Source organism: Bradyrhizobium septentrionale, assembly GCF_011516645.4.
In the GTDB taxonomy this organism is placed as follows: Bacteria; Pseudomonadota; Alphaproteobacteria; order Rhizobiales; family Xanthobacteraceae; genus Bradyrhizobium; species Bradyrhizobium septentrionale.
In genome coordinates this window covers 7895825-8004843 of record NZ_CP088285.1, presented here as the reverse complement: position 1 = coordinate 8004843, position 109019 = coordinate 7895825, and the positions used below count along the sequence as shown (strand labels likewise).

The following is a 109019-nucleotide window of genomic DNA, read 5'->3' as shown; positions in this document are numbered from 1 at the left end:
CCGAGCAGCTCGGCTGGGACGTGCCCGACGTGATCTTCTATCCGACCGGTGGCGGCACCGGCCTGATCGGGATGTGGAAGGCGTTCGACGAGCTCGAGAAGATCGGCTTCATCGGATCAAAGCGCCCGCGCATGGTGGCGGTGCAGGCCTCCGGCTGCGCGCCGATGGTGCGGGCCTATGAGGCCGGTACCGAACACGCGGCGCGCTGGGAGGACGCCCACACCATCGCCTCGGGCATCCGTGTGCCGCAGGCGATCGGCGACTTTCTCATCCTGCGCGCGGTGCGCGACAGCAAGGGGTTCGCGATCGCCGTCGATGACGACAAGATCACCGCTGCGCTGAACGAGGTCGCGCGCGAGGAGGGGCTGTTGCTGTGCCCCGAGGGCGCCGCGACCTATGCCGCCTACAAGCAGAGCCTCGCCGACGGCCGCGTCTCGAAGGGCGATCGCGTGATGCTGTTCAATTGCGCCAGCGGCTTGAAATATCCGCTGCCGCCGGTCACGCGCACGCTGGACCGGCACAAGCCGATCGACTTCGCGCAGTTCTGACGCCTCATCCGAAGGGCCATCTTGTCGAAAGGTGGCCCTTCAAAAATGATACAACAAAGAAGATTGAGGGAGAGCGTGATGCGGAAGCTGGTTCTGGCCCTGTTGGCGATGTTGGCGTTCACGGGAGCCAGTTCCGCGGAAACCTATCCCGCGCATCCGATCACCATCGTGGTGCCGTTCGCCGCCGGCGGTCCGTCGGATGCGATGGCGCGCATCCTCGGCGAGCGCATGAAGCAGTCGCTCGGCGAGGTGCTGCTGATCGAGAACGTGACCGGAGCGGGCGGCTCGATCGGCGTCGGCCGCGCGGTGCGCGCGGCGCCCGACGGCTACACCGTCTCGTTCGGCCATCTCGGCACCCATGTCGCGAACGGCGCGATCTACAAGCTCGGCTACGACCTCGTCGCTGACCTCGAGCCCGTGGTGCTGCTGCCGAGCAATCCGATGATCATCGTCAGCAAGAACGCCGTGCCGGCGAAGTCGCTGAAGGAGCTTTTGGAGTGGCTGAAGTCGCGGCCGGCACCGCCGACCGCGGGCACCGCCGGCGCCGGCAGCGGCAGCCATATCGCCGGGCTCTATTTCGAGAGCGTCTCCGGCATCAAGCTGCAATACGTGCCGTATCGCGGCACCGGGCCGGCGCTGAACGACCTCGTCGCCGGCCAGATCGACATCATCGTCGACCAGACCTCGAACTCGATCAATCAGGTCCGTGCCGGCAACATCCGCGCCTATGCGGTCACCGATTCCAAGCGGGTCGCCAATGCGCCCGACGTCCCGACCGTCGATGAGGCTGGCCTGCCGGGCTTCCACATGACGCTGTGGTCCGGCCTCTGGGTGCCGAAGGGCACGCCGAAGGAGATCGTGGCCAAACTCAATGCCGCCGCGGTCGAGGCATTGGCCGACCCCGCCGTGCAGAAGCAGCTCGAGAACCTCGGCCTGCAGATGCCGCCGAAGGATCAGCTCACGCCGGAGGCGCTCGGCACCTGGCAGAAGGCCGAAATCGCAAAATGGTGGCCGATGATCAAGGCCGCCAATGTGAAGGTTGATTGAGGGCGATTCAGGAACGCAAACGATAAGGACCGCTCATGGAGAAATACGGCGCAGGGGCGATCGTTGTCTCCGCCTATGATCCCAACTGGCCGGCGCTGTTCGATGAGGAGCGCGCGAGGATTCAGGCTGCGCTTGGAAGTCTTGCGCTCGCGGTCGAGCATATCGGCAGCACGGCGGTGCCGGGGTTGCCTTCCAAACCCATCATCGATCTGCTGGTTGGCGTGCCGGATCTCGATGGGGCGCAACATCGCTATGTCGAGCCGATGGCCACGCTCGGCTATATCTATATGCCGCAGTACGAGTCATGGCTGCCGGGCGAGCTGTTCTTCCGCAAGGGACCGCCCGGGCCCTGGACCCACCATGTCCACGTGATGCCGCTGTCCCACCCCCGTTGGCAGCAACTGATTTTGTTTCGCGATTATCTCCGCGCCCATCCCGAGGCCGCGCGCGCCTACGCGGACGTCAAGCGCGAACTCGCCTGCACGTCCAGGGACGACATCGCCGCCTATCGCAACGGCAAGAGCGCGTTCGTTGAGGCGACCACCGCCCCGGGCGCTGGCCTGGGGCGCCGAGCGAGGCCGGTGATCCTTCGGTCTCACGTAGTCGCGCGACCACTGAAATGACGGCGACGCTTACTGTGCCGACGCTGCATTTGTCCCCTGGGTCACGACCCGCTCGCCACTGCTCGCGGGCGCGGACGGGCTGAACTGCGCCAGCGTGCTGACGAGCCACGCCACGCCCGCATCCATCATCGCAACTTTTGGCACGACCAAGGTGATGTCAAAGCGGGGCAGGGCGATCGGCGCATCGACGTAGGTCACGCCGAAGCGGGAGCCGTGCATGGCTGCGAACCGGCGTGGAATCGCGGTGACCAGGTCGGTCTCGGCGATGACGGCGAGGGCGAACATGAAGTTCGGAACGGTCAGCGAGATCCGGCGCGACAGGCCGCGCTCCGCCAGCGCAACGTCGACGAAGCCGTGCGGATCGCCGGAGTGCGAAACCACGAGATGCCGCGACGCGTAGTAGTTTGCCGGAGTGGGATTGGCTGCGAGCGGATGGCCGGCCCGCATCGCGATGACGAAGTCTTCCTCATAAAGCGTGCGCGTCGTGAAGCGTGCGGGGACGTCTCCGAGGGGGATGACCGCGATGTCGATGGCACGGCTGTCGAGGTCGGCGAGCGCGTCGCTCCAGGCGAAGCTCGGTACAGGCTGGCCTTGCCGCGGCAGCAATTGGCGAATGCAGATATCGACGCGCGGCGCCAGCGTGGGCAAGTCGTGGAGCAGCTGCCACAGGAAGACCGATGACGCGCCGTCAGGGGCACCAATCGTGAAGCGGCGTGACGAGCGCGCGGGGTCGAAAGGTTCGACACTACTGATCACAGCTTTCACGCGGGCGAGTATCTCCGAAATCGGCGCGGCGAGTTCGGTCGCCCGGTCGGTCGGAACGACGCCCGTCGGCGTCCTGAGAAACAAGGGATCGCCAAGCAGCGTCCGCAGACGCCCGAGCCCGTGGCTGACGGCCGACGGCGACAGGTTCAACCGCTCGGCCGATCGGCCGACATGGCGCTCCTCCATGACGATCTCGAAGAGGACCAGCAGATTGAGATCGGTACGCGAAAGATCAATTTCATTCAGCATATCGCTGAAATCATATCACTGGATTCAGGTCAGACGAAGTGAGAAGTCTTGTCACGCGCAGAATATCCAAAGCGCGCTGAAATCAATGAGGAATTCTTCGATGTTCCATCCGGTGGACGGCGGGGCGGACCGAAACCACGAATGCCCTCAAGGGAGCAGGTCGGATCGGATTTGCAGGCGGCTAGCAATGGCGGCGGCACTCGCGCTGCCGCTGGCGGTTCGCGCTGCGGCGGACGAGCGCACACCAAGCCGGGCGGCGGACGCCGCTGACCACGCCCTCGCTGAACTCATCCGGCGCACCGAGCAAGCGATGTCAGCGTTCATGCGTGGCGACATGACCACCTATCTTGGCCTGATCAAGCACGGTGACGACTTTACCTTGATGCAGCCATTCGGCGGTTTCCCCTCGGAAGGATTCGATCCCAGCCCCGAGCACATCGCGAGGCTTGCCGGATACTTCAAGGGAGGAGAAGCGAAACTGGAATTGGTGAAGTCCTACGCCTCGCACGATATCATTGTGCTTTCGATGATCGAGCGACAGCATGGCGAGGTCGGTGGCCTGCCCGACCAGGACTGGTCGCTGCGCGTGACGTTGGTTTACCGTCGGAGTGACGCCGACTGGCACCTTGTGCATCGACACGCCGATCCGCTTGTGCATCGCATCAGCTTGGCGCAAGCGGCTGCGCTGGCCCGCGGCTGAAGCCCGCCCCATTGCCAGCGAAGCGGCATGTCCGCTGAAGCTTGCCGCTTGTGGAGGCAGGGATTGCTTCGCCTTTAGCGCTCCTCGCAATGACGATTGTGCGAGGCCGTCCGTTAATCTCACTGCGGCGGCGTTGTAGCCGCCGGCTCCGCATTGGTCTCCTGCGTCACGACACGCGCTTCGTTCTTCGCCATCGCCGTGCCGGCTTCATCGAAGCGCACACGATAGACCGCGAAATTCTCCATCACGCGCTGCACGTAATTGCGCGTCTCCGAGATCGGAATCCGCTCGACCCAGTCGACCGGATCGACGTTGGGATCGCGCGGGTCGCCATAGGCCTTGACCCAGTCGCGGACGCGGCCGCGGCCGGCGTTGTAGCCGGCAAAGGTCATGATGTGGCAGTTGCGATATTCCGACAGCAACGCGCTCAATTCGGCCGCACCCATCTGGGTGTTGTAGACCGGATCGGAAACCATCCTGCTCCAGTCATAGCTGACGCCGAAACGCTTTGCGGTGTCGCGGCCGGCCTCCGGCGTCACCTGCATCAGGCCGACCGCATTGGCCGGCGACTTGTCGCGCTGGTCGAATGCGCTTTCGGTGCGCGCGATCGAGTAGGTCATGCTGCGCCCGATATCGGGGGCGATCGGGGTGTGCTTGGGAATGCCGATGACCGGGAAGGCGTAATGGTCGAACGCAAAGCCGCGGCCGAGTGCGATCTTGCCGATCTGCAGCATGGCGCGGGCATCGTTGCGGCGGCCGGTGAGCTCGCCGAGCGCCTCGAGCATGCCGACATCTGTGGTTTCCTCGGCGAGGTCGGCGGCGAAATAGAGCACGATGTCGGGCTCGCCGATCGCATAGAGCATGTCGGCGGCGCGGACCCGCTCGTCGGTGGCGGTGCTGCCGGCACTCGCTGCCGGCGAGGGCGCGCGCAACTCGACGCCGTCACGCCCGAGCTTGGCCAGTGCGAGCTGACCGTAATAGGCGGTATGCGGGCCCGCATTGCCGCGCTGTTGCCGAGTGCCTCGGCAGCGCGGCCGCGCCAATAGGCGGCGCGCGCCAGCACGGTCGGATTGGTCTGGGCCTCGTCGATCCGCGCGAAATGCGCCGCGGCGGTCTTGGCGTCGTTGAGATAACGCAGCGCGATCCAGCCGCGCATGAAGTGCATGTCGGAGCGGTAATAGGGATTGTCCGGCGCCGCCGCCGGGCGGATCACGTCATAGGCCGTCTGGTACTGGCCTTGGTCGAGCAGCTTGCGGGAGAGGATGCGGCGCTCGCGCCACCATTGGTCTGTGTCCTGCTGCGCCATCGTGTCGGGGGCGGCTGCGATCGTCACGCGCGCTGCATCGTCGACCCTGTTCTTCGCGAGCAGCCACTGGATCCGGCACAGCGTGTAGCCGAGGTCGCTGCGGGCATCGGCCGGCACGTCATTGAGTGCGTCCTCTGCCTTGCTGGATTGTCCGCGAACCGCGCCGCACGCCTTCACGATCGCCAGCTCATCGCTGCCGAGCCGCTGCGCCGCGCGCCTGGCGGCGGCGAGGTCCTTGGCACCGATCCGCTTGTCCATGCGCGCGCGATGATCGTCGCGCGTCAGCAGGTCCTTGAATGCGTCATAGGCGTCGCTCTCGGTGCGGTCGGACAGGTCCTCCGAGCGCCAGGCCTCGCGCACCAGCTTTGTGGCGCCGTCGCGGTCGCCTTCGGCGAGCAGCGTGCGGGCGAGCGCGAACTTGCCCTTGGCGCTAACAGGCTGATCGAGGGTGAAGCCGTGCACCGTGGCCGGATCGCTGCGCTCCTGCCAGATCCGTGCCTCGGCCCGCCGGCGCAGCAGCGTGACGCTTGGCCAGTCCGGGTTGGTGGTGACGAACGCCGCATAGCGGCTGTAAGGCGCGTTCGACTCGGAATGGCGCAGCAGATACCACTCGACGAGCTTCCGCCCGACCGGGTCGGTGATCTTCGCCTGGATATCGCTCGCCTCGTTGGTCTTGCCCCTACGCGCGGCGACGATCGCGTCCCTGATTGTGGCGAGATCGCCGGACAATTGCGGCCCGGCGGGTTTCTCGGGCTCTGACACCTTCGAGGTCTCAGTTTTGGTGCTCGATTTTGTTTTGGCCGATTTGCGTTTGTCGGCGCCGTGCCTGGCATGCCGGCGCTTGCCGGAGGTGCTCTCGCGTGCGGATTTGGCACCGTGCGCCTTCTTGTCGGCGTGGCCGCTCTTGGCCTGGTGCTGGTGATGCGGCTTGGCGGTCGTCTGGACCGGAAGCAGCGCAAGCGCGGCGGCGGTGGCGAAGCACGCCAGCGGACGTAGGCAACGGTTCATTCCCTGGCCCCCCTGAAACCATCAGGCACAAACGGAACGCGTCGTACGCGGCACATCCGCCGCAGATTACCACTACCCTCGATTCTCGAGTGTTAACGCTGCTGCAACTCAACAGGGAAAACACGGCGAAATATGGAACACGGCGTGTGGAACCCGGTGGGAACCGGGGTTCTCTCGGGCAGTGAGGCGCGGCCGCCACACGCTTTGACCTATCCCTCCTGGGTTGTATCCTCGCGACAGAACGCGCCGCGGGGGACCGATGTCACTGATAGAACAGCTATTGCCGGCCGGTCGGTCATGACGGCTCGCCTCACCACCATCCATGACGGCGGTCGCTATTTCGAGGGCCCGCGCTGGCATCGCGGACGGCTCTGGTTCGTCGACTGCATGGCGCGGACGCTGCTTAGCATCAGCCCGTCGGGCGAGCTGCAGCAGCACGCGGCCGTGACCGACGACACGCCGTGTGGTCTCGGCGTGCTGCCTGATGGCGACATCGTGGTGTTGACGATGTTCAAAAAGCGGCTGCTGCGGTTTAGCGATGGGGCACTGTCGCTCTATGCCGATCTCTTCGAGGTCGCGACCGGCACGATCGACGACATGATCATCGACGGGCAGGGGCGCGCCTATGTCGGTGATCTCGGCTTCAACCTGCCGCCGCCGGAGGGCCGCGGCGCCGTCGGCCGGATCATCCTTGTGACGCCTGATGGCCGCGCCCGCGTCGTCGCGGACGGCTTGCGCTTTCCCAACGGCATTGCGGTCTCCTCCGACCACCGCCGGCTCGTCGTCGCCGAAATGGATGGCGCCTGCCTCGCCGACTACGACATCGCGCCGGACGGCAGCCTGCATTTGCGCGGGCGGCTCGGCCGCATCAACGATCCCGACGGCATCTGCCTCGATCGCGACGGCGCGGTCTGGGTCGCATCGTTCACGGAAGATGCCTTTGTCCGGATCGATCGCGATGGTGTGGAGCGCGAGCGTATCGGCGTCGTCGGGCGCCGTGCGCTTGCCTGTGCGCTCGGCGGTGTCGACCGCCGGACGCTGTTCTGCCTGAGCGCGGAGACGTCCTACGAGGAGCTGCGCAAGGGCAAATCGGTGTCGCGCATCGATGTGGTCGAGGTCGACACGCCAGGGGACGGCTATCCCTGAGCTGCTCCCGTTCGGCAAGACGGTTCGCTTTGGTCTTGAATTTCGTTCTCGTTTCGTTCAGATTGGTGCGCTCCGGGAGGAGCCACCATGGACGCCGAGAGAGACCGCGACATCATCAGGCTATGGAACGAGCTCCGCCGGTTGCAGCGGGAGGGGCGTCCGACGGCGCTAATGATCCGCCGGATCGAGCAGGCGCTGGCGGCAAGGGAAACGGCAAGCGAGCAGGCGGCGGCCTGAGACACTTGTCTTGACGCGTTTGCCCCACGCGAGCCGGCATCCGCTTCGCTCGACGACGTTCTAGCGCCCGCCGTCCGGCCCCATCACCAGATTTGGCAGCCAGGTCGAGATCTCCGGGAAGAAGCAGAGCAGCAGCACTGCGAACATCATCAGCAGCACGAACGGCAGCGTGCCCCAGATCACCTCGCTCAAGGGGATGTCTGGCGCGACGTTGCGGATGACGAAGATGTTGAGGCCGACCGGCGGGTGGATCAGGCCCATCTCCATCACGATCGTCATGACGACGCCGAACCAGATGATGTCGAAATTGGCCGCACGAAGCGGCGGCAGGATGATCGGCGCGGTCATCAGGATGATCGAGACCGGCGGCAGGAAGAAGCCAAGCACGATCACCATCACGAGGATCGCAAACAGCAGCTCCCAGCGCGGCAGGTGCATCGCGACGATCGCCTCCGCCGCCGACTGCGAGATGTGCAGATAGCTCATCACATAGGAATAGAGCAGCGACATGCCGATGATCAGCATCAGCATGGTGGATTCGCGGATGGTCGATTTCAGGATCGGCGACAGGTCGCTCGGCTTCCACACGCTGTAGATCACGGCGATCAGCCCGAGTGCCAAGAGGCCGCCGAGACCGGCCGTTTCCGACGGCGTGGCGTAGCCGCCATAGAGCGCGATCATGACGCCGGTCAACAGCAGCACGAACGGGATCACGCGCGGCAGCGCGCTGAAGCGCTCGGCCATGGTGAATTCGTCGTGCTGCAGGATCGCGGCGTCCTTGCCGGTCGCGTCATAGACGGCGCGCGCCATCGCGTATTCCTTGCGGAAGCGGAACACGGCATAGGCGCCGAACAGCGTCACCAGCAGCAGTCCGGGGCCGATGCCGGCGAGGAACAGCCGGCCCAGCGATTTCTCGGCGGCGACGGCGAACAGGATCATCGTGATCGACGGCGGCAGCAGGATGCCGAGCGTGCCGCCGGCGGCGATGATTCCGGCGGCAAAGCCGCCGGAATAGCCGCGCTTGCGCATCTCCGGGATGCCGGCCGAGCCGATCGCCGAGCAGGTCGCAGGCGAGGAGCCGGCCATTGCCGCGAACAGCGCGCAGGCGAACACGTTGGCGACGCCGAGGCCGCCGGGCACGCGGTGCAGCCAGGCATGCAGCGCCGAATAGAGATCCTGGCCGGCTCGCGACTTGCCGATCGCCGCACCCTTCAGGATGAACAGCGGGATCGACAGCAGCGTGATCGAGGCCATCTCCTCGTAGACGTTCTGCGTCACCGTATCGAGCGAGGCCGCCGGCATGAAGATCGCCATGAACACGACCGCGACCGCGCCGAGCGCGAATGCGATCGGCATGCCGGAGAACATCGCAAACAAAGTGGCAAGTCCGTAGGAGATGCCAATACCAAACACGGTCATCGGCGCGCGCCACCGGTCAACGGAAGGATGATTTGCAAAAGGATCTGCACGCAGAGCAGCGTCATGCCCAGTGCCATCAGCACATAGGGGATGGCGAGCGGCGGCGACCACATCGAGTTGGACACCTGGCCGTCGACATAGGCCTCATGCGCCAGGGTCCAGGACTTCCAGGCGAAGAAGGCGCAGAACGCGAAGCTCGCGACGTCGACGAGCCACAGCCTGATGCTGTTGGCCCGCGGCGAGAGCAGGCCGACGAACGCCTCGATGCTGACATGACCGCGCTGGCTCTGCACATAGGCCGAGGTCATGAAGGTGGCGCCGACCAGCAGGAACACGGCAGCCTCGTCCTGCCAGTAGTTTGCCATGTGAAACACGGCGCGGCCGAGTACGCTGTAACTCAGGATCGCGCAGGCCGCGATCAGAGCGAGCGCGGCGAACACCACGATGATGTTGTTGCAGACCGACAGCGCGCGCTCAAGCACGGCTACGGGCGTGTTGCCCGCGGCCAGGCTTGTGCTTTCGTCCTGATCCGCGACCGGACCATGGATCATGCGGCGACGTCGCTTGCGAGCTTCAGCAGATTGGCTGACGTCGCCGTCTTGGCGCCATAGTCCTTCCACGCGGTATCGCGCGCGATGTCGCGCCACTTGCCGACAATGGCGGCATCGAGGACGCTGACCTTGGCGCCGGCTTTCTCGTAGACCTTGGTGACCTCGACGTCGTCGTCCTGCGCGCCCTTGCGGCCGAACGCCTCGAGCTCGGTGCCAACAGCGAGGATGATGTCCTGCTGGTTCTTCGGCAGCTTGTCGAAGATCGCCTTCGACATCATCAGCGGCTCCAGCATGAACCAGTAGGAGGCGCCGGCGCCGGAGGTCAGCGACTTCGCGACCTCCTCGAGGCGGAACGAGATCAGACTGGTGGAGGAGGTGATGCCGGCATCGCAGGCGCCGGTCTGCATCGCGGCGTAGAGCTCGTTGGACGGCACCGACAGCACGGCGGCACCGGCGGTCTGCAGCACCATGTCCATCTCGCGCGAGCCGCCGCGCACCTTCAGGCCCTTGGCGTCTTCGGGGGCAACGATCGCCTTGGAGCGGCTGGCGACGCCGCCGGCCTGCCAGACCCAGGAGATCAAAAGAATGCCCTTGTCGGCGAGGAAGTCGCTCAATGCCTTGCCGACCGGCTCCTTCTTCCAGCGCAGGCCCTGGTCGTAGGTCGTGACCAGGCCCGGCATCAGGCCGATATTGGTCTCCGGCAATTCGCCGCCGGCATACGGCATCGGATAGAGGCTGAGATCGAGCGCACCCTTGCGCATCGCCGAGAACTGCGCGTTGGTCTTGATCAGCGACGAGTTCGGATAGACCTCGGCGGCGAGCTCGCCGCCGGAACGCTTGGCAATCTCGGCTGCGAACATCCGGCACAGCCGGTCGCGGAAGTCGCCCTTGTCGATCGTGCCGCCGGGGAACTGATGCGAGATCTTCAGGGTGGTGGCGGCATGCGCGGTCCCGATGCCCATCCTCAGGATGGCGGGTGCGGCAAGGGCGGAAGCGATGACGTGGCGGCGTGTGAGCATGGTTTCTTCCCCTGAGAGCTTCTTGAGTGGCTGTTAGGCCGGCGCGGCGCTTCAGCTTAGCCGGTCTTCACCTGAATATTCTCTAGTCTGATAGTTCGAGGCGCCCTGATAGTGCGAGCCGACATGTGGCCGCAAGTCCTGGTCGCAAGTCCTGATTCGCAAGTCCTGGCATTGTTGCGGCGCACACTGCGCCAGCATCGCGTCGCCACTCCAACCCTCACGCGACGAACCGTCGGGCGTCCGCGCCGCGATGCTTCAAGAATTTGTTATTGGAGGTAACAACGGCCGGCGCAAGTGCGTCGAGTAGACAGCGGCAAGTCGTCGCGCTCACATTCGACCACACAAGGATCATCAACATGACCACCAAGACCCGCCTCGGCCTTTCCGCCGCGCTGCTCTCGTTCAGCCTGGCGCTGGCGCCGGCCGCCTTCGCTCAGGACAAGATGGGCAAGGACGACGCGATGAAGAAGGAAGACACGATGTCCAAGGATGCCATGAAGAAGGATGGTGGCATGATGAAGAAGGACGACGCCATGAAGAAGGACGGCGGCGCGATGATGAAGAAAGACGACGGCATGAAGAAGAACTGACCGCCGCCACTGCTCATCATTCGCAGGCCCGCCATAGTGGCGGGCCTCGTTACGCCTTAGCGCTTCTTCTTGCCGCGCTCCTTGCGCGCTGCGTAGCGGGCGTCGCGCTTGGCCTTCTGATCGGCCTCGAGCGCGGCCAGTTTTGCGGTTTCCTCTTCCCTTTCCCGTGCGATCCGCGCGGCCTCGGCTGCAGCGGCCTCTTCCTCGCGGCGCTTCTGCTCAGCCTTCTCGATTTCACGGGCTTCCTTGGCCTTGGCGCGGCGGTCGGCGATCGCCGCGCGCTCTTCGGCACGCGCCTTCACGGCCGGATCGTCAGCACCCGGCTGGGAGCGAAACTTGTTGAGGAGGTTTTGCCGCGCCTGCAGGGCCGCTTTCTGGCGGTCGAAAAAACCTGGTTCCTTGAAGCCACTCATAGAGGAAGCCTTGCTGCTTTCTGTTCGGGTGATGGATGGGGTTGGTTCGGCGTTTCAATAAGTGAACGGCGGCGAAAAGGCCAGTGGTGAACGGAGGGCTGTGGAGCAAAGGAGATATGAGCGGGCAGCAAATGACCAATCGCCGTGTTCGCACGCGCCCGGTGCCGGCGTGGTGAGTGGTTGGTCACCGAAGCTGCCGAAAAGCCTAGAGTTTCGGTTCTGATTGAATCAGAACCAAATTGAATCAGAACCAAAGCTCTAGTTTCTTGTTTTGACGCGTCTTCTTCACGCGAACCGGCATCCACTTCGCTCGAAAACGCTCTAGCCGCGCTGAAACGGCTCGCGCCGCCCGTTGCCCAGAACCCTGGCGACCGTCTCGGCGGTCATCGCGTTGCGGTCCGAGGCGCGCTGGGCTTCCAGCCTGTCGCGGGCCCTTTCCGTGATCAGGAGGGTGATCAGCCGTAGCCGGCTGGTCTCGTCGACAGCTTCCGAGAGCAGCTGCCTGTAACGCTGATAGTCGTAGGTCGCTTGTTGTTCGCTCACCGGCACGCTCCGCACACGCGCTCCACTTCAGCGAGCAGTTTTTCGCGAGTCGCGGAAGCCCGCAACGGAATTGCAGCGCCGCGAGCTGCGACCGCGCATTTCAATGTGCGACTGTTGCAGAATTGATCGCACGCCACCGTGCAAACGGTCATGATGTGGGACGAGTGCAATCTGGAACCCAAGTGAGCATGAGCGAATCCGAAGACGGTGGCAGCCGCCGTGGCGCGTTGATCGGACTGCTGGTCGCAGTGGTCATGCTCGGGGCCGGTCTGTGGCTCGCGCATGAGCTCACGGCGGCCAGCAAGCTGCAGGACTGCCTGATGTCGGGCCGGACCAACTGTAATGTGATCGAGCCCGCACGCTGACCCTGTCTTGCGGCAGTGCAATATCAACCCCACATCCAGCCTAAAGACTCAGCCTGAACTGTTTGGTCCTGATTGTGATTCCAGTCACAGGCGGACAGGTGGGCAGTCTCATCTATCCCCAGAGATCGGCGGGAACCAAGGCCATGATGTCGAAGCTGTGGTCCGGAAAGGGCGCGGCGCTGGCTGCCGCAGGCGCGGCGGGGGCCGTTTTGGTGGCGTATCTATTGCTGACGCTGGCGTCGCCCGAGCCGGTGTCCAGCGCGGGGCTCGGGCCGGAATGGCAGTGCACCCGGGTGGCCTTCGTACTGACCACGTGCACCCGTGCGACCGAGGCTGATGCTGAGGTGAAGGCGATCCCGGTGCGGGAGGCGATCCCGGTGCGTGTGAAGGACGATTGTCCGGAACCGTAATCGGCCGGACCATCCCGGCGGCGGCTGGTCAGTTACTTCTTGGTGGTGCTGCGCGGCTTGATCGACAGGCCGAGGCGCATCGCCATCTTCTTGATTCGCTCCGGCGAACGGCCGGTCGCCTTCACGACCTCTTCCAACGACTTCGAGGAGCGCGCCAGTTCCATCAGTCGCCGGTCCTCCTTGAACGACCAGCGCGGCTTTCGGGCCATCTTGCTGCTATCCTTGTGCATTGCTTGGCAACAAAGCCGCCAGGCGGGGTCGCCTGGCGGCCTTGCCGGTGTGGGCCCGGACCTTGGGGAAATGTCCGGTGGATAAGCAATACTGCTTCCGAATAAGGTCGCAATTGAAACCCGAATTTAACCTAACCCATCAAGGTTACTGGGGTTTAGGCGTGGCGGGAGGCCTTATGCGCAAGGTCGCCATTTTCAGTGCCGCAGCACTTTTACTGTCCGGTTGCTGGTCCGACCCCGAGGTCACGGGATCGACCAATAGCTGCGCGGCCAATCTTTATAGTCAGTACAATCCCAAGGTCATGGATCAGTGCGTTAACGTCTGCATCAAATGTGACCGCGGCAATGTAACGACCTGCACGACCTCCTGTACGCTGAAGGGCGCGCGGTAATTGATCCGCGTCTTCACTGATGCGAACGGGGGCTGACGGGCGTGCTTGCGCGCGCCGCGACGTCGATCGCGTCGGCGGCCCGGCCGATCACGGTCTGCGCCACTTGCAGGCGGGCGGCGCACCTTGCGCGGCGGGATGAACGCCGTTATCGGGTCCGGGCAGCGGCGTTGTCGCGCCGGAACCTGAAAGCGTGGAACAGAGCTCGATGAGCGGGCCTTGCTATGTCGCGGTCGATTGGGGCACCAGCAGCTTCCGCCTCTGGCTGATCAATGCGGCAGGCCAGGTGCTCGGCGAGCGCCGCAGCGACGAGGGCATGATCGCGGCCTTCAGGACCGGCTTTGCGTCCGTTCTGCAATCCCATCTCGATGCGCTCGGTATCGCGGCCGATTTGCCGGTTGTGATCTGCGGCATGGCGGGCGCGCGGCAGGGCTGGGTCGAGGCCGGCTATATCGACACGCCGGCGCATCTCTCCGAGGTTCTCACACATGCGGTCGTGGTCGGCGGTCAGGCGCGCGACATCCGCATATTGCCAGGGATCGCGCAGCGCGATGCAAAAATCCCCGACGTGATGCGCGGCGAAGAGACCCAGCTGCTCGGTGCGCTCGGTCTCGACGCGCCGGGCGAGGCCTTGGTTTGCATGCCGGGAACCCATTCCAAATGGGTGCGCCTGCGTGGCGGGACGGTCGAACACTTTGCGACCTTCATGACCGGCGAGTTGTTCAGTGCGATCGCACGCGACACCATCCTGTCACACGCCGTCGCCGGCGCCGTGGAGGGGGTTGATGGCGATGCGTTCCACTCGGCCGTCGCGGAGGCGTTCGCGGCGCCGGCGCACTCGGCCAATCTGCTGTTTCGCGTGCGATCCCGGCAGCTGCTGTTTGGTGGCAGCGCGCAGGCGGCGCGTGAGACGATCTCGGGCACGTTGATCGGGGTTGAGCTCGCGGCGGGGCTTGCGGAACGGGAAATAGCAACGTCGGTCACGCTGATTGCATCGGGCCGCCTGCAGCAGCTCTATCAAATCGCGCTCGAACGTCTTTCGATTCCGGTCGATATCGTGGACGCGGAGGAGGCGGTTCGCCGCGGGCTCACTGGGGCAGCGGCGGCGATCTGGAAGAAGTGAAGGGGATCAGCGCATGAGCATTCCGTTTCCGCCGATGAAGCGTCCGCTGGTTGCGATCCTGCGCGGCGTCAAGCCGGACGAGGTCCTGGGCATTGTGAGCGCGCTGCTCGAAGCTGGCATGACCGCGATCGAGATTCCGCTGAACTCGCCAGAGCCGTTCCGTTCGATCGAGATCGCGGTGAAGCGGGCGCCGGCCGATGTCCTGATCGGTGCCGGCACGGTGCTCACCACCGCGGACGTCGATCGCCTGCACGACGCCGGCGGCCGCCTCATGGTGTCGCCGAATGTCGATGTCGATGTGCTGCGGCGGGCCCGGGACCACGCGATGGTCACGATGGCCGGCGTGTTCTCGCCGACCGAGGCGCTGCTTGCGGCACGCGCGGGCGCGTCGAGCCTAAAATTCTTCCCGGCCAGCGTGCTCGGCGCCTCCGGCATTACCGCGATCCGCGCCGTGCTGCCGCCGGATCTGATGATCGCGGCGGTCGGCGGCGTCTCGGATCAGAATTTCGCTGAGTATGTGAAGGCGGGGGTCCGCGCCTTCGGCCTCGGCAGCAGCCTTTACAAGCCGGGCATGACGGCCGCGGATGTCGCCGTCAGGGCAAAGGTGACGATCGAGTCGTATGACGCGGCCGTGCACGCCGCGGGCTAGGCGTGTGCTAATCGTCGCGCTTGCCGCCGTCGATCACCCGGAACAGCGGCGCTGCCTCGCGGGGATTTTCGAGCAGTTCCTCGACCATCGCGATCGCTGCGGCGACGTATTTCTCGGTCGCCGCGTCCAGCGGCCGTTCGGCCTCGTCCGATAGTGCAAGCCTGGCGCCTTCGAGCAGTTTGCGGGTGCGGACGGCGGACTCGTCGCCGGCGGTGAGGGCGGCGCGGGCGATCGATCGCAGCACGAACAACTCGCCTTCGAGCCGCAGCAGGCGGTCGTTGAGCTTGCTCAGGACAGTGTTCAGGTTCCGCATGGCGTCCTCTCCGGGCGTTGGATCGCCTTCCTTACACGGTCATTCCTGACGAAATTCTTGTACCGGCCGCACACCATTTGGTTCGTTGAATGGCGTGCCCGGTCTCCTCATGTTCCCGGCGGCGCGCAGGTGCGACGATCTGGTCCTGAGGCCGCCTTTGTGGATCGCAGCGAGCGGCCCTAATAGACTGTCCGCGGTCCGGCGCCGCCGCCGGACGCGAGGGGCGCATCCGCTCTACGTGACACGGACGAAGGAACGCACATGAAGATTGCCGTCGAAACCATCGTTGCCGCACCGATTGCGGATGTCTGGCGCGCCTACACCACGCCCGATGACATCAAGCAGTGGAACGCGGCCTCCGACGATTGGCACACCACCGCCGCGACCGTCGACCTGCGCGCCGGCGGGGCCTTCTCGTCGCGGATGGAAGCCAAGGACGGCAGCATGGGGTTCGATTTCGCCGGCACCTACACCAGGGTCGAGGCACTCCGGCTGCTCGAATATTCGTTCGGCGATCGTACCGCCCAGGTCGAGTTCACGCCCGAGGCCGGCGGCGTCAAGGTGCAGGTCTCCTTCGACAGCGAGGACACCCATTCGGTCGAGCAGCAGCGCGGCGGCTGGCAGGCCATCCTCGACAATTTCAAGCGCTACGTCGAAGCCAAGCGACGGTCCTGATCCAGCGGTTGGAGAACGGCATGATCGACGCGCTAAAGGTCTGGCAGCTCGGATCTGCGAGTGAGATCGAGGGGCGGATCAGTGGATCCGACAGCTCGGTGATCGTCGTCGACATGCCGCCCGGACCGGGGCCGGCGTTGCATCGGCGCCCGTATGCTGAAACCTTCGTCGTGCCCGAGGGACGCGCGCGGTTCACGATCGAGGGCAGGGACGTCGAGGCCTCCGCCGGCTCGGTTGTGGTGGCGCCGCCGAATGCGGCCCACGCGTTCGAAAATCCCGGACCGGGCCGTCTCCTGCAGGTCGACATCCACGCCTCCGACCGTTTCATCACCGAATGGCTGGCGCCGGAGGCCGAACGCCCGCCAGGCGCGGTCGCCGCGCCGCGCGAGCGGAAGACGTGATCTTGAGGCGACCCCGCGCGACGATGCCGGCGAGCATCCGGCGCGAACTTGATGCCAGCGGCCTGATGCAGGCGTTCAACGAACGTCCGCCATATCAGCGCAACGACTATCTGCATTGGATCGCGCGCAGCGTGCGGGCCGCCACCAAGCGCAAGCGGATCGACCAGATGCTGGAAGAATTGAAAGCCGGCGGGGTTTATATGCGAATGGAGCACCGGCCGAGAAAACGGACGAGGTGATCGTACTCTCGGCGTGGTCGTGATGATCGTCAGGAGCAAATGCGATGCGCATTGTTTTGGCACTTGGCCTGTTGATCATCCTGTGTGAGTCTGCAAGCGCCGCGACGCCACGCCGCTCCCACCCACGCCAACCCGCAATCGCTCGTTCGCCGCGAACGTGACGCCGCCGGCGCGCTTCGCCGTTCCTGGTTGGAGTGATGAGTCGACGCGCCGATGGCTCGACAATGCGTCGTCCGGTGTCGGCCTGGGCGGTTAGTCGAACTGCCACCAGCGACAGGCTCAATCGCCGTCCTCTTCGTCGGTGCCCCGTGCGTTCGATGCCGAGCGGCCGCCATATTGCCGCCGAGCGGCTGCAGCCTTTCTCGGATTCACGGCTTCGCTTTCACGCAGTTCTTTTCGTGCGCGCCGCGCCAATCGCATCGCTCGCTTGATGTTCGAATCGGCCGAGTCCTCGTCAAAGAACAGCACGATCTCGCAGCTCGGGCACTGGCGCGTGTAACCGTTCTGCAGCCGCCTCGCGCGATCGCGAAAAAAGTTCTTGCAGCGTGTGCAACGGACCTGGACGGAATCTTCCATGACAATTCCAATATCGATGAACAGCGCGGGCGCTCGCAATCTCCCAGAGGAAGCAATTGCCGATTAAGAAATCGCGAAGCGCCGCGGGCGATCACAGTGAGAATTGGAACCGGCGGCTCGCCGGTAGCATGCCTCTCGAGCGCGATCGGAACTTTGTTCACGCACGGAGAACTACGGAAAAATTTCGTGCGCTGAATGATAGCGAGCCGAGTGCGGTTTCAGACGGGCCGTGACCATCAAAAAAGAAAGGCCCCAGCGCGTTGGCCACGCTGAGGCCAAGTTGACACTTTGGTCGTGAGGCACCGTCACCGGCACCCCGCAGTTAACCTACCTTCGTTTCTGTTTCTTCAAATAGCCCATTTGGGCCATGCTCATTGGCGGCCGACATGCAGACATGGAGCGTCAGGATGTTGCACCACCTTCCTGGGGCTAGGGGCAACGCCGTCCGCATATATTTCAAGCGGGCGGCGTTGTGCTTTTTGCGCGCGGAATTTCGCCGCGGCTCAAGCGCGATCTGCGTTCTCCAGGCTGCGGTACGACGCACTTCATTGCGTTACGCACGAGGTCCGCTCGTTCGCGGTGCCGATTTCGCCACAACTCGATCTCGTAGAAGGCCCATCCGAGACAAGAGCCCAGGCAGCTACAGAGCAGCGTGCGATACAATGCCTGTTCGGCATGGCCCATGACATCACGGAATGAGAATAGCCGGCATAGGCTTCGTCGGTAGTGGAACAAATGTGTTGGGCTGGCCTCGCACCATCGCCAGAACAGCGAGCGCAATGGCCGCAACCGTCAAAAGTCTCGCCATGAAATCGATCAGCAGAAAATGACTGCAAGAATCCTTGCAGTGTAGCACCCGGTCTGCGATGCCGTTGTGAAGCCTGTCACATGAGCGGACGGGTCGAAACCGTGGCGCCCCGCGCGAGGACCGCATACGGGCGCAATTGCCGCATTCCCGGGCAACGAGTTCCAATTCCGGCGTCCCGTGATAGCCAATTTGGGACATGCGCCTTTGGCACAAATTGTACATACTTGGCGCCGTCAGGATTTTGCATCACCTTCCTGGGGCTAGGGCCAGCGCCGTCCGCATATATTTCAAGCGGGCGGCGTTGTGCATTCTGGGGTCGCGCGCTCGGTGATCAGCGACCCATCGGCCGTATCTCCAGGCTCTCGATCTTCACCTGCTGGGCCGCCCCATTCTGCTCGTTCGACGGAGTCAGCGTCAGAAGGGAATTGGTGCCGCCGGCCAGCACGTTGACGCCGGCCCCGCTGGGGTGGGTGTAGCCACCGGCGAAATCGTCGCTGCCGAGCCACGGCACTGGTCCCGTCACTTTCCAGGTCAATGCGACGTCCTGATCGCCGATGAAAACGCCGAGATTCCGGATGGCCGCAACGAAGCGACTGTCCGGTGCGCTATCGACGTGCAATACGCAATCGAGATTGGTGATCGGGCCGACGATGAACCCGGTGTCGGGGCCACCCCGGCACACAAGCGTTCCGACCTGCACCTCTTGTGCAGCAGTGGTTCGGATCGGCGCAGTGAGGACGGCTGCGCCACAGGCGGCGAAGGCGATCAGATGACCCGTTCTACGCATGGTGCCGTACAACACGCACGGGTGCGCAATCGCGCCATCGCCCCGCGCGGGTCATGCGCTTGTGGTTAAGAGAGCCTTAGAACGCGTCGCTAGCGGTTCGGCTGCCAACTGACCTTTGTTGCGCATCCCGATCTGACGCGGCATGCGCACGACGGTGCTGACCACGATCTCCTTGTTCGTGCCGGTGGTGTGGCGTCAAGATGATCCGGATGAATGCGCGAGCGAGTCAGCACTCGGCAGCCGAAAGAGCAAAAAGCGAAGGCGAGGGATCGGCCGTGGCATGCGGCGACGCCGTTCGGATCACCGACAATGCGCGTGTCCCGAGAAAATACGCCGCCGGGCTCGAAATGCCTTGTCCCGGCGGCGCCCTGTTTCAATCTGGGCCCGCAATCCCATTGGGGTTATGTCTGCAAGGCCGGGGCCAAGGTTCGAGCGATCCGTAGTCATACGGGCTCTAGCGTCCGGCGATTGCCCGGTATTCGTGACTGACCTTCTCGCGCACTGGCGGAGATCCAAGGGTTGCCCACACGACCGCGGCAATCACCATCGCCGTCAGAATGGCGCCGGCCAGCGGCTGATCGTTGTCCATACCCCGCCCGTTCAGCCGTGCTGCTCGAGCTTCCGCATCTCCTGCAGGCGCGCCAGGCAAAAATCCCGATACAATTCGTTGATGAAATCCCACATGACCGAATCCCCTCTGGTCCAATGATGGGAGGCTAGGCCGCCTTTGTTTCCGGCCGGCTTCGCGGCTTCTGGAAAATGGTTTCATTCAGGGCGGGGAGGGGTGGCGATCCTGGCAGGAGTCGAACCTGGCAACCCGCGAACAGAAACATTTCTGATATTCAGCAAAATCAAATACCGGATCGCCCATGCACTATGGGGCGTCTCGTTCATGCGCCGACAGCCTGGCCTGCACCGGGACTGCATCATGCTCGTCTGCAATCTTCATGGTTCTAGCGCACTGACCATGGAAATGCCGATGGTTGCGGTTTGTTGGTTCGCGGCCGCGCCGGGGGTGGCGCCGGCTTGTGCGCCTGGGCAACATTGGTCGACCGCCGCGGACGCGGCAGCGGTACTTCGGAGATTGCCCTTGGCTGTTCGGGGCTCACCTTTGCCCCTTCGGTCATCACCCCTGGCTCTTCAGGCATCACCCTTGGTTCTTCAGGCACCACCCTTGGCTCTGAAGCGTTGGCGAGAACACGGGCCAGTTGCTCCTGGCTTGCGTTGAGCCGCTCGGTGACTGTCGCGCTTTCGCGCGCCACCTGAATCTGGGTCGCCTTTATCTGGTCGATGATATTGTTGTTGCGTGCCGTTTCTGCCTGGCTCGCCTTGAGTTGGCTCGCTACGTTTTCATTGTCGCGGACCAATTGTTCTTGCCTCACCTGAAGCTGTTCGACCACTTGCCTTAGGGCAGCAAGATCGCGCGCCATCGGTTGGAGTTGCTGCGCCAAGTCGGAAGAAGGTGCGACGGCAGTCGGCGCAACGTCTTTCGGCCCGGCTTGTGTCAGGGGTGTGGATTTTGAGGGGGGCATTATCGCCGGATCTGCGGAGGACATCCACCACCAAGCAGCGCCACCGATGGACGCTGCCAACACAGCGCCGACAAAAGCCAGGAGTCGCCAATCCGCCAATTGATGAATCGTTGCCAGCGGCGGGCGAAGCGGCTTCAAGCCGATCGGTGGGCCAGAAGGACTGACTCCCGCTTCGCGTGCGAGGTTCAAAAGCTGCTGCTCCAAGCTCGTGAGCCGCCCTTCCGCGACCTTGTCGTTCAGCGTGGAATCCATTTGGTGCTCCGTATCAAATGCAATGGCACCCGCCTTGAGAGCGGATCCGCCCTTCGGCGAGCTAACATTCAACGGGACGCAGGTGGGTATTGCAGCCTAAGCTTCCCAAGGATGAGCATGCAGCCTGCGCATCACATCATCTTTCCCTTATACGCTCGCCCCTCCTGAGCTGTCCCCGCGATTTTAAGCGCAGCCCCGAGGTGGAACTGTGTTCATGTCCGGAGGAAAATGTCTCGACCGCCGATGAGAGTGCTACGAGTACACGCCCGGCGGCGTTCTTACGGATCTGGGACGCTGAAATTTCCAGCACAGCCCAAATTGCAGGGTCGATGCCATGAGCGGATCGCATTGAAATGGCTGGCGATCCCGGCAGGATTCGAACCTGCAACCCGCGGAGTAGAAATCCGCTACTCTATCCAGTTGAGCTACGGGACCGTGGCCGCCTTGTAACACCCGCAATATGAAAAATCCGCTTTCCCGCCAAGTCCGTCCGAACCGATTTCTGGGGGCGGACGACAAAGCGGAGCAGGGGTCCCCGCCCTGCGTTGGCCTGTCCAGTCCGCCGAGCCGGCATCAGCTGCCGCCGGGGCTGGTCAAAGGATGTCGGCAATGCGACCTGCGACGTTTTCGTCCGTTCATATCGGCGCCTTCACTCCGTCACCTTTTCGCGCATTTTTGGCCCCAACGCGGCGTTCGACCGCGGGGCGTTCAGGAGCTCCATCATGATCGGATTGGTTCGTGCCGCCGCAGTCTGCGCCGCGCTGGTGCTTGGCCTGGTGAGCGCCCAAATGAGCGCCCAGGCCGCGGACAAGGCCTTCAAGCGCGACGATCTCGCCGATTCCGCGATCAAGCTGGAGGCCCAGATCAAGAGCGAGGCCGGCGCCGTCAACAAATCGGCCGCGACCCTGCGCACCGATGCGGACTCAGCCTTCAAGCGCAATGATTTCCGCGGTGGGCTGCAGATCCTCGGCCAGATCGCCGCCGCCACGCCGGAGGACGGCGCCAATTGGCTGCGGCTCGCCAGGACCGTGTTCCAGATCCGCTCCGCCAGCTCCAGCGAACAGACCTTCCTGATGGAGCGCGCCTCCACGGCCGCCTACATCGCCTATCAGCGGGCCGGCAATGCCGGCGAGGAGGCCGACGCGTTGGCCGTGCTCGGCAAGGCACTTGCCGAGCGCAAGCTGTGGCGCCCGGCGCTGGATGCGTTGCGGATGTCGCTCGACCTGCGCGAGGTGGCCGATGTCCGCGGCCAGTACGAGAAGATGCGCGACGAGCACGGCTTCCGGCTGCTCGATTATACCGTCGATTCCGACGCGGCCTCGCCGCGGGCCTGCTTCCAGTTCTCCGAGGAACTGGCCAAGCGCGTCGACTTCGCGCCTTACCTCGCACTGGCCGGCACCGACAAGCCGGCGCTGTCAGCGGAAGGCCAGCAGCTCTGCGTCGACGGGCTGAAGCACGGCGAGCGCTACAACATCAATCTGCGCGCCGGCCTGCCGTCGACGGTCAAGGAGACCCTGCCGAAATCGGCCGAGTTCAACATCTATGTCCGCGACCGCAAGCCGTTCGTGCGGTTCACGGGGCGGGCCTATGTGCTGCCGCGGACCGGGCAGCGCGGTATCCCGGTGGTCAGCGTCAACACGCCGGCGGTCACGGTCGACGTCTTCCGGATCGGCGACCGCAACCTGATCAACACGGTGATCGACAGCGACTTCCAGGGCACGCTGAGCCGCTACCAGCTCTCCGATCTCGGCGACCAGCGCGGCGTCAAGGTGTGGTCCGGCGAGCTTGCGACCGCCACCACGCTGAACCAGGACGTCGTCACGGCGTTTCCGGTCGACCAGGCGCTCGGCGACCTGCAGCCGGGCGTCTATGTCATGACAGCCGCGGCCAAGGGGCCGGGCACCGACGACGACGGCACGCTGGCGACGCAATGGTTCATCGTCTCCGACATGGGCCTGTCGGCGTTCTCCGGCAATGACGGTATCCACGTCTTCGTCAACTCGCTGGCCTCGACGGAGCCGGTCGCTGGCGCCGAGGTAAAGCTGGTCGCCCGCAACAACGAGATCCTGGCCAGCCGCAAGACCGATGCGGCCGGCCATGTGCTGTTCGAGCAGGGGCTGGCCCGCGGCGAGGGCGGGCTGTCGCCGGCGCTGCTCACGGTGACGGGCGAGAAGGCCGACTACGCCTTCCTGAGCCTGAAGACCAACGCCTTCGACCTCACCGACCGCGGCGTCGCGGGCCGGGCGATCCCGGCCGGCGCGGACGCCTTCGTCTATGCCGAGCGCGGCGTCTACCGCTCCAACGAGACCGTCTACCTGACCGCGCTGCTGCGCGACGGCCAGGGCAACGCCCTGACCGGGACGCCGCTGACCATGGTGATCGAGCGCCCCGACGGCGTCGAATTCCGCCGCACCGTGCTGCCCGACCAGGGCGCCGGCGGCCGCATGCTGGCCGTCGCCTTGAACTCGGCGGTGCCGACCGGCACCTGGCGAGCCCGCGTCTTCACCGATCCCAAGGGCTCCTCGGTCGGCGAGACCACCTTCATGGTCGAGGATTACATCCCCGAGCGGGTCGAATTCGATCTGACCAGCAAGGAGAAGATGATCAAAGCTGAAGTTCCAGTGGAACTTCAGGTCTCGGGCCATTTCCTCTATGGCGCACCGGCCTCGGGCCTGCAGCTCGAAGGCGACATGCTGGTGGCGCCGGCGGCGGCCGGCCGGCCCGGCTATGCCGGCTACCAGTTCGGCGTCGACGACGAGCAGACCGCGAGCAACGAGCGGACCCCGATCGAGGACCTGCCGGAGGCCGACGCCAATGGCGCGGCCACCTTCCCGGTCAAGCTCGAGAAGGTGCCGACCTCGACCCGGCCGCAGGAGGCCCAGATCTTCATTCGGATGGCGGAGACCGGCGGCCGCTCGGTCGAGCGCAAGATCGTGCTGCCGGTGGCCCCGGTGGCCTCGCTGATCGGCGTCAAGCCGCTGTTCGGCGACAAGAGCGTGGCCGAGGGCGACAAGGCCGAGTTCGACGTCGTGTTCGTCGCGCCCGACGGCAAGCAGCTGCCGCGCAACGGGCTGCGCCACGAGCTGCTGAAGCTGGAGTCGCGCTACCAGTGGTACCGGCAGAATTCGTCCTGGAACTATGAGCCGGTCAAGTCGACCCGCCGCGTTGCCGATGGCGACGTCAACCTTGCGGCCGACAAGCCGATGCGCCTGAGCTTCCAGCCGCAGCCCGGCCGTTACCGGCTCGACGTGAAATCGACCGACGCCGACGGTCCCGTGACCTCGGTGCAGTTCGATGTCGGCTGGTATTCCGACGGCAGCGCCGACACGCCCGACCTGCTCGAAACCTCGATCGACAAGCCGGAATATCAATCCGGCGACACCCTGACCGTGTCGGTCAATGCGCGCACCTCAGGCAAGCTCACCGTCTATGTGCTCGGCGACCGCCTGCTGACGACCCAGAGCGTCGACGTCAAGGAAGGCACCCAGCAGGTCAAGCTCCCGGTCGGCAAGGACTGGGGCACCGGCGCCTATGTGATGACGACGCTGCGCCGTCCGCTCGATGCCGCCGCCGGGCGCATGCCCGGTCGCGCGATCGGGCTGAAATGGTTCGGCATCGACAAGAAGACCCGCACGCTTGCCGTCGAGCTGTCGCCGCCCGCATTGGTGCGGCCCGGTTCGACGCTGAAGATTCCGGTCAAGCTCGGCGGGCTCAATCCCGGCGAGGATGCCAAGGTGGTGCTGGCCGCGGTCGACGTCGGTATTCTCAATTTGACCAATTACAAGCCGCCGGCGCCGGACGACTACTATCTCGGCCAGCGCCGTCTGACCGCCGAGATCCGCGACCTCTATGGCCAGCTGATCGACGGCATGCAGGGCACCCGCGGCCAGATCCGCAGCGGCGGCGACGCCGCCGGTGCCGAGCTGCAGGGTTCGCCGCCGACGCAGAAGCCGCTCGCGCTCTATTCCGGCATCGTCACGGTCGGCCCTGATGGCACTGCCGAAGTGAGCTTCGACATCCCCGAATTCGCCGGCACGGCGCGGGTGATGGCGGTGGCGTGGAGCGCCACCAAACTCGGCCGCGCCAATGTTGATGTGATCGTGCGCGATCCCGTGGTGCTGACCGCGACGCTGCCGCGCTTCCTGCTGACCGGTGACAAGGGCACCATCAGCATGGATATCGACAATGTCGAAGGCGCCGCCGGCGACTACGCGATCAGCGTCAAGGCGAGCGGACCGATCAAGGCCTCGGGCAATCCGACCACGAAGGTGAAGCTGGCCGCCAAGCAGCGCTCATCGCTGTCGCTCGGCCTCGAGGCCGGCGGCGCGGGACGCGCCGATTTCGACGTCGACATTTCGGGGCCGAACGGGCTGACGCTGGTGCGTCACTATGCGCTCGACGTCAAGCCCGCGACCCAGGTGCTGGCGCGTCGCTCGATCCGCACGCTGGCGAAGGGCGAGAGCCTGACGCTGACCTCGGACATGTTCTCCGATCTCGTCCCGGGCACCGGCAGCGTCTCGATCTCGGCGAGTCTCTCGACCGCGCTCGATGCTGCCAGCATCCTGAAGGCGCTCGACCGCTACCCCTATGGCTGCTCCGAGCAGATCACGAGCCGCGCGCTGCCGCTGCTCTATGTCAACGATCTCGCCGCCGGCGCCCATCTCGCGATGGATACCGCGGTCGACCAGCGCATCCGCGATGCGATCGAGCGTCTCCTGGCGCGACAGGGCTCCAACGGCTCGTTCGGCCTGTGGTCGGCGGGCGGCGACGACGCCTGGCTCGACGCCTACGTCACCGACTTCCTGACCCGCGCCCGCGAAAAGGGCTTTGCGGTGCCTGACGTGCTGTTCAAGAACGCGCTCGACCGCGTCAGGAACTCGGTGGTCAATGCCAACGAGCCGGAGAAGGACGGCGGCCGCGATCTGGCCTACGGCCTCTACGTGCTCGCGCGCAACGGCGCGGCGCCGATCGGTGATCTGCGCTATCTCGCGGACACCAAGCTGAACAATCTGGCGACGCCGATCTCCAAGGCGCAGCTGGCGGCGGCGCTGGCGCTGGTCGGCGACAAGGCGAGGGCCGAGCGGGTCTATGGCGCGGCGCTCGATGCGCTGAACCCCAAACCCGTGATCGAGTTCGGCCGGGTCGATTACGGCTCGGCGCTGCGCGATGCGGCTGCGCTGGTCTCGCTTGCGGGCGAGGGCAATGCGCCGCGCACCACGCTGACCCAGGCCGTGCTGCGGGTCGAAGCTGCGCGCGGGCTCTCGCCCTACACCTCGACGCAGGAGAATGCGTGGATGGTGCTGGCGGCGCGCGCGCTCGCCAAGGAAACGCTGGCGCTCGACATCAATGGCCAGCCGGTCAAGACGGCGGTCTATCGCAGCTACAAGGCCGAGGAGATGACGGGCCAGCCGCTCCGGATCACCAACACCGGAGACGCACCCGTGCAGGCGGTGGTCTCGGTGTCGGGCTCGCCGGTCACGCCGGAGCCGGCGGCTTCCAACGGCTTCAAGATCGAACGTGCCTACTACACGCTCGACGGCAAGCCGGCCGACGTCACCAAGGCAAAGCAGAACGACCGCTTCGCAGTTGTCCTGAAGGTGACGGAAGCCAAGCCGGAGTTCGGCCACATCATGGTGGCCGACTATCTCCCGGCCGGGCTCGAAATCGACAACCCGAACCTGGTGTCATCGGGCGATTCCGGCACGCTCGAGTGGATCGAGGACGGCGTCGAGCCGAAGAACACCGAGTTTCGCGATGACCGCTTCACCGCGGCGATCGACCGGGGCGCCAACGACAAGTCGGTGTTCACGGTCGCCTATGTGGTGCGCGCGGTGTCGCCGGGCAAATATGTGCTGCCACAGGCCTATGTCGAGGACATGTACAACCCCTCGCGCTACGGCCGTAGCGGCACCGGTGCGGTTGAGGTCAAGCCGGCGAAATGAGTGATCGCGGAATGAGCGAAGACGCGCGTCCAGCACTCTCCTCGTCATCCCCGGGCTTGACCCGGGGATCCACAGGCTCGCCAAGCGGGACGAAAGTCGTGGATGGCCGGGTCAAGCCCGGCCATGACGGCGGTGGCCGGAGACGGGCGCTTCGCGTCGTCGCCGCAATCGCGGTCGTGCTCATCGCGATCACCGGCGCCTTCGCCGCCTGGGTTGTTTCGCTCGGGCCGCTGCCGCTCACGCAGGCGCAGCAGGTCTCGACCACGGTTATCGACCGCAATGGAAAGCTGCTCCGTGCCTATGCGATGGCGGACGGGCGCTGGCGGCTGCCGGTCGACGCGAAGACGTCGGTCGATCCGACTTATCTGAAGCTGTTGTTCGCCTATGAGGACAAGCGCTTCTATGAGCATCACGGCGTCGATCCGCTGGCGCTGTCGCGCGCCGGATTCCAGCTTCTCACCCGCGGTCATATCGTCTCCGGCGGCTCGACCATCACCATGCAGCTGGCGCGGCTGATCGAGCCGCGGCACCAGCGCTCGGTCTACGCAAAACTGCGGCAGATGGTGCGCGCGGTTGAACTGGAGCGGCAGCTCTCGAAGGACCAGATCCTCGATCTCTATCTCGCGCTGGCGCCGTTCGGCGGCAATCTCGAGGGCGTGCGCGCCGCCTCGATCGCCTATTTCGGCAAGGAGCCGAAGCGGCTCTCGCTTGCCGAAGCCGCGCTGCTGGTGGCGCTGCCGCAATCGCCGGAGCGCCGTCGGCTCGACCGTTTCCCCGAAGCTGCGCACGCCGCGCGCGACCGCGTGCTCGGCCGCATGGTCGAGGATGGCGCGGTGTCGAAGGAGGACGCTGCGCAGGCCAGGGCGACGGCGGTACCGAAGATGCGCAAGCAGATCCCGATCCTGGCGCCGCATTCGTCTGATCAGGCGATCGCGACGATGAAGGATGCGCCCGTCATCAAGCTGACGCTGGACGCCACGCTGCAGCGGAACCTGGAGGCGCTGGCGCGCGACCGCGCCGTCGCGCAGGGGCCTGACGTCTCGGTCGCGATCATCGTGGTCGACAATGAAACGGGCGACGTGCTCGCGCGCGTCGGCTCGGCGGATTATTTCGATGAGCGGCGGGCCGGGCAGGTCGACATGACGCGCGCGGTGCGCTCGCCGGGCTCGACCTTGAAGCCCTTCATTTATGGCCTCGCCTTCGAGGATGGTTTTGTCCACCCCGACAGCCTGATCGAGGATCGGCCGATCCGCTTCGGCTCCTACGCGCCGGAGAATTTCGACATGACTTTCCAGGGCACGGTGCCGATCCGCAAGGCGCTGCAATTGTCGCTGAACGTGCCGGCGATCGCGCTGCTCGACCGGGTCGGCGCGAGCCGGCTGTCGTCACGGCTGAAGCAGGCCGGCACCAGTCTGGTGCTGCCGAAGGACGAGGCGCCGGGCCTGGCGATGGGACTCGGCGGCGTCGGCATCACGCTGCAGGATCTTGCCCAGCTGTACTCTGGCCTGGCGCGGCTCGGCGCGACGAAACCGCTGCGCGAGATCATGCAGGCGAGCGATAGCCGTGACACGATGCGGCTGATGGACCAGGCTGCGGCCTGGCAGGTCGGCAATGTCCTGCTCGGCACGCCGCCGCCGGAGAATGGCGTGCACAACCGGATCGCGTTCAAGACCGGCACCAGCTACGGCTATCGTGACGCCTGGTCGGTCGGCTTCGACGGCCGCATCACGATCGGTGTCTGGGTCGGCCGTCCGGACGGCGCGCCGGTGCCGGGCCTGGTCGGCCGCACCGCGGCCGCGCCGATCCTGTTCGATGCCTTTGCGCGCACCGGCAAGATCCCGGCCGCATTGCCCAAGCCGCCGCGTGGCGTGCTGGTCGCTTCCAACGCAAAATTACCGCCGCCGCTGCGCCGGTTCCGGCCGCTCGGCGAACTGATCCGCAGCGGCAATGACCAGGCGCCGCACATCCAGTTTCCGCTGAACGGCTCGCGCATCGACGTAGATCGTTCCGAAAGCGGCGGTAATGCGCCGATGCCGGTCAAGGTCGCCGGCGGTGTGTTGCCTCTGACCGTGCTCGTCAATGGTGTCTCAGCCGGGGACATCGACAGCCGCCGCCAGCGCCTGATTGACCCGCCCGGACCAGGCTTCGCGCGGCTGACCGTGATCGACGCCACGGGGGCAGCGGATACCGTTGTGATCCGCGTGCAATGATCGCGCAGGAAAGCGGAACTGCACGGTTGTTTGCGCTGCGGTTTCATCGTATGCGAAACCCATGGTGGATAGCCTCCAACCCCGGCGCTTCGGAGCAGGGCAACAGTCTGTAAAACCTGCGCATTCGAGCCGCAGGCTGTTCATGGCGTTCGAGTTCGCAACGGCCAGCCAATGGCGTTCGATCCTGTTCCTGACGCTGACCTGCCTGGTGTTGTTCCTGCCGGGCCTCTTCACCATCCCGCCGATCGACCGCGACGAGGTGCGCTTTGCCCAGGCGACCAAGCAGATGGTCGAGAGCGGCGATTTCGTCGATATCCGTTTCCAGGACGACGTCCGCTACAAGAAACCGGTCGGCATCTACTGGATGCAGGCGGCGGCGCTGAAGACGATCTCCGCGCTCGGGGTGCCGCGCGCCCAAGCCCGCATCTGGGTCTACCGCCTGCCGTCGCTGATCGGCGCGATCGGCGCGGTGTTGCTGACCTATTGGACGGCACTCGCCTTCGTGACGCGACAGGGGGCGGTGCTGGCCGCCTTGATGATGGCAAGTTGCGTGCTGCTCGGGGTCGAGGCGCGGCTCGCCAAGACCGACGCGATGCTGCTCTTGACGGTCACCGCCGCGATGGGCGCGATGGCGCGGGTCTATCTGTCCTGGCAGCGCGGCGAGGATCCGGCGCGTCCGTCATGGGGGCCGCCCGCGATCTTCTGGACGGCGCTGGCGGTCGGCATCCTGCTCAAGGGGCCGCTGATCCTGATGTTCGTCGGTCTCGCGATGGCCGCGCTCGCTATACTCGATCGATCGGCGGCATGGTTCTGGCGCATGCGCCCGGTCTGGGGCCTGATGTGGACCCTGGTGCTGGTGCTGCCGTGGTTCGTTTTGATCTTCCTGCGCGCCGGTGAGACCTTCTTTGCCGACTCGGTCGGCGGCGACATGCTGAGCAAGCTGGGCGCGCAGGAATCCCACGGCGCGCCGCCCGGGGTCTATCTGCTGCTGTTCTGGATCACGTTCTGGCCCGGTGCGCCGCTCGCCGGCATGGCGGCGCCGGCGATCTGGCGCGCGCGGCGCGAGCCCGGCGCGCAATTCCTGCTGGCTTGGCTGATCCCGTCCTGGATCGTGTTCGAGGCCGTGCTGACCAAACTGCCGCATTACGTGCTGCCGCTTTATCCGGCGATCGCGATCCTGACCGTGGGCGCGCTGGAGCGGCGCGTGCTGTCGCGCTCCTCCTGGCTGTTGCGTGGCGCCGCCTGGTGGTTCGCGATCCCCGCCTGTGCCTCGGTGCTGGTGATCGTCGGCGCCATCAAGGCTATCCATCAGCCAGTGTTTCCGGCCTGGCCTCTGTTCGCCGTCGCAATGGTGTTCGGTCTGATCGCCTGGTGGATGTTCGAGGACAGCCGTGCCGAGCGCTCGCTGCTCAATGCGGTGATCGCCGCGGCGCTGATGGCGGCCGGCACCTATGGTGTGGTGCTGCCGCGACTCACCACCGTGTTTCCGAGCCAGGAGGTCGCACGCGCCTTGCGCAACGTGACCTGCGTCGGCCCGAAAGCTGCGGCCGCAGGCTTCCACGAGCCGAGTCTGGTGTTCATGACCGATACCTCGACGCTGCTCACCGACGGATCGGGCGCCGCCGATTTCCTGGGGCAGGGCTCCTGCCGCTTCGCGCTGGTCGAGCAGCGCTCGGAGCGGTCCTTCGTGCAGCGCGCCGAGGCGATCGGCCTGCGCTACAACGCGCCGGTGCGCGTCGAGGGCTACAACATCTCGCAGGGCAAGGCGGTCTCGATCGCGATCTTCCGTTCCGAAGGAACGGAGTGACATGCCTCGGCCGCCAGCCACCCTGGAATCCGCCAACTATTTCGGACGATTGCTGACGCTGGTCTGGCTGTCGCTTGCTCAGCTCGTGCGTGCACCGTCGCATTCGCGCCGGGCCGACGCGGCGCGGCGCTCGGCACGCCACGTGCTCCTGCTCGTCGTCATCCTTGGCGCTGCCATCATCACACTGATGTACGCGTTGGACGTCGCGGAAATCAGCTTGATGCCGCCGCGCGGCACGCCGGGCCTCTGGTGGGCGCGAATCCTGACTGATTTTGGCAAGGACGAATATGTGCTGTGCGCGCTCGGCCTGTTGCTGGTCGCTGTCGCATTGGCAGCGCCGGCGCTGCGCGGCGTGCCGCGCGCGACCCTGCTCGGCCTCGGAACGAGGTTGCAATATTTGTTCCTGTCCGTCGTGCTGTCGGTGGCGCTCGGGGAAGTGATCAAGTGGATCGTCGGCCGCGGGCGGCCATTTGTCGGCGGCAAGGCCAATGCCTTCAACTTCCAGCACTTCGCCGGCACCGAGGCCTATGCGAGCTTTCCGTCGGGACATTCGATCACGGCATTCGCGCTGGCCTTTGCCGTGTCGGCGGTGTGGCCGGGCGCGAGGGTTGCGATGCTGGTCTATGCGCTGATCATCGCCGCGACCCGGCTGGTGTTGTTGGCCCATCATCCGAGCGACGTGGTGGCCGGCGCGCTGGTCGGCGTGATCGGCGCGATGGCCGTGCGCTACTGGTTCGCTGCCCGCCGCCTTGGTTTCGCCATTCATCACGATGGCACCGTCGTGGCCCTGTCCGGGCCCTCGGAAGGGCGCCTCAAAAGGGTTGCGAGGAGCGCCTTCGCCCCATAAAAGCGGTCGCCCGACGGCCGGATCGGGCTGGTTCCATCGCCGATAACACCAACCACGAGTGCCGATTTGCCTGCTCCCGACCAGATGCCGGTCGCCGTTTCCATCGTCGTGCCTGTGCGCAACGAGGCGGACAATATCGCGCCGCTGATCGCCGAGATCGCGGCCGCCCTCGACGGGCGCTGGGCCTACGAGATCGTCTACGTCAATGACGGCTCGACCGATGCCACCGGCGAACGGCTGAGCGCGATCATGGCGCAGCGGCCCAATCTGCGGCAGCTCCGCCACGCCGTCTCGTCGGGCCAGTCGGCCGCCGTGCGCAGCGGCGTTCGTGCCGCGCGCGGTGCGATCGTGGCGACGCTCGATGGCGACGGCCAGAACAATCCCGCTTTCCTGCCGGACCTGATCGCGGCGATCGCGAGCGGCAATGGCCGCGTCGGGCTTGCCGCAGGCCAGCGCGTCGGGCGCAAGGACACCGGCTTCAAGAAACTGCAATCGCGCATCGCCAATAACGTGCGCAGCGTCATCCTGCGTGACGGCACCCGCGACACCGGCTGCGGACTGAAGGCGTTTCCACGCGAGGTGTTCCTGGCGATGCCCTATTTCGACGGGCTGCATCGTTTCCTGCCGGCGCTGGTCCGCCGCGAGGGGCTCACGATTGCCTATGTCGACGTCGTCGACCGCCCGCGGCATTCCGGCGTGTCGAATTACGGATTCTTCGACCGGCTCTGGATCGGGATCATGGATCTCGCCGGCGTATGGTGGCTGATCCGCCGCAAGAAGCCGACGCCGGTCGTCACCGAAGTGCCTGATGTCACTGAAGTGCCTGATGTCGCAGAAGTGCCGGTCGTGACCAAGGTGAAGTGATGCTGATTCAGTACGGCCAGGCGCTGAGCGCCTATTTCTACGACGTGTTCGTCGCCAAGTTCGACTTCTGGCTGGCGTTCGGCCTCGTCGCGCAATTGCTGTTCACCGCGCGCTTCCTGGTGCAGTGGATTTCCAGCGAGCGCGCCGGCCAGAGCGTGGTGCCGATGGCGTTCTGGTTCTTCTCGATGGGCGGCGGTCTGATGACCCTGATCTACGGCCTTGCCAAGCGCGAGCCCGTCATCATCATCGGGCAGGGCCTCGCCACGCTGATCTACATCCGCAACATCATGCTGATCGTGAAAAGCCGGGGCTCCGCGTCGAGGACGCTTGAGCGCTGATCTCTGCGGTTGTCAGCGCGGCGAGCGGTATGCTGAGCCTCCTCCCGAGTCTCGACAGATGCAGCATCGGCCCGGCTCGGTATTAATTGGACCGCACCTCAACGAAGGTCAAACAATCGCCCCAAGGCGTATGGCATCTACGGCTTGCCGTGGGCGTGGCGGCATCTCGAGACCGTGCGCCAAGGGGATGAGGGGCGTTGATGACCGGCCGTGGCGAAGCGACCAAAGCGGGTCATCTATCGAGCGTCCGCAATGCCCCTTTGCTTGAGGAGCCGCCGCTGACCGGCGAGGGCGAGCCGCCGGACCGGCGCGCGGTCAGTCTCCGCTGGATGGCGGGGACGGTTCTGATTGGCGCCGCTGCTGTCGCGCTCCTTGTTGGCGCGCTTCGCGGAGCATTCGGCGATCACATGCGATTCGCAGTACCGCCGGTCGTGTCACTTCCGCGCTTCACAGGGCAGGTGGTTGACGAGGCGCGGCGCGGCGACCGTCTGGATCGGAGGCCCGACGCGCAAGGCAATCCCTCTGCGCTCAGGATCGAGCAGCTGAGCGATGCCGGTTCGGTCCGTCGATTTACCCGCGTGTCAGCGCGACTCGCGGAGATCGATCCCGAACCACAACAGGACCATCGTCGCGAAGCACCGGGAGACAGTAAGGACGATCAGCGAGTGAGCTCGCAACGCGCGCTGCTGCCAGAGTTGCCATCGATCATGCGAGCAGTTCCATCACGCGGTGGGCTGCCGGGCGGCACCAGCGCCTATGCAGACGATGAAGACGCGCCGCGTCCGCCTTCGCCGACAGGTGAGGTGATCAACGTAACCAGCCTTCCCAAATCTCCTTCGCCGTCTCGTCACCACCGACACGTCATTATCGCCAGAAGCGGTGATACGCTGTCGGCCATTCTGCGGGCGTTAACTGCGGCTGCTGCGGACGCGCCGGCGATCCTTGCCGCTTTCCCGTCGGCCGGCGGCCAGGAGACGCTGTCGGGTGGCGAGAAAATCACGATCGTCGAACAAGACGGAGAGGCCGGTTCGGCACTTGGCCATGTCGCGAAAGTGTCGATCGAACGGGCGGATGCCAGTGTGTCCGCCGTCGGTCGCGCCGATAGCGGCCAATACCAGGCGATCGTGCCGGAACAGCCGGATGTCACGTTGCGGAGCGAGAGCTTGCTGCGTGAGTCGATCGACACGCATTCCGTCCCCGGTGAAACGCTACGTGATGGTCTCAACGCGCTTGCACGCTCCAATCACGTCGATGAGGGCATCGTTGCCGAACTGATGCGCCTGTGTGGCCGCGATTTCGACCTCGATGAGCCACTCGGCGACGCCGATGTGGCTGAGATCATGTATGCCCCCAACGAAATTGGCCAACCGGAGCTGGTCTTCATTGACCTGACCGCGGGCGGGCAGACGCGCCGCTACTACCGATTCACGGCGCCGGACGACGGCAGCTCCGATTTCTACGATGAGGCTGGCCAGTCCATTACCAGATTCCTGTTGCGCAAGCCGGTTGTGAGCGGGCGCCTCGGTGACGGTTTTGGCTGGCGTACTCATCCGATCCTGGGCGACCGCCGATTCCATGAGGGCGTCGATTATGCCGCGTCCTATGGTTCGCCGATTGCGGCTGCGGGCGCCGGCGTCGTCGAGACCGAAGGGTACGAACGCGGGTACGGGAAATATATCCGTGTGCTTCACGATCGCGGCTATGAGACGACCTATGCCCACGTCGCGAGCTTCCCGCCCGGGCTGAAGATCGGCGACCGGGTTCGCCAGGGCGAGACGATTGCCTATGTCGGATCGACCGGGCTCTCGACCGGACCGCATCTCTATTACGAGGTGCGGATCAACGGCCGCAACGTCGATCCGCTCCGGATGAAATTGTCAGGCGGCCGGCTGCTGCAGGGCGATCTCCTTGGCGCGTTCGATCGCCAGCGCGACAGCATCGACCAGCTCGCCGCCGCCTCCGCGTTTCCACAGCGGCATCCCGGCTCCGAACACCGGCCGCCGACGTAGCGGAGATCGCAGGGCGCGGTGTTGCTTCGGCGCGCCTTCGCTTGATCAGAGCCGCCCGGGCGCCGGAAGTTCGGCCGCATCCACCGCGTTCTCGCGATCGGCGGCGGTCTCGCCGGCGGCGTCGAGCACGGGGTAGGCGACCGAGCAGATATGCGAATGGATGCGGCGAAGGTCGCGCAGCACGTCGAGATGCAGCGACGTGGTCTCGATGGTCTCGGGCCGGCCTTCGCGCAGGCGCACCAGATGCCGCTCGACGGCGGTCAGTTCGGCCGCGCGCAGCGCCGCCTTCTCGGTGAGCAGCTTGCGCGCCTCGTTGGCGTCGCCCGACATGAACACGCCGAACGCCATCCGCAGCGAGTCGATCGTGCGCTTGTGGAACGCCGACAATTCCTCGGCGCCCTCGGCGGAGAATTGCAGGCGGTGCTTGATCTTCTTGGTCGCGAGCTCGCTCAGATTCTTGTCGATGATGTCGCCGATATGCTCGAGATTGATCGCGAAGGACACGATCTCCATGGCGCGCTGGCCCTCGCGCTCGTCCAGGCTGCCGCGGGTGAGTTTCGTGACGTAAAGCTTGATCGCCTCATTCAGCCGGTCGACGGTGTTGTCCATCTTGGACACCTGGTCGACCAGGGCGCGATCGTTGGTCATCATCGCCGCCATCACCTTACGCAACATGGCCTCGGTATGGTCGCCCATATGCAGCACCTCGCGTGCGGCATCGGCCAGCGCGAGCGACGGCGTCTCCAGCGCGCTCTCGTCGAGATAGCGCGGCCGTGACGGATCGGTCTCCTGCGCCCGCTTCGGCAACAGACGTTCGAGCAGCCGCGCCATGTGGTCGAGCACGCCGATGAACAGCAGCGCGGTCGCAACATTGAAGGCAATGTGGAACAGCGCGGTCGCCTTGGCGAGATCGGGCTGCCAGGCATGAATATACTCGGTGATCGGGCGCAGGAACGGTGCCGCCAGCAGGATGCCGACAATGCGATTGACGAGGTTGCCGACCGGCAGGCGGTAGCTCGCCGGATTGTCGCGCCGGGCGCCCTCCATCAACGGATTGATGGCGCTGCCGAGATTGGCGCCGAGCACGAGCGCAAACGCCGCGTAGGGCGAGATGAACTGGGAATAGGCCAGCGACATCACCAGCAGCACGCTGGCGACGCTGGAATGGACCAGCCAGGTGACGACCGCGCCGATGAAGATACAGAGCACGGGATCGCCGGTGATCGCGCCCAGGAACACGCGCACGCTGGGCGCATTCTCGGCCGGCGCCATCGTGTCGAGCAGGATGTGCAGCGCCAGCAGCATCAGGCCGAGGCCGATCGAGACGCGGCCGAGATCCTTGATCCGGGAGCGTGGCCCGCTGCGGAACGCGACGAGGCCGGTGATGAACAGCACCGGCGCAACAGCGGCAACATTGAACGACAGCACCTGCACGATCAGCGTGGTGCCGATATTGGCGCCGAGCATGATCGCGAGCGCCGGCACCAGGCTGACGATTTCCTCGGCGGCGAAGGAACTGGTGATCAGGGCCGTGGCGGTCGAGCTCTGGAGCAGGGCGGTCAGGCCGAGGCCGGCGCCAAGGGCGCTGAACCGGTTGTTCAGCGCTCTCGCCAGCAACAGCCGCAAATCCGGCCCGAAAGCCCGCAGAATCCCGCTGTGGACCATGTGCAGGCCCCACAGCAGGAGCGCGACGCCCCCCATCAGATCGAGCAGAACTAGGCTTCCCATGCTTCCTGATATCCCGGCAAATTCGAGTCGAAGGGGCGCACGCTGTAGTCAAATGACCTGATATCAACCCCTTTTTGTTCCCGTTGGAACCTGATGACGGGGAGGGGCCGTCATGAAAGAGGCCGCCAACCGAGGCGGCCTCGATCGATCTATGGGTGCCGACGGGCTACTTCAGGCCCAGATTGGTGCAGTACCAGGCGAGGGCGTTGTTATCCCAACCGAGGCTGAGCAGCTTCGAATGGCAATCGTTGACGTTGGCGAAGTTGTAGTAGTTCCTGCACGGCACCGCCGTGCCGCCCCACCCGGTCGTGCCGTTGCATCCGATGCGGGTGTCCGCAGTGATCGTCATGTTGTTGGCGCGTTGCGGTGGCCCGGCATACGCCGGAGCCGCTGACAGGACGGCTGCGACGAGCAGTGACGAGGCTTTCATGTCTGTTTGCCTCCCAATTGTCGGGAACAGCAAATGCTATCCCAGGGTGCATCATAGCACGCCCCAGCAATGCGATTAGGAAATTGTTAATATTGGGAGGGTGCCACGGTCAAAGCATGCCGGCGGCACACCGGGGCGAGCGCGCGCCCCCCGGTAAATGATTCTCGAACACGACCGATCAATTGCGATTGGTTCCGCTAGGCCGTTCCCAATCTTTCCCCGTTATGACGGTAGGAACGAGAAACTATCCAGCCGAGGGTTTGGGGATCAGTATGTTCATGAATCGCCGCAAGAGCGAACGCCGCGCGTGCCGGAGCGTCGCCAAAATTCAGTTGGGCACGGGGTCGCTGCCACGCGACTGTATGATCACGGATATCTCCGCCGGAGGTGTCAAGGTGATCGCCGAATATCTCGAGATCCCGCCGGAATTCACCATCATCCTCTCGACCGGCAGTCCGCGTCAGTGTCGCCTGGCCTGGCAGATCGGACACGAATTCGGCGCCCAGTTCGTCGACTGATCGGCCACCACGCCGACGACCCGCGAAGCGGCCCGTGCCGCCTCGCGGGCAGGCATGACGGCGACATGATGGCATCCTTAACCGGAACTTAGGGTTAAGCTGTGAGCATCCCGGAACCTTCGCTGTTCCGAGTCTCATTTGATGTCTGAGAAACTATCCCGACCGAAAGGCCGCGCGCGCCGCCTCGCCGGCTCAGTATCCGCCGTGGTCCTGCTGGTCCTGCTGGTCGGGCTGTCCGCCTGTCAGACCTCGGGTCCGTCCGACATCACCGGGTCATTGGGCGACACTGCGGAGGCCACGCCGGCTCCAGCCGATCCCCGGCGCGACATCGCGACCTTCCACGAGCGTGTCCGCGCCAACCCGAAAGACACCGACGCCGCCCTGAAATACGCCCGGGCGCTGCGCGCCACCGGCCAGCGGGCGCAGGCGGTCGCGGTCATGGAGCAGGCGGTCCTGGCGCAGCCGAGCAACAAGGCGCTGCTCGCAGGCTACGGCCGGGCGCTCGCCGACAACGGCAATTTCCAGCAGGCATTCGACGTGCTCGGGCGCGCGCACACCCCGGAAGATCCGGACTGGCGCATCCTGTCGGCGCAAGGCGCCGTGCTCGATCAGCTCGATCGCCACGACGAGGCCCGCCAGTACTACGCGAGTGCGCTCAAGATCGTGCCCGACGATCCGTCGGTGCTCTCCAATCTCGGTCTGTCCTATCTGCTGTCGAAGGACCTGCCGAAGGCCGAGGAGACGCTGCGCCGCGCCCGGGAGCGCGCGCCCGGCGACATGCGCGTGCGCACCAATCTCGCTGTCGTGGTCGGCCTGCAAGGCCGCCAGGCCGACGCCGAAAATATCATGAAGGCGGATTTGCCGCCGGAAGAGGGCTCAGCCAATGTCGCCGCGTTGAAGCGGCTGTTGGCGCGCAGGGATGCGAGCCGGGCCGACGCGGACAAGATTCCAGTTGCCGCCAGCCGTCGCGATTAGATCCTCACGCGCTGAAAGTCCGGGAGGCTAGCTAGCTAGAGCGTTTTCTCGCGAAGTGGCTGCCGGCTCGTGTGAAAAAACGCGTCAAAACAAGAATCCAGAGCTCCGTTCCGATTCCATCGCAACGGAAATAGCGCTGGTGCGGGCGAGGAGGATATGCGATTTCGGAATATTAGAAGAATATCCCTGAGTTGCCCGACGCGTCAAGTTGCCTTGTCGAACGCCGGCAGGGGGCAGCTACTTTGCATGGGGTTGTTTTCGATATTTTGGCAGCCCGCGCCTGCGGCGGGGGGCCACCACCGTCAGCCCGTCGCGCGTCGCCCATCGTTGCGGCGTGACTGCAGCTTCCTGAGGATCGGCGACAGGAACGACTCGCGAGCTTCCGCAAGGTCGGCGCGGCCGGTCAGGCGATGGGCGATCTGCAGAAAGGTCCGTGTGGTGCGGTGGCGCGCGGAGACTTCCGCGATCATCTGACCATTGTTGGCGGCCTCTCCGAACAGCCTGCAGTCGAACGGGATTGCCGCGATCGGCTGGCTGTCGATCGTCTTGGCGAAGTCCTTGACCTCGATCTCGGGACGTTTCGACATGCCGACCTGGTTCAGGCAGTAGAGTGGCGGCCGGTCGTTGGGCCGCGCGGTCTTCAGCAGGTTCATCATGTTCTTGGTGTTGCGCATGTTGGCGAGGTCGGGCTCGGCCACGATCAGGATATCATCCGCGCCGACCAGGACGCGTTTGGTCCAGGCGGTCCATTGATGCGGAACGTCGAGCACGATGCAGGATGTGGTCATCCGCATCGTATCGAAGATGGCATCGAACGCTTCGGCACCGAAATCGTAGACCTGATCGAGGGTGGCAGGCGCCGCCAGCAGGCTGAGATGATCGCCGCACTTCGAAAGCAGGCGCTCCATGAAGGCGCTGTCCGGACGCTCGGGTGCGTACACTGCGTTGGCGATGCCTTGCACCGGATCCTGGTTGTAGTCGAGGCCGGCGGTACCGAAGGCGAGGTCGAGATCGATGACGACCGAATCCAGCCCGAGGTCGCGCGCGATGGTCCAGGCGACATTGTGGGCGATGGTCGAGGCGCCGACGCCGCCCTTGGCGCCCGCGACCGCGATCAGGCGGCCGACGGAAACCGCCTCGGAGGACGAGAACAGGCTGCAGATCGAGCGCACGATGTCGAGCACCTTGACCGGCCCGATGACGTAATCGTTGACGCCGCGCCGCACCAGTTCGCGATACGGCGCAGCCTCACCCGGCGTGCCGAGCACGACGACGCGGGTGCCGGGATCGCAGACAGTGGAAAGCTCGTCGAGACCGGCGAGGAAATCGCTGTCCGGCTCGGTTTCCAGCATGATGACGTTGGGCGTCGGCGCCTTGTGATAGGTGTCGATCGCCGCGGCGATGCCGCCCATATGGACGGAGAGGTGGGCCTTGGCGAGCCGCCGGTCGTCGGCAGCGGCGCGCGCGGTGGTGGCGGTCGCGACGCTGGCGCAGAAGGCCTGCACGGAAATCCGCGGTGCCGGCGCGATGTAGTCGTTGCCGTGCTGCGGCTCGTCTTGTTGTTCGGCGGTCATTTCGCGGCGTCGCTCAGCTTGGCTTTCTCGGCTTCGGGATAGGTGGTCGCGGTCGTTTCGCCCTTGCGGTATTTCTCGAACGCGATCGAACGGCGCGGCGTGTAGGCTGCGGTCTCGGTCCTGGGCTGTTCGAGGTCGGACGGATTGGCGACCATCGCGGCGAGGTTGCGCTGCGTGGCGCAGCCGAAATTGTCGTACTGCTTGTTCTCGTTGTAGGCGGGATTGTAGATCGAGGGACCGAGGTCGGCCGGCCACAACCCGCAGGGGCCGGCGACTGCGGCCATCTTCGGATAGCTGAGGCGGATGGTGGCGAGCGCGCGCGGATCGTCCAGGCGATAGGCACGCCGGGTGATGGCGTGGGCGGGCACGCCCATCGACGCGAGCAATCCGCGGATCTCCTGGTACACCGCCTGCGCCGAGCGCGAGTTCGGGGTGTCGGCCGGCACGTCGATCGCAATCGCGCCGGTACCTTCGCGGCGCCAGGTGCGGGCCAGTCCCATGACGTCGTCGCGCTGGGTTTCGGTGAGATTGCCGCGGGCCCGGCCGACGAAGACCACGATCGACTGCTCGCCCTCGGTGACGGCGATCGGGTGCCGTTGCCGGTAGTCATCGGGCACCGTGCCGGTGGTGATATTATCGCCGGTCAGATTGCAGCCGCCAAGCGCGATCGCGCTGACGAGAAGGGCGCCGAACAGCGGCAGCGTTCTGGCCCGACCGTTCCGTGTGTTGCGTGTCATCGTTCGATCCCCCAACCCCATTAGGTTCCCGCCTCAGTCGATGATGAAGCCGAAATTGACCGGCGTGGCGCCGATCGGTTCGGCACGTGCGGCAACGCCGTAGATGCGATTGACCCGTGCCAGCAGCGCCGACTGCGCGTCGGACGCCGGGGCAAAGCCGTCATCCGGACGGGACAATTCCTTCTGCGCGACGGCACGCACCACATAGGGCGTCACGATGACCATGAGTTCGGTCTCGTTGTTGACGAAGTCCTGGCTCCTGAACAGCTGGCCGAGGACCGGGATCTGATCGACCCCGGGCATTCCGTTGACGGCCTGCTTGGTCTGTTCCTGGATCAATCCGGCCATCGCGATCGAGCCGCCGGAGGGCACTTCCAGCGTGGTGTCGGCGCGGCGCGTCTTGATCGAGGGAATGGTCGTGCCGCCCTGGCCGCCGGTCAGCGCGTTCTCCATCGAGACTTCGGAGACCTCGGTCATCACCTTCAGGCTGATGCGTCCCTCCGACAGCACCACCGGAGTGAAGTTGAGCGAGATACCGAACTTCTTGAAGCTGACGGTCTGGACGCAGTTGCCGATCGTGCCCGACGTCGTGGTCTGGCAGGTGACGCCGGTCGGGATCGGAAACTCGCCGCCTGAAATAAAGGTCGCCGACTCGCCCGAGATCGCGGTGAGGTTGGGCTCGGCCAGCGTCTTGACCACGCCCGCGCTCTCCATCGCGCGCAGCGTCGCGGTGACGGTCGGTACGCCGAGCTTGTTCAGGGCCGCTCCGGTCAGAACGTTGCCGGGGGCGAGCGGTCCGTTGTTGGCGGTGAAGGCGTTGGCGTTGTTGAAGACCACCGCGGCGGTGCCGTAGTTCATGTTGGCGCTGAGATCGACACCGAGCTGCTTGACGACATCGCGGCGCACTTCGGCGACGGTCACCTTGAGCATCACCTGGTCACGACCGCGCACCACGATGGAGTTGACGACCTTGTCGGCGCTGCCGACCAGCTTCGCGGCGATCTCGCCTGCCTGCTGCGCTTCGACCGGGCTCGCAACCGTGCCGCTCAGCACCACGCTCTCGCCGACGCCCTCGATCTGGACGCCCGGCAGCATCTGCTTCAGCGCGGCGCGCATGCCGTTGAGATCGCGCTTGATCGCGATGTCGTAGGAGGCGACCTGGTTGCCGTCGGCGTCGAAGAACACCACGTTGGTCTGGCCGACCGCCGCGCCGATGATGTAGGCGCGCTGCGCCGAGCGGATCACGGCGTTGGCGATCTTGGGATCGGCGACCAGGACGTCCTTGGCCTCGCGCGGCAGGTCGACCACGACAGACTTGCCGACGCCGAGCGAGACGAAGCGCGTCTTGGCGGCAATGCTGCTCGTCACCGCGACATCCGCGTTCTTGTCGGGATCGGCCGCGATGGCGAGGGCAGGGATCAGCATCAGCGCGGTCACCGCCGAGAATGACAGCGAACGGACCAGCGTGGTCCGTGTCGCCAGTTGTCTTGCACCCGATGTCATGTCGAAGCCCCCATCACTTCTGTGTCGTCTGAGAGCTCGGGATGCCGAAGCGAACCACCTTGATGCTCTCGCCCCGCTTCGGGGCATGGTCGTTGGTCTGATCGATCGTCTCGTTGACGTCGGCGATGCTGCGCAGCGCGAGCGCCAGCGTGCCGGTCTGCCGGGCGCGCGCGAGCGTCTCGGCCTGTTCGGGCTTGAGCTCGAGGGTCACGGTCTTGCCGACGAGGGAGTTGTTGCCGTCCTTCTCCTTCGGCGCCTGGTCGATCGCCAGCACGCGGACGTTGGACAGCAGGATTTCGGTGGTGACGATGTCGCGAGTGCCTTGCTGCTGATCGGGATTCTTGTCGCGTCGCGACAGGATCACATCGACGCGGTCGTTCGGCAGGATGAAGCCGCCGGCGCCGGTCTCCGGCGAGATCTCCGTGGAGATTGCCCGCATGCCCGACGGCAGGATCGCGGCCATGAAGCCGCTGCCATTGGCCTTGACCAGCTTTTGCTCGCGGATCGGTTCGCCGACGATGAACGGAGCGCGCGCGATCGAGCCGATCACTTCGTTCATGGCGTCGGCATTGGTGTCGTGGCGCAGGAACGCGCTGCTCGCGGTTTCAGCCGGCCAGCGCTGCCACTGCACGTCTTCGGCCTTGAGCGACTGACCGAGGCCGATGTCGGACTTCGCCACCAGCACCTCGACGGTCGGCAACTGCGCCACCGGCGGTGGCGGCGGTGCCGGTTTGCGATCGCCAATGCTTGCGAGATACATGGCCGCGAGGCCTGCGACGCCGGCGATGCCGAGGACCACGATGCGTGCCGTCTTCATGCGATTGTCTGAATGCCCTTAACGCCGGGCAGTCACGTCCTTGCGGCACCGACAGCCCTTCCCGTGAGCATCACTACGGCCGCAAAAGTATAAGGGAACTTGATTGAAGGTCCGGACAATTAAGGGATTGGTGGGGATGGTGAACGGCGAGTTATCGGCGCCGTCACTTCTCCGCAGAATCCCGGAGATCGAGCGTGCTCAACGCGCGCGTCGTCGGTCGCAGCGTAGCGTCACGGCCGGTCGGTCGTGGTTAAATATCGTCTAACGCGAAGGCGCGCGTCAGGATCAGAGCGCGGCCTTCAACGCCGCAAATCCCCGATCGAGATCGGACTTGAGGTCGTCGAGATTTTCCAGCCCGATATGTAGCCGCAGTGCAGGCCCGCCCGGCGACCATTTGGTCGCGGTGCGATAGTCGCTGCAGTCGAACGGGATCGCGAGGCTCTCGAAGCCGCCCCAGGAGAAGCCCATGCCGAACAGCGTCAGCGAATTGAGCATCGCATCGACCGCGCTCTGCGGCACAGGCTTGAGCACGATGCTGAACAGGCCGGAAGCGCCGGTGAAGTCGCGTTTCCAGATCGCGTGACCCGGATCGGTCTCGAGGGCCGGGTGCAGCACGCGCTCGACCTCGGGCCGCGCCGCAAGCCAGCGCGCCATATCGAGCCCGGAGCGGTGGTGCTGCGCAAGCCGCACCGAGAGCGTGCGCACCCCGCGCAGCGCGAGATAGACGTCGTCGGGTCCGGCGCAGACGCCGAGCAGTCGGATCGCCTCTTGCACCAGCGGCCAGGCCTTCGCATTGGCCGCGATGGTGCCGAACATGATGTCGGAGTGGCCGCCCACATATTTGGTGCCGGCCTGCATGCTGATGTCGACGCCCTGTTCGAGCGAGCGGTGATAGAGCGCCGTCGCCCAGGTGTTGTCGTCGATCACGAGCGCGCCGCGGGCGTGCGCGACGGCCGCTATCGCCCGCACATCGGGCATCTCGAAGGTCTGCGAGCCGGGCGCCTCGATCAGCACGGCGCGGGTGTTCGGCTTGAACAGCGTCTCGATGCCGGCGCCGATCAGCGGATCGAAATAGCTGGTCCCGATGCCATAGCGCTTGAGCATATTGTCGCAGAAATTGCGGGTCGGCCGATAGGCGTTGTCGCACACCAGCAGATGATCGCCGGCCTTGAGCACGGCGAGCAGCGTGGTGCTGATGGCGGACAGTCCCGACGGGGCGAGGCCGACGCCGGCGCATTGCGGGCCTTCCAGTGCGATCAGCACATCCTGCAGCGCCCGCGTGGTCGGGCTGCCGTGGCGGCCATAGGTAAATTCGGCGCGATGGGCGTGGAGGTCCTCAGCAGTCGGATAGAGCACGGTCGAGCCGTGAAAGACCGGCGGGTTGACGAAGCCCTTCTGGGCCTTGCTGTCGCGGCCGGCCGTGACCAGGCGTGTTGCGGCATGTTGCGGATGGGAGGGCTTGGAGCCGTCGGAGGAGGTCATGGATCGCTGCCATTAGACTTTTTGCCGAGGTCGCAACGCGTCGGGAGGACAGGGCTACGCCGGGAGGTGTTACTAACAGGACGCAGAAGACATGCGTCAACCCCTTGACCCGGCTCGTCAGTCGCTATGTGATGCGGCGCAACTACCAGTCGCCGCACGTTGAGGGGCCTGCCGCGACCTGAGATCCTTGCCTGACCGGTTTGCGCGCCAAAACTGCCGGTCAGATCAGCATCTTTTTGCTGCAAGGGATCATTGGGATGGCCCGTGAACGCGAGGCGATCACAAAGCAAACGTCCAACGGACGACCCTGAAAGGCCCTGCCCATGAAACGCGTATCCCTGGCTGTCATACTAGCCGCTGCCGCCGCCTTGTCGGTCCAGGCGGCCTCGGCGCAAACCCTCAAGACGGTCAAGGACCGCGGTCAATTGTCCTGCGGCGTCAGCCAGGGTCTGCCTGGTTTTTCATCGCCTGATGACAAGGGCAACTGGACCGGGATCGATGTCGACGTCTGCCGGGCCATTGCGGCCGAGATTTTCGACGACCCGACCAAGGTCAAGTTCGTGCCGCTGTCGGCCAAGGACCGCTTCACGGCGCTGCAATCCGGTGAGATCGACGTGCTGTCGCGCAACACCACCTGGACGGTGTCGCGCGATACCTCGCTCGGCGCCAATTTCACCGGCGTGACCTATTATGACGGGCAGGGCTTCATGGTGAAGAAGTCGCTCAAGGTCAATTCGGCTCTCGAGCTGAACAGCGCCTCGGTCTGCGTGCAGACCGGCACCACGACGGAGCAGAATCTCGCCGACTTCTTCAAGGGCAACAACATGAAGTACGAGGTGATCGCTTTCGGCACCATCGACGAGGCCGTCAAGGCATATGAATCCGGACGCTGCGACGTCTTCACCGACGACGCCTCCGGGCTCTATGCCAGCCGCCTGAAGCTCGCGAATGCCGCCGATCACATCGTGCTTCCGGAGATCATTTCCAAGGAACCGTTGGGGCCGATGGTGCGTCACGGCGACGACCAGTGGTTCGACATCGTGAAGTGGACGCTGTTTGCGATGATCAATGCCGAGGAACTCGGCATCACCCAGAAGAACGTCGACGCGATGTTGAAATCGGACAAGCCGGAAATGAAGCGGGTGCTCGGCACCGACGGCAATCTGGGCGAACAGCTCGGCCTCACCAAGGACTGGGTCGTGCGCATCGTCAAGGCGGTCGGCAATTACGGCGAAACCTTCGAGCGTAACGTCGGCACCGGCTCGCCCCTCGGCATCGCCCGCGGCGTCAACAATCTCTGGAACAAGGGCGGGATCCAGTACGCACCGCCGATCCGCTGATCGGCCCAGCCAACGGCTGCCGCGATGAGCATCGCGCCCCGAAAACCACCGCTGCAATTTGCCCTCAGGCTGAAGCGTATGCTTGGCGGCAAGGCCGGCTGGAACGGGTTGGCCGCCCAGATCGGCTTCGCCGCGATCCTGGCCTGGATCGCCTATGAGATCGTGGCGAATGCACGCTTGAACCTGGAGACCCAGCACATTGCGTCGGGCTTCGGCTTCCTCAACTACAATGCGGGCTTTGACGTCAGTCAGAGCCTGATCGCCTACACAAATGCCGACACCTACTGGCGCGTGTTCTTCGTCGGCTTGTTGAACACGATCCTGGTCTCGGTGATCGGCATTGTCTTCGCGACCGTGATCGGCTTCATCGTGGCGCTCTGCCGGTTGTCGCCGAACTGGCTGCTGTCGCGGATCGGCGGCATCTATGTCGAGATCATCCGAAACCTGCCGCTCCTGTTCCAGATCCTGTTCTGGTATCTCGCGGTGCTAGCTGCGCTGCCGGCGCCGCGGCAGAGCATCTCGGTCTTCAGTGCGTTCTTTCTCAACAACCGCGGCCTGATCGTGCCGCGACCGGTCAGCGAGCCGGGGCTGGATCCGTTCCTGGCTGCACTCGCGATCGGCATCGTTGCGGCGCTGGGCTTGCGGCACTATGCGAAGCGCGCTCTGTTCCAGCGCGGGCAGGTGATCCGGATCGGGCCTTATGTCGCTTGTTGCCTCGTCGGCCTGCCGCTGGTCGCGATGCTGATCTTCGGCTGGCCGGTCACCTTCGAGCTGCCGCAGCTGAAAGGCTTCAACTTCGCCGGCGGGGCGCGCATCATCCCGGAATTCGTCGCGCTTACGGTGGCGTTGTCGACCTACACGGCGGCTTTCATCGCCGAGATCGTTCGCGCCGGCATTCTGTCGGTGCACAAGGGACAGATGGAGGCGGGCTCCTCGCTCGGCCTGAGCCGCAGTACGACGTTGCGGCTGATCGTGGTGCCGCAGGCGATGCGCGTCATCGTGCCGCCGCTCACCAGCCAGTACCTCAACCTCACCAAGAACTCGTCGCTGGCGGTCGCCATCGGCTATCCGGATCTGGTGTCGGTGTTCGCCGGCACGGCGGTCAGTCAGACCGGGCAGGCGATCGAGATCATCGCCATGACGATGGGCGTCTACCTGCTGCTCTCGCTGACAACGAGCGCCATCATGAGCATCTACGGCTGGCGCATCAACCGGAGCCTGGCGACATGACGGATATGGCCGCGTCGTCCTTTGTCCGACAGGATCTGGTCCCCGAGCGCCCCGCGCCGGCAAAGACCACCGGCTTCATCGGCCTGGTGCGTTCGCGGCTGCTGAGCTCGCCGGGCAACATCCTGCTCACGATCCTCGGGCTGCTGCTGGTCTGGTTCACGATTATCCCGGCGGCCAAGTTCCTGCTGGTCGACGCGGTCTGGACTGGCAAGGACCGCACCGCGTGCCTCACTGAGAACGCCGGACACGCGGTCGGCGCCTGCTGGCCCTATATCCAGGCCAAGCTGGCGCAGCTGATCTATGGCTTCTATCCGGAAGCCCAGCGCTGGCGCGTCAATCTGACCTTCCTGCTCGCCACACTATTGCTGCTGCCGCTGCTCGTTCCGCGACTGCCGGCCAAGGGGGTGAACTCCGGCCTGTTCTTCTTCGCCTTCCCGGCGGTGGCGTTGTTCCTGCTGCACGGCGGCGGCATCGCCGGATTCGGCGTGAGCTGGACGGCCGGCGTGTTGCAGCTGTTCGACGAGAGCATTGGCGGCGCCGGGCAGATCCTGGTCAATCTCAGCAAGACCTCGGCGATCGCTCCGTTGTTCTGGGTGCTCGGCAAGCTGATCGTCCTGATCGGCTTGCTGATCCACTGGTTGATCTATCCGCTGAGCTGGCTGCGCGACCAGATGCAGGCCTCGTCGCAACCGGTCTGGGTCGACTTTCTCGTCACCGCCGTGATCGTCTCCGCCGTTCTGTTCGTTCTCGGAGGTGGCGTGCGCACCGGCCGCCGGGCGCTGATTGGCAGCCTCGTGACGTTTGCCGGGATCGCTATCGTGATCAAGCTGATGGGGCTCGACCGCGGCGGCCTTCCGATCGTCGATACGCGGCTGTGGGGCGGCCTTCTGGTGACGCTGGTGATCGCCATCACCGGCATCGTCGCCTCGATGCCGATCGGGATCGCCCTGGCGCTCGGCCGTCGGTCGAGCATTCCGCTGATCCGGATATTCTCGATCACCTTCATCGAATTCTGGCGCGGCGTGCCGCTGATCACGGTGCTGTTCTTCGCGACCTACATGCTGCCGCTGTTCGTGCCGGGCAATTTCGCCGTCGACGGCCTGATGCGCGCGCTGATCGGAGTCGCGCTGTTCACCGGTGCCTACTTGGCCGAGGTGATCAGGGGCGGCCTGGCGGCCGTGCCGCGCGGGCAGCCGGAAGCCGCGTCCGCGCTTGGCCTGTCATGGTGGAAGACGACGTCGCTGATCGTGTTGCCGCAGGCGCTGCGCTACGTCATTCCCGGCATCGTCAACACCTTCATCGGGCTGTTCAAGGATACCTCGCTGGTATCGATCGTCGCGCTGTTCGATCTGTTGGGCTCATTGCGGGCGTCGTTCGCCGATCCGGTCTGGACCACGCCGACGACCGCCTTCACCGGCTTCGCCTTCGCCGGCCTCATCTATTTCGTGTTCTGCTTTGGAATGTCGCGCTACTCGCTGTTCGTCGAAAATCGGCTCAACGCCCACCGCCGCCACTGAACAAGGGTCACCATGTCCACAACCCCGATCGTCAATATTTCCGCGCTCAACAAATGGTACGGCGACTTCCACGTGTTGCGCGACATCAACCTCGAGGTCGGCAAGGGCGAGCGCATCGTGATCTGCGGCCCGTCCGGCTCGGGCAAGTCGACGCTGATCCGCTGCATCAACGCGCTGGAGGAATTCCAGGAGGGCGAGATCGTGGTCGACGGCATCGAGCTCGGTCCGAACCTGCGCCGCGTCGACGAGGTCCGCCGCGAAGTCGGCATGGTGTTCCAGAGCTTCAACCTGTTTCCGCATCTCACCGTGCTCGACAATTGCACGCTGGCGCCGATCTGGGTGCGCAACATCCCGAAGAAGGATGCCGAGGCGGCCGCGATGAAGTTCCTCGAGCGCGTCAAGATTCCGCATCAGGCCAACAAGTTTCCCGGCCAGATGTCGGGCGGTCAGCAGCAGCGCGTCGCGATCGCCCGCGCGCTGACCATGAACCCGAAGGTGATGCTGTTCGACGAGCCGACCTCGGCGCTCGACCCGGAGATGGTCAAGGAGGTGCTCGACACCATGGTCGATCTCGCCAGGGAGGGCATGACCATGCTGGTCGTGACCCACGAGATGGGCTTTGCCCGCGAGGTGGCCAACCGCGTCGTGTTCATGGACGCCGGCCAGATCATCGAGTCGAACACGCCGCAGGAGTTCTTCGCCAACCCGCAGCACGCGCGGTCGAAGCTGTTCTTGAGCCAGATTTTGCGGTGAACGCGTGCAGAACGCGAATTGCGAGTAGCGCTGTATTCGCCACTCACCATTCGCTATTCGCGCCTCACACCAGCGGCAGCTCGATCTTGCTGCGCTTTTCCAACCATTCCGGGACCGGCAGATTCTTCGAACGCATGAAGGCCGGGTTGAACAGCTTGGACTGATAGCGGTTGCCGGAGTCGCAGAGAATGGTGACGATGGTCTTGCCGGGGCCGAGCTGCTTGGCGAGCTGGATCGCGCCGGCGATGTTGATGCCGGTCGAGCCGCCGAGGCACAGGCCTTCGTGCTCCAGCAACTCGTAGATGATGGTCACGGCTTCCTCGTCGGAGATCAGGAACGCGGTGTCGACGTTCGCCGCCTCGACCACAGGCGTGACGCGTCCGAGCCCGATGCCTTCCGTGATCGAGTCGCCCGGCGTCGATTTGACCTGTCCATTCTTGAACAGTTCGTACATCCCGAATCCGTGCGGATCGGCACAGGCGGTGACGATGGCCGGGTTCTTTTCCTTCAGGTAGCGGCTGATGCCGGCGAGCGTGCCGCCGGTGCCGACCGAGCAGACGAAGCCATCCACCTTGCCGTCGGTCTGCTGCCAGATTTCCGGTCCGGTCGAGTCGTAATGCGCCTTGGGATTGTCGAGGTTGTTCCACTGGTCGGCGAACAGCACGCCGTTCGGTTCGGTCTTGCGAAGCTGTTCGGCGAGACGCCTGCCCAGATGCTGGTAGTTGTTCGGGTTGGAGAACGGCAGCGCCGGCGCCTCGACGAGCTCGGCGCCGCACAGCCGCAGCATGTCCTTCTTTTCCTGGCTCTGCGTCTCCGGAATGACGATCAGCGTGCGATAGCCGCGCGCACTCGCCACGACCGCAAGGCCGATGCCGGTATTGCCCGCGGTCGACTCGACCACCAGGCCGCCCGGTTTCAGCGTGCCGCGCTTCTCGGCTTCCAGGATCATCCATTTGCCGGCGCGGTCCTTCACCGACTGGCCGGGGTTCATGAACTCGGCCTTGCCCAGAATGGTGCAGCCGGTCAGTTCGGATGCGCGCTTCAGCTTGATGAGCGGCGTGTTGCCGATCGCTTCGATGACGTCTTTGTTGAATACCATGTCGGGGAATTTCTTTGCCGGTCTGTGTCTTGCTTGCCGCGAACCTAGTGTGCTGATCGAAAAAGGGAAGGGCTTTTGCACTGCGGCAAATGGCGGGCCCAAAACGCTTTGCCGCGCGGGCGCGGATATCACGGGCATCGGGAGAACGGCGTTTTGCGGCGGTCGGGACGCCCAGCAGAATCGTCCTGCGATCCGCGGTTTTGCGTCAGTTGCGCACGGCAGACCCGATCAAAACCCGACGGCGCGGGGCGCGATACTGCGAGATCGGCGTTGCTCCGGCACATCCTTGCGGATTCGGCGCAACAGGGCTGAGAAATCCCCATGAAATCTTTGTAAGAATCGTGACTTCCGGCACGGCTCCGAAATGTGCGGAAATGCCATAAAAATAGAGGAAAGTCGGCATTCGGGGTGGCCCCGAATCGCTTGCGATGCGACGTCGCGCGATCGTGACGGGGCTGTGCGCCCCATCGTCCCAAGGGTAGGATGGGACAGTCAGGTACCATTGGAAGCATGACCCGTGAACGTCACCCAGATCATCGCTGAACGCGCCATTCGTGCGCCGCGGGCGAAGGCTGGCTGCGGCGGAGAACGGGTGTGACCCAGTCCATGTCCGTCACGGTGCCTGGAGGCCGGTTTGGCCTCGCCGTCCGCGCGCGACGGCTCGCGACCCGGTCGCTCCTCGCGCTTGGCCTGGTTGCGGGCTCGGCCGGCTGCATCCTGACCCAGGACATCCCCGATCCGGCGCTCGACGTCCCGCAGGGCTACAAGGCCGCGCGCCTCGGCCGGCCGGGGGACGCGCTGCCGACGCTCGACTGGTGGCGCGGCTTCCGCTCCAAGGAGCTGACACAGCTGATGGAGGAGGCGCAGACCGTCAATCTCGACATCGCCGCGGCAGTCGCGCGATTCCGCCAGGCCGACGCGCTGGCGCGGCAGGCCGGCGCGGCGCTTTTGCCGACCCTCAATCTCAACGGATCGGAAACCTACTCCCGCACCTCCGGCTCCAGCGCCAGTGGCCTCACCAATGGCGGGCGCGAGGTGGTGAATTACAGCGCCTCACTGAGCGCCAGCTACCAGCTCGACTTCTGGGGCCAGAACCGCGACGCCGCGCAAGCGGCGGAGGAGACCGCCGTCGCCAACCGGTTCGACCGCGAGGTGGTGGCGCTGACCACGCTGGCGAGCGTCGCCAACGCCTATTTCACGGTGCTCGCCAGCCAGGACCGGCTGCGCACGGCACAGCGCAACATCGCCAGCGCCGAGCGCATCCTCAACGCGATCAAGGAGCGCTTCAAGGCCGGCACCGGTTCCGACCTCGACGTCGCGCAGCAGGAAACTGTGCTCGCCAACCAGCGCGCGCTGGTGCCGCCACTGCGGCAGACGCTCGACCAGAGCATCAACGCGCTCGCGGTGCTGGTGTCGCGGCCGCCGGAAAGCGTGCGCGTGATCGGCGGCTCGCTCAACGCAGTCGGGATTCCGCGCGTCACGCCGGGATTGCCGTCGGAATTGCTGACCCAGCGTCCCGACATCCGCAGGCAGGAGGCGCAACTCGCATCCGCCACCGCCAATGTCGGCAGCGCGCGGGCGCAGTTCTTTCCAAGCATCCAGCTGACCGGGCAGGGTGGCTATCAGAGCCAGGCGCTGGTCTCGCTATTCCAACCGCATGCGGCGTTCTTCAACCTGGTCGGCGGCATGACCCAGCCGATCTTCGATGGCGGCCGGATCCTCGGCAATTTCGAGTACACCCAGGCCAAGCAGGACGAACTGCTGCAAACCTATCGCAAGACGGTGGTTCAGTCGTTCACCGACGTCGACAATGCGCTGGTTGCCATACGCGAGACCACGCGGCGGTTGCAGCTGCAGCGCGACGTGCTGTCGTCTTCGCGGCGCGCCTTCGACCTCGCCGAGCAGCAGCTCAAGGCCGGCACTGCCGACATCGTAACTGTGCTAAACACGCAGCTGACTCTGTTTCAGGCGGAAGATGCTTATTCCCAGGCCCAGCTGGCCCGGCTATTGGCGATCGTGAGTCTGTACCAGGCATTGGGGGGCGGCTGGGAACCGAAGATGGAAAGACCGGTCGATGCTCTTTAAGCCCGACTCGACGGACGACGAGAAAAGGACGGCGCCGCGCAAGCGGAGCCTGATCTCGCGCGTGCTCGGGCGCATGGTGTCGCTGCTCATCACGCTCGTGATCCTGGGCGGGCTCGGCTATCTCGGCTGGCTCGCCTTCCAGCCCAAGCAAAACGGTGGCGGCGGGCGGGGCGCCAACGGGCGGCCCGATTTGCCGGTGCCGGTGCTTGCGGCGACGCCGCATGTGCAGGACGTGCCGGTCTATCTCGACGGCGTCGGCTCGGTGAAGGCGCTGAACACGGTCACGGTGCGCTCGCAGGTCGACGGCAAGCTGCTCAAGGTGAATTTCGTCGAGGGCCAGGACGTCAAGAAGGACGACGTGCTGGGCGAGATCGATCCCGCGATCTATCAGGCGCAATACGACCAGGCCGTCGCCAAGAAGGCACAGGACGTAGCCCTGCATGCCAACCAGAAGCTCGACCTCGCGCGCTATGAACAGCTCGCCGCCAGCAATGCCGGCTCCAAGCAGCAGGCCGACACGCAGCGCGCGCTGGTGGCGCAGCAGGACGCGCTGATCAAGGCCGACCAGGCCGCGATCGACAATGCGGGGGCGACGCTGAGTTACACCAAGATCATTGCGCCGATCTCCGGCCGCGCCGGCCTGCGCCAGGTCGACCAGGGCAACATCATCCACGCCTCCGACACCATCGGGCTCGTGATCCTGACCCAGCTGCAGCCGATCGCGGTGTGGTTCAGCCTGCCGCAGCAGCAGATCATGCGGGTGAACGCCGCCGCCGCGAAGGGCCAGCTTGCGGTCGACGTGTTCGGCAATGACGGCGTCACCGTGATCGACACCGGCAAGCTGACCGGCATCGACAACCAGGTCGATCCGACCACCGGCACGCTGAAGCTGAAGGCCGAATTCCCGAACGCCAGCTACCAGCTCTGGCCCGGCCAGTTCGTCAATGTGCGTCTCAAGGTCGAGACGCTGCCGCAGGCCATCGTGGTGCCGACCTCGGCGGTGCAGCGCGGTCCTGCCGGCACGTTCAGTTACGTGATCGGCGAGGGCGACATTGTCACCGCCAAGCCGGTCACGGTCACCCAGCAGAACGAGCATGAAGCCGTCATCGCGAGCGGCCTGACCACGTCGGACCGCGTCGTGACGACGGGGTTTGCCAATCTTGCCGACGGCGCGAAGGTCGTGGTCGGCAAGGATGACGGGCCGCCGGCCGCCGATCTCGCGCCGCGCAAGCGCAGCCGCAATCCCGACGGCAAGCGCGGCGGCCAAGGTGGAGCGCAAGGCGGCACGCAGGGAGGCGGAGCGCAGGGCGAAGCTCCGGGCAAGGACCAGGGCAAGGACGGCAAGCGGGACTGGCAGGGCAAGAACGGCGAGCATCGCGGCCGGCACGAGCATAGTGAAGGCGATCAGAAGGGGCAGGCCGCACCGGCGCCTGCGCCGGCGGCAGGGGGCGAACAGTCGGGCGGCGCACCGAAGGCGCAGCCATGACCGGCATCCTGACTTCGTAATGTCCGATCATACAGCGAGTACGCAGCCATGAGCGTCTCCGAACCGTTCATCCGCCGGCCGATCGCCACCTCGCTGCTCGGCATCGCCCTGATGATCGGCGGCGCGCTCGGCTACTGGGCACTGCCGGTCTCCGCGCTGCCGCAGGTCGACTTCCCGACCGTGCAGGTGTCGACGCAATTGCCCGGCGCGAGCCCCGACGTGGTGGCCTCGCTGATCACGGCACCGCTGGAGCGGCAGCTCGGCCAGATTCCGTCGCTGTCGTCGATGAACTCGACGAGCTCGTTCGGCGTCAGCCAGATCTCGCTGCAATTCGATCTCAACCGCGACATCGACGGCGCCACGCAGGATGTGCAGGCCGCGATCAATGCCGCCGCCGGCATCCTGCCGAAGACGCTGCCGTATCCGCCTGTTTACGCCAAGGTGAACCCGGCGGATGCGCCGGTCATGACCCTGGCGCTGACCTCGGAGACGACCTCGCTGCGGGCGATGAGCGATCTCGCCGATACCATCCTGGGGCAGCGGCTCAGCCAGATTTCCGGCGTCGGCCGGGTCTCGATCCTCGGCGGCCTGAAGCCGGCGGTGCGCGTGCAGGCCGATCTGGCCCGGCTGGCGGCCTATGGCATCGCGATGGAGGATCTGCGCAACGCGATCGCCGGCGCCAACGTGTCGGGGCCGAAGGGATCGCTCGACGGCGCCCAGCAATCCTACACCATCGCCGCCAACGACCAGATCGCGGCCGCCGATGCTTACCGGCCGATCATCATCGCCTATCGCAACGGCTCGCCGGTCACCATCGGCGACGTCGCCCAGATCGTCGACGGGCTTGAGAACGACCGCACCGGCGGCTGGTACCAGGGCACGCCGGCCGTCATCATCGACATCCAGCGCCAGCCGGGCGCTAACGTCATCGACGTCGTCAAGCAGATCCGCGCCGAGATCCCGCGGCTGCAGCGGGCGGTTCCGGCCGGCGTCAAGCTGACGATCGTCTCCGACCGCACCGTGACGATCCGCGCCTCGGTCCGCGACGTGCAATTCACGCTGATCCTGAGCGTCGTGCTGGTGACGCTGGTGGTGCTGTTGTTCCTGCGGTCGCTGCGCGCGACCCTGATCGCCGGCGTCGCGCTGCCGCTGTCGCTGATCACGAGCTTCGGCGTCATGTATTTCGCAGGCTTCAGCCTCGACAATCTGTCGCTGATGGCGCTGACCATCGGAACCGGCTTCGTGGTCGACGACGCCATCGTGATGATCGAGAACATCGTCCGCCACATGGAAGGTGGCGAGACCGTGATGGAGGCCTCGCTGAGGGGCGCCAGCGAAATCGGCTTCACCGTGATCTCGCTGACGGTGTCGCTGATCGCAGTGTTCATCCCGCTGCTGTTCATGTCCGGCCTGGTCGGCCGCATGTTCCGCGAATTCGCGCTGACCTTGACGATCGCGGTGGTGACCTCGGCGATCGTCTCGCTGACGCTGACGCCGATGATGTGCTCGCGGCTGCTCAAGAACATCCATGAGGAGATGGCGGTTCCGGGACTTGCCGCGGTCAGCCGCTTCATCGACCGGATGGTGGAGTTCTACCGTCGCACGCTGCTCTGGGTGCTGCAGCGCCAGCGCGCGACGCTCTTGGTGACTTTCGCGACGATCGCACTGACGCTGATCATGTATGTGCTGGCGCCGAAGGGTTTCCTGCCGCTGCAGGACACTTCCTCGATCACGGCGGTGACCGAGGCGGGCCCCGACGTCTCGTTTGCCGAGATGCAGCGGCGGCAGACCGCGGTCTCCGACCTCATCAAGGCCGACCCGGACGTGGTGGGCGTGGTCTCGGTGATCGGCTCGGGCTCGGTCAATCCGACCACCAATGTCGGCCGGCTGGTGATGACGCTGAAGCCGCTCGACGAGCGGCGCGACGGCGTCGTCAAGGTGATCGAGCGCCTCAAGCAGAGGGTCGCGACGGTGCCCGGCATGACAGTCTACTTCCAGCCGGTGCAGGACGTGCAGATCTCGACGCAATCGAGCCGCTCGCAATACCAGTACACGCTGACTGCGACCGATGCCGCCGAAGTCTCGCAATGGGCGCAGAAACTGGTGGCCGAGATGCGGCGCGACCCGATCTTCCGCGACGTCTCGTCTGAGGCGCAGGAGGGCGGCTTGCGCGCGGCGCTCGACGTCAATCGCCAGCGCGCCGGCCAGCTCGGCGTCAATCTGCAGGGCGTCACCGACACGCTGAACGACGCCTTCGCGCAGCGGCAGATTTCGACGATCTACGGCCAGGCCAACCAGTACCGCGTGGTGCTCGAGGCGCTGCCGATGTATCAGCGCGACCCGTCGATCCTCGACAAGCTCTATCTGCCCGGCGCCGCCGGCGCGCAGGTGCCGCTGTCGGCGGTGGCAACCCTGATCAGGACCACGGCGCCGCTCGCGATCTCGCACCAGGCGCAATTCCCGTCGGTCTCGCTCAGCTTCAACCTGGCGCCCGGCGAGGCGCTCGGCGACGCGGTCGAGGCGGTGAAGGCGATCGAGAGCAGGATCGGGATGCCAAGCAGCATCGTCGGCATCTATTCCGGCGACGCCGCCGAATTCGCCCGCTCGCTCGCCGGACAGCCGTGGCTGATCCTGGCCGCGATCATCACGATCTACATCGTGCTCGGGGTGCTCTACGAAAGCTACATCCACCCGATCACCATCCTGTCGACGCTGCCCTCGGCCGGCGTCGGCGCCATCCTCGCCCTGATGCTGTGCGGGCAGGACCTCTCGGTGATCGGCCTGATCGGCATCATCCTGTTGATGGGCATCGTCAAGAAGAACGCGATCATGATGATCGACTTCGCGCTCGAAGCCGAGCGTCACAAGGGCATGTCGTCCTATGACGCGATCGTGCAGGCCTGCCTGCTGCGGTTCCGGCCGATCATGATGACGACGCTGGCGGCGCTGTTCGGCGCGCTGCCGCTCGCGATCGAAAGCGGCACCGGCGCCGAGCTGCGCTTTCCGCTCGGCATCTCGATCATCGGCGGCCTGCTGCTGAGCCAGCTGCTGACGCTGTACACCACGCCGGTGATCTATCTGGCGCTCGACCGGCTCAATCGCCGGATCGAGCGCGCCGTGCCGGAGGCAGGTCCCAGTGGCCCGCCGATCGCGGGCGCCACCGAGGGCATGCAGTGATCTCGATCTCGGAGCCCTTCATTCGCAGGCCGGTGGGCACCACACTGCTTGCGATCGGGCTGTTTTTGGTCGGGATCGTCGCCTATCAGTTCCTGCCGGTGTCGTCGGTTCCGAATGTCGACTTCCCGACCATCCGGGTGTCGGCGTCTCGGCCCGGCGCCGATCCCTCGGTGATGGCCGCGACCGTCGCCGCGCCGCTGGAGCGCAAGCTCGGCACCATTTCGGGGGTCGACCAGATCACCTCGACGAGCTCGCTCGGCACGACCAGTATCCAGGTGCAGTTCTCGATCGGCCGCAATATCGACCGCGCCGCGCGCGACGTGCAGGCCGCGATCAACGCCTCGCTCGCCGATCTGCCGAGCGACCTGCCGTCGCTGCCGAAATTCCGCAAGGCCAATCCGGCCGCGGCGCCGGTGTTCGTGCTGGCGCTGACCTCGAAGACGATCTCGACCAGCGCGATGTACGACGTCGCCGACACCGTGCTGGCGCAGCGCATTTCCCAGGTGCCGGGGGTCGGGGAGGTGACGGTCAGCGGCGCCGACCAGCCGGCGGTGCGCATCGCGCTCAATCCGGTGTCGCTGGCCAATGCCGGGATCGCGACCGACGACGTCCGGCTTGCGATCATCAATGCCAATCCGCTCGGTCCCGTCGGCATCTTCAATGGCGACCGGCTGAGCGAGACGCTGTCGATCAACAAGCAGATGCGCACCGCGGCCGAATTCCGCGACATCGTCATCAAGAGCTCGAACGGCAATTTCGTCCGCCTCTCTGATGTCGCCGAGGTCGAGGACTCCGTCCGCAACTCGCGCTCGATCGCCTGGTTCAACAAGCAGCCCGCGGTGCTGATCCAGATCACCAAGCAGGGCGACGCCAACGTCATCGACACCGTCGACAATGTTCGCAAGCTGCTGCCGGAACTGAAGCAGTGGATCCCGGCCGGGGTCGAGATCTCGACCCTGGTCGATCGCACCGGAACCATCCGCGCCAGCGTCGAGGACATGCAGTTCACGCTGCTGGCGACCGTCGTGCTAGTGATGGTCGTGGTGTTCGTGTTTTTACGCCGGATGGTGCCGACGATCGCCGCCGGCGTTTCGGTACCGCTGGCGCTGGCCGGCACCTGCGCCGGGATGTGGCTCGCCGGCTTCTCGATCGACAATCTGTCGCTGATGGCGCTCGCGATCTCGGTCGGCTTCGTGGTCGACGACGCGATCGTCATGATCGAGAACATGTATCGGAATCTCGAGCAGGGCATGGCGCCATATCCGGCCGCGGTCGAGGGCGCCAAGCAGATCGGCTTCACGGTGCTGTCGATCTCGCTGTCGCTGGTCGCGGCCTTCACGCCGCTGATCTTCATGGACGGGATCGTCGGCCGGCTGCTGCGGGAATTCTCGCTGACGCTGGTGTTTGCGATCGCGGTCTCGACCGTGGTGTCGCTGACGGTCACGCCGATGATCTGCGCGCACTACATCAAGGAGGCGACCTCGGATCACGCCACCTGGTACGACCGCGCCATCGAAGGCACGCTGTCCCGGGTCGTGGCGTTCTATGCCCGGACGCTGCGGAGTGTGCTCGGATACCCCTGGCTGACGATGGTGGTGTTCACCGCCACCGTGGCACTGACGGTGGTGCTCTACGTCAAGACGCCGAAGGCCTATTTCCCGACCGACGACAGCGGCTTTGTCATCGGCTCGACGCGGGCCTCAGCCGATATCTCGTTTCAGGCAATGCTCTTGCTGCAACAGCGGCTCGCCGACATCGTGATGGCCGATCCGGCGGTCGCCGGCATCGGTTCGTCGGTCGGCTCCGGCGGCGGGCCGGGCGGCGCCACCTCCAACCGCGGCACCATGTTCATCAGCCTGAAGCCACCGGAGGAGCGCGGCGGGCTTTCGACCACGCAGGTGATCGACCGGCTGCGCCGCAATCTGTTCATGGTGCCGGGCATCCGCCTGTTCATGTTCGCCGCGCAGGATATCCGCACCGGCGGCCGGCAGAGCGATTCCGACTACCAGTACACGCTCGCCTCGACGGATCTCGATCTGTTGCAGAAATGGGCGCCGATCGTCGCCAAGCGGATGGAGACGGTGGAGGGCATCACCGACGTCTCCTCCGACCGCGATCCCGGCGGCCTGCAGCTCAACCTCGTGATCGACCGCAAGACCGCTTCCAGCCTCGGCGTCCGCGTCCAGGACATCGACAACGCGCTCAACAACGCCTTCTCGCAGCGGCAGATCTCGTACATCTACACCCAGCGCAACCAGTACATGGTGGTGCTCGAGATCGATCCGAGATTCCAGAGCGACCCGTCGAACCTCGACCGCATCTATGTCGCCGGCGCCAATGACGTTCAGGTGCCGCTGTCGGCGCTGGTGCACTACCAGCGCGGGCTGTCGGCACTCGCGGTGTTTCACTCCGGCGGCTTCCCCTCGACCACGGTGTCGTTCAACCTGCTGCCGGACGTGCCGCTGGAGGTCGCGACCACCAACATCCAGCAGGCGGTCAACGAGCTGCACATGCCGGAAGGCATCCGCGGCAGCTTTGACGGCAATGCCGGCGACTTCAACAAGACCAGCGGGCGCCAGCCGCTGCTGATTCTGGGCGCGCTGGTCGCGATGTATATCGTGCTCGGCGTGCTCTATGAGAGCCTGGCCCATCCGATCACGATCATCTCGACCTTGCCGTCGGCCGGCCTCGGTGCCTTGCTGGCGCTGCAGGTGACCAACACGCCGCTGACGGTGATCGCCTTCGTCGGCATCATCCTGTTGATCGGCATCGTCAAGAAGAACGGCATCATGATGGTCGACTTCGCGCTCGAGGCCGAGCGGCATCAGGGCCTGTCGTCTCGGGATGCGATCTTCGAGGCCTGCCGGGCGCGGTTCCGTCCCATCCTGATGACGACGATGGCGGCGCTGTTCGCCGGCATTCCGCTTGTCATTGCGACCGGCCCGGGCACAGAGCTGCGCCGGCCGCTCGGCATCACCATCATCGGCGGCCTGTTCGTATCGCAGATCCTGACCCTCTACACCACGCCGGTGATCTATCTCCTGATCGACCGCCTACGCCGGCGCCCGGCGCCGTCAGGCGTGCACGCGCCCGCGGAATAGGTTGAATTGAACGGCTCCGCGCGCGTATAGCGAAGCGATGTCCGAACCAACCGAAGCAAAGACCGAGATTGCCGCCGAGATCGAGGATTGCCCGCATTGCGGCAAGCCGCTGCCGCTCTGCATCTGCGACAGCGTCACCCCGATCGAAAGCCGCACCCAGCTCCTGATCCTGCAGCATCCGCAGGAGCAGGACAGGGCGCTCGGCACCGCGCGGCTGACGGCGCAACACTTCAAGAACGCCGTGGTCCGGATCGGGCTGTCCTGGCCGAGCCTGTCAAAGGCGCTCGGTCGGCCGGTGGCCGATCCGTCACGCTGGGCCGTGTTGTATCTCGGGTCGGCCAAGGTCGAGGATCTCGATACCGATGCCGAGATCGTCGCGATCAACCGCAAGGGCGAGCTTGAGCCGCATCAGCGCGCCATCCTGTCCGACATCGAGGGCATCGTGCTGCTTGACGGCACCTGGAGCCAGGCCAAGGCGCTGTGGTGGCGCAATGCCTGGATGCTGAAGTGCCAGCGGGTGATTCTCGGGCCGAAACGGCCCTCGCGCTACGGCCAGCTGCGCAAGGAACCGCGGCGCGACGGCCTTGCGACCATCGAGGCGGCCGCGCTTCTGCTGGCGGGGCTGGAGAAGCGGCCGGATATTGCCGCAACGTTGTCAGGTAGTTTCGACCGGATGCTGGCAAAATTCCGCGAAGTACAGGCGGAAATGCCGGAATTGGCGCCCAAACCGAAGAAACGGGATTTCCGCAAGCGCCGGCGCTAGCTTCCAGCTTGGTTGCCTATCTGAGAGAGGGCGTATATGAAGCGCCGCGTGGGGCCACGTGGCGGAGTGGTGACGCAACGGTCTGCAAAGCAGATGGGTTTGCAAGCAATTTCAACGCCAAGTTCTGAAAACGGGCGGTTTTTGCCTCATTGATCTTGCTGGATTATTTTCGAGTTTCAGAACTCAAGAACGGTCGCGGCTCAAGAACGGTTATAAGCCGACTACCTTTTTCGCAAAGTCGACCGGCTTGAAATTCAGCGGGTCGCATCCTGCGCCGACCGCCATCGCGGGAAAGGCGAACGTCCCATTGGTTATGTACGACCGACGACCGGAGCGAGATTAGATCGAGTTCAGCTTGGATGGCCGCGTGATGTTCGATTCCCTGCCAAATATGCATGTTGGGAATCAACCGGCCCTCCAAACGAACCTATGTTCCGAACCGCGTGGGTCCAGTCATTTCAGCGATCAGATCGCGGCGTGGAACTTGTGCTACATTGTCAGAGATCGGCTTCTCCTCGGCGCAACCGCCATACGGGGCGCACATGATGGCGGTCTGGCATTCGCTCATCGTTCGGCGGCAAATCATCTAACTAACCCTCCTAGACGCCGAAGGATCTTGCGCTCCCGGCGCGCACGGCGCTCCGGGGTGATGTGGATCACCTGGGCGGGGCCGAGCACGACCGTGCGGATAGTAAGGGTGACGTTTGGCCTCGTCAGTTCATCGCAAACCGACGCCACGAATTGCAAAGGCGCGAACGCTAAATCAATGAAAAATAACATTTTTGATCTCCTCGGCATTAAAACTATAAAAACTAGGTTGCGTTCCTCGGTCATGACCGCTTGCGCGATGCCGGCGCCTCGATCGCCGGCGTCGACTCCGCCCCAGCGTCCATTGACGCCCGGTGCGCATAGCGCTTCCGCGTCGCCGCCAGGGCCCGTTTCTCGGTCCGTTTCGCATAGCCCTCATAAGCCTTCGACTTGTGCCCTGACAGCGCGCGGCCCTGGCCATCGGTCAGCTCGGCTTCCTCGAGCTCGGTCATGCCGCCGTGCCGGCAGGCGTCCAGCGTGAAGGTGTCGGGCAGCCCGAGCGCCTCGCGCAGCTTGCGCACGTGGCGGGCCATGGTATGGATGTCCCAGGTGGTCGCAACGTGCTTCGGCGTGCGGCCGGGCTTCATGATCAGGCCGGTGGCGAGCTTCGGCAGCTTCGCCAGCACCTGCTCGGCCTCTTCGTAGAACAGCACCTGCTCGCCCTCAACGGCCTCCTCGAGCGGGTGCAACACCATCTCGCCGGTCTTGTGGTGCTCGATCCGGATCTGGTTGGGGTGTGACTGCCCGCGGTACCCGGTCCATGTGACATAGCCCGCCAGCACGTTCTCAGGCCGCTGCAGCCATTCGAAGCAGATCACGGCTGCAGCGGCGGGCTGAACCTGACCGAGCCCTATGGCACCCCAGGCGAAGGCGTAGACGTCCTCTCGGGACACGGCCGGCTTGGTGGCGTGCTTCCGCTTCTCCATCGCGACGCCGTCCCACGGATTCCATGCGGGGCCGTCGATGAACATCGCCGGATGCAACCGCTGCACGGCGCGCCAGGCGTGCCGGCATAGGACCACGACCTTCTCGGCCGAGCGCGGCCGCTCCGACTTGCCCTTGCGCACCGGCGTGGTGCGGATCTTCTCGTAAAGCTTGTCGGCGACCACCGGCGTGATCGACGTGACCATACGGTCGCCGACCCGGATTCCGGACGCGCCGACGAGATCGGCGAGCAGATCCATCGTGATCTCGTAGTCCGGCGCGGTGCGCTTGGAGACACGGTTCTTCCAGTCGGTCGAGGTCTTGTAGGTCCTGAACAGCCAGTCGACGGTGCCGGCGCGGATCTCGACCTTTGGCTTCGGCGGCTCGCCAAGCCGTATCCGGTCCCAGTCGTCGAACAGGCCATTCAGGACGGCCGCACGGCCGCCGGCGCCGTCCTTGCCGCAGGCAGCCTCGTAATCGTCGCCGAGTGCCGTCTCGTGCTCCCCGTGCAGGGTGCAGCCCTGGCGGCGGTAATGGGTCGGCAGCGTCCAGTAGTAGCGGGTGCGGCCTTTGACCTGCTTGGTCAGCACGAAACGGGGCAGGGGGCGGCTCACGGTCAGAAATCCGCCGCGACGTCCGCCGCGGTTTCGTTTGCGCAAGGCTGGCCTGCTTGGGCCATTGCCCTGTCCAGCTCCGCTGTCAGCCATATCTGACGCCGTCCTCTCTTGATCGCGGGCTGCGGGTAGGTTCCCGCTTTCACCTCACGCAAGAAAGACTCAACCGAGATCTCGCCGCAATAGCCGGCGGCCATGGCGGCCGGCTGGCGCGGGGGATAAACGCCGGGGAGGAGGGCCGCGGGGCGATGGGTCATGCGAAATACTCGATGCCGTCTGGCGTCTGCCAGTGCTCCCGAAAGCGCCGCATGCCCGCCTCAACGGCGATGCCGGCGCGGTAATGAATCGTGGAAGGGGCTCCGTTTCGCGCGATGCGTGCGCGGGGCGGAATTGCAACAGGTTGAGGAGCCGCGCCGCTTGAATCTTCTGGTTGCATAGGGGCGGCTGTGACCTTGTCACTCAATCCACACCCGTAAATTTGCGGTGTAGGCATCCGGTTGATTGTCCCACTAGAAACATTCGCGTTCCCGGCTCGAATGCCGGGAGCCATGGATAATCACAAAACGTGAATATTTGCAACGCCAGCATTAACGGCGTGTGAATGCCAGTGGAAAAACAACAATGAAAACACTTATGTCGAGCCGCCCGCGGTCATCGGAGGCAAACCGTCACCTTGCTTTGCAGCTCGCGATCCAGCTGCCTTCTGATTCTGCCGAGGATGCGCGGCAGGTCGTCGACGAGCTCGCCGTCCTGCTCGAGGGTTACATGACGGCGCCGGGGCCTCGGCCGCTATGGGAGCGGCAGGTCATGGCGCTGGATCCGCCATACCGCGCCGGGCTGGCGCTGTTCTGGACCGTGGCGCTGTTCCTGCTGGTGATGCCGGTCGCTATGGCGCTCGTTTCGCTGGTGGGTATCCAGGCGGTTGAGATCCCACTGATGGCGCCGCTGGCGGCCGGCTGTTCGATGGTGTTCGGCCGGCGCTATGGCGTCCTGGTCGGCGTCCTGGCCGGCGTCGCGCATAATCTGCTGATCGTGCCGCCGGCGCTCGAGCTATCTATTCCGACAGCGCGCGAGCTCGTCTTTGGTGGTTGCTATGCCGTCGCGGCGATCGTGGTGCCGACCATTGCCAGGCACTCGGCGGCATTGCGCGCGGCGGCTATGAGCGCTTGCGTGCGGCTCGCTCCAGCGCCTGGATCGCCGTCGCCAGGTTGACCGGGACGTCGTTTGCCATGCCGCGATAGATCCAATTGAGGCCGACGCCGGTCGCCTTGCAGACCTTGAGGGCGGCGTCGATCGTGATGCGCCGCCCGCCGACCTCATAGTTATTCCACTGCGGCCCATCGATCCCAACCAGGCGGCACCAAGCCGCCTGGTTTAGCTTCATGGCTTCACGCGTCCGCTTGAGGCGATGCGCAACTGCCTCGGTGTTCTCGGGATTTTGGTCTGCTGCTTTGGCCGCCATAACGAGCGGCAATGTCGCTGATGCTGCCAACATTTACCATTTACCGAATGTGAACCGTTTGGATCTTCACAATATGTGAAGTACGTTCCGGGCGGCATGAATGATTCGCGGTTCAAAAAATTGAGCAGTGCAAGGGAAGTCGTCGACGCGGTCGGCGGCACCTTCAGGGCTGCTGCTCTCGCAGGTTGCAAACCGCCGGCGATTTCCAACGCGATCGCCCGCGGCTGCCTGCCTTCCACGACATTTCTGATTTTCGGGGCCGAGCTCGCGGAGCGCGGCCTGACGGCGCCGCCGGAGCTCTGGGGCATCCGGCCGGCGCCGCGTCGCAAGCGTCACTAACGGTTTTTCGCGCAGGGGCAACATGGGGCGAGAGGCTACACAAGTTCCGGCCGGGAACGCAAAAAAGCGGACCGGCCAACAGGCCGGGACAAACCGGCCAGCTGGCCGGACGATCGCGCCGGCGATGCAGGTTTTCCGCAGGCTTTTCCCGCATCAGACCGCGGCCGAGCTCGCGATCCGAACCGGCGCCGAGATCCGTCATTGCGAGCGCTGCCTCGCCGGCGATCGGGATCTCGGCAGCGCCTTCCAAGCCAAGCTGCTGCAGTCCGACGTCGGCGACAAGATCCTCGACGCGATCATGGGCGAGGCGCGGCCGGCCTGGTGGGTCGGATTCAAAAAACAGCTCGAGCTCTCGAAACTGGTCAAGGCGCAGGCCGAGCTCGGCCGGCAGATCGAATCCATGCAGCGCGGCATGGCGGATTAGTGGGGCAATCCATGGAGCAAAACACCCTCGCTGGCGTCGACGTCAACGATCTGCGTTTTCTCGTCATGATGGGGTGCGTCCTGCTCGCCGCCGCGTTCGCCGCGGTCGGCGCCGCGATGCAGCCTTTCCTGGATCGCCGCCGCAACGCCGGCGCCGGTTTCCGCAGGGTGCGTCGATGAGCGGAAAGTCAGCCGTCCGCGCCGTTCGCGCCGTGCTGTTCGGTCTCGAGCGCAATCGCATCATGGGCGCGATCCGTCTGCCGATCGTCGCCGACGACGACGTCCCGCAGCTCGTCATGCTCGACGGCGAGCCGTTCCTGCGCATGCCGACGCCGCCGGCGTGGGAGCGAAAAGACGTCGTCTGTTACGCGCAGACGCGGCCGTTCCGCGTCGACGGCGGCCTGCTCGAGGCGATCGCATGACCAAGAAACCAGCCGCAGAAACTCGCGCGACGACGATCGCAAAAGACCAGCTGAAATCGATCGTTGAGCGCGTCGAGCGGCTGATCGAGGAGAAAAAGACGATCTCCGACGACATCAGCGACGTCTATGCCGAGGCCAAGGGCAACGGTTTCGACGTCAAGGCGCTCCGCGCAATCGTCAAGCTGCGCAAGCTCGATCCGATCGAGCGCGAGGCCGAGGAGGCGATCCTCGAGACCTACATGCAGGCGCTGGGAATGCTTTGATGCACGGCTGTTTCGCAAAGACGCGCGAGGAGCTCGAGGCATCGGCGGACCTGGTCGACCTGACAGGCACGCCATGGCGGCGGATCTGGCTATCGGCGCGCGAGCCGATCTGGACGCTGGTCGACGCCGTCGATTACGCTTGGCTGTCGGAAAAGATCTGGAACGTCTGGCACGCCGGCCGCGGCGACTGGATGCGCTACGCGAAGCGCAACGTTGACGTCTCGCGGGCGACCGTCCGCATGCATCGCGAGATCATGGTCCTCGCCGAGCCGCGAGACGAGGCTTACCTGCGCTCGCATTTCGTCGACCATATCAACGGTCAGACGCTCGACAACCGCCGCGCAAATCTGCGCTGGGCAACCAAGCAAGAAAACGCAGCCAACCGCCGCAGGCGCGGCTCGGCGCCGTCGCTCGAGGACATCGTCCGCGAGCTCGTCGCCGGCCTGCCGCCGCAGCCTCAACTCGAGGAGATCCCGTTTTGACCGAACTCGTTCGCTATGAGGCCGCGCGCAAGGCGCTGGCCGAGGCCGTCGCGGTCGACGAGGTCCAGGAGATCCGCAGCCAGGCCGAGGCAATGCGCCACTACGCGCGCCAGGCGAAGGATCGCGACCTCGAGATCCAGGCGGCGCAGCTGCGTTTCCGCGCCGAGCGGCGCCTCGGCGAGATGATCGTCGCGCAAAAGGAAACGGTCGGGCTCAATACCGGATCGCGCGGTCAGCTGCGGGGCCGGAACGTTTCTGGCGGTTCGGTTTCGGAACAGCCAGAAGATGACCGGCCGACGCTTGCCGAGGCCGGGATCGACCGCAAACTGTCATCGAAGGCGCAGCGCCTGGCCGCGATGCCGCCGGCCGAATTCGAGGCCGCGCTCGACCGTCACCAGGAGGAAATGCGCGCCGGCGCCGGCCGCGTCGCGATGGACCTGGCCAAGGTCGGCGCCGAGGAAAAGGGCAGGGAGCATCGCCGCGGTCTGGCGCAGGCGCTGTCTGACGCCTCGGCGCTGCAGCCGACCGGCCGCAAGTATCCGATCATCTACGCCGATCCGCCCTGGCATCGAAACCAGGGCGTGACCAGCCGCTCCTATGAAAACCATTATCCGACCATGCCATGGGCGGACATCTGCGCGCTGCCGGTCAGGGACATGGTCCTGCCGGACGCCTGGCTGTTTCTCTGGATTCCGCGCGCCCATATGCTCGCCTGGCATGAGGCCGAGATCGAGGCGACGGATCTCCGGACCGGCGAGGTCATCATGGTCCGCGTCCAGATGCCGCTCGCCTCGGCCGTCGCGTTGTCGTGGGGCTTTGAGGCGTATTCGACCGCGTTCGTCTGGACCAAAAACGACGATGAGCATCCGGACGAGGCCGGCGGCGCCGTCCTGGTGCGCGACCAGGACGAGATCCTGCTGCTGTTCAAGCGCGGCAAGGGCCTGCCGAAACCGGCGAGCGGCGAAAAGTTCGGCTCCAACCATCGCGAGCGATCGCGTCCGCTCGGCCACTCGCGCAAGCCGGAGCATTACCGGCGCATGATCGAGGCGATGGGCGGCGGCGTGCCGGTGCTCGAGCTGTTCGCCCGCGTCGACGCAGAGAATCCATTGCCGGCCGGCTGGGATGCGTGGGGTAACCAGGCGGAGGCGGCAGAAATCAATTCCCAAGCGATCGCGGGCGAGAGCTCGGCGCCTGACGGGGGGCCGGCGGGTATAAAACCGCCGCGCGATCGGACTGCCGATGGTCAGTCATCGGACGAGGCCGCAACGGGTAGCCATAGCGCTGCGGCCTCACATTTAGCGGACGCCGGAGCTCACGCCGGCGATCCAGCCCTTTCGGCCGATGTTGCCTCGTTGCCGATCGGGGAAGTCGTTTCGAGCGTCGCCGTTACCGGCCGCGCTGATGCAGCCGAGCCGCCGGCGAACCGACCTGGACGCGACCTTTCCGATGACGGGCTCGATATCCCGGCATTCCTGCGCCGGACGCCGAAACCGGCTCCGGCGCTCGTCGTCGCGCAAACTGAAATGGATCTCGCGCGCCGCGATCGTGCTGCGGCGGAGGTCGTCGACGGCAAGCTGCAAACGCGATTGCCGCTGACCGAGGACGAGCTCGACATGCAGGCAGCGCTGCTCGCGATCGACGCCGGCGAGACGGTTTCCGACGACATGGTCCGGCACCTGGTCGGCGCCGGTTTTGCGCATTGCTCGACGTCGAGCGTCAAGGTGACCGGCGCCGGTCGCGAATTCCTCGCGCAGCTGGTCGCATCGCCTGCGCAGCTCGAGCTCGAGGCGCGCGCGTGACCGACAAGATCGCACTGTTCCGGCAGATCGCTGCGGTCGAGACCGAGATCAAAGATCGACGCAGCGGCGCGCGCGCCAAGCTGAGCTCGGCCGCGGCGGTTTATCAACGCGACGGCCTCGAGGCCGCCGCGAATACGCTGCGCTGGCTGCAGCAAAACGAGGCAAGCATCAAAGGGGCATTGCGGCAATGAGGCAAACGAAACTGGCATCGCTCGCGGAGAGCACGATCAACGTCGTTGTTGGCTTTGGCATCAGCCTCGCCGCCCAGATCTATTTCCTGCCGCTGCTCGGCGTCAGAGTCTCGATCGCGCAAAACGTCACGTTTGCCTTAATCATGACGGCGATCTCCATCTGCCGATCGTATCTGCTGCGCCGGCTTTTCGAGGCGCTGCATATCCGCAGGCCGCTGTCGCCGTTCATGCAAGCCGTTATTGCCGAGCGCTTTCGCCAGATCGAGCGCGAGGGTTGGTCGACCGAGCACGATGACGGTTACGATCGCGGCACGCTGGCGAAGGCCGGCGCCAGCTACGTTCTGCATGCCGGCACGGAATCGCCGGCAGTGCCGCACGAATGGCCCTGGACGCGCGAATGGTGGAAGCCGGCCGGCTATCGGCGCGACCTGGTGCGCGGCGTCGCCTTGGCGATCGCCGAGGGCGAGCGGTTCGATCGCAATCGCAATCCGACCAGTGTCCCGGCTCGATTGAGGCGACCGCTTGCCGCGCAGGAGCTCCGGCAATGACGCAACTTGAGATCGCCGCGATCGCGGTCGGCGCGTTTGCGCTGTTCATGTTCGGTTATTCCCTTGGCTGGGTACAGCGCGGCTGGTCTGCCCGGCGTGACGAAGCGTTCCGTACGGCTTGGCTGCCTGGCGAGCGTCTTGAACGCGTCGCCGGCGATGTTGGCGGCGAGGATCTCGAGGCGCGCGTCCGGAGGGTGGCGTGATGAAAGTCTCAGCCGATCCGCGCGACCCGAATTATTGGCGCGAGCATTTCTCTGACTTGCCAGTAACCGTCACGCTCGACGATTGCGAGGTTCACAACGTCGTCTATGCAGACGATCAGGCCGGCATCGTCGAGGCATTTCCAATTGACTATTTGGTCTGCGAGTGCGGCGAGCAAGTGATCTCGCGGCTGCTGTTCGGCAAGGTGGCGATCGTCGGAGCTCGGCGCGCATGAGCTCGACGCGGCACAAGTGGGGCGAGAAGGTCCGATTTCCGCTCAAGACCGAACAGCAGTGCATCCGATGCGACATGGTCAAGGTCGGCCGCCGTGAACGCGGTCCTGCCGGCTATTGGGATGAGTTCTGGCGCGACGAGGAGCGCATCCATTGCACGGCGACGCCGGCCTGCGACGCGCGGCGCGAGGCAGTCGCAGCATGACCGAGAAACGCAAGCGCAATCCGGTCTGGACGGATATCGAGGACGCAAAGCTGCTGCATGCGCGCGACGTGCTGGGCGTGCCTTGGAGCAAGATCGAGCAGCATATGCCGGGCCGATCGCGGGGCGGCTGCGAGCGCCGCTATTACACGGATTTGCAGACCGACAACCTCGCGACGCGGCGGAATTGGAAGGCACGGGGGCTGCGGCCGCCGAGGCCGCGGAAACCGTCGACGCCTCCGAGGCCTGTCGTTCCGGCGATCGTGAGGACGCTCGTCGAGGTACTGTCGCCGTCGATCGCGCCGGCCGCGCCTAAGCCCGTCATCGTCCAGGACAAGCAGGGGACCGCGGCGCTGGCCGGCCTGCGCGAGCGTGCCGAGCTGCTCGCCAGGATCGCCGAGCGCGGCCTGACGGGCGGCGTGCTCGGAGATCCTCCGCCAGGCCGCAGCGCGCTCGACCAGCGCAGGGCGGAGCGCAGGGGCGGCAATGCCTCGAGCTAACGCGATCGTGCGCTGCCTGGCCGCCGGAGGGCCGCCGGCGATGGCTCTCGCCGACGTGATCTGCCAACTAGTCGTCAAGGGTGCCGAGCTCGGCGAGCTCGAGGAATACGAGATCCCGGATCTCGACGCGGTCGCGGCCGGCGTCGTCGATCCGCCGCGGCTCAAACGGCGCCGTTTCCGCCGTGACTGGCTCGAGCGGATCTTCGACGCGATCGAGCTCGACGCGTTCTCGCGGCTGCCGGCGCGCGACATCGTCGACCGTCTGCTGCAGCCGCGGCCGTGAATTTTCAGTGTTTGTTGCGTCAGCGTCTCCCGAAAAATTTGCTTAGGACGTGAAACCATGACGACCGCGAAACGGCGCCGCCGCATCGCTGCCGACGAGGCGCATAGTTGGGCGCGCAATCTGCGCCTGCGAAATATTCAGGCCAAGATCCTGTTGAGCATGTTGACGCTCTACGTCGACGCCGAGGGGACCTGTTTCGTCAGCATTCCCTCGTTAGCGGAGGATTGCGAGATCTCGCCGCAAACCGTTCGCCGGCGCCTGGCCTGGCTGCAGGAGATCGGCGCAATTTCTCGTCAGGACCAATGGATCGACGACCAGGGCAACAGAAACGGCAACGGTCGCGGCAAGCGGACAACCGACAAGATCCGGCTGCTCTATGACGTCGATCCGGAGCTGATCGAGGCGCGCGCCGCCGGCCGTGCGGTTGCCGAGGATCTCGACGAAACGATCGCCGGCGAGGGCGAATTTAGCCCTACCAGCCAGATAGGGCTAAATTCGGAGGTTAGCCCTGCGCCAGGACTCCGCCAGCCCTACCACTCGGGTAAGGGCCTAATCTCTGAACCTGAACCGGAAGATCCCCCTAAGTCCCCCTCCGGGGGATTTCCGGACGATCACAAAACGATCGAGGAAGGCGAGCCCGTCGAGTTCGCAGCGGCATTCGAGAGCTATGTCGGCCATGAGGTCATGCGGCGCGACCTGGCGCTCGAGGAGTTCCGCCTCCTGACGCAGGAGGATCGGGCCTGGTGCGGCCATGCCGTGCCGCTCTACATGGCGAAACTGCGCGAGCTCAAACAGCGCCGGCCGATGAATTTTCATCTGTGGGTGCGGACGCGAGGTTTTCGTGAATTCCCTGCGCCTGGTGCTGCGCCGGCAAAGGCGGCGCCTCCGCAACGGCGGTTCGTGCAAGGGGGCGAGCTCAAGGGCTTGGCGGTGGCGATGCAGATCGCCGAACGGCGCGAGTTGCGCATCTTCAGCGAAAAGGATCTCGGCGAGGGCGTCTGGGTGCAGCGCGGGCCGCAGGCTGACCTGGCTGCAATGGCCGAATTTGCGGGCACTGATCGCGACGCGTGGCAGGTCGTCGACCAGGGAACGCCGCAGTTTGCCGCCTGGCGCGATCGCCTGGCGCTCTGGATCGGCGCCGAGCCGCACGCCGAGCGGATCTTTCTCGAGCCGTTTGATCCGAGCGTTCACGGCGTCTCGGCGTCGCATCCAAATTTCCGGTTGAGGAAGGCAAAGCAGGGATTTCGCGTGCCGGCGCCGTGGCCGCCGCGACGCGATGGAACGTGGCAGGGCGCAGGGGAGAGCGAATGAACATGCAATACCGCAAGGGGCAGATCGTTGGATATGTCGAGACCAACGATCGATTGGCGGTGCCGGCGACGCCGGCGAGCTGGCGCGTGCTGCAGGTCATGCCTGGCCGCGACGCGAAGGTCATCAAGGCTTTCGGCGAGCGCTGCATCAGCGGCTGGTCGCCGACCGTCGTTCATTTCGTCGAGCGCGGTAGCGGTCAGGTGGCCCGGCGTCCGCATCTCGGCCGGCGGATCGAAAAGCCGTTTCTGCCTGGCCTGATCTTCCTGCCTGATTTCGAGCTAGGTCGTCTCGCCGAGATCCGCAGCATTCCTGACGTCGACAATCTGCTCGAGTTCGGAGAGCTGCGATCGTGGCTCAACGCGACCGAGATGCAGCTGCTGCGCGACATCGTCAAAATCGAGAACATGCTGCCGTCACGGCGCCGATGGGCACTTGCGCAGCTGTTCCTGCGGTATGGCTTCATCACGGTCGCCGAGGTCAAAGACGAAACGGAAATGAGAGTAGGGCGCGAGATCCGCGTCGCCGATGGCCTGTTCTCCGGCTTTCGAGCGCTGATCGAGCGAGTTGACTCAAAAGGCCGACTCAGCGTCTTAGTCAGCGACGGAAAGCACGGCGTCAAGGTAAGTGGTTTGACCGAGGCGCAGATCGAGCTGATCGACTAATTCGCGGTGCGGTGCATGCGCGGCAGCTCGGCTAAAAGTGCAGAGCCTGATTCCAGGCGGACGCGCGGAGCGCGCCTCAATCTTCGCCAGATCCAACGCCGATCGCAGCTGGTGCGGTCGGCGTTTTCATTAGCATAGGTTGCGCGGTAGCGCCTCGCGCTATCGCTGCCCTCCTTGGGCGTTTCCTCCCTAGACTTGAGGCCGATCATCGCAAGGTGGTCGGCCTTTCCTTTTGTGGATGACGCAGCCGCCCTGGAAAGCCTGGTACAAGCTCGCGCGCTGGCGAGCGCTCCGCCTGCGCATCTTCCTGCGCGATCTCTACACGTGCCAGCGCAAGGGCTGCGGCAGGGTCGAGCCGAATACGTCGCTCTTGGTTTGCGACCATGTCATCCCGCATCGTGGTGATGAGCGCCTGTTCTGGGATGACGGCAACCTGCAGACACTTTGCAAGGCATGCCACGACAGCGCCAAGCAGGCCGAGGAGCAGGCGAGCCTGCACACGCGCGGCGTCTGGGATTGAGAGGGGTAGGGGGTGGGCATTTCCTCCGAGGGTGCCTCTCCGCGGACCGGCCCATCTCACACTGACGGTTTTTTTTCATCATGGCCGATGTTTTCGACCTGTTCGGCGATCCGGTGCCGTCCAACTGGGGGCAGCGCGGCCGGCCGGAGCATGTGCCGAGCCAGCAAAACCGGAATCGTGTCAGCCTGTTAGTCGCGCTCGGCTGGAACAACGCACGGATTGCGTCGGCGCTCTTCATCACGCAGCCGACGCTGCGGAAGCATTACTTTTCAGAGCTCAAATTCCGGGACGTCGCGCGCGATCGCTTGGTCGCACAGGTCGGCGTCAAACTGATGGACGGCGTCAACGCCGGCAACGTCTCGGCGATCCGGGAATTCCAGAAGTATCTCGAGCGCAACGATCTCATGCTGTACGGCCAGACGCAGAAGCCAGCCAAGGCGGCGCCAGCTGAAAAGGCGCCGGCCGAGAAGATCGGCAAGAAAGCCGCCGCGCTCGCCGCCGCGCACCAGCCCGACGCCGGCACGCCGCTCGGCGAGCTCATGATGCGCCGTCAGCAGGCAGGGACCTCGCACTGATGCTGCCCTCAATTGAGCCCGCGGCGCCGGCCGCTGCAACGTGGGATCTGTCCCGAGTCGATTGGGCCGAGCGCATCCGCGACGGCCGCTCGCTCATGCCGGATATGCCGCTGTTCGCCGGCGAGGCGGACATGGCGCAGGCGTTCTATGACGAGATCCAGCTGCCTGACGTGCCGGGCAAGCCGAAGATGCGGACCGCGTCCGGTCCGTGGTTTCGCGAGCTGGTGCGCGCCGCGTTCGGCAGCTGGGATGCGGCCAACCAGGTCCGGCATATCCGCGACATTCTCGCGTTGGTGCCGAAAGGATCGTCAAAAACGACCAACTCGGCGGCGCTGCTGATCGTCGCGATGCTGATGAACTATCGGCCGCGCGGCAAAGCGCTGTTTGTCGGTCCGACGCAGGCGATCTCGACGCGCGCCTATGACCAGGCGGTTGGCATGATCGAGGAGTCGCCGGATCTGAAACGGCGCTTTCGCACTCACGATCATGAGATGATGATCGAGGACCTGGTCACCAAGGCCGAGGCGCAGGTCAAAACTTTCGACGTCAACATCCTGACCGGCGCGATGGGCCTGTTTTTCGTGCTGCTCGACGAGATCCATCTGCTCGGATTCAACGCAAAGGGCGCCAAGGTACTGCGCCAGATCCGCGGCGGCCTCGACAAGACGCCGGAAGGCCTGCTCGTCATGACGACGACGCAGAGCGATGACATTCCAGCCGGGATCTTCAAGTCGGAGCTGAAATTCGCGCGCAACGTTCGTGACGGGAAGTATCGCGGCAAGGTCATTCGGCCGATGCTACCGCTGCTGTACGAATTTCCGCCGGATATCGCGACGCTGACGCGCGAGGAGCGGAAAAACGGAGTCGAGCCGCGCTGGATGAACCCGGTCAACTGGCCGATGGTGATGCCGAACCTCGGCCGTTCTGGTCCGGCCCTGGCGGAGCTCGTCGCAGATTGGGAAGGCGAGCGCGACAAGGGCGAGGAAGCGATCCGGATCTGGGCGTCGCAGCATCTCAATATCGAGATCGGCCAGGGCATCAATAACGAGGGTTGGGGCGGCGCGGATCTCTGGGATGCGCAGGTCATCAGGGGGCTCGACCTCGACGCGATCCTGGCGCGCTGCGAGGTCGTCACGATCGGAATCGACTCCGGCGGCCGCGACGACCTCCTCGGCCTGGCGGTGATTGGCCGCGAGCGCGGTACGCGGCATTGGCTGTCCTGGTCCTACGCCTGGGCAGATCCGATCGTCCTCGAGCGGCGGAAAGACATCGCGAACCAGCTGCAGGATTTCGTCGAGGAAGGGTCGATGACGATCGTCGACATGGCGGACGCGATCGCAGATCTCGGCGTCCTGGTCGCTCGCATCGTCGCGAGCGGCCTGCTGCCGCAGAAAAACGGCGTCGGCATCGATCCGAATCAGGCGGCGGCGATTATCGAGGCTTTGACCGCTGTCGGCGTGACCGACGACATGCTGCGGCGTCTGCTGCAAGGCCCGGCGCTCGCGCCGGCGGTCTATGGCCTCGATTTCAAGCTCGCCGATGCAACCTTCTGGCATGCCGGGCAGGGTCTTATGTCCTGGGTTGTCGGCAACGCCAAAACCGAGCGCCGCGGCAATGCCGACATGGTGACCAAGCAGGTCGCCGGCTCGGCCAAGATCGACCCATTTATCGCATTGCTCGAGGCCGCGATCCTCATGAGCTGGAATCCAACGGCCGGCTTGCTCGTGACCGGCGCCGACATCCTGACGGTGGTCTGATGGGAATTTTAAGGAGCGGGCTGGGCTCGGCGTTCCGCGCCGTCGCCAATGCGTTTGATCCTGGCGCGCCGCGCGGCATGTCAGATCCGCAATATTGGGCGGATTTCGGCGGTCGCATGTCGCTCGCCGGCGTCGACGTCAGGGACAGCAACGTCAGCCAGCTCGGCGCCGTCCAGGCGGTGCGTCACGGCCTTAGCTCGGCGATGAAATCGCTGCCGGCGTCGGTTTATCGCCGCGGCGCGAATGGCGCGCGCGAGGCGCTGCCGGATCATCCGGTGACCAGGCTATTTGCAGCCAGGCCGAACGGCCGCCAGACGCCGGCGGAGCTCGTCGGCGAGCTCGCCTGGAACGTTTCTTATTATCGGAATGCCTATTGCGCGATCGTGCCGCCAGGCGATCCGCGCGCCTCGAATTATTACGCAGTCGGAGGCCTCGAATGGCTGCATCCGCGACGCCTCGCGCTGGTCGAGCGCGGGATCGACGGCCATCTGTATTACACGTTCAATCCGCCGGCGACGATCGTCCAGGGCGCGCAGCTCAAAGCGACGACCTATCGCGACGACGAGCTATGGCATATCCGGTCGAATCCGCTGCGCGAGGACGGATTGCTCGGCGAGCCGATTTTCCATAGCGCGCGCCACGTATTTGCGCGCGCGATCGCCGTGCACGACTACGGGGATATCTGGTTCAAGAACAACGGCCAGTCCGGCGGCACGCTCGAGCATCCCGGCGTGTTCAAGGACAAGGCCGATCGAAACGAGTTTCTCGAAAACTGGCGCGCTGCCGGGACCGGGATGAACCGACACAAGGATCGGCTGCTGACGCATGGCGTCAAATATAGTCCGATCAAGGTGACGAATTCCGAGGCGCAGCTGCTCGAGACCGAGGACGCGGCCGACACTGCAGTTTTCGGCCTTTGGAGCTATCCGCTGCATCGCGCCTCGCGCCTCAAGCGCGCGACAAACAATAACGTCGAGCAGCAGTCGCTCGATTTTGTCGTCGGCTGCGTCGCGCCGCTCGCGATCGAGATCGAGCAGGGCGTCGAGCGGGATCTGCTGCTCGACAACGAAAACGGAAATCTGTTTTTCGAGTTCAATTTCTTCGGCCTGCTGCGCGGCGATCTGCTGAATCGTTATCGGGCCTATCTGATCGGCCGCCAGGGCGAATGGTTGTCTGCGAATGACATCCTGCGGTTTGAGAACATGTCGCCGCGGACCGATCCCGGCGGCAATGAGTACAAAAACCCGCTGACAAAGGACTCCGCCGGTGGCGCGCAGGGCGGCGACGATAAGGGCGGCGCCGGCGGCGGCTCGAGCTCTCCAAACGAGGACGGCAACAATGATTAAGATTGAAACCGCGGCGCCGGATCTGCGCCAAGTCCTGACGCAGATATCGTCAATCGACGCCCTGGTCGCGCTCGAGGTGTCGGCGCTCGCCGATTGCCTGGCTCGCGCCGAGCAGCGCCAGGCGCTCGTCGCAGCCGCGGCGGCGCAGGCCTCGAGCTCGGCGAGCAAGATCGCGCTGGTCTCGGTCGCCGGCGGACTGACGCCGCGCGGCAGTTGGTTCGGCTCGAGCCTGTCCGGCATTGCCGCGCAGGTCACGCGCGCGGCCGATGACCAGGACGTCGCCGGCATCGTCCTCGACGTCGATAGTCCTGGCGGAACGGTTTCGGGGACGGTCGAGGCGGCGACTGCAGTCGCTGCAGCAGCCGCGAAAAAGCCGGTCGTCGCGATCGCAAACACGCTGGCGGCCTCGGCGGCCTATTGGATCGCCTCACAGGCCGGCGAGCTGGTGATGACGCCGTCCGCGGACGTCGGTTCGATCGGTGCGATGATCATGCACCAGGATATTTCTGGCTGGCTCGACCAGGTCGGGATCAAGATGACGATCGTTCGCTCAGAGCAATCGCCGAATAAGAACGAGGCGCATCCGTTTGCGCCGCTGTCGGACGAGGCGAGGGCCTATCTGCAGGGCCGCGCAAACGAGGCTGGCGCGGATTTCGTCAAGGCGGTCGCGAGCGGCCGGCGCGTGTCGCAGACCAAGGTCCGCGAGGAATTCGGTCAGGGCCGCATGGTCGGCGCGCGCGAGGCCGTCGCGCGCGGTATGGCCGACCGGATCGCAACGCTCGACCAGGTGATCGGCGGCATGCTGCAGCAGCGCTCGCCGCGGCCGAACTCGCGCCGGCGATCGGCGCTGGTATTTGATTAGCCGGGTCGTGCGCATATAGGCGTAGAGCGGACATGGCTCGACCGACTCAGAAACGCCTGCAAATGACCCCAAAGCGGACTACTGAGGTAGCTTGGCGAATGTCCTTTGGAAGCAGGAGGATGCTGATGCGCCCGCAGTCCCTTCTCGCAATAGCCGTTCTGGTCGCCATGATCGGACTTGGGGCTCTCGTCGTTTACGAGTATGTGCCCCATTAGCTTTAAGCCTGCGGAAACTGAGGCCTAACCCATATTGTGCTATAGTTGCTCACCGATTCTGGTCGGCGAAAATGGAAATGGCGAAGTCCTCAAAACTCATAGCCGTAAAGCGCGGTAAGGTTCTTTTGGTGCGGCGCAAGAGTGACCGGCTTTGGATGTTTCCTGGCGGTCGCAAGCGGCCACGCGAGACTGACAAAGACTGCCTGCGAAGAGAAATCAAAGAGGAGCTACCCAAGCTCAAGCTCGGGCGCGTCCGGCTCTGGAAGGAAGTAAAATCAAAGAACCGCCGCTCAGGCAGAAAGATGAGCGACGCGATCTTTGTCGCCAGAAAAACATCCGGTCCCCTGACCATTGGCGACAAGAAAGAGATCGACAAAGCCATCTGGCGTAAGCCGCGCGGCATTCGACTTACGCCCACGTCCCGGTATGTCAGGGACAAGCTCTTTCCGAAAAAGTAAGGCCGCCTCAGTTGGCGGCTCTCTCATCTTCGGTTCATGTCGCCTGCAGTTCATTGGTGAAGAGCGGACGCGCGTGTCCGGTTAGCGCGCCCTAAGGCGGCCGCTCACCCATTGCAGGCCAGCCGCCGAGGCCTTTTCATTTCAATTCCTGAGTTGCTCGACCCGCGCCGTCGCCTGGACAGCGGGAACGCGGGCTCTTTCTCCGTCCAGGCAAACCACACAACCAACCAGGAGTCACAGATCCATGCGAGTGGACATCAAGCAGCTGCGCCAGGCCCGCGCCAACAAGGCAAAGGACGGCAAAACCGCGCTCGAGCAGCTCAACGCGCTGCAGGGCAAGGCCAATCCTACCGAGGCCGAGACCGCGCAGGTCGGCGAGCTCGAGACCAAGGTCGACACGCTCGAGGCCGAGGTCGCCGAGCTCGACAAGCAGATCTCGGCCGAGGAAAAGAAGCTGCGCCGGACGGCACTGTTCGGCTCCTCGACCGCGCTCGGCGGTCCGGCGCTGGCGACCGTCGTCAACGACATCAATCCGGAGCGGACCGGCGGCTTCCGCAGCGTCGCGGAATTCGCCGTTTCGGTTCGCAATGCCATGACCGGCGGCGGCCTCGATCCGCGTCTCGGCGCGGCGCCGAGCAATTTCCAGCAGAACCAGGGCGGCAGCGGCGAGGGCTTCCTGGTGCCGACCGAGTATCGCGAGCAGATCTGGGCGCTCGTTTTCGACGACCAGAACCTGCTCGGTTTCTGCAATCCGGAGCCGACGCAGGGTAACTCGATCGCGATCGCAAAGGACGAGACCACGCCCTGGGGCGCGTCCGGCGTCCAGGCGGCCTGGCGCTCCGAGGGCACTCAGCTGATCGCGACAAAGGCCGCGATGACCGGCGAGATCATCCAGCTGCATGAGCTCTATGCCTTCGTGCTGGCGTCGCAGGAGGTCCTCGACGATGCGCCGCGGTTGCAGAACCGCATCTTTAACCAGGCCGCAAACGCGATCCGCTGGAAAGCGTTTGAGGCGGTCATGACCGGCGACGGCAAGGGCAAGCCGCTCGGTTTCATGAACGCCGCCGCGCTGGTGACCGTCTCGAAGGAAGCGGGCCAGGCGGCCGACACGATCAACGTCGCGAACGTCCTTAAGATGTATTCGCGGCTGCTGCGGATGGGCGGCCGGCCGATGTGGCTCGGCAATTCCGACATCCTGCCGCAGATCGGTCAGCTGACGATCGGCAACGTGCCGGCCTGGCTGCCGCTGAATCAGCCGCTTGCCGGCGCGCCGGATGGCGGCGTTTTCCTCGGCCGTCCGCTGATCTTCAACGAGCACAGTGCCACGCTCGGCGACCTAGGCGATCTGACCTGCGTCGACCTCTCGGGCTATGCGCTCGCGACCAAGGCCGGCGGCGGCATCGATTTCGCCGCCTCGATCCATCTGTTCTTTGACTACAACCTGGCGGCCTTCCGCTGGATCTTCCGGATGGGCGGTCAGCCTTACCTGTCGGCGCCGGTCGCGCCGGCCAAGGGCGCTAACACCAAGTCGCATTTCGTCGCGCTCGAGGCGCGCTGATCGAGCTCGGCGAGCTCGTCGGACAATGACGGCGCGCCGGCTGGCCGGCGCGAGTAACAGCCGCGTTTCGTTTCCCAACCATGAGGAGTGCAAATGCACACCAATCTCAAACCGTCGCAGCGCGTCAGCGTCGTCGACTCGATCAACCCGCAATCGTCCGCTGCCGCGCTGACCACGGGCTGGATCGATGCCGGCAAGTTCCACAACTACATGGCCGTGATCTCGCTCGGCGCGCTCGGCGCTGCAGCGACAGTCGACGCCAAGATCCAGCAGGCGACCTCGGCCGCCGGCGCCGGCGCAAAGGACATCGCCGGCAAGGCGATCACACAGCGCACGAAAGCCGGCGCGGACGATAACAAACAGGTCCTGATTAACCTCAAGCAGGAAGATCTGGACATCAATAACGGCTTTGGCTTTTTCCAGGTGCAGGTGACGCCTGCCGTCGCCGCGAGCCTGGTCGGCTGCTCCGTGCTCGGTTTCGATCCGCGGTACGGGTTCGCAACCGACAACGATGCGGCGTCAGTCGCCGAGTTCGTCGGCTGATCCAGCTGGCGCCTCGGCCGCACCAGGCCGAGGCGCCTCTTTTCCTTTTCCGGCAGGGCTTCCCGACATGCTCCGCATCTCTCAGCGTCCGGCGGGCTATCCCGTCACACTCGACGAGGCCAAGGCGCAGCTGCGCGTCTCGAGCACGAAAAACGACGCTTTGATCTCCGGCCTGATCGGCGCGGCAACGGGGCACTGTGAGGCCCTGGTCCAGCGCGCTTTTGTGCCGCGGACGTTCCAATGGGTGCTGCCGTGCTGGCGGCCTGTGATCGAGATCCCGATCGCGCCGGTCGTCTATGATGCGATCCATTCGATCAAGTTTGTCGATTGGGCGACCGAGACGCAGCAGACGCTCGATCCGGCGAGCTATGTCGTGCAAACCGCAGGCGACAGCGTCCGCATCTTCCCGAAATTCGGCGTGTCCTGGCCGCTCGCGTTCTCGCATGCGCCGGAGCCGATCGTCATCGAATTCGATGCCGGTTACGAGGATCTCGACGACCTGCCGGCGATCGTCAAAACCTGCATCCTGTTGCAGATCCGGCATCTCTACAGCATCGGCGAGACAAATCCCGCGCTGGTGCGCGATCTCGTCATCGGCGTCAGCGACAAGGCCTGGCAATTGTCGCCAGACGTCAAAACGCTGATCCCTGACGCGGTCTCGCTCCTCATGCTGTCGGAGGTCTGGTGATGGCCGATCGCATCCTCAAGGCGCCGCGCAACGTGCGGACGCTGCTGTTCTGGCCGGCCAAGGCGCCGGAGGAAGTCGTCGAGCGGGGTTTCGATTGGTCCGACGTTCTGCTCTCGCCGGCCGAGCGCGCGCGCCTGGCGGCCGGCGAGACCGTGACGCCGGCGGACGGCATCAAGGCCTCGAGCTATGTGCTGCCGCAGGGCATCGTCGCCAGCGCCTCGAGCAACACGGCGACCGTCGCGCTGGTGACGCTGACCGGCGGTGAGCTCGGCCGCGTCTACAGCGTCGCAAACCGGATCGAGACTGCAAAAGGTCAGCAGCTCGAGCGCGTCGTCAAGCTGCGCATCCGCGCGAAATGAGCTCGCGATGGACCGCGTCACGGCGCTGGTCGCGATCGCGCATCTGAAATTGCGGCTCGAGCTGCTCGAGCGGCATCCGGAGATCCTGGAGGGAATCGACATGATCGACATCAAACGGCCGATCGAGCTCGCCGGCATGCGCTCGCGCCTGGCGCGGGCAAAGAAGCTCGAGACGGATATCGGCGTCACGGGCCAGCGCTATGATCGCGTCCTCGACAAGATCGACGAGCAGCATAAGGCGCTGCAGGGGCACGCCGGCGAGCTCGAGAACAACTCGGCGCAGCTCGAGCAGCTGCTCGGCTCCATGATCGCGGGGGACAATGGCGGCCCAAACGATGGCGAGGCCGGCTCGAGCGGCTCCGAGGTCGGCCAGGTCATTACCAGCAAGGTTGACGGCCAGTGACGCCGGACGAGTCCCTCGACCAGCATATCCGCGCGCTCGAGGAGAACGGCGAGACCGTCCTGGTCCGACGTTACGCCGGCGTCGGGCCGGCGCGGGCCGTCGCGAAAGAGGCGGCCGTCCTGGCGAAGGTCAAGGGCTATCAGCCGGCGGAGATCGTCGGCGAGATCCGCCAGGGCGACAGACATGTCATCCTGCTGAATGATCCCTCGGCGGCGGTGCCGGACGGCAAGGTTGCCTTGTCGACCATGCTGCCTCTGACGGATCGAGATTTCCTGGTGATCGCCGGCGCCGAGGTCAGCATCAAGGGCGTCGACGACGCGACCAGGTGCGTCCAGGGCCAGATCATCGCTTTCGAGATTCAGGTCCGCGGCTGATGGGCAAGGTATTCGACGAGGCCGATTACCAGCGCAGGCTCGACGCGGCGCGCAATGGGATCTCGACCAGTGAGGAGCTCCGTTTCGTCATCACGGGCGACCTGGCCGGCCTCAACGCGCGCAAGGCGTTCCAGGAGGCGAAAGAGCGCGCGCTGCAAAAGGCGCGGGCCAAGATGCTGCAGCGTATCGACCAGGAGATGACCGATCGCGACCGCGACGGCGTTTTGCCGACAGAGGTCGAGGAGATCGTCACAGGTCCGCATGATGAGCTCGTTTCGGTCGATGGTTGATGCGCATCGTTTTCCGCTACCTGGCGATGCAGGACATCGTCGATTTCGCGATCGAGACGCTGCGACAGCGATCGCCGGTCGGATCTGTCGACGATCCGCATCCCGGTCTCTACCGGGATAGTCACACGGTTTTCCTAAGTGGTCATGTCGTCAGCGACGTTTCGGCTTTTCGGCGCGGCGACCAGATCAATATCTCCAACCCGGTCCCTTACGCGCGCAAGATCGAGATCGGCCGGATGAAAATGAAGGTCGAGCCGAAGGTCTATCAGGAAACCGCGCTGCTGGTCGCGGCGCGGTTCGGCAATCGCGCCGCAGTGAAATTTACGTTCATGCCGGTCCGGTTCGGCGACGTCGCGGCCTATGCCGCGTTCTCGCAGCAGATCAAGGCCGGCCGGCGCCGCATGTCGGACAAGGCGCGCCAGGACTGGCTCGTCCGGCAGCCGGCCCTCGAGATCCGGGCACGCTAGAGGTTATTCCCATGGCTGATTATGCCGGCGCCGTCGCAGCGATGCGCGCGCGCTATGTAGACGGGTTCATGGCGGCGCCGAGCTCGTTCCAGAATGAAGATCCGCCGCAGACGCCCTGGCCGCCGCAGGGCGCGCCCTGGTGCTATTTCGAGGTCGTCGAGACCTTGCGGCGCAAGCGCGGCGTCGGCACGCCTGGCAATCAAACCTGGCTCGTTACTGGCAACATCTTCGTGCATGTGTTCGTGCCGAAGGGCTACGGGTTCGCCGCGCATCTCGCGCTCGCCGGCCAGGCCGGCGACCTGTTCAAAGACGCGACGTTCTACAACGCCGAGCCTGGCGCTTGCGTGCGCTGCTGGGGCGAGAACGGCGAGGGGCCGACCGTCCAGGGCGGCGACGGCGCCTCCGACGACGGCAACTGGTTCGGCCTGGTTGTCGTGATTCCTTTCCAGTTCTTTTTCATCGGCTGATCCAAACAGGAGACTGATCGCATGGTCTATCAAAGCAATTCTGCCGGCCGCATCGCCTATAAGGCGCAGGCTGGCCTCGGCCAGATCGCCGCGGGCGGCGCCGGCGCTACTGTGCTGCCGATCTCCGGCGGTGCAGGTGCCAAGCTGTCGAAAGCTGCGACGGAATCGCAGACGATCCGTAACGACGGCATGTCGATCCGCGGCCGGCACGGCACGCAGAAAACCTCGTCGAGCTACAACGCCGAAATGTGGCTCGGCTCGCATGACGCGATCCTCGAGGCGATCATGCGCGGCACGTGGGATGCGACGGCGCTCAGCAAGACGCAGGCCGATTTCACGTCATTGACGACGGTCGCGGACGGCATTGTTTTCGCCAGCGGCTCGCCGATCGATATGGGCTTCAAGGTCGGCGATATCATCCGCGCGACCAATCTACCGGACGCAGGCAACAATGGCCGCAATCTGCGGATCTCGGCGCTGTCCTCGACCAAGATCACGGTGCCGGAGACGCTGGTCGTCAATGCGGCGCCGGATACGAATTGCACGATCGCGCGGCCAGGCAAGCGCCTGGTCAACCCGGCCGCACTGGTCCGCCGCTATTTCGGGATCGAGGAATTCGAGAGCGACATCGGCAAGTCGACGGTCCTCGACGATTTCGTCTGGGGCACGGGCAAATTCTCGATGGCGCCGAACGGAATCATCACGTTCGATCCCGGCGGCATCGGGACCGGCAAGATCCGGCCGTTGAATGCCGGCGTCCCGTATTTCACTGATCCGCAAGGCACCAACGGCACGCCGTTCGCCGTCGTCGACGCAACCATCCGCCTCGGCGGCGTCGACCTGGTCGAGCTGACGTCGTTCGATCTGTCGCTCGATATCCAGCCGAGCGCGCCGGATGCGTTCGGCTCTGGCAACATCAAGTATGCGCCGGACGTGTTCACTGGCCCGCTGCGGGTGTCGCTCAACCTGACCATGCTGCGCAAGGATCTGCAGCTGTTGACCGATTTCGTCAGCGAAACGCAGTATTCCCTCAACATCCTGGCCGTCGACAACATGAGCGAGCCGAGAGACTTCATGTCGATCACGGTGCCGAATTTCACGCTCGGCGGCGTCGATCCCTCGGCACTCTCCAAGCAGGGCGGCGGTCGCACGCAGACGATCACGATCCCGCCCGCGCTGGTCGGCATCGATACCTCGGCGACCGGCAATAACAGCATGATCTCGTTTCAGACCACTGCTGCAGCGTAGCGTTTTGAGTGATCGGCGCCGACAGAGGCCGATGGAATGTTCTCGCGAGAACCGGCCGCAGGGTTGTCGGACCCTGCGGCCAACCTTTCCGACAAAAGGCACCCGACATGACTGAATCAACTGCAATCCTCGATCTCTCCGCGCATTTGCCGGTCGACACGTTCCGGCTGCAGATCCGCAAGCCTGGCACGGATACGCCGCTCGGTTGGGCGATCGATCTCGCCGGGCCTGCGCATCCGCAGACGATCGCGCTCAACAATGAATCGACCCGCGACGCGATCGAAAAGGAGAAGGCGATCGAGTTCGCGCAGGTCAATGGCCGCAAGTGGAAAACCGAGGATGAGACGGTCGCCGATCGGCGCCGGCAGAACGTGACAAAGGTTTGCCGGCGCATCGTGGGATGGTCGCCAAATCCGACCTTCAGGACGGTTTCGCCAGATCCGATCCCGTTCTCGATCGAGAGTGCCGTCGACCTGTTCCTGCGGCCGGAGCTCGGCAGCTTCTTTGTCCAGGTGACTGACTACCTGACGAGCGAGCGGGCTTTTACGAGGCCCTCAAGTCAGACTTGAGGGCATTCGCCGAGCGCAGCTTTCTGCTGTCCTCGAGAGCCGGCGACGCCGGCGAGACCTATCGGCAGGTCCTCGAGGGCCTCGTCCTGCGAACGCGAGATCCAAAGCGGAGGGCCGAGCGGGAAGCGATCCTGACGGTCCCGCCGATTCCGCGAGCGCTGAGCTACCTCTGGCGCATCTATGACCGGCTGCGCCGGCGCAAGGGCGGCAATGGCTTCGCGCTGTCGCCGATCGAATGGCAGGACATCGACGCTTTCCTGCGTCGGACACAAACCGACCTGGCTCCGTGGGAGCTCGAGATCCTCGAAATGCTCGATGATCTCTATCTGGTCGATTACTCAAAACTGCAGACGGAGGAGTGATGGCCGACCAGGTCGTGACCGAGCTCGTCATCGATGCGAACACGCAGGGCGCATCCGATTACCAGCGGGCGATGGACAGCGCCGCCGGCGCCGCGCAGCGCGGCACGGACGCGGCTACCGGCTTTAACGTCGGCCTGGTCGCGCTCGGCGCCGGCGCTATCGCGGCGGCGGCCACGGTCAACAAGGCGCTGGACTATATCGTCAGCTTCAACAAGTCGCTGGCCGACCTGTCCTCGCTCGCCGATCGCGTCGGGCTTTCGCTCAAGGATCTGCAGGGTATCCAGTTCGGCGGCCAGATCGCCGGGCTGACCGAAAGCCAGATCAATGCGGGGCTGGAAAAGTCGGCGCAGCTGCTCAACGACGCGCAGCGCAACGCTAATTCGCTGTCGAAAGAGTTCGATGCCAACGGCATCAGCCTGCGCAATGCTAACGGGCAGCTGATTAGCCAGAACCAGCTGCTGCAGATCGCCGCCGACCTGGTCAGCCGTGCGCGCAGTCCGCAGGACGCGATCGCGATCGCGCAGATGCTTGGCTTTACCAAGGAATGGGTGCCGCTGCTGCAGCAGGGTGCAGGCGCGATGGCGGATATCGGCAACCAGGCGCAGGCTGCCGGCGCCGTCATCGACGACGAGACGGTCAAGCGCGCCTCCGATTTCGATGCGGAGTGGCGCAAGAGCTCGATCCAGTGGTCGCTCTACATGAAAGAGGCTGCCGCAGGCCTGCTGCCGGTCATGGATGACCTGATCGAACGGGCCGCCAAGTTCTTTAAGTCGCTCGACCGTGACTCGATCGAGAAGGCCGCAAGCGAGCAGCTCAGCGCTTTGTCCAACAGTGTCGGCGGTCCTAACGCAGATCAAACGGTCGGGCTTAGGATCGATATCACGCCGGAGGCAAAACAGGCGGTCGACGAGCTCTCGAATGCCGGCTCGCTGTGGGACGGCTGGGTTAAGCTGCTCGGCATCGTTTCCGCCAACCAGCCGTTAGCCAACATCAGGACGCTCTCGCCTGATGAGATCAAGTGGTACGCCGGGACCGGCTCCTCGATCTCCGACACAAGCAACGCGCAGAGCGATTGGGCCTGGCAGAACCAGGCTGCATCGCTCAAGTCGATGCAGGCAGGCCTGAACGGCCTGCAGTTCGGTTCGCGGTCTAACGTCGCATCGAAGGACACGGCGGATGATCCGGTCGATCGCGCGATCAATACGCTGCGTCGTCATACCGAGACGCAGGAGGCCGATACCAGGGCAGTCGGCCTCGGCGATGCCGCGCTCGCGGCCTTCCGCGCGACGGCCGCCGAGACCTCGGCAGTGCAGGCCAACGGCGGTAAGGAAACCGCCGACCAGGCGGCGCGGTTCGCAGATCTGCGCGATCGCGCCGCGGAGGCTGCCGACGCCCTGGCGCGCGCCAAGGTGAGCTCGCAGATCGATTTCAGCAGTAAGACGGCGTTCCTGTCCTCCGACGACGTCGCGATCGCGACGCAGCTCAAGGGGATCTATGGAAACGACGTTCCGGCGGCGCTGGATAGCACCTATGCCGCTGCGATCCGGACCAACAGTGCCTTTAAGGGGATCTCGGGGGCGATCGAGAGCGACCTGGTCAACGGCCTGGCCGATATCACGACGGGCGCCAAGTCGGCCGGCCAGGGCTTTGCCGACATGTCGAACCAGATCATCCGCGCGATCGAGCAGATGATTATCAAGATCACGATCGTCGAGCCGCTGATGCGATCGCTACAGTCGGCGGCCGGCGGCCTCGGCGGGTTTTCGATCGGCGGCGCGTCCGCCGGCGGCGCATCGTCGACCGGCTTTACTGGCGGCCTCGGCGGCCTCTACCACACGGGCGGCATCATTGGTTCGGAGCCGACGTCGATGCGCTACATTCATTCGGCGTATTTCGAGGACGCGAAGCGTTTCCATAGCGGCGGCATCGCCGGCAACGAGGTCCCGATCATCGCGCAGCGCGGCGAGGGCGTCTTTACGCCTGGCCAGATGGCTGCGCTCGGAGCTGCCGCCGGCGCCGGCGGCGGCCGTTCGCCGCAAGTCACTATCAACAATTACACGGATGCCGCGCCGAGCGTCGAGCAGGCGCCGAACGGCGACATCACGGTAACACTGCGCAAGATGGTCGACGGCGCTGTCGGCGACTCGCTGTCGACCGGCACTGGCCGGCGCGTGCTCGGCGACCAGTACGGCGTCAAACCGTTCACGGGGCAATAAGCGATGGCCTTGCCGGCATTTCCGATCGCAAACGCCGTCATCCTCAAAGACGGCTTCAATCTGCAGCGCTCGCGAGATCCCATCGCGACCGATATGGAGCAGGGCAACACGCGGCAGCGTGCGCGGCCTGGCGACAATGTCGGCACGGTGACGCAGACGGTGCGTTTCTATGCGGCCGATTATGACGCTTTCGTCGAGTGGGTTAAGACGACGCTCAATCTCGGAACGGCGCGTTTCACCATTGATGTTTGGCTCGGAACGTCCCTGGCGAACAAGGTCTGCCAGTTTATCAAGCCGGGCACGACGCTCGTCGCCAGCTGGCCTAATCCGGGCCAGGTCGACGTCCGCATGACGCTCCGGGTTTACGACGTCTAGCCATGCCGACGCACAATGAAGCGCTGCTCGAGGCCTATGCCTCATGTCCACCTAGCGCGCGGATCTACTACACGCTCGAGCTCTGGCAGTCGTCATTCGATCAGCCGGCGCGGGTCGTCGCCAATGTCGGCGATGATATGGCCTTTGGGCTCGAGGCTGGTGCGCCGCGCAACGCCGGCGAGGCCGCGACATTCATCGCTTGCCCTTTCGAGGCCGGCTATCCGGAGCAAAAGGAAGGCCAGCCGCCGTCGACGACGATCAAGATCGACAACGTCAACCGCGAGCTGGTGCCAAAGATCCGCGCGGCGCAGGGGACGCGGGAATATATCCAGGTGCTCTATCGCGAGTATCTCGGCAGCGACCTGACCGAGCCGGCCTATGGGCCGATCGAATTCGAGCTGCGCAGTGTGCAGATGGTCGGGGCGTCGCTGACCGGAACGGTCATGGTGAAAAACCTGCAGAACAAGCGGTTTCCGCGCATCACCAAGAATTATGATTATGTGCAGTTTCCATCCTTACTGGCTTAAGGTGCCGAAGTCCGCTTTAGCTTCACAAAGCGACCTTGCACAAGGTATCGTCGAATGTCAGCCTTGGGCCACTTCCGGACTCATGCACCTTAAACAAGGACTCACTCGATCGGCAGGCCTTGGTGGCTATCGAACGGTCCCAGTCAGTAATTGCACCCTTTGGAGCGGTTCAACGCAACCGGGGAAGCGGCTTTCCACCCTAAGCTCCCCTGCCATCCTGTTTGCCGATCACGCAGCGCCATGCCGCAAGGCGTTCGGCCGGGTGCTCCTTCATCCACGCAGCGAGTTGCGGCGCACCCATCAGACAGGACTGCATCGAGACGTCGGCGAAGTCTGAGGTGGTAACGGTCTGCTCGTGGCAATTTGCCGGAGAGGAGAGCTTGCAGAGCACGGCGATGATCTTGATTACGGCTGGAGAGCCCCATCGCTGCGATGAGCATTTGCCCGGATGATCTTGATGGCCTTGGCCACCGTGCGCGGATTCAGGCCTAGCGCGCGGATCACTTCCTTCTTCTTGCAGCCGAGGTTGCATTCGAGGTAGCCGCGCACACGCTCGACGTTGAATGCCTCCAGCTCCTTGGAGCCGGGGCGCAGGTTCAGCGCTTCAATGGTACAGAATTCGGGGGACATGTTTGAAGCGGCCCACCCGGTCATGCACGCCATTCGACGTTCAGCGCTAGCAGCCGATCGGGCGAATGCTTTGGCCGCATCAACATGCGAAGCAGCCTTCTCAGCTCGCCGCTCGTAGTCGTCGGCAAGGGCCTTGAGCTGACCCGCACTCGCTGAGTCGGTCATGGTTTGGGCTGCGCGGAGCAAAGTCCATGCTGTCTCTAAATATGCCTTGCCTCGCTGTGAGACCTCGACCATCACAAAGTCCTCGCGCGGTGCTCTAGCAGCTGGTTGAAGGTGATCCGGAGCCAACCCACCCAATTGCGGTCACTTTCCCTGCGAGCTCTGAAGCGATCGGCGCACTTCTTGGAACAAAGAGGTGTTCGCCACGAGTAGTGCCGGACGAGACCGAACTTGCCATCACAAACTGCGCATCGTGCGGCACTGCCAGATTTAATGCTTTCGGAGCAGTTGAGCATTGTAGTCTCCTCTTGGCCTTATCGCAGCTGTTCGTCGATCATCCTTTTTCACTGTCGCACTTGATGAGCCTGTGCGCCGTTCCAAACGCATGCAGCCTAAGACGATCACGATCAACAGCTCAACTGAACGTAGGTAATCGTCCGGCATCTAGAGGGGTGAACGGAACGATACGAAGGTTTAGGGCGCCCCCCGTTTCCGCAATGGTCCAAAAGCCGCCCATGGCGGTCAAGCTGACCGACGTCCGCTCTTTCTCAATGAGCTGACCTACGTCGAGTTATCCGCCCAGTCGTTTGGAAGGAAACGGGCTCTTGTCTATTGATCGTTCGTCATTCCTGTCGCCGCTGATCGGCGAGCTATGGGCCTGGCAGTCCCGCAACTGCTGGGATTTCGCCTGCCATGTGCAGCGCGAGCTGTTCGGCCGCGAGCTGCCACAAATCGCGGTGCCGGCGGATTTCAGCAGGCGTTGGGTGCTCGAGGAGTTCGCCGGCCATCCGGAGCGCGCGCGCTGGCGCCCGGTGCCGGACGGTCCTGGCGGCCTGGTGATGGCCGCTGACGGCGCCCTGGTCCTGATGGCCCATGCGCGGTTTCCCGCGCATATCGGCGTCTGGCTGCGCCAGGAGGGCCGGGTGATCCATTGCGATAGCCAGGCCGGCGTCGCCTGCGAAACCGTCCTGGCGCTGCGCCAGGTCGGTTGGAAAAACCTTATGTTCTTCGAGCCGGTGACATGCACGGATCTGTGAAGCGATTGCCCAAGCCGCCGGCGAGCTCGCCGGAGCGTCCGCGAGCTCGTCGCGAGCGCCGCAGCGACGCCGCGCGTCAGCCGGTGCTGGCTCGAGGTCGGTCGCGCCGAGCCGCGGCCGAGGGAGACCGTCGCGGCCTTCCTGCGGCGTACAGGCTGGGCAACGCGCGATCGGGCTTTCGGCTGGCAGTTCAAGAAAGGCCTGCCGACCGTGCTCGAGATCAACGGCGAAGCCGTGCTGCGCAGGGATTGGCAGTCGCGCCGCATCGGGCCGGCCGATGCGGTTCGCTTCATGTCCTATCCGCTCGGCGGCGGCCAGGGCGGCAATACGGCCAAACAGATCATCGGCCTGGTCGCGTTGGTCGCGGTCTCGGCCTTCGCCATTTGGGCCGGCCCTGCGCTGTTTGGCGCCGGTACGTTTGGCGCGCTCGCGACGACCGCGGGGATCGGCATCGGCGGCTCGCTGCTCGTCAACGCCCTCGTGGCGCCAAAGGCCGGCGCGACCAATACGCCGAGCGCAACGCAGGACCAGATTTACTCGGTCGCAGCGCAGGGCAACGTCGCCAAGCTCGGCCAGCCTTTGCCGGTCTGGTATGGGCGCGTCAAGGACTATCCGGATTTCGCCGCGACGCCCTGGGGCGAGTTCATTGCCAACGATCAATACCTCAACGTCCTGCTGTCGCCGACGATGGGCAGCATGCAGTATGAGGCCGTCTATATCGACGATACCGTTTTCTGGGACGCGACCAACGGGATCGCGGCAGCGTTCTCGGATGCGCAGATCGCCTTTTATGAGCCTGGCAGCGCGGTCGCCTTGTTTCCGACCAACGTCGACCAGTCCGCCGAGGTCAGCGGCCAGCAGCTGCCATCGGGGACGGGGACGTCAGGCGGACAATATGACGCCAACGGCCTGCCGTTCGGGGCCTCGGCGAGAACGCCTGGCGCCTGGATTGGACCATTCGCGGCAAACCCGGCCGGAACATTGGCGCAATCGCTGGCCGTCGATTTCGTCTTTGCGGCCGGCTGCTACACGGTCAACGGCCAGGATGGCTCTATCGGTTATTCTAACGTCGGCCTGACCGCAGAATATGCGACCTGCGACAACGCCGGCGCGCAAACCGGACCGTTCAACCCGCTGTTTTCGATCGTGCGGCAGTATGCATCGCAGGCGCCGGCCCGCGACAGCGTCAAGGTCGACGTCGCACCTGGCCGTTATCTTGTCCGCTTTCGCCGCGAGGACGCCGAGCTGTCCGGGACCGCGGGCAGTAATTCCGTGCTCTGGGCCGGCCTGCGCTCGTTCCTGAAAGGCAGCAATTCGTTTCCGGACGTCTCGACGATCGCGATCCGGTTGAAGGCGTCGCAGTCGACGCAGGGCGCCTATAAGTTCGGCGTGCTGGGCACGCGCAAGGTGCCGGTTTGGAATGGGGCGGCCTTCGTCACGCAGGCAACCCGTAACCCGGCTTGGGCCTTCCTCGACGCAGTCACCAGCGGTCAGTATGGATCGGGGCTGTCGATCGCCAAGGTCGACTTTAACGCCGTTGTGGCGCATGCGGCCGGCTGCGACGCGCGCGACGACACATTCGATTATCGGTTTACGACGGCCGTCGCCGTGCCGGCTGCGCTTAACAAGATCCTGGCGCCGTCTCGAGCGCAGCATTACTGGCTCGGCGATACCGTCTCGATCGTCCGCGACGAGTGGCGCGACATGCCGACCATGCTGATGACCGATCGCGAGATCGTGCGGGATTCGATGCAGGTCAGTTTCACCATGCTCGGCGAGGAAGATCCCGACGCTGTCGTGGTCGAGTATGTCGACGAGAGCACCTGGCGGCCGGCACAGGTGCAATTTCCGCCGGACAGCGACACATTTACGTCGGTCAATGCCGAGACCAAGCGCGTCGACGGCATCGTCAACCGTGACCAGGCATTCCGGGAATGCGCCTTTTACTATCTGCAGTCGATCTATCGGCGGGAAAACGTCGCGCTCGGCTCGGAGTATGAGGGCAGGGCGATCACGCGCGGATCTGTGGTCAGGGTTCAATCCGATCTGCCGGAGAACTACGGTTACGGGGGCGCCGTCGTCGGCATCGCCGGCGCGACGCTGACGCTCAATCCTGCGCCGGTCTGGGATAGTGGGCCGTTCTATATCCGGTTGCGGAAGCCGAACGGGAAATTCTTTGGTCCGGTGCTTTGCAGCCGCGGCGTCGATGCCGCGCATGCGGTCCTCGACGCTGCCAGCCTGGCGACCGCGGAGAGCGGGAAGGCGACGACGCTGGCGGCCGTCCTGGCTCGCGAGGATGGTGCGGAGTATCCGTCATTTGACCTCGGCACGGGTGCAAGCCAATCGCGGCTGTGCGTTGTCCTCGACGGCTCGCCGAACGGCGACCAGTTCACGCTCAACATGGTGGTTGATGACGAGCGGGTTCACGCGACGGATCTCGGCAACCCGCCGGTGCTGCCGAGCGCGCAGTATCCGTCAAACGACAAGGTCCCCCTGGTCTTTGGGCTCAATGCCTACATGAGCCAGGGCACGGCCGAGCCGCGGCTGTTCGCCAGCTGGTTTCCGACCGCGGGCGCGATCTACTACGTCGCCGGCGTCTCCTATGACGAGGGCAAGAATTGGACGCAGGTCTATGAGGGGGCCGAGAACCAATTCGACACGGTCGTCAGCCTGGCCGCGGTGCGGCTGCGCGTCCAGGCGGTCAATGCGACGATGCGCGGCGCCTATTCGACCGTCGACCTCGAGGCGCCGACCGTCAAGCTGTCGCCGGGCATGGTCACGCTCGAGTCGTTCAATGCGGCTCTGAAAAATCAGGTCACGGCGGTCGCGGATCAAGATAACGACGAGATCAATGCGGCCCTGCAGCTGATCTCGTCGACCGCGGCAAACCAGGACGCGCGCAATTGGCTCGACAAAAAGTCGATCAAGTCGGAAATCTCAGCCCGTGTCGGTGCGGCCTTCGCGCAGATCTCGACAGTCCAGACCGTGGCAGTCGATGCGCAGCAGGCGGTCGCCGATCTCACGACGTCGGTCAGCGCTCAGTTTGGCGACGTCAACGCATCGATTACCGAGCAGTCCAGCGCGATCTCGAGGATCGACGGCTATGCCGCGGCTGCCTGGTCTCTGACGCTCAACGTCAACGGCTACGTGACCGGAATTCAGCTGGTCAATGGCGGACCTGGGGTCTCGGCCTTCACGGTCGTCGCCGACAAGTTCCAGATCCAGCTGCCGGGCTACAACGGGAATTTGCCAAAGGCTGTTTTTACGGTTGGCACGATCAACGGCGTCGCCTCGATCGGCATCACGGCGAATATGTATCTCGACGGCGTGCTGACGGCACGCATGATGAACGTCGGCACATTGAGCGCGATCACGGGCAACGTCGGCACGCTGACCGCTGGCGTGATCCAGAGCACGGACGGCAAAATGGTCCTAAACCTGACCGCCGGCTCTCTGATTATTTCGGAGTGACCGGACGATGGCGGTCCGGATCTATATTGATGCTTCGCGGGTGACGGTGTCGAAGCCCGGATACGACGCGCAGTTTCCGCCGGCCGTCGATTACAAGTATCTGTCGCTCGACAGTCGGCTCAACCAGGGCAGGCCGCTCGAGGTGGGGCTGATTCCAGCCTACACGTTCCTGAGTGGCACCAAGATATTCTATTCGGGCACGTATCCGACGCCGCCGGCGGTGGACATCGTCCCTTACAGCCTCTCCTCAGGCGTCGCGGGATACGGCCAGACGTTGGTCATGCGTGACGCCAACAGCTCTACCGCCATTCAGCGCTCGCCGTTCGCTGTGCTGTGCGCGAGGGACGGATTTACGCCGGATGATTCCGGCCTGGTGTTCGCCAGGTACTCCCGCTTGCACGGGCTCGCGTTCAATCTTTTCTATATCGCTTGGAAGGTCTGGTAATGGCTCGCCGGTTCCTGATGGGCCTGCATCCGAGCCTCGGTCAATATGGCGTCTGGCTTTCGGTGCCTGCTGTCGACGTCGTCACGGCCACTGCCGCTGCGCAGTTCCTGCTGAAATCGGACGTCAAAAACGAGCAGGTCATCATGTCGGGCAGCATCTTCCTGCCAGCGTTGAGCGGCGCGGTTGCAATTCCGTATCCGGCGACGCTGCCGCAAAACCCGTTTGTCTCGTTTCGCACCTACATAGATTCGGGTGTCGTGTCCTACCCGTACAGGCTGGATATGGCGGTGCCGAGGGACATCACGATCGGCGGCGTCGTCTATTACGAGATCCAGAACGGATTTCAGATCCAGAACAACACCATGACGTTCAACAATCTGATTTCTGAGTCCTACGGCATTTATGTCGACTACATGATCTTCAATCGGAGCCTTGGGTGACGCAGCGGGTTTTTATGCAGGGCGGAGCTGGCGCGAGGCTCGTCGTCAGCAAGCCCGGCGTTGATGCAGCGCTCGCCAACCTGGATCAAACGGTGTTCGATTCCCGCTGGTCTGGTCACCAGTTCTATTTGAGCGGCACGCTGGACAGTATCAATGACAGTACCGCGCAATTAAACTTCGGGGAGACGCTCGACGCGCCGCCGTTCATGCTGGGCTATTGCGATCCGAGCATCCTTCTAAACCCTGGCGCGCAATATCTGCAGTGCGAAGCCTACCGCGGAGGCGGCACTGATTTCTGGATCTACGCGGCCGTGACGACCTCGTCCATCGTGTTTCGGTTCAAGTTCGGCAACCAGCAAGGCCGGCTCTATTTTTCGCTTTTCAGGAGGATCGCAGGATGACGGGGGTAACACTCGACGCGGCATGGGCGGTGCCTGGCTACACGCCGGCGAGCGTCGGCGGAGAGGCGGTCGCGGTCAGTCCAGAGGCCATTGCGGTCACGATCGAGGAGCCGGAGGCGGTCAACAAGACCAAGACGCTCGTTCGGCATGATGCGAACGGTTTCATCACGCAGGTCATCCTCGAGGCTGCCAGGCCGATGGACGAGATTTCCAAATCGTTCACCGAGGCCGGCATTGACCACATTCTGTATGATGGACCTGTCGACATCAAAGACGCCTATATCGACCTCTCGCAAGATCCGCCGGCGGTGCTGCCAAAGCCTGACGTTGTCATCAGCGGCGAGATCCGGCCGATCAAGGCCGACGGCGTCGACGCTCTGCATCTGACTGTGCAGCCGGAAAAGTGCACGGTTTATGTTTGGTACGACGGCAAGCTGGTCCACCAGGAGGACGTCGCCGATGGAAAGATCGAGTTCGCGATCGACCAGGCTGGTGCATTCCGGGTGACGATCGTCGCCGCGCAACCCTACAAGGTTTGCGCCTTCGAGGTGCTCGCGCAATGAGAATTCAGATTGCGCCTTTGGTGCAGGAGAAGAAGCGCGCCGAGCGCAGGGTCAACACGTTCCTTATGGTCGACGGCCATGACGTCGCGCATGCGCGCAAGCACATGCTGGCGCTGTCGGTCCAGAACGGCGCCGCTCCGACCGCGGAATTCCAGGAGGCCGCGCGGATCGAGGGCAAGACCGCGCAGGAGCTCGCGGCCGTCATCCTGGCGAAACCGGACGAGCTCATGGTCAAGGAAAACAAGCGCAGGGGGCTGATCGTTGCGGTCCGCAACGCGCGGAGCCTGACCGAGCTGAATAAGATCCTCGCCGATAACAGTGTCCCGGCGCATTACGAGGACCAGCGGCTGGCCCTGCTGCCATAGTCCAGCGGCCTCCGCTCCACAAAACTCAAAAAGACAATCGAGAGGTTATCGAGATGACGGCGCTTGCCAGTTACGCGACCGGAACGGTTTCCGTTGCGGTCAACGGTACCGTTGTGACCGGATCGGCGACGATCTGGTCGGGCACGAATGTCCGGCCTGGCGACATCCTGCAGATCGGCAATTTTCAGACGATCATCGCTGACGTCACTGATCCGACGCATCTCGTTATCCCGCCATGGGGCGGCGGCGCGCAAGCCGGCGTCGCTTATGTGGTTTGGAAAGTGTCGCCGCAGCGCATCGCCGGCGCGCAGGCGATGGCTGATGTTTCCGCGCTCGTCGCGGCGTTGAATACGACGGGCTTCTTTTGGTTTGTCGATGCGTCGCTCGCTGCGCCTGATCCGTCGCTCGGCTCGGATGGTCAATTTGCGCTGCAGCCGTCGACCGGGAAAATGTGGGTTCATGTCGCCGGCGCCTGGTCCTTCCTCGGGATCTATCGCGGCCTCGGCACGCCGGCGCCGTATGACAACGCGAAAACCTATAACCTGATGGACGTCGCAACCTCTGGCGGCTCGTCCTACGTCTGGATCAATCCGGCGCCGGGCTCCGGCCAGGCGCCGCCGAATGCGACCTATTGGGCCGTGCTCGCGAGCAAGGGCGACCAGGGCGCGCAGGGTATCCAGGGCGCGGGTTACGGCGGAACGTCGACGACGTCGCTCACGATCGGCGCCGGCGCGCAGGCGTTCACGACGCAGGCCGGCCTGGCATATCAGAACGGCGCGCGCGTGCGGGCGAGCTCGACCGCCAATGCGGCGAATTGGATGGAAGGCCTCGCGACCTATGCCGGCACGATCCTGACGATCGCGGTCGACAAGACCAGCGGCGCCGGCACGATCGCGAGCTGGAATTTCAACATCGTCGGCCAGCCCGGCGCCGGCGATATGTCGTCGGCGAACTACCTTTCAGAGTTGGCGGGGAATAAGCCGCTCGCGCGCACTAATCTCGACATTCTCCAGATGGTGGACAAGAGCGGCGCGGGCTGGGATTTCAATGCGATCGTTGCAACGGGCACCTATCAACTCAGCAATCCGACGAATTCCAACGCGCCGTTTCCCGGTGCGCTTTGGTATCTTGAAGTTTTTGCGTACAGCATCGCCGGCTACGTTATGCAGCGGGCTACACCCATAAATGCCAGCGCGGCAAACACGTACACGTATGTAAGAGAGTTTGTAAACGGAACAACGTGGTATCCGTGGCGGTTGCTGCTGCCGGCCGACGATAATCTTGCGGCGTTGCCAAATAAAGGAGCAGCGCGAACCAATCTCGGCGCGGTCGGCCGGCTCAACCTGCTGCGGTTCACGGCGTCAGGCACCTACAATCCGTCCGCGAACATCATCGGTGCACTGGTCGAGGCGGTCGGCGGCGGCGGCGGCGGCGCCGGCGGCGGCGTTTCGCCGAATGCGTCCTATGTGCTCACGGGGCCGGGTGGCGGCGCCGGCGGCAGGGCTCTCCGATGGCTGACAGCAGCGCAGCTCGGCGCCGCGCAGACGGTTGCGATCGGCGCCGGCGGAGCTGGCAACTCCGCCGGCGCCGGCGGCACGGGTTCGCCGACCAGCCTGGGATCGCTCGTCGTCGCTTCCGGCGGTCTCGGAGGCGGTGCCATGTCGACCGGCTCGGTTGGCGCGCCAGGTGGCGGCGGCACCATCACGACGGGCGATTATGGCTTTACCGGCAACACTGGCGACCAGGGCCACTATCAGCAGATGGCCTCGACGACAAACATCATCGTCGGCAAGGGCAAGGGTGCTGATAGCCCGTATGGCAGCGGCGGCGTCGGGATCATGGGCAACGCGACGGCGTATCAGTCGAATGGCAACGCGGCGACCGGGTTCGGCGCCGGCGGTGGCGGCGGCCTCTCCAACCAGTCGGCCGCGTCCAACGTTGCCGGCGGCGCGGGCTCGTCCGGTCTAATCAACCTCTGGGAGTTTCTCGCACAATGATCGGTTACATTCTCGACGCGCAGGGAAGCATCGTCAGCGCGCTTGTGTTCGACGACGAGCCTGCGGAGTTCACGCCGCCGGAAGATCACACGCTGGTCATGGGCGGCGACTACGCGATCGGCGGCAAGCTCGTCGCTGGCGTCTACACGGCGCCGCCGGCGCCGCCGGCAGCTGATCCGCTGCCGCCTCCGCCTCCGCCGGATTCGTGCACCAAGCTCGGTCTGAAACGCGCTTTTGACGAGCTCGGCAATTGGGCCGCGGTCAAGGCCGCGATCGCCGCGGATGCGGCCGTCCAGGAGGAGTGGGATCTGGCGACCGAGATCCGGCGAGCTGATCCACTGGTCCAGCACATGATCGCGGTCGTCGGCCTCTCCGACGAGCAGGTCGACCAACTGCTGATCCGCGCCAACGCCCTGGTCTAGGACCACTTGCGGCGTTAGAGCGGATACTCCGGGGACATTTTCCGGGGTTTCCGTGGGTTGGGAACTTGGTTAGCTGACCCGCGTTTCACCGAATGCGCCGATATCATTTTGACCTACGCGACGGTGAAGCACTGGTTCCCGATGAAGAGGGAGTAGTGCTGCCTGACCTAGGATCGGTGCAGGAAGAAGCTGCGAAAGCCTTGGCCGACATGGTCCACAATGCGGCCCTAAAATCTGTCAGCCTAGTTCAGATGGCGATCGAGGTACGCGACGACGACGGACCCGTGATGCACGTTAAGTTCGCGGTCGATATCCTCAGACAACAGCAAAATTGATGCGTTTACGTCGGAGCCTTGAGGCCGGGTGAGGAAAGCCACTCGTTCAGGTGCGATCCGGTTTCGGCTTGTCGTGCCTTGCGGATTGTGGCGTCCCGAACCGCACCGGGCGGAAGCAATTTGGCTTGCTCGCGCAGGCAGTATGCTTCTTCGGCAAGGTGCCGCTCTAGACTTTCAGGTTGTGTGTAGTGGCGTAGCTGCTGCATAGGGCTGCTCCGTTCCATACAGGAAGGCGGGAGCGCGTGATGGGCGTTCTCATCACCGATAGGGGCCAACAGGGCGGTGCGGTGACCGGGGCAATCTGGCATGTCCGGTAGCCTAGATATGGTCAATATAGACCACATCGGGAAAAGTTAATGAATCTCAAAAAGGTGAATGGGCCGCCACTGAGGCGGCTTTCAGAAGCCTAGGACAAGTGCGGACGGCCCCAGCACTTTGGGGCCATAGGGTCCGGTGCTGCTAATCCGCGCGAACGCCCTGGTGTAACCGAGCCGCGTTTCTTCATTCCACAATCGGCACATGGGCCGCGGTCAAGGCCGCGATCGTTGCGGATGCGGCCGTCCAGGAGGAATGGGATCTCGCGACCGAGATCCGGCGAGCTGATCCGCTGGTCCAGCACATGATCGCGGTCGTCGGCCTCTCCGACGAACAGGTCGATCAACTGTTGATACGCGCAAACGCCCTGGTCTGACCTTTTTATCTAAGCGTGAATAAGAGAATGAGCGCCGAGGCCGTCGTCGCGATGACGATGACACAACCGATTATTGTGACCCAGTCCACCTTCATACCAACACGGTCGCTCCCGCTGGGATCAGGAAGATTGACATAGGTCAAAGCCCGTCGCGAAGGCCCGACAGACCGACCCTGTCAGAGAGCAGATCGGACAACTTCCAATAGGAGCAACCGCCTGGTCTGACCGGGCCGCGCTCTTTCATTCCACAAAAGGATTATCACGATGACCAACGCAGCGGTTTCTGCGAGCGCTATCGATTTGCATGGGATCTCGCGTGCGGCCTTCGATCTGATCGTCGCCGCCGAGGTCACCAGCGAAGCCTGGTATTCAAAGCATCTGAGCGGGCCGACCTGGCCCGGTGAACAGTCCGGCGTGACGATCGGCTGCGGCTATGACGTCGGCCAGACGACGCGGCAGCAGTTCCTGGCCGATTGGTCCGGCAAGATCCCGGATGCGATGGTCAAGGCGCTGGCGAAGTGCTGCGGCGTCACGGGGCAGGCCGCGGCCGCGCTGGCGCGCAAGCTGCGCGGCGTCGTCGATATCCCGTGGGACGTCGCGCTCGAGGTTTTCGCAAACCATGACATTCCGCGCTATCTCGCGATCTGCAGGCGGCTGCTGCCTGGCTTCGACGAGCTCTCGCCGGATTGCAAAGGCGTCATCCTCTCTATCGCGTTTAACCGCGACGCCGGGGGTTTCAACAGGCCGGGCACACGCTGGACCGAGATGCGCCAGATCAAGGCGGCGATCGGCAGCGGCGAGCTCGCCAGGATCCCTAGCCTGATCCGTTCGATGAAACGGCTCTGGCCGGACAGCAAGGGGCTGCGCATCCGCCGCGACGACGAAGCTGCGCTATTCGAGCATGGCCTCGCGACGTCGCATCCGCATGAGCATGCGAAGCTCGCGACGACGCCGGCGCCGGTAGATCCGGACGTCGTCGCGCATGTCCAGGCGCGGTTGCGCGAGCTCGGCTATTACGACGTCGGCCAGGTCGACGGCGAGCAATCGTCGCAGGGCCGGACCGAGGGAATGATCCTGGCCTATCGCAACGCGCGCGGGCTGCCGCTGACGCCGGCAATCGACGACCAGCTGATCGCCGAGCTCGGCAAGCCGCAGGCGCCGCGCCAGGTCGCCGAGACGCGGAGCGGCGCGACCGTCGCGGATCTCCGCGACGATGGCTCGCAGACCATTGCGCTGACCGATCGGGCCAAGGGTTGGGCCGGCAAGATCTTCGGCGGCTCGAGCGGCCTCGGCACGGCCGGCGCGCTCGCTTGGGTGACCGATCGCGCGACGCAGGTCTCGGCTGCAAAGGACGCGGTCGGCGGCCTCGGCCTGACGCCTGGTGCGATCCAGACGATCGCGATCGGCCTCGCCGCCCTGGTCGTCGTCGCCGGCGTCGGCGTCCTGGTCTGGTTTGTGGCGGACACGCTCGAGCAGCGTCGCCTGGCCGATTACCGCGCGGGGAAACACGCATGAGCTGGATCGTCGCAATCGTCATGCGCCTGGCGGGCCTCGCCGGCGTCAGCCTCTCGCCCTTCGCCGCCGGCGCCCTGTTCGCCGGCGGCCTGGCTGTCGTCGCCGGCGGCGCTGCGATCGCCGGCGCCGCGCATCTCTACAACGCCGGCTTTAGCTCGGCCGATGCCAAATGCGAGGCGGCGCAGGTCGCCGAGCAGAATGCTCAATTGCGGGCGCGCCTCGAGGAGAAGGATCGCCAGCTCGTTTTCGCCAACACCCTGCAGCAGCGCGACGCCAAGCGCGCCGCGGCGGCCGAGGCGCAGCTCAAGTCTAACCAGGGGGCAATCGATGCAACGCCGACTAACGCTAACAAGTGTTTTACTCGCGACATGTCTCGCCGGGTGCGCGGGGTTCGGTAGCCAGGAGCGGACGCAGGCTCCGCCTCCGGATCCGCCGAACATTCCGGCGATGCCGGCGGACGTTGCAGCATGCGAGCGGACGCCGGTCGATACGCCGGATCGCGACCTCAACGCCGGCGAGATCGAGCGGCTCTGGAAAACCGACCGCGCGGCGCTGGCAAAGGTCAATGCCTGCCTGCGGCGCGCCGTCTGCCAATACCAGGACGTCCGCCAGGGCATCGGCCGCGTTGAGGGCGTCGCCTGCGAGAGCGTGCCGCCGGCGGAAGCGCCGGCGCCTCAGTTCGGCCTGTTCAAGCGAAAGAAGGCGAAATGAGCGGCGACGAGATCGGCAGCGTCAATGCTGCGTTGCTCCAAATGGCCGCGAAGATCGGCGGCCTCGAGTCGACGGTTTCGACGCTACTCCAGACCTGGCAACGGATGGAAGAAAAGGCCTCAGAGGGCCGCAAGGATCTGCACCAGAAGGTGGACGCGCTACGCGCCGAGATGACGGCAATGGGAGCGCAGGTCGCGACAGCGACAAAAGATATCGCTGACATGAAGCCGACCGTTCGTACGCATACGACGGAGGCCGCCTGATTGACGCATGCGCGCGGGCACGGCGAGGTCTATGATGGCATTGGGTGAAGGGTGAAGGTCAGGCGGCCTGCTGATTGGCTGGCTTGTCGGCCTGGCGCAGGAGCTTCCATTCCCAGGGCAAGAGCTCGTGCAGACGCGATGCGGGATGATCGGCGATACGGGCCAGGACGTCGGCGAGCCAGGCCTTGGGATCGACGTCGTTGAGGCGACAGGTCGTGATCATCGTCAGCATGATGGCGGCACGGTCGGCGCCGCGTTGGCTGCCGGCGAAGGTCCAGTTGCGCCTTCCCAAGGCGATGCCTCTCAATGCGCGCTCAGCGCAATTGTTGGTCAAGCAGATCCTGCCGTCGTCGAGGAAGCGGGCGAAGCCGTCCCAGCGCCTGAGCATGTAGTTAATCGGCTTCAGGACCTCGGAGGAACGCGAGAGGGTTTCGCGCTCGCGGAGCAGCCAGGCATGCATGTCCTCGAGAAGTGACTTACTCTGTTCCTGGCGAGCGGCACGCCGCTCGCCGGCACCGCGGCCGTTGATGGCGCGCTCGATCTCGAACAACGTATCGAGGCGTCTGACAGCCTCCAGCGCGATCGGGGAGACCGGTTTGCCTTTCTTGCCTTCCCGAGCATTTTTCTCGATATCAGCCAGCTCGAAGAAGCCCCGCCGCGCATGGGCCACGCAAAACGCCGGCGTAATCGGCAGCGCCTTCTTCTGCGGGTCGAACAGCGGCTCGAAGCCGCTGTAGCAATCCGCCTGCAAGATGCCGGCGAAGGCGGCCAGATGTCTCTGTGGATGCTCGCCTCGTCGGTCGCTCGAGGCGTAATAGACCGCTGCCGGCGGCGCAGGCCCGGCGAACGGCCGGTCATCCCGCACATAAGTCCAGATCCGCCCGGTCGTGCACTTGCCCTTCGCCAGAATACGGATGGTGGTGTCGTCGCCATGAAGGCGCTCGGCAGCGAGCACGTGGCGTTCGATCAAGTGGAAGAGCGGCATGACGGCGAAGGTCCCGTGGCCGACCTGGTCGGCCAGCGTCGACAACGGCAGGTCGATCCCCTCGGCCTTAAAGCGCGCACTCTGGCGGTTGAGCGGGATATGCATGCCGAACTTGTCGAACAGGATCGTCGCCAGCAATTGTGGGCCGATGAAGCCGCGCGGCGTGGCATGGAACGGCGCGGGCGGCTGGCTGATCTTCTCGCAATCGCGGCAGGTGAACTTCTCGCGTACCGTCTCGATCAGCTTGAAGCGGCGCGGGATCTCCTCCAGCGTCTTGGTCACATCCTCACCGATCTTCGCCAGCCGCGATCCACCGCAGCAGGCGCAGGTCGTTGGAGTCTCAATGACGACGCGCTCGCGTTCGATATCGTCAGGCCATGGCTTGCGCACCGGCCGCTTGCGCATGAAGGGGCGGACGTTCTGCGTCTTCGCCGCTGCGGCCTGTGCGGCAAGCTCATCCTCGCTCGCCGTGGTGACGAGTTCTTCGAGCTCCAACTCCAACTGCTCGAGCAGCCGTGCCGAGCGCTCGGATCGCTGCCCGTGCAGTTCGCGTTTCAGCTTCTCGATGCGCAACTCGAGATGAGCGATCAGCGCCTCGGTATCCGACAGTTTCGCCTGCGCATTCGCGGCTTGCGCCTGCCAGTTGGCGGCCTTCGCCTCGGCTTTCTGTCGCGCCTCACGCTCGGCCTGCAGCGCCGCCAGGGCACTGACAAGGTCCGATGGAAGATCATCCGGCTTCGATATCATGGAGCCATTGAATCAGATCGAGCAGCAGATTCAAACCGTAAAACGACTATCCGACCCGCGTCGGACGCTGGGTTTCTTGAGGGTTGCGCCAATCGATCCCGGACAACAGATAGCTCAACTGCGCCGGAGAGATCGTTACCGATTCACCAGCAACCGATGGCCAGATGAACCTGCCTCTCTCGAGTCTTTTGGTGAACAAGCAGGCGCCCTGGCCATCGTGCCAAATGACCTTCAATAGATCACCGCGTTTGCCCCGGAAGCAGAAAAGACCGCCGCCCATGGCGTCGCGCTTGAGCACTTCCTGCACGCGCAGAGCCAGGCTCGGAAAGCCGCACCGCATGTCGGTATGGCCCGTCGCCAGCCACACCCGCACGCCCGTCGGGATCGGGATCATCGGCGCGCCAGGCCCCGAGCAATTCGAACGACCGCCTCGATATCCGCACCGGGGCCGAAGACCACGCGCAGCCCCTGAGGGCTCACGATTTCGATCTGACCTGTCTCGACAGCTTCCGTCGTTGGCGGCGTACTTGCCGCAACTATCGCAGGGACGAATGTCGGGCCGATCGAATCCTCTTCGGCCGGATCATGACAGGTCCAAGCCTTGCGCCAGCTCAGCAGAAGCTGACGTGATATCCCATACCGGCGAGCCGTCGCCGACACCAGTCGTGGCCCCGAGAAGCTCTCCTCTACGATTCTGAGCTTCTCCGCACGCGTCCAGCGTCGCCGCCGACCGGTCTCCACCAAATCCATGCGGCTCAGCACCGCACTGTCCTTATGTCCGTCCATAAGGACAGTCAGCTACAGATCGGAAAAACTCGCAAGACGGCCGCCCTCGGACGGATACGACCGTTCAGGCCGTTCAGAATGTGCAAGTGCAGGCGACAGGCGTACGGAATGTCAGCCGCTGGCTTTATTGGGCCGCCGTTCCTTTGAGTGGTGGTGTCGGCTGGATCGTTACGAACTTCGTCGACATTCATTTCAAGCGCTGACGCCTCCCGATGCCGCGCAGCATGCATCAGAGGAACCAATCCGTGGAGTTTAGGTTCCACGGAGGCGACTCCCATGATTTGGCGTGGAGTGCCGTTTTTCCTTCTGGTTTGTTTGAATGCTTTGCCCGCATATGCCGGCGACTTGCCGCGCCTTCATCGGGTGTCTTGCGTCGTGGTCCGCTATTACGTGGCGAAATACACTGCGCCTGCTGCAGAATCCTGGGCGCGATCCAGGGGAGCGACCGATTCGGAAATCGAGTCTGCGCGGCACTGCTTGAAAGTGATTCACACAGCCCAACAATAAGGCAGGGGATCGCGTAAAAGCTTGGGCGATAAACCCAGTCGTGTCCTTACGGGCGCGTCTTTCAGCAATAGCGCAGAAGGCCAGCCTCGGGAGTCATTTAACGAACTCCAATTGAACAAACTCCATGGCAACGAGTTGTCCCTTATGCGGATACCCAAATCGCCAACGACTGGCCCAATGAGCGTGCAGCATATCGAGCGTAGCTCGACAGCGCCCACCCAGATGGCTATGACGCCAACGGTCGGCGAACACCGGACGCCACTACCGAAAAAACTCAAGGCAAGGGCAGATGCCGCCCGCGCAGCGATCGCACGGATTATGGTCCGCAATTCCCTGCGGACGCAGCGTCAAGCGCAAAAAAAGGGCTAGCAGTCCCGGCCAGCAGGTTCCCTGTTCAATCGCTGTAATCGATCCTCCGGTCCAAATCCTGCAGGTACGATAGGCCGTGTACTGTCAATCGGTGCTGGTCTCTCTCGCCTGCGGTGTACAGTTTCATCAGATGCCGGGAAAGCAGTTCACGGGCTCCCTTCGTCTCGCCACGGTCGGCGAGCACGCCGTATATCCTCAGCGCGCGATCAATAGGAAGAATGTTCATTGGATCAACTCATGCAATCGTTTCAGCTCTGAATAGGCAAGGTTCGCTGCTCCATATCGTTCCCAAAAACAGCCCGTCTCATGTGTGATTCTAACGAGTTCGATTCATTTACTTTTCCGTTGTGGTCAATATTGACCAGTAAGCCGGCTACCGTGCATGCCAAATTACCCCGATCACCGCACTGCCTTGTTGGCCCCTATCGGTGATGAGAACGCCATCACGCGCTCCCGCCTTCTGCAACAGAGGAGCAGCGCGATGCAGCGACGCAGTTACAAGCCACAAGCCGAACCTCTGTACAACCGCCTTACCGATGAGGCGGAGCGACTTCGCAAGCAAGCGAGGGGCACTCCGCCGGGTATTGAACGTGAGAGGTTGATCCGGAGAGCAAGGCAGATTGAGACCGCATCGCACATCAGCGAGTGGCTTTCCTCGCCCAGCCTGAAGGCTCCGACCTAAATGCGCACCTCATTCAGCGATAACTACACCTTGGGTAAGTTCAACCCGCCCTCCTACGCGAGCTGGCTCGCCGAACTTCGCACCCTGTTTCCTGTCCCGGAAGAATTCCTTCTAGCGGATGCAATCTTCAGTTTCGAAAGCGCATTCAAGGAAGGAAAGACGCCGCAGCAAGCTTACGAGGCGTTCGATATTTTCGTCAGCTCAAAGGCCTGAAGAGCGGCAACCAAGGCCTGGCCGATGTTCTCGAGCAGATCCGATCTCGCTTGCTCCGCTAATTCTCCACCATTGTGCGGATATCAAGGACGTTTGCGGGGCCATAAGTTCCCCACAGGAGCAAAGCGCGCTCAGCGGCACTTATTGCATGTCCGGTGCCGTGCGGCTTACGGCGCTGGGACGATCAAAGTGTAAACTTGGTCCCAGCTTGTACCCCCTCGCTGGGGCCGTTTCTTTGGCCATCCACGTGCCCTAACCCGTCGCTGCCACCAGCTGCAGCGGAGCAGAAACCTGCATTCCCGGCGCTAGCGCGATCAGCTGGATGTACTTCCGCTTCAGGTCGAGCCCGTGACCGTCGCCGTACTTCGGCTTCTTGGTGTCGTGGCCCATTAGCTCGTCCTTGAGTTCGTCCGGCGTTTCAACGCTGCGCAGACGATCCTTGAAGCCGTGGCGCAGCGAATAGAGCGTGTGAGCCTCCGTCTCGCGCAGACCATGATCGGAGAAGTACGCATTGACTGCGGCCGATAGCGTGTCGCCCTTGTCGCGGTAGTGCGGGAAGCCGTCGGGGAATTGCCGCATCGCCTCGAACGAAATCCCGATCAGTGGGATGTCGCGGTCGGAGAAGGCTGTTTTCAGGACGCGATCGTCGGGCCGCACGCGGATATGCGGGATCGGCGCGTCCAGGACGATATGTCGGCGGCGCAGGTTGATGATCTCACTCGGCCGGGCGCCGGTGTTGATCATCACCATGACCACGGTGCGTTCCTCGTCGTTCATGGTTTCCAGCGCGCCGGTCGCCAAAAGCCGGTTGACGATCCACCACGGCGAGAAGGGCGGCCGAGGCCGTGACGCATCGCCCTCGAGCCTGGCCCCGGCGAATACGCGATCGAGGTTGAGCCGGTGGCGCTTCGAGACGGCCGACAGCATGCCCGTGATGTGCGTCAGGTTGCGGTTGGCCGTCGCGGCCAGGACTTCGCTGTCGACCACACGTTCGGTCCAGTGGTCGGTATATTTCAGCGCGTCATCGCGGGTCAGCCGCGTGATGGCCTTGTCGCCGATGACGGTGATCAGCAGCCCGACCGCGCGTCGCTTGCCGTTCTTCCATTTCTTGAACTGGCCGGGCGACATCTTGGCAATCGTGGTTTTCTTGGCGACCTCGAATTCATCGAACAGACTGGACAGCATGATCTCTGGCAGGTCGACGCCGCCGAGGGTGGCCGCGGCAGTGGCAGGGTCATGCCGCCGATCGCCAACCGCGAGGGCGTCGATCCGGCGGAGGATCTCCGCCAGGGCCTCTTTCGCGACATCGTCAACCGGCCGGTAGGTGAGCTGCAGGGCCTGAGCCCGCTGCCGGGCCTCCTCGAGGGCGAAAATTGCATCCCGCGTTCCCTGGCCCGCGGCAGCTCTCCAGGATGCCTCCAGGTCGATATTGAGCTGGTCAGCGACCCGGCCGGCGCGGATGCCTGACCGATCGTCGGCAACGCGGATCTTGGTCGACTGCTTGACGATCCCACGCGGATCGACCGCGGCGAATTCGGGCGGCACGCGCCGCACGAAATGCCAGTACCCTTTTCTCTTGGTAAGACGCTCCGGCATCGGACCCTGTTGGACGTTTTGTTGCACGCCAGCATCATGGGAGTTGCAGTCCGAAGTCAATAAATTACGGATTGTCACGAGATATCAACAGGATCGCCGTCGAGGCCTCTCGCGCCGCTAGGGAGCGCCATCGGCGCCATTCCGCAATGATCTGCGACAACGCATAATGCGGTCCTGTTCAGTTCAGGGAACCGCGATCGACGGCCAACGTCGACGCCATTACTTTATCCGGACAACGACCTTTCCTTTGGCTCGACCCTGATCGAGATACGCAAGCGCTTCCTTGGCCTGCTCGAATGGAAATACCCGATCTATCACCGGCCGAATGTACCCAGCCTTGAGAATCTCACCGATCTCTACGAGTTGACCACCGTCCGGGCGCACGAACAGGAACGAGTAGGCGACGCCGTACTTTTTGGAGCGGCGAATGATCTTGCGGCTCAGTAACCTGAACAAGGACACCATAAGAAAGTTCATGCCTCGGGCCCGAGCGAATACGGCGTCGGGCGGGCCGATGAGCGAGATGACGGTGCTTTTAGGCTTCAGAATCCGGAGGGATTTTTCGAGAGCGTCGCCCCTGACTGTGCCCAGCACGGCATCATAATCCCGCAGCACATCCTCAAATTCCTGCTTCTTGTAATCAATCACCTCGTCGGCGCCGAGGCTCCGCACCAGATCCACGTTTCCGGTGCTGGTCGTCGTCGCCACCTTTGCTCCAAGGTATTTCGCGAGCTGGATCGCGAACGTGCCAATGCCCCCGGAGCCGGCGGGGATGAACACCTTGTTACCCGGCTTGAGGTGCGCACGCTCCTTGA

At 64.5% G+C, this 109019-nt stretch carries 118 protein-coding genes, 1 tRNA gene and 1 pseudogene (2 of these 120 running past the window's edge); 86 read left to right on the top strand and 34 right to left on the bottom strand.

The genetic code is table 11. The annotated features are described in order from the left end of the window. From HAP48_RS40040 to HAP48_RS40030, 3 genes are all read left to right on the top strand, one after another. Positions 1–548: the 3' end of a threonine synthase gene (locus HAP48_RS40040; RefSeq protein ID WP_166205302.1), read on the top strand. Its footprint begins 694 nt before the window's first position; only the last 548 of its 1242 coding nucleotides appear in the window; its start codon lies off the left edge, out of view; it ends in the stop codon at positions 546–548. A 78-nt stretch (positions 549–626) separates the two neighbouring features. After that, positions 627–1595: a tripartite tricarboxylate transporter substrate binding protein BugD gene (locus HAP48_RS40035; protein ID WP_166205301.1), complete on the top strand. Its 969-nt coding sequence runs from the start codon at positions 627–629 to the stop codon at positions 1593–1595. 35 nt (positions 1596–1630) lie between these two features. Beyond that, the gene (locus tag HAP48_RS40030; RefSeq protein WP_166205300.1) at positions 1631–2218 is read left to right on the top strand and encodes a GrpB family protein; all 588 of its coding nucleotides are present in this window, start codon (positions 1631–1633) and stop codon (positions 2216–2218) included. Between the two features lie 9 nt (positions 2219–2227). Here HAP48_RS40030 and HAP48_RS40025 read toward each other — a convergent pair whose 3' ends face one another. Next, positions 2228–3232, bottom strand: a complete 1005-nt coding sequence (locus tag HAP48_RS40025) for a LysR family transcriptional regulator (RefSeq protein ID WP_166205299.1) — start codon at positions 3230–3232, stop codon at positions 2228–2230. Between the two features lie 187 nt (positions 3233–3419). On the opposite strand from HAP48_RS40025, the gene HAP48_RS40020 reads away from it, so the two are divergent. Further along, positions 3420–3932 carry a nuclear transport factor 2 family protein gene (locus HAP48_RS40020; protein WP_166205298.1) on the top strand — a complete coding sequence of 171 codons (513 nt, stop codon included), beginning with the start codon at positions 3420–3422 and terminating at the stop codon, positions 3930–3932. 119 nt (positions 3933–4051) lie between these two features. Here the strand turns inward: HAP48_RS40020 and HAP48_RS40015 are convergent. Further along, positions 4052–6246: pseudogene (locus HAP48_RS40015) on the bottom strand (lytic transglycosylase domain-containing protein). Between the two features lie 297 nt (positions 6247–6543). Between HAP48_RS40015 and HAP48_RS40010 the strand changes: the two are divergent. Next, positions 6544–7392: an SMP-30/gluconolactonase/LRE family protein gene (locus HAP48_RS40010; protein ID WP_166205296.1), complete on the top strand. Its 849-nt coding sequence runs from the start codon at positions 6544–6546 to the stop codon at positions 7390–7392. An 87-nt stretch (positions 7393–7479) separates the two neighbouring features. Further along, positions 7480–7629, top strand: coding sequence for a hypothetical protein (locus tag HAP48_RS40005; RefSeq protein WP_166205295.1), 150 nt, complete (start codon positions 7480–7482; stop codon positions 7627–7629). A 60-nt stretch (positions 7630–7689) separates the two neighbouring features. On the opposite strand, the gene HAP48_RS40000 is transcribed toward HAP48_RS40005, so the two are convergent. Genes HAP48_RS40000 through HAP48_RS39990 form a run of 3 tightly spaced genes read right to left on the bottom strand, consistent with a single transcriptional unit; the run spans position 7690 to position 10618 of the window. Beyond that, a complete protein-coding gene (locus HAP48_RS40000) occupies positions 7690–9048 on the bottom strand; it encodes a TRAP transporter large permease (protein ID WP_166205294.1) in 1359 nt (452 codons plus the stop codon). Next, positions 9045–9599, bottom strand: a complete 555-nt coding sequence (locus HAP48_RS39995; RefSeq protein WP_166205293.1) for a TRAP transporter small permease — start codon at positions 9597–9599, stop codon at positions 9045–9047. The genes HAP48_RS40000 and HAP48_RS39995 overlap by 4 nt, the downstream gene beginning before the upstream one ends. After that, a complete protein-coding gene (locus HAP48_RS39990) occupies positions 9596–10618 on the bottom strand; it encodes a TRAP transporter substrate-binding protein (RefSeq protein ID WP_166205292.1) in 1023 nt (340 codons plus the stop codon). Before HAP48_RS39990 ends, HAP48_RS39995 begins: the two co-directional genes overlap by 4 nt. 356 nt (positions 10619–10974) lie before the next feature. Between HAP48_RS39990 and HAP48_RS39985 the strand changes: the two genes are divergently transcribed. Beyond that, positions 10975–11208: a pentapeptide MXKDX repeat protein gene (locus HAP48_RS39985; protein ID WP_016842498.1), complete on the top strand. Its 234-nt coding sequence runs from the start codon at positions 10975–10977 to the stop codon at positions 11206–11208. A 56-nt stretch (positions 11209–11264) separates the two neighbouring features. Here the strand turns inward: HAP48_RS39985 and HAP48_RS39980 are convergent, their stop codons facing one another. Both HAP48_RS39980 and HAP48_RS39975 read right to left on the bottom strand, forming a co-directional pair. Continuing rightward, positions 11265–11621: a DUF6481 family protein gene (locus tag HAP48_RS39980; protein ID WP_166205291.1), complete on the bottom strand. Its 357-nt coding sequence runs from the start codon at positions 11619–11621 to the stop codon at positions 11265–11267. Positions 11622–11942: 321 nt separating this feature from the next. Further along, entirely contained in the window at positions 11943–12164 is a 222-nt protein-coding gene (locus tag HAP48_RS39975; RefSeq protein WP_166205290.1) for a hypothetical protein, read from the bottom strand. Positions 12165–12352: 188 nt separating this feature from the next. Here HAP48_RS39975 and HAP48_RS39970 point away from each other — a divergent pair, with 188 nt between their 5' ends. Together HAP48_RS39970 and HAP48_RS39965 are read left to right on the top strand one after the other, a co-directional pair. Beyond that, a complete protein-coding gene (locus HAP48_RS39970; protein ID WP_166205289.1) occupies positions 12353–12529 on the top strand; it encodes a hypothetical protein in 177 nt (58 codons plus the stop codon). Positions 12530–12672: 143 nt separating this feature from the next. Beyond that, positions 12673–12939 carry a hypothetical protein gene (locus HAP48_RS39965; protein ID WP_175612262.1) on the top strand — a complete coding sequence of 89 codons (267 nt, stop codon included), beginning with the start codon at positions 12673–12675 and terminating at the stop codon, positions 12937–12939. A 32-nt stretch (positions 12940–12971) separates the two neighbouring features. Here the strand turns inward: HAP48_RS39965 and HAP48_RS39960 are convergent, their stop codons facing one another. Beyond that, positions 12972–13148, bottom strand: coding sequence for a hypothetical protein (locus HAP48_RS39960; protein ID WP_166205288.1), 177 nt, complete (start codon positions 13146–13148; stop codon positions 12972–12974). Between the two features lie 197 nt (positions 13149–13345). On the opposite strand from HAP48_RS39960, the gene HAP48_RS39955 reads away from it, so the two are divergent. From HAP48_RS39955 to HAP48_RS39945, 3 genes are all read left to right on the top strand, one after another. Further along, positions 13346–13561 carry a hypothetical protein gene (locus HAP48_RS39955; protein ID WP_166205287.1) on the top strand — a complete coding sequence of 72 codons (216 nt, stop codon included), beginning with the start codon at positions 13346–13348 and terminating at the stop codon, positions 13559–13561. A 205-nt stretch (positions 13562–13766) separates the two neighbouring features. Then, the gene (locus HAP48_RS39950) at positions 13767–14681 is read left to right on the top strand and encodes a 2-dehydro-3-deoxygalactonokinase (RefSeq protein WP_166205286.1); all 915 of its coding nucleotides are present in this window, start codon (positions 13767–13769) and stop codon (positions 14679–14681) included. 13 nt (positions 14682–14694) lie between these two features. After that, positions 14695–15330, top strand: a complete 636-nt coding sequence (locus HAP48_RS39945; protein WP_166205285.1) for a 2-dehydro-3-deoxy-6-phosphogalactonate aldolase — start codon at positions 14695–14697, stop codon at positions 15328–15330. Positions 15331–15337: 7 nt separating this feature from the next. Here HAP48_RS39945 and HAP48_RS39940 read toward each other — a convergent pair whose 3' ends face one another. Further along, on the bottom strand, positions 15338–15643 hold the full coding sequence (locus HAP48_RS39940) for a hypothetical protein (RefSeq protein WP_021079283.1): 306 nt from the start codon (positions 15641–15643) through the stop codon (positions 15338–15340). Between the two features lie 261 nt (positions 15644–15904). Between HAP48_RS39940 and HAP48_RS39935 the strand changes: the two genes are divergently transcribed. From HAP48_RS39935 to HAP48_RS39925, 3 genes are read left to right on the top strand one after another with little or no spacing between them, the layout of a single operon-like run. Continuing rightward, a complete protein-coding gene (locus HAP48_RS39935) occupies positions 15905–16318 on the top strand; it encodes an SRPBCC family protein (protein WP_166205284.1) in 414 nt (137 codons plus the stop codon). A gap of 20 nt (positions 16319–16338) precedes the next feature. Continuing rightward, positions 16339–16719, top strand: a complete 381-nt coding sequence (locus tag HAP48_RS39930; protein WP_166205283.1) for a cupin domain-containing protein — start codon at positions 16339–16341, stop codon at positions 16717–16719. Beyond that, positions 16716–16958, top strand: coding sequence for a YdeI/OmpD-associated family protein (locus HAP48_RS39925; protein WP_166205282.1), 243 nt, complete (start codon positions 16716–16718; stop codon positions 16956–16958). Before HAP48_RS39930 ends, HAP48_RS39925 begins: the two co-directional genes overlap by 4 nt. A gap of 279 nt (positions 16959–17237) precedes the next feature. On the opposite strand, the gene HAP48_RS50550 is transcribed toward HAP48_RS39925, so the two are convergent. The 5 genes from HAP48_RS50550 to HAP48_RS39905 form a co-directional block, all read right to left on the bottom strand. Next, the gene (locus HAP48_RS50550) at positions 17238–17426 is read right to left on the bottom strand and encodes a hypothetical protein (protein WP_338028965.1); all 189 of its coding nucleotides are present in this window, start codon (positions 17424–17426) and stop codon (positions 17238–17240) included. Positions 17427–18673: 1247 nt separating this feature from the next. Then, a complete protein-coding gene (locus HAP48_RS39915; RefSeq protein ID WP_166205280.1) occupies positions 18674–19144 on the bottom strand; it encodes a DUF992 domain-containing protein in 471 nt (156 codons plus the stop codon). 439 nt (positions 19145–19583) lie between these two features. Beyond that, positions 19584–19718, bottom strand: coding sequence for a hypothetical protein (locus HAP48_RS50265; RefSeq protein WP_275949000.1), 135 nt, complete (start codon positions 19716–19718; stop codon positions 19584–19586). A gap of 364 nt (positions 19719–20082) precedes the next feature. Next, positions 20083–20913: a hypothetical protein gene (locus HAP48_RS39910; RefSeq protein ID WP_166205279.1), complete on the bottom strand. Its 831-nt coding sequence runs from the start codon at positions 20911–20913 to the stop codon at positions 20083–20085. 358 nt (positions 20914–21271) lie between these two features. Next, positions 21272–21348, bottom strand: a tRNA-Arg gene (locus HAP48_RS39905). Positions 21349–21635: 287 nt separating this feature from the next. Between HAP48_RS39905 and HAP48_RS39900 the strand changes: the two genes are divergently transcribed. The 7 genes from HAP48_RS39900 to HAP48_RS39870 all read left to right on the top strand — a co-directional run bounded on the left by HAP48_RS39900 (position 21636) and on the right by HAP48_RS39870 (position 34930). Continuing rightward, positions 21636–26855, top strand: coding sequence for an alpha-2-macroglobulin family protein (locus tag HAP48_RS39900; protein WP_166205278.1), 5220 nt, complete (start codon positions 21636–21638; stop codon positions 26853–26855). A 98-nt stretch (positions 26856–26953) separates the two neighbouring features. Further along, positions 26954–29065: a penicillin-binding protein 1C gene (gene pbpC / locus HAP48_RS39895; RefSeq protein WP_166205277.1), complete on the top strand. Its 2112-nt coding sequence runs from the start codon at positions 26954–26956 to the stop codon at positions 29063–29065. Positions 29066–29126: 61 nt separating this feature from the next. Further along, a complete protein-coding gene (locus HAP48_RS39890) occupies positions 29127–30872 on the top strand; it encodes an ArnT family glycosyltransferase (RefSeq protein ID WP_166205276.1) in 1746 nt (581 codons plus the stop codon). A 1-nt stretch (position 30873) separates the two neighbouring features. After that, the gene (locus tag HAP48_RS39885; RefSeq protein ID WP_166205275.1) at positions 30874–31719 is read left to right on the top strand and encodes a phosphatase PAP2 family protein; all 846 of its coding nucleotides are present in this window, start codon (positions 30874–30876) and stop codon (positions 31717–31719) included. 84 nt (positions 31720–31803) lie between these two features. After that, positions 31804–32583 (top strand): glycosyltransferase family 2 protein, encoded by a 780-nt coding sequence (locus HAP48_RS39880; RefSeq protein ID WP_166215584.1) that lies wholly within the window; start codon positions 31804–31806, stop codon positions 32581–32583. Next, positions 32583–32921, top strand: coding sequence for a lipid-A-disaccharide synthase N-terminal domain-containing protein (locus HAP48_RS39875; RefSeq protein ID WP_166205274.1), 339 nt, complete (start codon positions 32583–32585; stop codon positions 32919–32921). The genes HAP48_RS39880 and HAP48_RS39875 overlap by 1 nt, the downstream gene beginning before the upstream one ends. Positions 32922–33121: 200 nt before the next feature. Continuing rightward, on the top strand, positions 33122–34930 hold the full coding sequence (locus HAP48_RS39870) for a M23 family metallopeptidase (RefSeq protein WP_166205273.1): 1809 nt from the start codon (positions 33122–33124) through the stop codon (positions 34928–34930). Positions 34931–34975: 45 nt separating this feature from the next. On the opposite strand, the gene HAP48_RS39865 is transcribed toward HAP48_RS39870, so the two are convergent. Then, positions 34976–36658 carry a Na/Pi cotransporter family protein gene (locus tag HAP48_RS39865; RefSeq protein WP_166205272.1) on the bottom strand — a complete coding sequence of 561 codons (1683 nt, stop codon included), beginning with the start codon at positions 36656–36658 and terminating at the stop codon, positions 34976–34978. A gap of 166 nt (positions 36659–36824) precedes the next feature. Then, complete coding sequence (locus HAP48_RS39860) at positions 36825–37088, bottom strand: hypothetical protein (protein WP_166205271.1); 264 nt, start codon at positions 37086–37088, stop codon at positions 36825–36827. Positions 37089–37360: 272 nt separating this feature from the next. Between HAP48_RS39860 and HAP48_RS39855 the strand changes: the two genes are divergently transcribed. Both HAP48_RS39855 and HAP48_RS39850 read left to right on the top strand, forming a co-directional pair. Further along, the gene (locus HAP48_RS39855) at positions 37361–37606 is read left to right on the top strand and encodes a PilZ domain-containing protein (RefSeq protein WP_029083893.1); all 246 of its coding nucleotides are present in this window, start codon (positions 37361–37363) and stop codon (positions 37604–37606) included. A 141-nt stretch (positions 37607–37747) separates the two neighbouring features. After that, on the top strand, positions 37748–38581 hold the full coding sequence (locus HAP48_RS39850; protein ID WP_224496793.1) for a tetratricopeptide repeat protein: 834 nt from the start codon (positions 37748–37750) through the stop codon (positions 38579–38581). Positions 38582–38883: 302 nt separating this feature from the next. On the opposite strand, the gene HAP48_RS39845 is transcribed toward HAP48_RS39850, so the two are convergent. The 5 genes from HAP48_RS39845 to metC all read right to left on the bottom strand — a co-directional run bounded on the left by HAP48_RS39845 (position 38884) and on the right by metC (position 44694). Next, positions 38884–40155, bottom strand: coding sequence for a CpaE/TadZ family protein (locus HAP48_RS39845; protein WP_166205270.1), 1272 nt, complete (start codon positions 40153–40155; stop codon positions 38884–38886). Continuing rightward, positions 40152–40892: a CpaD family pilus assembly protein gene (locus tag HAP48_RS39840; protein ID WP_166205269.1), complete on the bottom strand. Its 741-nt coding sequence runs from the start codon at positions 40890–40892 to the stop codon at positions 40152–40154. Before HAP48_RS39840 ends, HAP48_RS39845 begins: the two co-directional genes overlap by 4 nt. A gap of 33 nt (positions 40893–40925) precedes the next feature. After that, the gene (locus HAP48_RS39835) at positions 40926–42395 is read right to left on the bottom strand and encodes a type II and III secretion system protein family protein (RefSeq protein WP_166205268.1); all 1470 of its coding nucleotides are present in this window, start codon (positions 42393–42395) and stop codon (positions 40926–40928) included. Positions 42396–42408: 13 nt separating this feature from the next. Further along, positions 42409–43212 (bottom strand): Flp pilus assembly protein CpaB, encoded by an 804-nt coding sequence (gene cpaB / locus HAP48_RS39830; protein ID WP_166205267.1) that lies wholly within the window; start codon positions 43210–43212, stop codon positions 42409–42411. Between the two features lie 285 nt (positions 43213–43497). After that, positions 43498–44694: a cystathionine beta-lyase gene (gene metC, locus HAP48_RS39825; protein ID WP_166205266.1), complete on the bottom strand. Its 1197-nt coding sequence runs from the start codon at positions 44692–44694 to the stop codon at positions 43498–43500. Between the two features lie 323 nt (positions 44695–45017). Between metC and HAP48_RS39820 the strand changes: the two genes are divergently transcribed. The 4 genes from HAP48_RS39820 to HAP48_RS39805 are packed head-to-tail and all read left to right on the top strand — an operon-like array spanning position 45018 to position 49534. Further along, entirely contained in the window at positions 45018–46034 is a 1017-nt protein-coding gene (locus tag HAP48_RS39820) for an amino acid ABC transporter substrate-binding protein (RefSeq protein WP_166205265.1), read from the top strand. Positions 46035–46058: 24 nt separating this feature from the next. Further along, positions 46059–47264, top strand: a complete 1206-nt coding sequence (locus HAP48_RS39815) for an amino acid ABC transporter permease (protein WP_166205264.1) — start codon at positions 46059–46061, stop codon at positions 47262–47264. Beyond that, on the top strand, positions 47261–48781 hold the full coding sequence (locus tag HAP48_RS39810) for an amino acid ABC transporter permease (RefSeq protein WP_166205263.1): 1521 nt from the start codon (positions 47261–47263) through the stop codon (positions 48779–48781). The genes HAP48_RS39815 and HAP48_RS39810 overlap by 4 nt, the downstream gene beginning before the upstream one ends. 12 nt (positions 48782–48793) lie before the next feature. Then, positions 48794–49534, top strand: a complete 741-nt coding sequence (locus HAP48_RS39805) for an amino acid ABC transporter ATP-binding protein (protein ID WP_166205262.1) — start codon at positions 48794–48796, stop codon at positions 49532–49534. Positions 49535–49598: 64 nt separating this feature from the next. On the opposite strand, the gene HAP48_RS39800 is transcribed toward HAP48_RS39805, so the two are convergent. Beyond that, positions 49599–50633: a cysteine synthase A gene (locus HAP48_RS39800; protein WP_166205261.1), complete on the bottom strand. Its 1035-nt coding sequence runs from the start codon at positions 50631–50633 to the stop codon at positions 49599–49601. Between the two features lie 606 nt (positions 50634–51239). On the opposite strand from HAP48_RS39800, the gene HAP48_RS39795 reads away from it, so the two are divergent. Genes HAP48_RS39795 through HAP48_RS39775 form a run of 5 tightly spaced genes read left to right on the top strand, consistent with a single transcriptional unit; the run spans position 51240 to position 61245 of the window. Beyond that, complete coding sequence (locus HAP48_RS39795) at positions 51240–52718, top strand: efflux transporter outer membrane subunit (RefSeq protein ID WP_156928878.1); 1479 nt, start codon at positions 51240–51242, stop codon at positions 52716–52718. Further along, a complete protein-coding gene (locus tag HAP48_RS39790) occupies positions 52708–54204 on the top strand; it encodes an efflux RND transporter periplasmic adaptor subunit (RefSeq protein WP_166205260.1) in 1497 nt (498 codons plus the stop codon). The genes HAP48_RS39795 and HAP48_RS39790 overlap by 11 nt, the downstream gene beginning before the upstream one ends. A gap of 48 nt (positions 54205–54252) precedes the next feature. Then, on the top strand, positions 54253–57381 hold the full coding sequence (locus tag HAP48_RS39785) for an efflux RND transporter permease subunit (RefSeq protein ID WP_166205259.1): 3129 nt from the start codon (positions 54253–54255) through the stop codon (positions 57379–57381). Continuing rightward, complete coding sequence (locus HAP48_RS39780; RefSeq protein ID WP_166205258.1) at positions 57378–60482, top strand: efflux RND transporter permease subunit; 3105 nt, start codon at positions 57378–57380, stop codon at positions 60480–60482. Before HAP48_RS39785 ends, HAP48_RS39780 begins: the two co-directional genes overlap by 4 nt. A 37-nt stretch (positions 60483–60519) precedes the next feature. Next, positions 60520–61245: a tRNA-uridine aminocarboxypropyltransferase gene (locus tag HAP48_RS39775; RefSeq protein WP_166205257.1), complete on the top strand. Its 726-nt coding sequence runs from the start codon at positions 60520–60522 to the stop codon at positions 61243–61245. Between the two features lie 582 nt (positions 61246–61827). Here the strand turns inward: HAP48_RS39775 and HAP48_RS39770 are convergent. The 3 genes from HAP48_RS39770 to HAP48_RS39760 are packed head-to-tail and all read right to left on the bottom strand — an operon-like array spanning position 61828 to position 63628. Further along, positions 61828–62025 carry a hypothetical protein gene (locus HAP48_RS39770; protein WP_156928871.1) on the bottom strand — a complete coding sequence of 66 codons (198 nt, stop codon included), beginning with the start codon at positions 62023–62025 and terminating at the stop codon, positions 61828–61830. A 50-nt stretch (positions 62026–62075) separates the two neighbouring features. Further along, complete coding sequence (locus tag HAP48_RS39765) at positions 62076–63371, bottom strand: hypothetical protein (protein WP_156928872.1); 1296 nt, start codon at positions 63369–63371, stop codon at positions 62076–62078. A gap of 2 nt (positions 63372–63373) precedes the next feature. After that, positions 63374–63628 (bottom strand): hypothetical protein, encoded by a 255-nt coding sequence (locus tag HAP48_RS39760; RefSeq protein WP_051346635.1) that lies wholly within the window; start codon positions 63626–63628, stop codon positions 63374–63376. 364 nt (positions 63629–63992) lie between these two features. Between HAP48_RS39760 and HAP48_RS39755 the strand changes: the two genes are divergently transcribed. Beyond that, on the top strand, positions 63993–64583 hold the full coding sequence (locus tag HAP48_RS39755) for a DUF4118 domain-containing protein (RefSeq protein ID WP_156928873.1): 591 nt from the start codon (positions 63993–63995) through the stop codon (positions 64581–64583). Here HAP48_RS39755 and HAP48_RS39750 read toward each other — a convergent pair. Then, complete coding sequence (locus HAP48_RS39750) at positions 64528–64866, bottom strand: helix-turn-helix domain-containing protein (protein WP_156928874.1); 339 nt, start codon at positions 64864–64866, stop codon at positions 64528–64530. The two genes, HAP48_RS39755 and HAP48_RS39750, sit on opposite strands and share 56 nt — an antisense overlap. A 430-nt stretch (positions 64867–65296) precedes the next feature. On the opposite strand from HAP48_RS39750, the gene HAP48_RS39745 reads away from it, so the two are divergent. The 36 genes from HAP48_RS39745 (at position 65297) to HAP48_RS39570 (ending at position 88871) form a co-directional block, all read left to right on the top strand. After that, entirely contained in the window at positions 65297–65596 is a 300-nt protein-coding gene (locus HAP48_RS39745; RefSeq protein ID WP_029083913.1) for a hypothetical protein, read from the top strand. 11 nt (positions 65597–65607) lie between these two features. Further along, positions 65608–65775 (top strand): hypothetical protein, encoded by a 168-nt coding sequence (locus tag HAP48_RS39740; RefSeq protein WP_166205255.1) that lies wholly within the window; start codon positions 65608–65610, stop codon positions 65773–65775. After that, positions 65772–66017 (top strand): hypothetical protein, encoded by a 246-nt coding sequence (locus tag HAP48_RS39735; protein WP_035977824.1) that lies wholly within the window; start codon positions 65772–65774, stop codon positions 66015–66017. Before HAP48_RS39740 ends, HAP48_RS39735 begins: the two co-directional genes overlap by 4 nt. Continuing rightward, entirely contained in the window at positions 66014–66280 is a 267-nt protein-coding gene (locus tag HAP48_RS39730) for a DUF2312 domain-containing protein (RefSeq protein WP_166205254.1), read from the top strand. The genes HAP48_RS39735 and HAP48_RS39730 overlap by 4 nt, the downstream gene beginning before the upstream one ends. After that, the gene (locus HAP48_RS39725; RefSeq protein WP_029083915.1) at positions 66280–66762 is read left to right on the top strand and encodes an HNH endonuclease; all 483 of its coding nucleotides are present in this window, start codon (positions 66280–66282) and stop codon (positions 66760–66762) included. The genes HAP48_RS39730 and HAP48_RS39725 overlap by 1 nt, the downstream gene beginning before the upstream one ends. Next, positions 66759–68561, top strand: a complete 1803-nt coding sequence (locus HAP48_RS39720; protein ID WP_166205253.1) for a methyltransferase-A70 family protein — start codon at positions 66759–66761, stop codon at positions 68559–68561. Before HAP48_RS39725 ends, HAP48_RS39720 begins: the two co-directional genes overlap by 4 nt. Then, positions 68558–68752: a hypothetical protein gene (locus HAP48_RS39715; RefSeq protein WP_166205252.1), complete on the top strand. Its 195-nt coding sequence runs from the start codon at positions 68558–68560 to the stop codon at positions 68750–68752. Before HAP48_RS39720 ends, HAP48_RS39715 begins: the two co-directional genes overlap by 4 nt. Beyond that, positions 68749–69300: a DUF7220 family protein gene (locus HAP48_RS39710; protein WP_166205251.1), complete on the top strand. Its 552-nt coding sequence runs from the start codon at positions 68749–68751 to the stop codon at positions 69298–69300. Before HAP48_RS39715 ends, HAP48_RS39710 begins: the two co-directional genes overlap by 4 nt. Then, positions 69297–69503 carry a hypothetical protein gene (locus HAP48_RS39705; protein ID WP_166205250.1) on the top strand — a complete coding sequence of 69 codons (207 nt, stop codon included), beginning with the start codon at positions 69297–69299 and terminating at the stop codon, positions 69501–69503. Before HAP48_RS39710 ends, HAP48_RS39705 begins: the two co-directional genes overlap by 4 nt. Next, positions 69503–69736 (top strand): hypothetical protein, encoded by a 234-nt coding sequence (locus HAP48_RS39700; protein ID WP_166205249.1) that lies wholly within the window; start codon positions 69503–69505, stop codon positions 69734–69736. Before HAP48_RS39705 ends, HAP48_RS39700 begins: the two co-directional genes overlap by 1 nt. After that, a complete protein-coding gene (locus HAP48_RS39695; protein ID WP_166205248.1) occupies positions 69733–69939 on the top strand; it encodes a hypothetical protein in 207 nt (68 codons plus the stop codon). Before HAP48_RS39700 ends, HAP48_RS39695 begins: the two co-directional genes overlap by 4 nt. After that, the gene (locus HAP48_RS39690) at positions 69936–70436 is read left to right on the top strand and encodes an SANT/Myb-like DNA-binding domain-containing protein (RefSeq protein WP_166205247.1); all 501 of its coding nucleotides are present in this window, start codon (positions 69936–69938) and stop codon (positions 70434–70436) included. The genes HAP48_RS39695 and HAP48_RS39690 overlap by 4 nt, the downstream gene beginning before the upstream one ends. Further along, complete coding sequence (locus HAP48_RS39685; RefSeq protein ID WP_176399246.1) at positions 70423–70719, top strand: hypothetical protein; 297 nt, start codon at positions 70423–70425, stop codon at positions 70717–70719. Before HAP48_RS39690 ends, HAP48_RS39685 begins: the two co-directional genes overlap by 14 nt. 57 nt (positions 70720–70776) lie before the next feature. After that, positions 70777–72030 carry a helix-turn-helix domain-containing protein gene (locus tag HAP48_RS39680; protein WP_166205245.1) on the top strand — a complete coding sequence of 418 codons (1254 nt, stop codon included), beginning with the start codon at positions 70777–70779 and terminating at the stop codon, positions 72028–72030. Continuing rightward, the gene (nusG, locus tag HAP48_RS39675; RefSeq protein WP_166204810.1) at positions 72027–72692 is read left to right on the top strand and encodes a transcription termination/antitermination protein NusG; all 666 of its coding nucleotides are present in this window, start codon (positions 72027–72029) and stop codon (positions 72690–72692) included. Before HAP48_RS39680 ends, nusG begins: the two co-directional genes overlap by 4 nt. Before the next feature lie 238 nt (positions 72693–72930). Next, on the top strand, positions 72931–73212 hold the full coding sequence (locus HAP48_RS39670) for an HNH endonuclease (RefSeq protein ID WP_166205244.1): 282 nt from the start codon (positions 72931–72933) through the stop codon (positions 73210–73212). An 80-nt stretch (positions 73213–73292) separates the two neighbouring features. Then, positions 73293–73787, top strand: coding sequence for a hypothetical protein (locus tag HAP48_RS39665; RefSeq protein WP_166205243.1), 495 nt, complete (start codon positions 73293–73295; stop codon positions 73785–73787). Further along, the gene (locus HAP48_RS39660; protein ID WP_166205242.1) at positions 73787–75544 is read left to right on the top strand and encodes a terminase TerL endonuclease subunit; all 1758 of its coding nucleotides are present in this window, start codon (positions 73787–73789) and stop codon (positions 75542–75544) included. The genes HAP48_RS39665 and HAP48_RS39660 overlap by 1 nt, the downstream gene beginning before the upstream one ends. Next, positions 75544–76890, top strand: coding sequence for a phage portal protein (locus tag HAP48_RS39655; RefSeq protein ID WP_166205241.1), 1347 nt, complete (start codon positions 75544–75546; stop codon positions 76888–76890). The genes HAP48_RS39660 and HAP48_RS39655 overlap by 1 nt, the downstream gene beginning before the upstream one ends. Continuing rightward, the gene (locus HAP48_RS39650) at positions 76883–77752 is read left to right on the top strand and encodes a S49 family peptidase (protein ID WP_210292744.1); all 870 of its coding nucleotides are present in this window, start codon (positions 76883–76885) and stop codon (positions 77750–77752) included. The genes HAP48_RS39655 and HAP48_RS39650 overlap by 8 nt, the downstream gene beginning before the upstream one ends. A gap of 292 nt (positions 77753–78044) precedes the next feature. Beyond that, complete coding sequence (locus HAP48_RS39645) at positions 78045–78425, top strand: NUDIX hydrolase (RefSeq protein ID WP_166205240.1); 381 nt, start codon at positions 78045–78047, stop codon at positions 78423–78425. 244 nt (positions 78426–78669) lie between these two features. Next, a complete protein-coding gene (locus tag HAP48_RS39640) occupies positions 78670–79983 on the top strand; it encodes a phage major capsid protein (RefSeq protein WP_166205239.1) in 1314 nt (437 codons plus the stop codon). A gap of 93 nt (positions 79984–80076) precedes the next feature. After that, on the top strand, positions 80077–80526 hold the full coding sequence (locus tag HAP48_RS39635; RefSeq protein WP_166204823.1) for a hypothetical protein: 450 nt from the start codon (positions 80077–80079) through the stop codon (positions 80524–80526). Between the two features lie 67 nt (positions 80527–80593). After that, positions 80594–81214: a head-tail connector protein gene (locus HAP48_RS39630; protein WP_166204825.1), complete on the top strand. Its 621-nt coding sequence runs from the start codon at positions 80594–80596 to the stop codon at positions 81212–81214. Next, a complete protein-coding gene (locus HAP48_RS39625; protein WP_166204827.1) occupies positions 81214–81573 on the top strand; it encodes a phage fiber-tail adaptor protein in 360 nt (119 codons plus the stop codon). The genes HAP48_RS39630 and HAP48_RS39625 overlap by 1 nt, the downstream gene beginning before the upstream one ends. A gap of 7 nt (positions 81574–81580) precedes the next feature. Continuing rightward, positions 81581–81976 (top strand): hypothetical protein, encoded by a 396-nt coding sequence (locus HAP48_RS39620; protein WP_166204829.1) that lies wholly within the window; start codon positions 81581–81583, stop codon positions 81974–81976. Further along, positions 81973–82350 carry a hypothetical protein gene (locus tag HAP48_RS39615; protein ID WP_166204830.1) on the top strand — a complete coding sequence of 126 codons (378 nt, stop codon included), beginning with the start codon at positions 81973–81975 and terminating at the stop codon, positions 82348–82350. The genes HAP48_RS39620 and HAP48_RS39615 overlap by 4 nt, the downstream gene beginning before the upstream one ends. Beyond that, positions 82350–82640, top strand: coding sequence for a hypothetical protein (locus HAP48_RS39610; protein WP_029084762.1), 291 nt, complete (start codon positions 82350–82352; stop codon positions 82638–82640). The genes HAP48_RS39615 and HAP48_RS39610 overlap by 1 nt, the downstream gene beginning before the upstream one ends. Next, on the top strand, positions 82640–83107 hold the full coding sequence (locus HAP48_RS39605; protein WP_166204832.1) for a hypothetical protein: 468 nt from the start codon (positions 82640–82642) through the stop codon (positions 83105–83107). The genes HAP48_RS39610 and HAP48_RS39605 overlap by 1 nt, the downstream gene beginning before the upstream one ends. Positions 83108–83118: 11 nt before the next feature. Then, positions 83119–83574 (top strand): hypothetical protein, encoded by a 456-nt coding sequence (locus tag HAP48_RS39600; RefSeq protein ID WP_166204834.1) that lies wholly within the window; start codon positions 83119–83121, stop codon positions 83572–83574. A 21-nt stretch (positions 83575–83595) separates the two neighbouring features. Beyond that, positions 83596–84822, top strand: a complete 1227-nt coding sequence (locus HAP48_RS39595; protein WP_166204836.1) for a phage tail tube protein — start codon at positions 83596–83598, stop codon at positions 84820–84822. A 107-nt stretch (positions 84823–84929) separates the two neighbouring features. After that, on the top strand, positions 84930–85391 hold the full coding sequence (locus HAP48_RS39590; protein ID WP_166204838.1) for a hypothetical protein: 462 nt from the start codon (positions 84930–84932) through the stop codon (positions 85389–85391). Then, positions 85388–85753, top strand: a complete 366-nt coding sequence (locus HAP48_RS39585) for a phage tail assembly chaperone (RefSeq protein WP_224496761.1) — start codon at positions 85388–85390, stop codon at positions 85751–85753. Before HAP48_RS39590 ends, HAP48_RS39585 begins: the two co-directional genes overlap by 4 nt. Further along, a complete protein-coding gene (locus HAP48_RS39580) occupies positions 85753–87969 on the top strand; it encodes a hypothetical protein (protein WP_166204840.1) in 2217 nt (738 codons plus the stop codon). The genes HAP48_RS39585 and HAP48_RS39580 overlap by 1 nt, the downstream gene beginning before the upstream one ends. A gap of 3 nt (positions 87970–87972) precedes the next feature. Next, positions 87973–88344: a hypothetical protein gene (locus HAP48_RS39575; protein WP_166204842.1), complete on the top strand. Its 372-nt coding sequence runs from the start codon at positions 87973–87975 to the stop codon at positions 88342–88344. A 2-nt stretch (positions 88345–88346) separates the two neighbouring features. Further along, entirely contained in the window at positions 88347–88871 is a 525-nt protein-coding gene (locus tag HAP48_RS39570) for a DUF1833 family protein (RefSeq protein WP_166204844.1), read from the top strand. 199 nt (positions 88872–89070) lie between these two features. Here HAP48_RS39570 and HAP48_RS39565 read toward each other — a convergent pair whose 3' ends face one another. After that, positions 89071–89271 carry a hypothetical protein gene (locus HAP48_RS39565; RefSeq protein ID WP_338029004.1) on the bottom strand — a complete coding sequence of 67 codons (201 nt, stop codon included), beginning with the start codon at positions 89269–89271 and terminating at the stop codon, positions 89071–89073. A gap of 5 nt (positions 89272–89276) precedes the next feature. Next, a complete protein-coding gene (locus tag HAP48_RS39560) occupies positions 89277–89666 on the bottom strand; it encodes a hypothetical protein (protein WP_175612231.1) in 390 nt (129 codons plus the stop codon). Positions 89667–90268: 602 nt separating this feature from the next. Here HAP48_RS39560 and HAP48_RS39555 point away from each other — a divergent pair. The 14 genes from HAP48_RS39555 (at position 90269) to HAP48_RS39485 (ending at position 102319) form a co-directional block, all read left to right on the top strand. Continuing rightward, positions 90269–90700 (top strand): hypothetical protein, encoded by a 432-nt coding sequence (locus HAP48_RS39555; protein WP_166204846.1) that lies wholly within the window; start codon positions 90269–90271, stop codon positions 90698–90700. A gap of 210 nt (positions 90701–90910) precedes the next feature. Continuing rightward, positions 90911–94171 (top strand): host specificity factor TipJ family phage tail protein, encoded by a 3261-nt coding sequence (locus HAP48_RS39550; RefSeq protein ID WP_166205238.1) that lies wholly within the window; start codon positions 90911–90913, stop codon positions 94169–94171. A gap of 7 nt (positions 94172–94178) precedes the next feature. Further along, positions 94179–94616, top strand: a complete 438-nt coding sequence (locus tag HAP48_RS39545) for a hypothetical protein (protein ID WP_029085019.1) — start codon at positions 94179–94181, stop codon at positions 94614–94616. Then, a complete protein-coding gene (locus HAP48_RS39540; protein WP_166205237.1) occupies positions 94616–95056 on the top strand; it encodes a hypothetical protein in 441 nt (146 codons plus the stop codon). The genes HAP48_RS39545 and HAP48_RS39540 overlap by 1 nt, the downstream gene beginning before the upstream one ends. After that, positions 95053–95457: a hypothetical protein gene (locus tag HAP48_RS39535; protein WP_166205236.1), complete on the top strand. Its 405-nt coding sequence runs from the start codon at positions 95053–95055 to the stop codon at positions 95455–95457. The genes HAP48_RS39540 and HAP48_RS39535 overlap by 4 nt, the downstream gene beginning before the upstream one ends. Continuing rightward, complete coding sequence (locus HAP48_RS39530) at positions 95454–96020, top strand: hypothetical protein (protein WP_166205235.1); 567 nt, start codon at positions 95454–95456, stop codon at positions 96018–96020. Before HAP48_RS39535 ends, HAP48_RS39530 begins: the two co-directional genes overlap by 4 nt. Next, a complete protein-coding gene (locus tag HAP48_RS39525) occupies positions 96017–96385 on the top strand; it encodes a hypothetical protein (RefSeq protein WP_166205234.1) in 369 nt (122 codons plus the stop codon). The genes HAP48_RS39530 and HAP48_RS39525 overlap by 4 nt, the downstream gene beginning before the upstream one ends. Positions 96386–96438: 53 nt before the next feature. Further along, on the top strand, positions 96439–98382 hold the full coding sequence (locus HAP48_RS39520; RefSeq protein WP_224496792.1) for a pyocin knob domain-containing protein: 1944 nt from the start codon (positions 96439–96441) through the stop codon (positions 98380–98382). Next, positions 98379–98804 carry a hypothetical protein gene (locus tag HAP48_RS39515; RefSeq protein ID WP_166205233.1) on the top strand — a complete coding sequence of 142 codons (426 nt, stop codon included), beginning with the start codon at positions 98379–98381 and terminating at the stop codon, positions 98802–98804. The genes HAP48_RS39520 and HAP48_RS39515 overlap by 4 nt, the downstream gene beginning before the upstream one ends. 92 nt (positions 98805–98896) lie before the next feature. Beyond that, the gene (locus HAP48_RS39510; RefSeq protein ID WP_166205232.1) at positions 98897–99139 is read left to right on the top strand and encodes a DUF6894 family protein; all 243 of its coding nucleotides are present in this window, start codon (positions 98897–98899) and stop codon (positions 99137–99139) included. Positions 99140–100094: 955 nt separating this feature from the next. Next, complete coding sequence (locus tag HAP48_RS39500; RefSeq protein WP_166205231.1) at positions 100095–101345, top strand: lysozyme family protein; 1251 nt, start codon at positions 100095–100097, stop codon at positions 101343–101345. Then, the gene (locus HAP48_RS39495; protein WP_166205230.1) at positions 101342–101743 is read left to right on the top strand and encodes a hypothetical protein; all 402 of its coding nucleotides are present in this window, start codon (positions 101342–101344) and stop codon (positions 101741–101743) included. Before HAP48_RS39500 ends, HAP48_RS39495 begins: the two co-directional genes overlap by 4 nt. A 49-nt stretch (positions 101744–101792) precedes the next feature. Then, entirely contained in the window at positions 101793–102056 is a 264-nt protein-coding gene (locus tag HAP48_RS39490; RefSeq protein WP_166205229.1) for a hypothetical protein, read from the top strand. Further along, complete coding sequence (locus HAP48_RS39485) at positions 102053–102319, top strand: DUF1515 family protein (RefSeq protein ID WP_224496790.1); 267 nt, start codon at positions 102053–102055, stop codon at positions 102317–102319. The genes HAP48_RS39490 and HAP48_RS39485 overlap by 4 nt, the downstream gene beginning before the upstream one ends. 58 nt (positions 102320–102377) lie before the next feature. Here the strand turns inward: HAP48_RS39485 and tnpC are convergent, their stop codons facing one another. Genes tnpC through tnpA form a run of 3 tightly spaced genes read right to left on the bottom strand, consistent with a single transcriptional unit; the run spans position 102378 to position 104837 of the window. Continuing rightward, on the bottom strand, positions 102378–104051 hold the full coding sequence (tnpC, locus tag HAP48_RS39480) for an IS66 family transposase (protein ID WP_166205228.1): 1674 nt from the start codon (positions 104049–104051) through the stop codon (positions 102378–102380). A gap of 46 nt (positions 104052–104097) precedes the next feature. After that, entirely contained in the window at positions 104098–104445 is a 348-nt protein-coding gene (gene tnpB, locus HAP48_RS39475) for an IS66 family insertion sequence element accessory protein TnpB (RefSeq protein WP_063676425.1), read from the bottom strand. Next, entirely contained in the window at positions 104442–104837 is a 396-nt protein-coding gene (gene tnpA, locus HAP48_RS39470) for an IS66-like element accessory protein TnpA (RefSeq protein WP_166202956.1), read from the bottom strand. The genes tnpB and tnpA overlap by 4 nt, the downstream gene beginning before the upstream one ends. A gap of 276 nt (positions 104838–105113) precedes the next feature. Here tnpA and HAP48_RS39465 point away from each other — a divergent pair, with 276 nt between their 5' ends. Further along, positions 105114–105344 carry a hypothetical protein gene (locus HAP48_RS39465; protein WP_224496789.1) on the top strand — a complete coding sequence of 77 codons (231 nt, stop codon included), beginning with the start codon at positions 105114–105116 and terminating at the stop codon, positions 105342–105344. Positions 105345–105738: 394 nt separating this feature from the next. On the opposite strand, the gene HAP48_RS39460 is transcribed toward HAP48_RS39465, so the two are convergent. Next, positions 105739–105939: a hypothetical protein gene (locus HAP48_RS39460; RefSeq protein WP_166205227.1), complete on the bottom strand. Its 201-nt coding sequence runs from the start codon at positions 105937–105939 to the stop codon at positions 105739–105741. 456 nt (positions 105940–106395) lie between these two features. Between HAP48_RS39460 and HAP48_RS39450 the strand changes: the two genes are divergently transcribed. After that, positions 106396–106608, top strand: a complete 213-nt coding sequence (locus HAP48_RS39450; protein ID WP_166205226.1) for a hypothetical protein — start codon at positions 106396–106398, stop codon at positions 106606–106608. Positions 106609–106860: 252 nt separating this feature from the next. Here HAP48_RS39450 and HAP48_RS39445 read toward each other — a convergent pair whose 3' ends face one another. Beyond that, a complete protein-coding gene (locus tag HAP48_RS39445; protein WP_166205225.1) occupies positions 106861–108204 on the bottom strand; it encodes a site-specific integrase in 1344 nt (447 codons plus the stop codon). Between the two features lie 219 nt (positions 108205–108423). Next, positions 108424–109019, bottom strand: partial view of an NADP-dependent oxidoreductase gene (locus HAP48_RS39440; RefSeq protein WP_166205224.1) — the 3' portion only. The gene runs 406 nt beyond the window's last position; the window shows 596 of its 1002 coding nt (coding positions 407–1002); its start codon lies off the right edge, out of view; the stop codon is at positions 108424–108426.

Excerpts from the sequence above, each read along its gene's own strand:
- HAP48_RS39645 (WP_166205240.1), top strand. The coding sequence starts at position 78,045 with ATGGCGAAGTCCTCAAAACTCATAGCCGTAAAGCGCGGTAAGGTTCTT.
- HAP48_RS39795 (WP_156928878.1), top strand. The coding sequence starts at position 51,240 with ATGTCCGTCACGGTGCCTGGAGGCCGGTTTGGCCTCGCCGTCCGCGCG.
- HAP48_RS39800 (WP_166205261.1), bottom strand. The coding sequence starts at position 50,633 with ATGGTATTCAACAAAGACGTCATCGAAGCGATCGGCAACACGCCGCTC.
- HAP48_RS40030 (WP_166205300.1), top strand. The coding sequence starts at position 1,631 with ATGGAGAAATACGGCGCAGGGGCGATCGTTGTCTCCGCCTATGATCCC.
- HAP48_RS39665 (WP_166205243.1), top strand. The coding sequence starts at position 73,293 with ATGGCCGATGTTTTCGACCTGTTCGGCGATCCGGTGCCGTCCAACTGG.
- HAP48_RS39935 (WP_166205284.1), top strand. The coding sequence starts at position 15,905 with ATGAAGATTGCCGTCGAAACCATCGTTGCCGCACCGATTGCGGATGTC.
- nusG (WP_166204810.1), top strand. The coding sequence starts at position 72,027 with ATGAACATGCAATACCGCAAGGGGCAGATCGTTGGATATGTCGAGACC.
- HAP48_RS39520 (WP_224496792.1), top strand. The coding sequence starts at position 96,439 with ATGACGGCGCTTGCCAGTTACGCGACCGGAACGGTTTCCGTTGCGGTC.
- HAP48_RS39775 (WP_166205257.1), top strand. The coding sequence starts at position 60,520 with ATGTCCGAACCAACCGAAGCAAAGACCGAGATTGCCGCCGAGATCGAG.
- HAP48_RS40000 (WP_166205294.1), bottom strand. The coding sequence starts at position 9,048 with ATGACCGTGTTTGGTATTGGCATCTCCTACGGACTTGCCACTTTGTTT.
- metC (WP_166205266.1), bottom strand. The coding sequence starts at position 44,694 with ATGACCTCCTCCGACGGCTCCAAGCCCTCCCATCCGCAACATGCCGCA.
- HAP48_RS39690 (WP_166205247.1), top strand. The coding sequence starts at position 69,936 with ATGACCGAGAAACGCAAGCGCAATCCGGTCTGGACGGATATCGAGGAC.
- HAP48_RS39695 (WP_166205248.1), top strand. The coding sequence starts at position 69,733 with ATGAGCTCGACGCGGCACAAGTGGGGCGAGAAGGTCCGATTTCCGCTC.
- HAP48_RS39710 (WP_166205251.1), top strand. The coding sequence starts at position 68,749 with ATGAGGCAAACGAAACTGGCATCGCTCGCGGAGAGCACGATCAACGTC.
- HAP48_RS39865 (WP_166205272.1), bottom strand. The coding sequence starts at position 36,658 with ATGGGAAGCCTAGTTCTGCTCGATCTGATGGGGGGCGTCGCGCTCCTG.
- HAP48_RS39950 (WP_166205286.1), top strand. The coding sequence starts at position 13,767 with ATGAGCGGGCCTTGCTATGTCGCGGTCGATTGGGGCACCAGCAGCTTC.
- HAP48_RS39725 (WP_029083915.1), top strand. The coding sequence starts at position 66,280 with ATGCACGGCTGTTTCGCAAAGACGCGCGAGGAGCTCGAGGCATCGGCG.
- HAP48_RS39845 (WP_166205270.1), bottom strand. The coding sequence starts at position 40,155 with ATGACCGCCGAACAACAAGACGAGCCGCAGCACGGCAACGACTACATC.
- HAP48_RS39910 (WP_166205279.1), bottom strand. The coding sequence starts at position 20,913 with ATGGATTCCACGCTGAACGACAAGGTCGCGGAAGGGCGGCTCACGAGC.
- HAP48_RS39500 (WP_166205231.1), top strand. The coding sequence starts at position 100,095 with ATGACCAACGCAGCGGTTTCTGCGAGCGCTATCGATTTGCATGGGATC.
- HAP48_RS39770 (WP_156928871.1), bottom strand. The coding sequence starts at position 62,025 with ATGTTATTTTTCATTGATTTAGCGTTCGCGCCTTTGCAATTCGTGGCG.
- HAP48_RS40020 (WP_166205298.1), top strand. The coding sequence starts at position 3,420 with ATGGCGGCGGCACTCGCGCTGCCGCTGGCGGTTCGCGCTGCGGCGGAC.
- HAP48_RS39730 (WP_166205254.1), top strand. The coding sequence starts at position 66,014 with ATGACCAAGAAACCAGCCGCAGAAACTCGCGCGACGACGATCGCAAAA.
- HAP48_RS39750 (WP_156928874.1), bottom strand. The coding sequence starts at position 64,866 with ATGTTGGCAGCATCAGCGACATTGCCGCTCGTTATGGCGGCCAAAGCA.
- HAP48_RS39820 (WP_166205265.1), top strand. The coding sequence starts at position 45,018 with ATGAAACGCGTATCCCTGGCTGTCATACTAGCCGCTGCCGCCGCCTTG.
- HAP48_RS39960 (WP_166205288.1), bottom strand. The coding sequence starts at position 13,148 with ATGGCCCGAAAGCCGCGCTGGTCGTTCAAGGAGGACCGGCGACTGATG.
- HAP48_RS39965 (WP_175612262.1), top strand. The coding sequence starts at position 12,673 with ATGATGTCGAAGCTGTGGTCCGGAAAGGGCGCGGCGCTGGCTGCCGCA.
- HAP48_RS39515 (WP_166205233.1), top strand. The coding sequence starts at position 98,379 with ATGATCGGTTACATTCTCGACGCGCAGGGAAGCATCGTCAGCGCGCTT.
- HAP48_RS39525 (WP_166205234.1), top strand. The coding sequence starts at position 96,017 with ATGAGAATTCAGATTGCGCCTTTGGTGCAGGAGAAGAAGCGCGCCGAG.
- tnpA (WP_166202956.1), bottom strand. The coding sequence starts at position 104,837 with ATGGACGGACATAAGGACAGTGCGGTGCTGAGCCGCATGGATTTGGTG.
- HAP48_RS40025 (WP_166205299.1), bottom strand. The coding sequence starts at position 3,232 with ATGCTGAATGAAATTGATCTTTCGCGTACCGATCTCAATCTGCTGGTC.
- HAP48_RS39540 (WP_166205237.1), top strand. The coding sequence starts at position 94,616 with ATGGCTCGCCGGTTCCTGATGGGCCTGCATCCGAGCCTCGGTCAATAT.
- HAP48_RS39635 (WP_166204823.1), top strand. The coding sequence starts at position 80,077 with ATGCACACCAATCTCAAACCGTCGCAGCGCGTCAGCGTCGTCGACTCG.
- HAP48_RS39805 (WP_166205262.1), top strand. The coding sequence starts at position 48,794 with ATGTCCACAACCCCGATCGTCAATATTTCCGCGCTCAACAAATGGTAC.
- HAP48_RS39870 (WP_166205273.1), top strand. The coding sequence starts at position 33,122 with ATGACCGGCCGTGGCGAAGCGACCAAAGCGGGTCATCTATCGAGCGTC.
- HAP48_RS39760 (WP_051346635.1), bottom strand. The coding sequence starts at position 63,628 with ATGACCCATCGCCCCGCGGCCCTCCTCCCCGGCGTTTATCCCCCGCGC.
- HAP48_RS39485 (WP_224496790.1), top strand. The coding sequence starts at position 102,053 with ATGAGCGGCGACGAGATCGGCAGCGTCAATGCTGCGTTGCTCCAAATG.
- HAP48_RS39970 (WP_166205289.1), top strand. The coding sequence starts at position 12,353 with ATGAGCGAATCCGAAGACGGTGGCAGCCGCCGTGGCGCGTTGATCGGA.
- HAP48_RS39610 (WP_029084762.1), top strand. The coding sequence starts at position 82,350 with ATGGGCAAGGTATTCGACGAGGCCGATTACCAGCGCAGGCTCGACGCG.
- HAP48_RS39630 (WP_166204825.1), top strand. The coding sequence starts at position 80,594 with ATGCTCCGCATCTCTCAGCGTCCGGCGGGCTATCCCGTCACACTCGAC.
- HAP48_RS39855 (WP_029083893.1), top strand. The coding sequence starts at position 37,361 with ATGTTCATGAATCGCCGCAAGAGCGAACGCCGCGCGTGCCGGAGCGTC.
- HAP48_RS39740 (WP_166205255.1), top strand. The coding sequence starts at position 65,608 with ATGGAGCAAAACACCCTCGCTGGCGTCGACGTCAACGATCTGCGTTTT.
- HAP48_RS39450 (WP_166205226.1), top strand. The coding sequence starts at position 106,396 with ATGCGCACCTCATTCAGCGATAACTACACCTTGGGTAAGTTCAACCCG.
- HAP48_RS39595 (WP_166204836.1), top strand. The coding sequence starts at position 83,596 with ATGGTCTATCAAAGCAATTCTGCCGGCCGCATCGCCTATAAGGCGCAG.
- HAP48_RS39755 (WP_156928873.1), top strand. The coding sequence starts at position 63,993 with ATGAAAACACTTATGTCGAGCCGCCCGCGGTCATCGGAGGCAAACCGT.
- HAP48_RS39810 (WP_166205263.1), top strand. The coding sequence starts at position 47,261 with ATGACGGATATGGCCGCGTCGTCCTTTGTCCGACAGGATCTGGTCCCC.
- HAP48_RS39875 (WP_166205274.1), top strand. The coding sequence starts at position 32,583 with ATGCTGATTCAGTACGGCCAGGCGCTGAGCGCCTATTTCTACGACGTG.
- HAP48_RS40035 (WP_166205301.1), top strand. The coding sequence starts at position 627 with ATGCGGAAGCTGGTTCTGGCCCTGTTGGCGATGTTGGCGTTCACGGGA.
- HAP48_RS39620 (WP_166204829.1), top strand. The coding sequence starts at position 81,581 with ATGGACCGCGTCACGGCGCTGGTCGCGATCGCGCATCTGAAATTGCGG.
- HAP48_RS39940 (WP_021079283.1), bottom strand. The coding sequence starts at position 15,643 with ATGCGGAACCTGAACACTGTCCTGAGCAAGCTCAACGACCGCCTGCTG.
- HAP48_RS39885 (WP_166205275.1), top strand. The coding sequence starts at position 30,874 with ATGCCTCGGCCGCCAGCCACCCTGGAATCCGCCAACTATTTCGGACGA.
- HAP48_RS39890 (WP_166205276.1), top strand. The coding sequence starts at position 29,127 with ATGGTGGATAGCCTCCAACCCCGGCGCTTCGGAGCAGGGCAACAGTCT.
- cpaB (WP_166205267.1), bottom strand. The coding sequence starts at position 43,212 with ATGAAGACGGCACGCATCGTGGTCCTCGGCATCGCCGGCGTCGCAGGC.
- HAP48_RS40005 (WP_166205295.1), top strand. The coding sequence starts at position 7,480 with ATGGACGCCGAGAGAGACCGCGACATCATCAGGCTATGGAACGAGCTC.
- HAP48_RS39700 (WP_166205249.1), top strand. The coding sequence starts at position 69,503 with ATGAAAGTCTCAGCCGATCCGCGCGACCCGAATTATTGGCGCGAGCAT.
- HAP48_RS39625 (WP_166204827.1), top strand. The coding sequence starts at position 81,214 with ATGGCCGATCGCATCCTCAAGGCGCCGCGCAACGTGCGGACGCTGCTG.
- HAP48_RS39495 (WP_166205230.1), top strand. The coding sequence starts at position 101,342 with ATGAGCTGGATCGTCGCAATCGTCATGCGCCTGGCGGGCCTCGCCGGC.
- HAP48_RS39655 (WP_166205241.1), top strand. The coding sequence starts at position 75,544 with ATGGGAATTTTAAGGAGCGGGCTGGGCTCGGCGTTCCGCGCCGTCGCC.
- HAP48_RS39460 (WP_166205227.1), bottom strand. The coding sequence starts at position 105,939 with ATGAACATTCTTCCTATTGATCGCGCGCTGAGGATATACGGCGTGCTC.
- HAP48_RS39980 (WP_166205291.1), bottom strand. The coding sequence starts at position 11,621 with ATGAGTGGCTTCAAGGAACCAGGTTTTTTCGACCGCCAGAAAGCGGCC.
- HAP48_RS50265 (WP_275949000.1), bottom strand. The coding sequence starts at position 19,718 with ATGGACAACGATCAGCCGCTGGCCGGCGCCATTCTGACGGCGATGGTG.
- HAP48_RS39880 (WP_166215584.1), top strand. The coding sequence starts at position 31,804 with ATGCCGGTCGCCGTTTCCATCGTCGTGCCTGTGCGCAACGAGGCGGAC.
- HAP48_RS39785 (WP_166205259.1), top strand. The coding sequence starts at position 54,253 with ATGAGCGTCTCCGAACCGTTCATCCGCCGGCCGATCGCCACCTCGCTG.
- HAP48_RS39955 (WP_166205287.1), top strand. The coding sequence starts at position 13,346 with ATGCGCAAGGTCGCCATTTTCAGTGCCGCAGCACTTTTACTGTCCGGT.
- HAP48_RS39640 (WP_166205239.1), top strand. The coding sequence starts at position 78,670 with ATGCGAGTGGACATCAAGCAGCTGCGCCAGGCCCGCGCCAACAAGGCA.
- HAP48_RS39575 (WP_166204842.1), top strand. The coding sequence starts at position 87,973 with ATGGCCTTGCCGGCATTTCCGATCGCAAACGCCGTCATCCTCAAAGAC.
- HAP48_RS39790 (WP_166205260.1), top strand. The coding sequence starts at position 52,708 with ATGCTCTTTAAGCCCGACTCGACGGACGACGAGAAAAGGACGGCGCCG.
- HAP48_RS39990 (WP_166205292.1), bottom strand. The coding sequence starts at position 10,618 with ATGCTCACACGCCGCCACGTCATCGCTTCCGCCCTTGCCGCACCCGCC.
- HAP48_RS39530 (WP_166205235.1), top strand. The coding sequence starts at position 95,454 with ATGACGGGGGTAACACTCGACGCGGCATGGGCGGTGCCTGGCTACACG.
- HAP48_RS39840 (WP_166205269.1), bottom strand. The coding sequence starts at position 40,892 with ATGACACGCAACACACGGAACGGTCGGGCCAGAACGCTGCCGCTGTTC.
- HAP48_RS39685 (WP_176399246.1), top strand. The coding sequence starts at position 70,423 with ATGCCTCGAGCTAACGCGATCGTGCGCTGCCTGGCCGCCGGAGGGCCG.
- HAP48_RS39465 (WP_224496789.1), top strand. The coding sequence starts at position 105,114 with ATGATTTGGCGTGGAGTGCCGTTTTTCCTTCTGGTTTGTTTGAATGCT.
- HAP48_RS39900 (WP_166205278.1), top strand. The coding sequence starts at position 21,636 with ATGATCGGATTGGTTCGTGCCGCCGCAGTCTGCGCCGCGCTGGTGCTT.
- HAP48_RS39860 (WP_166205271.1), bottom strand. The coding sequence starts at position 37,088 with ATGAAAGCCTCGTCACTGCTCGTCGCAGCCGTCCTGTCAGCGGCTCCG.
- HAP48_RS39560 (WP_175612231.1), bottom strand. The coding sequence starts at position 89,666 with ATGACCGACTCAGCGAGTGCGGGTCAGCTCAAGGCCCTTGCCGACGAC.
- HAP48_RS39580 (WP_166204840.1), top strand. The coding sequence starts at position 85,753 with ATGGCCGACCAGGTCGTGACCGAGCTCGTCATCGATGCGAACACGCAG.
- HAP48_RS39735 (WP_035977824.1), top strand. The coding sequence starts at position 65,772 with ATGAGCGGAAAGTCAGCCGTCCGCGCCGTTCGCGCCGTGCTGTTCGGT.
- HAP48_RS39660 (WP_166205242.1), top strand. The coding sequence starts at position 73,787 with ATGCTGCCCTCAATTGAGCCCGCGGCGCCGGCCGCTGCAACGTGGGAT.
- HAP48_RS39745 (WP_029083913.1), top strand. The coding sequence starts at position 65,297 with ATGCAGGTTTTCCGCAGGCTTTTCCCGCATCAGACCGCGGCCGAGCTC.
- HAP48_RS39930 (WP_166205283.1), top strand. The coding sequence starts at position 16,339 with ATGATCGACGCGCTAAAGGTCTGGCAGCTCGGATCTGCGAGTGAGATC.
- HAP48_RS39705 (WP_166205250.1), top strand. The coding sequence starts at position 69,297 with ATGACGCAACTTGAGATCGCCGCGATCGCGGTCGGCGCGTTTGCGCTG.
- HAP48_RS39985 (WP_016842498.1), top strand. The coding sequence starts at position 10,975 with ATGACCACCAAGACCCGCCTCGGCCTTTCCGCCGCGCTGCTCTCGTTC.
- HAP48_RS39670 (WP_166205244.1), top strand. The coding sequence starts at position 72,931 with ATGACGCAGCCGCCCTGGAAAGCCTGGTACAAGCTCGCGCGCTGGCGA.
- HAP48_RS39445 (WP_166205225.1), bottom strand. The coding sequence starts at position 108,204 with ATGCCGGAGCGTCTTACCAAGAGAAAAGGGTACTGGCATTTCGTGCGG.
- HAP48_RS39590 (WP_166204838.1), top strand. The coding sequence starts at position 84,930 with ATGACTGAATCAACTGCAATCCTCGATCTCTCCGCGCATTTGCCGGTC.
- HAP48_RS39835 (WP_166205268.1), bottom strand. The coding sequence starts at position 42,395 with ATGACATCGGGTGCAAGACAACTGGCGACACGGACCACGCTGGTCCGT.
- HAP48_RS39815 (WP_166205264.1), top strand. The coding sequence starts at position 46,059 with ATGAGCATCGCGCCCCGAAAACCACCGCTGCAATTTGCCCTCAGGCTG.
- tnpC (WP_166205228.1), bottom strand. The coding sequence starts at position 104,051 with ATGATATCGAAGCCGGATGATCTTCCATCGGACCTTGTCAGTGCCCTG.
- HAP48_RS40010 (WP_166205296.1), top strand. The coding sequence starts at position 6,544 with ATGACGGCTCGCCTCACCACCATCCATGACGGCGGTCGCTATTTCGAG.
- HAP48_RS39490 (WP_166205229.1), top strand. The coding sequence starts at position 101,793 with ATGCCGGCGGACGTTGCAGCATGCGAGCGGACGCCGGTCGATACGCCG.
- HAP48_RS39510 (WP_166205232.1), top strand. The coding sequence starts at position 98,897 with ATGCGCCGATATCATTTTGACCTACGCGACGGTGAAGCACTGGTTCCC.
- HAP48_RS39995 (WP_166205293.1), bottom strand. The coding sequence starts at position 9,599 with ATGATCCATGGTCCGGTCGCGGATCAGGACGAAAGCACAAGCCTGGCC.
- HAP48_RS39850 (WP_224496793.1), top strand. The coding sequence starts at position 37,748 with ATGTCTGAGAAACTATCCCGACCGAAAGGCCGCGCGCGCCGCCTCGCC.
- HAP48_RS39570 (WP_166204844.1), top strand. The coding sequence starts at position 88,347 with ATGCCGACGCACAATGAAGCGCTGCTCGAGGCCTATGCCTCATGTCCA.
- HAP48_RS39680 (WP_166205245.1), top strand. The coding sequence starts at position 70,777 with ATGACGACCGCGAAACGGCGCCGCCGCATCGCTGCCGACGAGGCGCAT.
- HAP48_RS39545 (WP_029085019.1), top strand. The coding sequence starts at position 94,179 with ATGGCGGTCCGGATCTATATTGATGCTTCGCGGGTGACGGTGTCGAAG.
- tnpB (WP_063676425.1), bottom strand. The coding sequence starts at position 104,445 with ATGATCCCGATCCCGACGGGCGTGCGGGTGTGGCTGGCGACGGGCCAT.
- HAP48_RS39605 (WP_166204832.1), top strand. The coding sequence starts at position 82,640 with ATGCGCATCGTTTTCCGCTACCTGGCGATGCAGGACATCGTCGATTTC.
- HAP48_RS39600 (WP_166204834.1), top strand. The coding sequence starts at position 83,119 with ATGGCTGATTATGCCGGCGCCGTCGCAGCGATGCGCGCGCGCTATGTA.
- HAP48_RS39945 (WP_166205285.1), top strand. The coding sequence starts at position 14,695 with ATGAGCATTCCGTTTCCGCCGATGAAGCGTCCGCTGGTTGCGATCCTG.
- HAP48_RS39650 (WP_210292744.1), top strand. The coding sequence starts at position 76,883 with ATGATTAAGATTGAAACCGCGGCGCCGGATCTGCGCCAAGTCCTGACG.